The following is a 105,134-nucleotide window of genomic DNA, read 5'->3' as shown; positions in this document are numbered from 1 at the left end:
GGTGCTGCGGGTCGGCGACCCCGTCACGGTGCTGCCCTCCGGCCTGACCACCACCGTCGCCGCGATCGACGCGCTCGGCCGCCCGGCGGACCTCGCCTGGGCCCCGCAGTCGGTCACCGTCCGGCTCGCCGACGACCTCGACATCTCCCGCGGCGACCTCATCGCCGCCGGGGCGGCCGCCGCCCCCACCAAGGACATCGAGGCCACCGTCAGCCACCTCAACGAGCGGCCGCTGCGCGCCGGGGACAAGGTGCTGCTCAAGCACACCACCCGTACGGTGCGCGCCCTCGTCAAGGAGATCTCCTACCGGATCGACATCGACACGCTCGAACGGCGCAGCGGCGCCGAGGGGTTGAACGTCAACGACATCGGCCACGTGAAGCTGCGCACCGCCGAGCCGCTGGCCCTCGACGACTACACCGACAACCGCCGCACCGGGTCGTTCCTGCTGATCGACCCGGCCGACGGCACCACCCTCACCGCCGGCATGGCGGGCGAGGCCTTCGCGGCCGCGCCCGGTGGCGACGCTCCCGGCGTACCCGCAGAGGAGGACTGGGTCTGATGCCCAGCGAGGCGTTCTCGGGCATGGACAAGGAAGGCGGCCGCATCGGCAGCGGCGTCCTCGGCAGCGGCCAGGGCGGCTTGACCCGATGTGCGGGCCGACGGGGCTGAGGACGCCCCGTCACCGGGCTGCCTTTCCGCACAGCCGCCCGGCTTGCCCCCGGCACTCCGCTGCCGCGCGCACCACCTTCCGAACTCCAGCCCCGAGACCGCCTCCTGACGGTCCGTCCGCGAACAGGACCCACCATCATGGCACCGAACCCGTCCTCCTCCCATACCTCCGCACGCCCCGACGCCGGGCGGATCAGACGCTCCGCCGCGGCCGCCGTCGCCGGCCTGACCGCCGTCGCCCTGCTGTCGGCCTGCGGCTACGGCTCCAAGGCGGACAAGTCCGACGACAAGGCCGACACCGCGGCCACCGTGGGGAGTTCCGCGTCCGGCCCGAAGCTGTCCGCGGACACCGTGAGGATCGGCTACTTCGCCAACCTGACCCACGGCACCCCGCTGGTCGGCCTCCAGGAGGGCATCTTCCAGCAGCAGTTGGGCGCCACCCAGGTCAAGACCCAGGTCTTCAACGCGGGCCCGGCCGAGATCGAGGCGCTCAACGCGGGCTCCATCGACATCGGCTGGATCGGCCCCTCCCCCGCGATCAACGGCTACACCAAGTCCGACGGCAAGTCCCTGAAGATCATCGGGGGTTCGGCCTCCGGCGGGGTCAAGCTGGTGGTCAACCCGAACAAGGTCTCCTCCCTGGACGACCTCAAGGGCAAGAAGATCGCCACCCCGCAGCTGGGCAACACCCAGGACGTGGCGCTGCTCAACTACCTGGCGGGCAAGGGCTTCAAGGTGGACGCGGCGTCCGGCGCGGGCGACGTCTCGGTGGTGCGCACCGACAACAAGGTCACCCCCGACGCCTACCGGCAGGGCTCCATCGACGGCGCCTGGGTGCCCGAGCCCACCGCCTCCAAGCTGGTCACCCTCGGCGCGAAGGTCCTGCTCAACGAGAAGGACGTCTGGCCGGACAAGAAGTTCGTGATCACCAACATCATCGTCTCGCAGAAGTTCCTCAAGGAGCACCCGGACGTGGTGGAGGCCGTGCTGCGCGGCTCGGTGGACACCAACGCCTTCATCAAGGCCAACCCCGACAAGGCCAAGGCCGACGCCAACGAGGCCATCAAGAAGGAGGCCGGCAACGCGCTGGAGCCGGCCGTCCTCGACCCGGCCTGGGCCGACATCGACTTCCTGGACGACCCGCTGGCGAACACCCTGCAGGCCGAGGCCGACCACGCGGTGACCGCCGGGCTCCTCAAGAAGCCCGACCTGAACGGCATCTACGACCTCACCCCGCTGAACAAGGTCCTCGCGGCCAAGGGCCAGGCGCCCGTGGCGGACGCCGGACTCGGCACCAAGTAACTCCGTGGTCCGGTCCCGCCCGCCCGGTCGATCCCCGATCGATGCCCACCAGGTGGGCGGGGCCCGGACCCCGGCTCCGACTCGCCAGCCAGCCAGCCCGACCACTCACGCAGGAGGTGCGCGGATGACTCCGGCACTGACCACCTCGGCGGACGCCCCCGGCGCCGACGCCCACGGCGGCGCGCCCGCCGTCCGGATCTCGCACGTCCACAAGTCCTTCGGCCGCCCCGGCGCCCGGACCCACGTGCTCGACGACATCACGCTCGACGTCGCGCCCGGCGAGTTCGTCACCCTCCTCGGCGCCTCCGGCTGCGGCAAGTCCACCCTGCTCAACCTGGTCGCCGGCCTGGACGAGCCCAGCCGCGGCAGCATCGAGGTGCCCGGCGGCCGCCCCGCCCTGATGTTCCAGGAACACGCGCTGTTCCCCTGGCTCACCGCCGGCCGGAACATCGAACTCGCCCTCAAGCTGGCCGGCGTCCCCCGCCCCGAGCGCCGCGCCGAGGCCGAGCGTCTGCTCGAACTCGTCCGCCTGAACGGCGCGTACGGCAAGCGGGTGCACGAGCTGTCCGGCGGCATGCGCCAGCGCGTCGCGATGGCCCGCGCCCTCGCCCAGGGCAGCAAGGTGCTGCTGATGGACGAGCCGTTCGCCGCCCTCGACGCCATCACCCGCGACGTCCTGCACGACGAGATCACCCGGATCTGGGCCGAACGGCAGCTGTCCGTCCTGTTCGTCACCCACAACGTGCGCGAGGCCGTCCGGCTGGCCCAGCGGGTCGTCCTGCTCTCCTCCCGGCCCGGCCGGGTCGCCCGTGAGTGGCGGATCGACCTGCCGCAGCCGCGCCGCATCGAGTCCGCGGGCGTGGCCGACCTGTCCATCGAGATCACCGAAGAACTGCGTGGGGAGATCCGTCGCCATGGCCAGCACTGACACCGCCCCCGTCCTCGACAAGAGCCCCGGGTCGGACAGCGCCGACGTCGGCGCCGGCCTGGACGCCCTCGACTCCGTCGCCGCGCAGCGCAGTTCGCTCGGCGAGGTGCTGCGCACCAAGGCGCTGCCGCCGCTGATCGGTGTGCTGGTGGTGCTGGCGCTGTGGCAGGGCGCGTACAGCTTCCACCTCACCTCCTCGTACAAGCTGCCCAGCCCCTCGGACGTGTGGCACTCCCTCCAGGACCTCTGGTACCAGGGCACGCTGTTCTCGATCATCTGGACCAGCGTGTGGCGGGGCCTGTCCGGCTTCCTGCTCGCCGTCGTCATCGGCACCCCGATCGGCCTGGTGGTCGCCCGGGTCAGGCCGGTGCGCACCGCGATCGGCCCGGTGCTCCAGGGCCTCCAGTCGCTGCCCTCGGTCGCCTGGGTGCCGGCCGCCGTCATCTGGCTCGGCATCAACGACTCGATGATGTACGCGGTGATCCTGCTCGGCGCCGTCCCCTCCATCGCCAACGGGCTGGTGGCCGGCATCGACCAGGTGCCGCCGCTGTTCCTGCGGGCCGGGCGCACCATCGGCGCCACCGGCCTCACCGGCGCCCGGCACGTGCTCATCCCGGCCGCGCTGCCCGGCTACCTGGCCGGGCTCAAGCAGGGCTGGGCGTTCTCCTGGCGCTCGCTGATGGCCGCCGAACTGGTCGCCTCCTCCCCCGACCTCGGCCGCGGCCTGGGCCGGTTCCTGGAGGACCAGCGCGAGTTCTCCGACATGTCCGGGGTGCTGCTCGGCATCATCCTCATCCTGTTCGTCGGCATCGCCATCGAGCTGCTGGTGTTCACCCCGGTCGAGCGCCGGGTGCTGCGCAACCGCGGCCTGCTGGCCTCCGGCAAGTGAGGCGGCCGCCGGTGCCCGCCCTCCTGCTGATCGCCCACGGCAGCCGCGACCCGCGGCACGCCGCGACCGTGGCCGCGCTGGTCCGGGAGGTGCGGGCGCAGCGGCCCGCCCTGGAGGTCGCCACCGCCTACCTGGACCACTGCGCGCCGCGGATCCCCCAGGTGGTCGGCCGGCTCCCGGACGCGGTGGCCGTCCCGCTGCTGCTCAACCGGGCCTTCCACGCCAAGCACGACATCCCCGCCGCGCTGCGGGCCACCGGCGCCGGGCTGCCGGTCGCCGACGTGCTGGGTCCCTCCCCGCTGCTGCTCGCCGCCCTGGACCGCCGGCTGGCCGAGGCCGGGCTGGACGTCCGCTCGGCCGACGTCCGCGCCCGGACCGGCGTGGTGCTGGCCGCCGCGGGCTCCTCCGACCCTGCCGCCGACGCCGCCACCCGCGCCGTCGCCGCCGACTGGCGCCGCACCCGCGGCTGGGCCGCCGTCGAGGTCGCCTACGCCTCGGCGGCCGGCCCGCGCGTCCCCGACGCCCTCGCCGCCCTGCGAGCGGCCGGCGCCGAGCACACGGCCGTCGCCCCGTACCTGCTGGCCCCGGGCCTGCTGCCGGACCGCATCACCGCGGCCTCGGACGGGGCGGACCTGGTCGCCGACGTCCTCGGCCCCGCCCCCGAACTGGCCACCCTGCTGCTTCAGCGCTACGACCGGGCCCGCCTGGCGGTGCGGGCGCTCCCGGCGCTCACCGCCTGAGCCCGAGGCGGCTCACCGAACCGTCGTCTTCTCCGCCCGGTGGACGCGCTCGGCGGCTTCGGGCGACTCCCAGTGCCGCGCCCGTTCGAAGTGCGGCTCGACGCGGGCCGCGCGCTCCCGCTCCTGGTGCCGCGTGATGGCCGCAGCGATCACGCTCAGCGGCACGGACCCGTCCGGGTCCACGACGGCTGCCTCGATCCACTCCCGCATGATCGCGGTCGGCTTCAGCCCACGCTCCCGCGCCCGACGCCGCACCTCGTCCATCACCGGCTTGGGCAGCCGCAGCGAGGTGGTGATCATCACCGACTCCGCCGCCGGTTGCTCGCCGGGCTCGGCACTCATGATCTCGTCCTCGGTCAGCTCGTGCGTCTCGTAGTACTCGGCAATCGCTTCGAGGTCCGCGGCCTCGCCCGCCATCAGCCCCTCCACTCCCGCCACCGCCCGCCGGCCGGCCGGCCGGCCGTCAGGGGCAGCCTGTCAGCGACGCCAGGCATCGGACCAGCCACGCCCATCCCGACGGGTGACGGCGCGCGGACGCACCGGCGGCGCGCGCGGCCGGGGCCGTGCGCGCCGTCGGGCTGGAAGGTGTCAGACCCGCCGCAGGACGAAGGTGTCCCCCGGGTGGCCGGCGTTGGCGGCCGCCAGGCCGCCGGAGAGCTGGTAGAGGGTGCCGCCGGGGCCGGTGGTGACGGCGGTGGGGGTGGGGTCGGCGGAGGGGTGGACGGCGGTGAGGCGGGCGGTGTGCCAGTGGTCGTCGGAGCGCAGTTCGACCTCGGCGTCGCGGCCGCTGCCGAAGAAGGCGTTGGTGGCGCCCGCGAGGGTGCCGTCGGGGCGGGCGGTGATGCCGTCGAGGTGGAGCAGGGCGCCGCCGTCGGCGATCTCGACGCGGCGCACGGCGGACGGGTCCCGGAGCGGGAGCTGCCACAGGGAGCCGTCGTCCCACTTGCCGAGGACGAGCCGGCCGTCGCGGTAGGCGATGCCGTTGAGGCCGTAGGCGCCGGGGGCGGGGGTGAGGCGGTCGTCGCGCAGCAGGACGGAGCCGGTGCCGTCGGGGTCGACCCGGTAGACGACGGGGGCGAAGGAGTCGGTGACGTAGGCGGTGCCGTCGGGGGCGACGGCGATGTCGTTGGCCAGGTGGCTGCCGCCGTCGCCGGCGACGGCGGCGAGGTCGGTGTAGTAGAGGCGGCGGCCGGTGTCGAGGTCGTAGGCGGCGATGCCGGCGACCCGGCCGAGGGTGGCGGGGCCGCTGCGTTCGCCGATGCCGTTGTCGAGGTTGGTGACCAGGATGCGGCGGTGGGCCTGGTCGATCCGCAGGCCGGCGATCTCGATCAGGGTGCCGGGGTCGTCGATCAGGGTGCGGACGCCGCCGTCGAGGCCGACGGCGGAGACGGTGCCGTGCCGCAGTGAGCCGACCAGGAAGCGGTGGTGGGCCTGGTCCCAGACGGCGCTCTCGGGGACGAGGGTGGGGGCGTGGCCGTTGATCACGGCCGGGGCCGGGCGGTGGGCGGCCGCGGCGGCGGCGGCGGGTAGCGTACCGGCGGTGCCGAGCAGGGCGGCGGCCGCCGCGAGGGCGACCACGGTACGGCGGACGGTGCGGTTCTGACGATTCATCGGGTGTTCCTCGGAGCCGGCGCGTTCGGTGACGTGATCGAGCCTCTCGCGGGCGCCGGGGCGGCGGCAGTGCGTGGCGATACTGGTAGTTCGACCACCAGGAAGGACGGGGGGGATGGACGAGTCGGAGGAGCGCCGCACGGAGCTGTCGGGCTTTCTGCGCAGCCGGCGGGCCCGGTTGACGCCGCAGCAGGTGGGGCTGGCGCCGGGGGTGCGGCGGCGGACGCCGGGGCTGCGGCGGGAGGAGCTGGCGCTGCTGGCCGGGGTGGGGGTGACCTGGTACACGTGGCTGGAGCAGGGGCGGGACATCCACCCGTCGCCGGAGGTGCTGGCGAGTCTGGCCCGGACGCTGCGGCTGGACCGGGCGGAGACGGCGTACCTGTTCCGGCTGGCGGGCGGCCACCCGATGGACGGGGAGGTGAGCGCGCCCGCGGAGGTCCCGGCCGCGCTGCTGCGGCTGATGCACGCGCAGTGGCCGGCGCCGGCCTGGGTGATGGACGCCAACTGGGACCTGCGGGCGTGGAATCCGGGCGCGGACGCGCTGTTCGGGCTGACCGGGCGGCCGCCGCAGGAGTGCAACCTGGCCTGGGTGGTGTTCGGCAACGCCGTGCACCGCGACCGGGTGGAGCACTGGGAGGAGCACGCCCGGCGGTTCCTGGCCCAGTTGCGTTCGGCCTACGCGGAGCGCGGCGGCGAGGCCACGGCGGTGGGCCGGCACCTGGGCCGGATGATCCAGCACGTGCGGGACGAGCATCCGGAGGCGGACCGCTGGCTGGACGAGCACCAGGTGGCGGAGCGTTCGGGGGCCGAGAAGGTGCTGCGGCACGAGGAGTTGGGCGAGTTGCGGATCGACCAGCACGTGCTGTTGGCGGCCGAGGGGCTGCAGTTGATCGTGATGGCGCCGCGGGACGCGGAGACGGCGGAGCGGCTGCGCCTGCTGGCCCCGACGGCAGCCCCGACGGCGGCCCCGACGGCAGCGGCGACGGCGGCCCCGACGGCGGCGGCGACGGTGTAGCGCGGGTGCGAGCAGCCCGGGTCCGCCGCCCGACGGGGGCGCGGGCGGCGGACCGGGGCACTCACCCGACGAATCGTCAGGCGGGCAGCTGCCACTTCTGGTTGGCTGCGCCGTTGCAGTCCCAGATGCCGAGCTGGTTGCCGTTGGCGGTGGAGAAGCCGAGGTCGTCCAGGCAGCGGCCGGACTGCGGGTTGTACAGCGAGCCGTCGGAGCGGGCCTGCCACTGCTGGGCGCCGGTGCCGTTGCAGTCGTAGAGCTGGACCATGGTGTGGTTGGCGGTGCCGCCGCCGGCGACGTCCATGCACTTGCCGAGGGCGCGGACGGTGCCGTCGACGCCGATCCGCCACTTCTGCGCCAGGCTGCCGTTGCAGTCGTAGATCTGGACGGGGGTGCCGTTGCCGAGGTTGGCGCCCTTCACGTCGACGCACTTGCCGACGTAGCCGGTGATCTGGCCGGTCGGGCCGGCCGGCGGGGTGGCGCCCAGGATGACGCGCGGGAACATGACGCTGTCGCCGACGCCGCAGGCCGCGGAGAGGCTGCCGTCCCCGATCGCGATGCCGCCGATGGCGGGGCGGGTGAACTGCACGGTGTGGGTGGAGTTCCAGTAGTAGCAGGTGGCGGTGACGGTCCAGGTCTGCATCGGGTCGAGGCCGCTGCAGCTGCCGATCGCGTTCCAGCCCGCGACGTAGGCGCCGCAGGAGGGCGCGGCCTGGGCGACAGTGGCGGGTGCGGCCAGGGCGGCGGCCCCTGCGAGCAGGGCGGTGGTCAGCAGGGCGGAGGTTCGGCGCATCGGGACGGTGGTCCTTCCGGTTCGGCGAATCACGTCAACTCAACAGCTGTGCACGGATGGTGACTGTGCGGCAGTTGTGTGGGCCGTGTAGAAGAATCGAGGTTCGCCGGGCCACCGTCAAGCTCTCGTTCAAGGCGAGCTTCGATGGATTCACGCCAGCTGTTTGACCACCGGCCGGTCGGACGGGCCCGCGAACGCGGAACGGGCCCCGCGCTCCCCTTGTACGGGGAGGTCGCGGGGCCCGTTCGTCGGGACCGGGAGCCGGGGCGGCCGTCAGTCGAACTTGCGGCGCTGGCGGCCCGTCCCGTAGTTACCGCCGGACTGCGAGCCACTGCCCGGCCGGGCCCGGCCGGAGGAGCGCCCGATGAACCCGGCGGCCTGCGGACGCTCACCCTGGGCGGCGGCGCCGAGGCGCTGCTTGGGGCGCGGGCGGCGCGGGTTGCCGTTCATGTCGACGTCGGTGGGCAGCCCGGAGCGCTTGCCGGAGCGGCGGCGCGCGTTGCCGGACTTGCCGCCGGCGGAGCCGGCCGGGGCGGCGGGCTGGGCGACGACGGGGACGGCCAGCGCGACCGGGACGCCGCTGGGGGTGCGGGCGCCGGTGATCCGGGTCAGGTCGGCGTCGCCGGGGCGGATCTTGGTGACGGTCGGGCGGATCCCGGCGACCGTCATCAGCCGGTTGACCTCGCGGCGCTGCTCGGGCAGCACCAGGGTGACGACCGTGCCGGACTCGCCGGCCCGGGCGGTGCGCCCGCCCCGGTGCAGGTAGTCCTTGTGGTCGATCGGCGGGTCTACGTTGACGACCAGGTCGAGGCCGTCGATGTGGATGCCGCGGGCGGCCACGTTGGTGGCGATCAGCGCGGTGACCTCGCCCTCGCGGAACTGGTCCAGGACCCGGTTGCGCTGCGGCTGGGACTTGCCGCCGTGCAGGGCGGCGGCCATCACGCCGGTGGCGCGCAGCTGCTTGGCGAGCCGGTCGGCGCCGTGCTTGGTGTGCACGAACATGATCACCCGGCCGTCGCGGGAGGCGATGTGGGCGGTGGCGGAGGCCTTGTCGGCGGGCTCCAGCTGCAGGACGTGGTGGTCCATGGTGGTGACCGCGCCGGCCGAGGGGTCGACCGAGTGGGTGACCGGGTCGGTCAGGAAGCGCTTGACCAGCCGGTCCACGTTGCGGTCCAGGGTCGCGGAGAACAGCATCCGCTGCCCGCCCTCGGCGACCTGCTCCAGCAGCTTGCTGACCTGCGGGAGGAAGCCCATGTCGGCCATCTGGTCGGCCTCGTCCAGGACGGTGATGGCCACGTCGGACAGGTTGACGTCACCGCGCCCGATCAGGTCGTCCAGTCGGCCGGGGGTGGCGACCAGGACCTCGGTGCCGCGGCGCACCGCGTTGGCCTGCCGGCTGATGCCCATGCCGCCGACGACGGTGGTGATCCGCAGGTTGACGGCGGTGGCGTACGGGGTGAGCGCGTCGGTGACCTGCTGGGCCAGCTCGCGGGTGGGCACCAGGACGAGCGCCAGCGGGTGCCGGGAGTCGGCGCGGCGCCCGGCGGTGCGGGCGAGCAGCGGCAGGCCGAAGGCCAGGGTCTTGCCGGAGCCGGTACGGCCGCGGCCGAGGACGTCGCGCCCGGCGATCGAGTCGGGCAGGGTGGCGCCCTGGATCGGGAACGGCTCGGTGACGCCCTCGCGGGTGAGCGCGGACAGGATCGCCTTGGGCAGGTCGAGCTCGGCGAAGGTGGCCGCCGGGGGCCGGGCCGGGGTGCCCTCGACGACGGTGAAGTCGGCGGGCTCCGGGGTGGCGGTGCGGGTGGCCTTCGGGGCGCCGGCGCGGTTGCGGGGCTTGCGCGCGCGGTCCGCGCCCTCGCCGTTGCGGCGGGCGCGCTCGGGGTTGTCCCCGCTGCGGCGGGGGCGGCCGGTGCGGCCTTCGGCGGTGCGCTCGGCCGAGCGGGCGGTCGAGCGGTCGCCGGTGGTGCGGTCGCCACGGTCGCGGGGCGTGCGGGCAGGGGTGGTCAAGGGGTCTCCGTACGTCGGTCGGCAGCCCGCGGTCGCGGACTGGTCGGCCGTCGTCTCGAAGTGCGCCGCCCCGGCCGTACGGCGGCATGAACGAGGGCCCGCACCGTGCTCCGGTGCGGGCCCCCGCTTCACGAGATCACAAGATCACGCGTCAGCTCGGAGGCTGACGTCAGGCGATGACCTGGATGTTCTCGCCCTGCGGGCCCTTCTGGCCCTGGGTGACGTCGAACTCCACGCGCTGGCCCTCGACGAGCTCACGGAAGCCGTTCGCCTGAATGTTCGAGTAGTGGGCGAACACGTCCGGGCCGCCGCCGTCCTGCTCGATGAAGCCGAAGCCCTTTTCGCTGTTGAACCACTTCACGGTGCCGGTAGCCATAACCGTCTCCTCCTATTGGGGCATCAGGGATTCACACCTCGTGAATCCCCAAGTAGCCGCGATCCCCATCCGGAGACTGAAACACCGGACAAAACAAATGCGCCTGTTGGTTGGAACCAGCAGGCGCACACAAGCGTTCATGGGAACCAAAACTGCAACTGACTCGACTGTAGCACGGCGACACCCCGATTGACCGGGGACTTTTCTGCCCGACAGATCACGTTTGACGCCCCGGGAAAACGGGGACGGCGCCCCGCCGGAGCGGGGCGCCGCCTGGTGTTCGGCCGGTGTTCAGCCCACGATCAACGCCGGCCGACCGGCTCCGGCGGCATCGTGGCGCCGACCCGCGGGGCGTGGCCCGCACCCGGACGGGCGTCGCCGCCGTGGCCGGGCCACCACGCGCGCCGGCCGAGCAGCGCCGTGACGGACGGGGTGAAGAACATCGCCATCACGAAGGCCGCCAGCACGATGCCGAAGGCCAGCGAGAAGCCCAGCTCCATGAAGAGGACGTTGCCCGCGAGCATGAAGGTCGCGAACGAGGCCGCCAGGATGAAGCCGGCCGCCGCCACCGTCGGGCCGCCGTGCTTGACGGCCTCGCGGGCCGCTTCGCGCGGGCTACGGCCCTCACGGGCCTCCTCGCGGAGGCGGGCGATGATCAGGATGTTGTAGTCGGTGCCGATCGCCACCACGAAGAGGTAGATGAAGATCGGCAGCATGAACATCAGCCCCTCCTCACCCTTGATGTTCTGGAACAGCAGGGTGGTGGCGCCGAGGGTGGCTCCGAAGCCGAGGCCGACCGAGGCCATCAGGTACCACGGTGCGACGAGGCTGCGCAGCTGGAGACCCAGGATGAGCATGATGAGCAGCGCGGCGATCGGGAAGACCAGCTTGTAGTCGTGGGCCATCGCGGCGTTGATGTCCTTGAAGACGGACGTCATGCCGCCGACCAGGGCCTTGGTGTCGGCCGGGGCCGCCGCGTGCGCGGCGTCGCGCAGCTTCACCACGGTGTCGATGGCCTCGTTGGTGGCCGGCGCGTCCTTCAGCTCCACGGAGAAGTCGGCGGTGGCGCCGTCCTTGCTGAGGCCGCGCTCCTTGGTGGGCATGACCACGTTGGCCACCCCGGCGACGCCGCCGATCCGGCCGGCGAAGTCCTTCAGCTCGGCGTCGTTCAGCTTGGCGCCGTTGGTGCTGGTCAGGAAGACGTGGCTGGGGTCGGTGGCACCGGCCGAGAAGGCCGTCATCAGCTTGTCCTGGACGACCATCGACTCCTTGTCCTTGGGCATGGAGCTGCCGGCCAGGTCGTAGGTCCCGGTGTAGTTGATGCCGGCCAGGGCGAGGACGACCAGCAGACCGCCGGAGACCAGGGCGACCAGGCCGGGCTTCTTGCCGGTCATCCGGCCGAGCGCGGCGAAGCGGGCGTTCTGGGGCTCCCGCATCCACTTCCGGCCGGGCCAGAACACGGCCCTGGAGGGGATCACGGCGAGCACGGCCGGGGCCAGGGTGAGCATCACGAGCGCGGTGGCGAGGACGGCGATGGCCAGCGCCGGGCCGAGCGCGGTGAACATGCCGAGGCTGGAGAGGATCAGCACCGCGAAGGCGACCGCGACGGCTCCGGCGGCGGAGGCGATCGCCTCGCCGACCCGGCCGACCGCGCTGGCCACGGCCTGCTTGCGGTCGTCACCGGCCCGCAGTCGCTCCCGGTAGCGGAACGCCAGGAAGAGGAAGTAGTCGGTGCCGACTCCGAGCACCACGATGATGAGGATCGCCGAGGTCATCGGCGTGGTCTGCAGGTCGAACGCGCTGATCGCGTCGTTGATCAGCCCCTTGGAGACCGGCATCGCGACCACCAGCGAGAGCAGCACCGGCAGCAGGCCGGCCAGGATGCTGCGGAAGATGATGCCGACGATCACGATGACCAGCACCAGGCCGCCGAACAGCACGATGGCGTCGGTCGAGCCCGAGGAGTCCTTCTGGTCCAGCTGGCTCGCCGCGTCACCGCCGACCCGGAACTTCAGCCCGGTGCCCTCGGCGAGCTTGGTGCCGTCGTCACGCAGCTTCTTGGCCGCGTCGGTGAACTGCGGGTCCTGCTGCTTGGTCTGGTCGATGGCGACCTGGGACAGCGCGTACTTGCCGTCCTTGGACTTCGACTGGTCGAGCACCGGCAGGATCTGCTGGACCAGCGGGATCTGCGCGTCCGTCAGGCCCTTGACGACCTTGTCCATCGAGGCCTGGTCGTCCTTGGTCAGCTGGCCGCCGTCGTTGCGCTCGAAGAGCAGCAGGGCGGACGGCGTGAAGCTGGACGGGAAGGCCCGGGACTGGAGTTCGGAGGCCTGGATGGACTCGTAGTGGGTGGGCAGGAACTTCGACTGGTCGGTCTGGTCGACGACCTTCGCAGCGCTGATCGATATGACGACCGCCCCGACGATCCACGCGGCGATCACCCACCAGGCGCGGCGAACGACGAATTGTCCTAGTCGGTGGAACATGCTCGATGCCTCCTGGGCATGGTTCACCGCAGCCCTTGGGGGACGGGACGCTGGGCGACGGCAGGACCGGCGGGTCACGCGCGTCGGCGCGCCCTTGCCGGTCGGCAGGTAAGTAGGTCTGGGCGTCGTCCTACGAGTACGTGCTCGCCCTCGGCAAGGCGCCCCCGTGGTCCAACCCCCGTTGCGGGCCGCCCCGAAGCAGCCCCGACCCAGTCTCTCCCGGGCCGTACCCCGTTGACCTCGTACTCCGGGTGGAGTCTCCTCCCCCTCAGGGTGGAGCCGACCCCCTACCTCCGAGGAGGAGGGCTCAGGGTCCCGAGTGGGGGATGACCCCACCCCGACCCCGCTCCGGCTCCGCCCCGACCCCGGACCGCCGCGGGCCCCGGGGTCCGTCCGTCATCGCGTGCGTCATGATGATCACCGTCCGGAGTCCCCCGGACGAGCGGATGAACGACGGCGGAACGGAGCCCAGCCATGATCCCCTTCGACGAGGGCCGCGCCCGGCTGCTGCTCACCCGGGCCTGCGAGGACGCCGGACTGCCCGCCCCGGACGGGGCCCGGCTGCTCGCGCTCGGCGAGAACGCCGTCTTCGACCTCGGCGACCCGGCCGTGGTCGCCAAGGTCGGCCGCGGCCCCGAACTGTACGAGCGGGCGCGGCGCGAACTGGCCTTCGCCCACTGGCTGGCCGACCAGGGCCTCCCGGTGGTCCGCCCGTACCGGGCGGTGGCGCCCGGGCCGCAGTCGGCGCACGGGCACCCGGTCACCTTCTGGCACCGGCTCGCCCCCGCCGTCCGCCCGGCCCGCCCGGCCGACCTCGCCCCGCTGCTGCGCACCCTGCACGCGCTGCCGCTGCCGCCGTTCCCGCTCGGCCGGCGTGACCTGCTGGCGCCGGTCGAGCGCTGGCTGGCCTCCGCCGAGGGTCAGGTGGACCCGGCGGACGTCGCCTTCCTGCGCGAGCGCCGGGACGCCTTCGCGGCCGCCCTGCCCGGCCTGGAGCCGCGGCTGCGGCCCGGGGTGATCCACGGCGACGCGCTGCCGCGCAATGTGCACGTCGGCCCGGACGGGCCGGTGCTGCTCGACCTGGAGACCTTCTCGCAGGACCTGCGCGAGCACGACCTGGTGGTCCTCGCGCTCGCCCACGACCGCTACGGCGTGCCCGGCGAGGAGTACCGGGCGTTCACCGGGGCGTACGGCTGGGACGTCCGCGACTGGCCCGGCTTCGCGGTGCTGCGCGGGGCCCGGGAGACCGCCAGCGCCTCCTGGGTCGCCCAGCAGGCGGCCGGGAACCCGGCCGCGCTCGCGGAGTTCCGGCGCCGGGTCGACTCGCTCCGCGACGGGGCGACCGGGGTGCGCTGGTACCCGTTCTGACGGGCGGCCCTACCCGGCCTGAGCGACGGCCGCCAAGCCGGTCGAGTGTGAGAAGACTCTTAAGCGGGATCGGTCCGGCGCGCAACCGGGACACGTACGATCGGCGTCCTATCGCACAGTCATCCTGACCGATGGATCGGCACCCCTCTCGCCCTCAGGAGCCGCCGCCATGCACCGGACCGCCCCTCGCCACCCCTCCCACCCGACCCGTACGGCCACCGGTCGCCGCCGGCTGATCGCGGGCTGCGTCGCGGTGGCCGCCGTCCTGGGGCTGGCCGCGTGCGGCACCGCCAGCGGGGCGCTCCAGCCGAGCGGTTCCACCAGCGCCACCGGGGCCGCCGGAGCCACCGGCAGCACCACGTCGGGCACCGGTACGGGTAGCGCCGCCCCGCAGCAGCCGACCGCGGGTGCCGCCACCGGCGCGCCCACCCCCGGCTCGGACGCCGTCGGCTCGGGCACCGGCACCGGCACCGGCACCGGCTCCGACCACGCCGCCCCGCCGGCCGGCGCCAAGGCGCGCACCCCGGCGGCCCCGGTGGCGTCCGGCTGGCCCCAGCCCACCGGCACGCCCGCGCCGCCCGCACCGCCCGCCCACCCCGGATCGGCCACCAAGGTGATCGGCTCCACCGCCTCCGGCGGCCGCACCGTCGCGCTCACCTTCGACGACGGCCCCGGCCCGGCCACCGGGCAGGTCCTCGACCTGCTCGCCCAGTACCACGTCAAGGCCACCTTCTGCGAGATCGGCCAGAACGCCGCCGCCAACCCGGCCCTGGTCAAGCGGATCCTGGCCGAGGGCCACCGGCTCTGCGACCACAGCGTCCACCACCCGCAGCCGTTCGAGAAGCTCCCGCACGACAAGGCGGTGTACGAGATCGGCGCCGCCCGCGACATGATCGTCAAGGCCGGCGGGCCGGGCACCCGGATCGACTGGTTCCGCGCCCCGGGCGGCGGCTTCAACACCGACAACGAACACATCGCGGCCGGCCTCGGGATGGACTCGCTCGGCTGGTCCGTCGACCCGCGCGACTGGTCCCGCCCGGGCGTGCCGGCGATCGTCTCCACCGTGCAGAAGCAGCTCAAGCCCGGCGGGGTGATCCTGATGCACGACGGCGGCGGCGACCGCAGCCAGACCGTGGCCGCGCTCAAGCAGCTGCTGCCCTGGCTGGTCTCCCAGGGGTACACCTTCGACTTCCCTGCCTCCTGAGGCGGTCGGGCCGCCCGACGGAGTCCGGGGCAGCGACCGTAGGGTGGGCGCCGTGACCGCCACCGCGCCCAGCGCCGCCGACCTCGTGGCCGCCGTCCCCGGCCTCGCCGGCTACCTGCGGCCGGCCACCCTGCTCCACCCCCACCCCGGCCCGCCGCTGCCCGGGGCGAGCCGGATCGGCGGCCCGGCCGAGTGGCCGGCCGGCGCCCCCTGGCCGCACTGCACCGCGCACCACCCGGACGACGACTTCGGATACCCCCGGCCCGCCCCCGTGGAGTCCCCGGCCACCGCCCTCGTCCCGATCGCCCTGATCCACGCCGAGGACGCCCCGCACCTGCCCTGGCCGGAGGGCACCGACCTCCTCCAGGTGCTCTGGTGCCCCAACGACCACGACGACCTCCAGGGCGAGCGCTACTACTACGGCCCCGCCGTCGAACTCCACTGGCAGCGCGCCGCCGCACTCGCCCCGGCCACTCCCCCGCCGCCGCTGCGCAGCGCCGAGGAGTACCTGCCCGAGCCCTGCGCGGTGCGTCCCGAACAGCTCCTCGACCTGCCCGACCGGGACGAACTGCCCGGGGAACTCGCCCGCGCCGTCGCGGAGTTCGCCGAGCGGCAGGGCGTCGAGTACGAGCGCGACCACGGCCGCGCGGACGGCTGGAAGCTGGGCGGCTGGCCGTCCTGGCACCTCACCGACCTGGTCCCGGTCGACTGCGGCCGCTGCGGCGAGCGGATGACGCACCTGCTGACCGTGGAGAGCGGTGACGACCCGGACCTGTCGGTCGGGCGGCACGGCGAACTGCACGTGTTCGTCTGCCCGGTGGACGTGGCGCACCCGGTGGGGCTGGACCTCCAGTAGGACCGGCCGCCCGGATGCCGCCGGTCCGGACAGCGCCCCCGGGCCGTCAGGACGGGTCAGGTCAGGTCAGGTCAGGTCAGCTGAGGCCGGGCCAGGTGAGCCCAGGCGCAGCCGGTAGACCTGGCGGGAGCCGCCCTCCGGGCCGGGGTCGGTGGGCTCGGCCGGGCTGAAGCCCAGCCGTTCGTAGAACACCCGGGCGCCGCTGGTCACCGCCCCGGGGTGGTCCGGGCCGAAGGTGACCACCTCGACGGTGGCCGGGGCACGGACGTGGCGGCGCAGCGCGTCCTCGACCAGTGCCCGGCCGACGCCGGTGCCCCGGGCGCGTTCGGCGACCACCAGCCAGTGCAGGTGGTGCGGCCCGCCCGGCTCGGTGCCGAACAGCAGGCCGCCGAGCGGGCCCCGCTCGTCCTCCGCCACGGTGGCGAGGCCCCGGGCGGCGGTCCTGCGCACCGCGCGGTGGAAGCCGGGCTCGGCCACCATCGGGCCGAACCAGTGCTCGACGGCGGCGGCGAGCGCGAGAAAGCCGGGCAGGTCCTCGGGGCGGGCGAGGCGTACGGTCGTCACCCGTCCGCCGGGTCCGGCCTGGACGGCCAGCGCGGGTCGACCACCGCGAGCGGGTCCTTGCCGCGGCGCAGCCAGTCCTGGAGGCCCTGGGCCCACTCCCGGTACCAGCCGATCTGCCGCCGGTGCAGTTCGGCCGGGGCCACCTCCCCGACCTCGGCCGGGTAGCGGGCGGCCAGCGCGACGGCGACCCGGACGGCGGCCAGTGCGTCGCTGCCCGCCTCGTGGGCGTCCGTCAGCTCCACCCCGTACACCTCGCACACCCGCTGGAGGGTGCGGGAGCCCTTGCGGTACTTGTCCACGGTCCGGTCGATCACCAGGGCGTCCAGCACCGGCCCGACCGGGGCGCCGAGGCGCTCGGCGAGCGTGGGCAGCCCGTAGCGGCGCAGCTCGGCGTCGAGCAGTGAGAGGTCGAACGGCGCGTTGAACGCCACCACCGGCCGACCGTCCGCGATCCGCGCGCACAGCGCGGCGGCTATCTCCTCCACCGCCTCCTTGGGCTGCCGGCCCCTGCTGCGCGCGACCGCGTCGCCGATGCCGTGGATCGCCTCCGCCTCGGCGGGGATCGGCACTCCGGGATCGATCAGCCAGTGGGCGGCCTCCACCCGGACGGCGCCGACGGTGTCCACGAGGGCGGCCGTGACGATGCGGTCCACGGCCGGGTCGGTGCCCGTGGTCTCCAGGTCGAAGCCGACCAGTGGCTGCTGCCACCAGGTCATCAGGTCTGTCCTTCCGTCCGCCAGCGAAACAGCCCCTATCATCACCCGCCCCACCGACAACCCGGCCGTCAGGGCGGCCGTCAGTGCCCCGGCCGCCCTGCCAGGGTCAGCGGCGTGTCCGACAACTCCCGCTGGTCCGAGGCGAATTGTCAGACCCGCCCCGGCCGTCCGGCCAGCGCGAGCCGGCTGGGCAGCACGCTGGCCGCCACGGCGAGCAGCAGGCACAGGGCCGCGCCCGCGCCCAGCGGCAGCCAGGGCAGCCGCAGCGCGACGCTCGCCTGCCCGGCCAGGATGCGGTGGTTGAGCAGCGCGGTGGTGCCGTACTGGGTGAGGGCGGTGACGGCGAGGGCCAGCGCGGCGGCGGTGGCCACCACCAGGACGGCCTCCAGGGCGACCATCTGGAGCACCTGGCGGCGCACCGTCCCGGTCAGCCGCAGCACGGTGAAGTCGCGGCGGCGGTCGGCGGCGCTCATCACCATGGTGTTGACGATCGCGATCAGCGCGTAGAGCAGGGCGGGGCCGAGGATCGTCGTGGTGGCGATCCAGGCGTAGTGGGCGTTGGGGTCGGGCCCGGGGTCGTGGGCGTCGGTGAGGGCGCCGCCGAGCCGGTCGGCGGGCTCGGCGCTGAGGTGGACGGCGCCGGGGCGGGCGTCGCCCAGGTGGCCGGCGACGGCCTCGCCGCTGAGCAGGACCTCGTCCAGGCCGAGCTGGGTGCGGTAGACCAGGGCGAGCCGCAGGCCGGTGACGGTGCCGTCGGCGAGGCGCAGGTTCACCTGGTCGCCGAGCTTCCAGCCGTGGCCGCGGGCCTGGTCGGTGGAGGCGGCGAGGGTGGCGCCGTGCAGGTCGGCGGCGCTGCCCTGGACGGCGGGCAGGGTCCAGGCGGTGGCGAGGTCGCCGTCGACGACGGTGGCGGCGGACGGCACGGTGGCGGGCGAGTCCTCGCCGTGGTCGTCGAAGGCGGGCCGGTCGGCGCCGAGGCCGGTGACCACGGTGGCGGTGGTGGCGGTGGCGCGCAGACCGGGCTGGGCGGCGGTGAGCCGGTGGGCGGCGTCGGCGGGCAGCGGCCGGCCGCCGGGGCGCAGCACGTACCGGGCGGCGGCGGTGGCCCTGGCCTGGGCGGTCATGGCGTCGGCGAAGGCGGCGGTGGAGCCGACCACGGTGCCGGCGAGCGCGATGGTGAGGAAGGCCGGGATGGCGGTGGAGACGGTGCGGCGCACCGCGGTGAGCGCGTTCTGCCGGGCGAGCAGCGGGGCGGCGGCGGTGAGCCGGGCCAGCGGGGCGCTGAGCAGCCGGACCAGGGCGGGGACGACCACGGGCGCGAACAGGGCGAGCGTGGTGATGGTGATCAGGTCGGCGCCGAGCACCCACTGGGAGGCGAGTTGGGGGTCGTCCGGCTGGTCGCCGGGGGCGGGCGGCATGGTGGCCGCGGACAGGTAGTAGGCGGCGGCGCCGGCCAGGGCGAGCAGCGAGAGCAGGGCGAAGGCCCAGCGCGGCTTGGTCATCACCGTACGGTCGACGGCGGCGTCACCGAGCGCCTCGACGGCCCGCACCCGCCCGGCCCGGACGGCCGCGGTGACCGCGCCGAGCAGGGCGACCAGCAGGCCGACGGCGGCGGCCAGCAGCATCGGCCCGACGGCGGGCCGGGCGCTGAACCCCTCGGGGGCGGCGCCGCGGGCGACCAGCCAGGCGGCCAGCGCGGGCGCGCCGGGCAGCGAGAGCAGGCAGCCGCTGACGGCGGAGGCCAGGGCGACGACGGCGGCCTCGCCGGTGATCAGCCAGACGATCTGGCGGGGCGTGGCGCCGACGGCGCGCAGCATCGCGATCTCCTGGCGGCGCTGGGCGACGGCGAAGGCGAAGGTGCCGGCGACGACGAAGACGGCGACGAACGCGGCCATCGCCGAGGTGAACTGGAGCACCTTGTGCAGCGAGGGGGCGCCGAGCGGGGAGTCGTCCCCGGCGGTGTCGCCCAGCAGGGTGCCGGTGGTGGCGACCAGGGTGACGCCGAGGGTGAGGGCGACGTAGGAGCCGGCGAAGGCGGCCTTGCGGCGGCGCAGGCTCGCGGCGGCGACGGGCAGCAGGGTGCCGAAGGGCGTCATGCCGGCGTCCCCGCCGTCTCCAGGGCGGTCATCCGCTCGGCGATCCGCTGGGCGCTCGGGCTGGTCAGGTCGTCGACGATCCGGCCGTCGGCGAGGAAGAGCACCCGGTCGGCGCAGGAGGCGGCGACCGGGTCGTGGGTGACCATGACGGTACTCTGGCCCTCGCGGTCGACCAGTTCGCGCAGCAGGGCGAGCACGTCGCGGCTGCTGGAGCTGTCCAGGGCGCCGGTCGGCTCGTCGGCGAACAGCACCCGGGGCCGGGTGATCAGGGCGCGGGCGATGGCGACGCGCTGCTGCTGGCCGCCGGAGAGCTGGGACGGCAGGTGGCCGGTGCGCTCGCCGAGACCGACCTGGGCGAGCGCGCGGTGGACCTCGGCACGGTCCGGCCGGCGCCCGGCCAGGCGCAGCGGCAGGCCGACGTTCTGCTCGGCGGTGAGCGAGCCGACCAGGTTGAACGCCTGGAAGACGAAGCCGAGTCGCTGCCGGCGCAGGACGGTCAGCTGGGTCTCGGTCAGCCCGGCGAGGTCGGTGCCGTCCAGGACGACCCGGCCGCTGTCGGGGCGGTCGAGGCCGGCGCCGCACTGCAGCAGGGTGCTCTTGCCGGAGCCGGAGGGGCCCATCACGGCGGTGAAGGTGCCCCGCTCGAAGGTGACGTCCACCCCCCTGAGCGCCCGCACGGCCTCCGGGCCGGTGCCGTAGGTGCGGTGTACGTCTTCGAGGCGCAGTACGGCCCCGTCATCCCCCGTGATCTTCACGGGGCCTACACCTACCACGGCCATGACCGCGTCGACCAGGTGTTTTGGGAGAATCGTTACTCCACGTGATGAGCCTGCGTCAGCCGCCGGGCCTCGGCGCGGACGTCCTCGTCCAGCTGCTCCCGGCTCCGGCGGGCTTCGGCGGGGGTCACCGGGCCGGCTCCCGGACCATGAAGACGTCGATCGGGTCCTCGTGGACGATCGTGAAGCCGTGCCGCTCGTACAGCCGCTGGGCGGCGCTGCCCCGGAGGACGACCAGGCGGACCGGTTCGCCCGCCGCGTCCGCCTCGGCGAGGAGGTGGCGCAGGACGGCGGAGCCGAGGCCGCGGCCCTGGAGGTGCGGGGCGAGGTAGAACAGCTCCAGGTGGCGGCCGCCGCGCTCGTCGGGTCGGATCGTCACCGAGCCCGCGAAGGCTCCTTCGACCCGCAGCACGGACGTGTGCCGGGTGGAGAAGGACTTCCGCACGCGGTCCCGGGAGCGGTCCGGGTCCCAGCGTCCGAGGCGTTCCAGGTCGGTGCGCATGACCTGGGCCTTGAGCTCGACGATGGGTTCGAGGTCCTTGGGGCCGGCGGGTTCCAGGGTCCAGGCGGGGAGGCTGTTCACGGTGCGCAGTGTTCCAGCACCCGCACGGCCTCCACCAGCGGTTATCTCATGGTGCGGACTGTCAGGAGACGTTCCGGGCGTCCGCCCAGACCCCCTCGAACTCCTCCCGGTACACCTCCAGCAGCCCCGGCTCGGTGCCGCCCGGCTGCTGGCCGGCGCCGCCGCGCAGGATGAGTGCCGGGGACTCCATGCCCCGGGAGCGGCGCAGGTAGGGCTGGATGACGCCGAGGTCGCGGCTCTGCCGGCGGCCGGCCACCGGGCCGGTGGGCCGGGGGCCCTCGACCAGGTAGGCGGTGAAGCGCGGGGTCTCGTCGAAGACCCGGATCTCGAAGCCGCCCTGGTCCCGCAGCCGGGCCCGGACCCGCCGCACGTGCATGATGTTCATCTCGATCGACCGGGACAACTCGCCGCGCGAGAGGCCGAGTTCGCGTTCGCGGCGGCGCACCGCGCTGCTCGCCGGGTTGAGGAACAGCAGCCGTACCCGGCAGCCCTCGCCGGCGAGGCGGACCAGCCGTTTGCCGGTGTAGTTCTGGCAGAGCATGCCGAGGCCGATGCCGAGCGCGTCCAGGCGCCGGGCGCCGTCCAGCAGGTCCTCCACCGGCAGGTCGCGCTGCAGCCGGACCCGGTCGGCGTGCACCGCGACCACGTCCGCGTAGCGTCCGGCGACCAGCGACTCCACCACATCGGCGGGCACCCCGCCCGCGCCGCCGTCCAGGACGGCGAGCAGCCGGGCGGCGGCGCGTTCGGTCTGGGCCAGCACGGTCTGGGTGAGCACCCGGTTGCGGGAGACCACGTGCCGGGCCACCTCCAGCTCGTCCAGGGCGAGTTCGATCTCGCGCCGGTCGGCGAGGAAGGGTTCGAAGCAGGGCCAGTGCTGGACCATCAGTTCGCGCAGCTGGGGCAGGGTGAGGAAGACCAGCGGGTCGTCGTCGGCCGGGTCGAGGAGGTAGCCCTTGCGGCGGCTGACCTCGCGCACGGCGCCGGCCCGGTGGGCCCACTCCTCGCCGGCCGGACCGGCGGCGGCGGTGACCCAGTCCTCGCCGTGGGCGGGGGCGTAGATGGGGTGCAGCACCTCGTCGACCAGGGAGCGCAGCCGCTGCTCGACCAGGTTGAGCCAGACGTACGCGCGGCCGGACAGCCGGACCCGCTGGTAGGCGTCCTCCCACTCGCCGGCCGACCAGGCGAGCGCGGGGACCTCCACCGGGCCGCCCTGGGCCGGGACGAGCGCGCGGCCGGTCATGGTGGGGCGCATGACCACCGTGGGCGCCTCGCTGCGGGCACCGCCCCGGTCGGGGCCGTCGGGCCCGGAGCCACGGCCGCCGCCAGCGGGGAACACCATGCGCCACCTCATCTGCGGCTGACCCCCGCGGGCGCGGGGACCATTGACGGGCCGTTGACTAGCACCGGTCGGCCGGGGCGGCCGGACGATCAAGGGTACTGCCCGCCGCGAGCCGCCCGCAGCCGGATGGCCGACGGGCTCCCGCGCACCACCGGCCCGGCTCGCGCGCACCGCTGCCCCGCCGGACGGGCCCCGACCCCACTCTTCACACGAATGCCCGCCGGACACCCGTTCGGACCAACCCCGGCGGTACCTCCCGGCCGTCGGGGAAGGGCTCGGGGAGTATCTCCGGGAGTGTGCGGGCTGTGCCGTGCGTCACGGCGCGCGGGCGCCGCACATGCCCGGCCGCCCGGCCGGGAAGAGAGCGTCCGGGTCCGGGCAGGTTGTCGGACTACTTGTCGGACTAGACGTCAGTTTCCGTATGTCACAAGGAAGTTGAGGACTCATGCAGGTCTGGCCCGGAAAGCCCTACCCCCTCGGCGCCACCTACGACGGGGCCGGTACCAACTTCGCGGTGTTCTCGGAGAGTGCCGACCGGATCGAGCTGTGCCTGATCGACGAGGACGGCTCGGAGACCGCCGTCGAACTGCGCGAGACGGACGCCTTCGTCCGGCACGCCTACCTCCCCGGCGTCCAGCCCGGCCGGCGCTACGGCTTCCGGGTGCACGGCCCGCACAACCCGGGCCTGGGCCAGCGGCACAACAGCGCCAAACTGCTGCTGGACCCGTACGCCAAGGCGATGAGCGGCCACATCGACTGGGACGAGTCCGTCTACGGCTACCACTTCGGCGCCCCCGAGCGCCGCAACGACCTCGACTCCGCCCCGCACACCATGCACTCGGTGGTGATCAACCCGTACTTCGACTGGGGCACCGACCGCCCGCCGCGCACCGACTACCACCGCACCGTCATCTACGAGGCACACGTCAAGGGCCTCACCCGGCTGCACCCCGGCATCCCCGAGGAGATCCGCGGCAGCTACGCGGCGCTGGCCCACCCGGCGGTGATCGAGCACCTGGCCAAGCTCGGCGTCACCGCGATCGAGCTGATGCCGGTGCACCAGTTCGTCCGCGACCACCGGCTGCGCGACCTCGGCCTGGCCAACTACTGGGGCTACAACACCATCGGCTTCTTCGCCCCGCACTCCTCCTACTCCTCCACCGGCGACCGCGGCCAGCAGGTGCAGGAGTTCAAGTCCATGGTGAAGGCGCTGCACGCGGCCGGGATCGAGGTGATCCTGGACGTCGTCTACAACCACACCGCCGAGGGCAACCACCTCGGGCCGACGCTGTCGCTGCGCGGCCTGGACAACGTCTCCTACTACCGCCTCGCCAAGGACCAGCGCTTCTACGAGGACACCACCGGCACCGGCAACAGCCTGCTGATGCGCAGCCCCCACGTGCTCCAGCTGATCATGGACTCGCTGCGCTACTGGGTCACCGAGATGCACGTGGACGGCTTCCGCTTCGACCTCGCCGCCACCCTGGCCCGGCAGTTCCACGAGGTCGACCGGCTGTCCTCGTTCTTCGACCTGGTCCAGCAGGACCCGGTGGTCTCCCAGGCCAAGCTGATCGCCGAGCCCTGGGACCTCGGCGAGGGCGGCTACCAGGTCGGCAACTTCCCGCCGCTGTGGACGGAGTGGAACGGCATGTACCGGGACACCGTGCGCGACCTGTGGCGCGGCGAGAACGCCACCCTCGCCGAGTTCGGCTCCCGGCTCACCGGCTCCTCCGACCTCTACCAGGACGACGGCCGCCGCCCCATCGCCTCCATCAACTTCGTGACCTGCCACGACGGCTTCACCCTGCGCGACCTGGTCTCCTACAACGACAAGCACAACGAGGCCAACGGCGAGGACAACCGGGACGGCGAGTCCTTCAACCGCTCCTGGAACTGCGGCGTCGAGGGCCCCACCACCGACCCGGCCGTCGAGGAGCTGCGCGCCCGCCAGCAGCGCAACTTCATCGCCACCCTGATGCTCTCCCAGGGCGTGCCGATGCTCTCCCACGGCGACGAGCTCGGCCGCACCCAGCTCGGCAACAACAACACCTACTGCCAGGACAACGAGCTGTCCTGGGTGCACTGGCCCGACGGCGACGGGCCGGCCGCCCGGCTGCTGGAGTTCACCCAGGGGATGATCTGGCTGCGCCGCGACCACCCGGTGTTCCGGCGCCGGCGGTTCTTCCACGGGCGGGCGGTGAGCGGCTACGACGACCTCACCGACATCGCCTGGTTCACCCCCGCCGGGGAGGAGATGACCAAGCGCAACTGGGGCGCCAGCTACGCCAAGTCGCTGACCGTCTTCCTCAACGGCTACGCCATCTCCGAACCGGACCGGCGCGGCGGGCGGATCGTCGACGACTCCTTCCTGCTGATGTTCAACGCCCACTTCGAACCGCTGGAGTTCACCGTGCCCGCCGACCACGGGCAGGAGTGGCAGGTCGTGGTCGACACCGCCCAGCCCCGGCTGCCCGCCCCCGGCACCGGCGCCCGGGTCAAGGCCGGGGACGCGCTGTGGCTCACCGACCGCTCGCTGCTGGTGCTGCAGCGACCCGCCTGATCCCCCGGGCGCTCACCTGTTCGGATCAGCAGCGGGTCTTGGCGGCGGGCCGGGCCGGGTACCTATGGACCTATGACCTCCGCCGCCGAGCCCGCGCAGCCCCGCCCGGCCGCTACCCACCCCACCGCTACCCACCCCACCGCCACCCACCCCACCGCCACCCACGCCACCGCCACCGCCACCCACCCCACCGCCAGCTACCGCCTCCAGCTCCAGCCCGGCTTCACCCTCCACCACGCCACCGCCGCCGTCCCCTACCTGGCCGCCCTCGGCGTCTCCCACCTGCACCTCTCCCCGCTGCTGGAGGCCGCCCCCGGCTCCACCCACGGCTACGACACCGTCGACCACACCCGGATCAGCGAGCAGCTCGGCGGCGAGAGCGCCCTGCGCGCCCTGGCCGCCGAGGCCCACCGGCACGGCCTGCGACTCATCGCCGACGTGGTGCCCAACCACATGGCCGTGCCCGTCCCCGAGCGGCTCAACCGGCCGCTCTGGCAGGTGCTGCGGGACGGGCCCGACTCCCCGTACGCGCGCTGGTTCGACATCGACTGGACGGCGCAGCCCGGCCCCGCCGACGCCCCCGGGCGCGGGCGGGTGCTGCTGCCGCTGCTCGGCGACCGGCTCGGCGCCGTCCTCGACCAGCTGGTGGTGGACGGCGAGGTGCTGCGCTACCACCGGCACGAGCTGCCGCTGCGCCCCGGGACGGCCGGGCTCCCGCTCGCCGACCTGCTCGCCCGGCAGTGGTACCGGCTGGCCTGGTGGCGGCTGGCCCGCACCGAGCTCAACTACCGGCGGTTCTTCACCGTCAACGAGCTGATCGCCGTCCGGGTCGAGGACCCGGAGGTCTTCGCCGCCACCCACGCCGTACTGCTGCGACTGCACGCCGACGGCGTCCTGGACGGATTCCGGATCGACCACCCGGACGGGCTCGCCGACCCGCGCGGCTACCTGCGCCGCCTGGCCGACGCCACCGGCGGCGCCTACACGGTGGTCGAGAAGATCCTCACCGGCGCTGAGCGGCTGCCCGAGGACTGGCCGGTGGCCGGCACCACCGGCTACGACGCGCTGCGCCGGATCGACGGCGTGCTCACCGACCACGCGGGCGCCTGCCGACTCGCCGGGGCGTACGAGGCCTTCCGGCACGGCGGGCCCGCCGCCGGGCTCTGCGCCGACCCGCACCCGGCGGTGGCCGCCGCCCGGCGCGGCCGGGCCGACATGACCGGGCCCGGGGGCGAGCTGGCCGCCGAGATCGAACGGCTGGTCCGGATCGCGCTGCGGATCGGCGCCGCCGACCCCGCGCACGCCGACCACGCGCCCTGGCAGCTGCGCGCGGCGCTGCGCCGGCTGCTCACCGACTACCCGGTGTACCGGCCGTACGCGCGGCCCGGGGAGGCGGCGCTCGACTTCGGCGGGGTGCTGGGGGCGGATTTCGAGGATCCGACCGAACGCCTGGTCGCCGCCCTCGCCCTCGGCGAGCTGGGGCCCGGCACCGACCGGGACGAGTTCTGCGCCCGGTTCGCCCAGACCGCCGCCGCGGTGGCCGCCAAGGGCGTCGAGGACACCGCCTTCTACCGCTGGAACGCGCTGCCCGGCCTCAACGAGGTCGGCGGCGAGCCGGGCCGGCCCGGACTGCCCCCGGCCGAGTTCCACGACTGGTGCCGCCACCTGGAGCGCAGCTGGCCGCACAGCATGACGGTGCTCTCGACCCACGACACCAAGCGCAGCGCCGACGCCCGGGCCCGGCTCGCCGTCCTCGCCGAGCAGCCGGAGGCCTGGGCCGCCGAGGCCGCCGCCTGGTCCGCGGCCGCCGGGCCGCCCGCCCCCGGCCTCGACCGGGACGCCGACTGGCTGCTCTGGCACACCCTGGTCGCCGGCTGGCCGATCGGCCCCGACCGGCTGGTCGCCGCCCTGCTCAAGGCCGTCCGCGAGGCCAAGCTGCACACCTCCTGGACCGCCCCCGACGCCCGGTACGAGCAGGCCCTGGAGCAGCGGGCCCGCGCCGTCTTCGGCAACGCCGGGCTGCTCCCCCGGATCGAGGGCCTGGTGCACGCGCTCGCCCCGTACGCCCGCTCCAACACCCTGGCCGCCGCGCTGCTGCACCTGACCGTCCCGGGCGTGCCCGACCTCTACCAGGGCAGCGAGGAGCCGCTGTACACCCTGGTGGACCCGGACAACCGGGGCGTGGTCGACTTCGGCGCGCTCGCCGTCCGGCTCACCGACGCGGCCACCGCGCGCCCCGGCGACCTCGCCCGGGAGAAGCTCCACCTGACCGCCACCGCCCTGCACCTGCGCCGCTCCGGCCCGCTCGGCGCCTACCGGCCGCTGGCCGCCGTGGACCTCGCCGGTGACCACCTGCTGGCCTTCGCCCGGGGGGAGGACGTGGTCACCGCCGTCACCCGGCTGCCGTACGGGCTGGCCAAGGCCGGCGGCTGGCGGGACACCGTGCTGGACCTGCCGGCCGGCGGCCCCTGGACGGACCGGCTGTCGCTGCGCACCTTCCCGGCGGGCCCGGTGCCGGTGGCGGAGCTGCTGGCGACGTACCCGGTGGCACTGCTGACGAGGAGGGGTTGAGGGTGTCGCGCTACGAGGTGTGGGCGCCGAGCGCCGCCAGCCAGGTCGCCGTCGAAGTCGACGGCGTGGCGCATGAGTTGGCCCGCTGTCCGGACCGGGACGGCTGGTGGGCGGGCGAGGCCCCGGAGGGGGACTACGCCTTCCGCCTCGACGGCGGCCCGCCGCTGCCCGACCCGCGCTCGCCCCGGCAGCCGCACGGCCCCGACGGCCCCAGCCGGGCGGTGGACCACGGCGCCTTCCGCTGGTCGCGGACCGGCTGGCACGGCCGCGCACTGCCCGGCTCGGTGCTCTACGAGCTGCACATCGGCACCTTCACCGCGCGCGGCACCTTCGACGCGGCCGCCGAACAGCTGGACCACCTGGTCGAGTTGGGCGTGGACTTCGTCGAGCTGATGCCGGTCTGCCCGTTCCCCGGCCGGCACGGCTGGGGCTACGACGGGGTCTCCCTGTGGGCCGTGCACGAGCCCTACGGCGGACCGGAGGGCCTCAAGCGCTTCGTGGACACCGCGCACCGCAAGGGCCTCGGGGTGGTGCTCGACGTGGTGCACAACCACCTCGGCCCGTCCGGCAACTACCTCCCCGCGTACGGCCCGTACTTCACCGACCGGCACCACACCCCGTGGGGCTCGGCGGTCAACCTGGACGCGCCCGGCTCGGACGAGGTGCGCGACTACCTGATCGGCAGCGCGCTGGCCTGGCTGCGCGACTACCGGATCGACGGCCTGCGGCTGGACGCCGTGCACGCCCTCGCGGACGACCGGGCCGTCCACTTCCTGGAGGAACTGTCGTACGAGGTCGAGAAGTTGGCGGTCTCGGTGAACCGTCCGCTGTTCCTGATCGCCGAGTCCGACCTCAACAGCCCGCGCACCACCGCCGCCCGGGAGGCCGGCGGCCTGGGCCTCACCGCCCAGTGGAGCGACGACTTCCACCACGCCCTGCACTGCGCGCTCACCGGCGAATCCCAGGGCTACTACGGGGACTTCGCGCGCCAACCGCTCGCCGCACTCGCCAAGGCGCTGCGGCACGGGTTCTTCCACGACGGCGGCTGGTCCTCATTCCGGGGCCGCAGCCACGGGCGGCCGTTCGGCTCGGGCGAGGGGCACCGGCTGCTCGGCTACCTCCAGACCCACGACCAGGTCGGCAACCGGGCGCTCGGCGACCGGATCTCCACCTCGCTGCCCCCCGGCCGGCTCGCCTGCGGCGCGGCCCTGGTGCTCACCTCGCCGTTCACCCCGATGCTGTTCATGGGCGAGGAGTGGGGCGCCGCCACCCCCTGGCAGTACTTCACCGACCACACCGACCCGGCCCTGGCGGAGGCCGTCCGGCAGGGCCGGCGGCGGGAGTTCGCCGACCACGGCTGGGCCGCCGAGGCCGTCCCGGACCCGCAGGAGCCGGCCACCCTGCTGCGGTCGGTGCTCGACTGGACCGAGCTCCGGCGCGGGCCGCACCGCGAACTCCTCGACTGGTACCGGACGTTGATCCGGCTGCGGCGCGAGCGGCCGGAGCTCGCCGACCCGGACCTCGGCGCGGTGCGGGTCGAGTACGACGAGGCGGCGGGCCGGCTGGTGGTGCACCGGGGGCCGTACCGGGTCGCCGTCAACCTCGGCCCGGCCGAAGCGGCGCTGCCGCTGGGGGGCGCCGGGCGGGAGGTGGTGGCGGCCTTCGGGGCGGCCGCGCTGGAGGGCACGGCGGTGTGGCTGGCGGCGGACTCGGTGGCGGTGGTGCTGGTCGCCTGAGGGATCACGGGCTGAAGATGAGGACTCACCGGAGGCGTCTGGGCGCTCACCGGACGAACCGGAGGACTCACCAGAGGAAGGTGCCGATCCGCTCCTTGAGCGAGCCGGCGTCCAGGCCGTAGGCGGCCAGGTGCTCGACCATCGAGCCGTACTGCCGGTGCTCGCCGCGCGGCACGCCCAGGCCCAGCAGCCGGTGCGGGCGGTCGGCCAGCGCCGCGTGCGCCTCGTTCGCCGAGGTGCCCGCCAGGTACGGCTCCACCAGCACCACGTCCGCCCGGTCGCCCAGCGCGGCGCGCAGCCCGGCGGCGTCGAAGGGCCGCACCGTCGCCGCGTACAGCACGGTGACGTCCAGGCCCTCGGTGGCCGCCAGCACCGCGTCCAGCATCGGGCCGACGGCCAGCACCGCGCCGCGCGTGCCGGTGCGCACGGTGGTGAAGCGGCCGGGCTCGACGGCGAGCGGCGCGGTGTTCTGGTGGTTGGAGAGCCGGACGTACACGTTGCGGTCGCCGTCGGCGACGGCGTGGCGCAGCAGTTGCTCGGCCTCGTCCGGGTGGCCGGGGACGTGCACCGTCCAGTCCGGGAGGGTGTCCAGCAGGGCGACGTCGCCCGGGGACATGTGGGTGCGGCCGGCCGCCGGGTTGTCGTAGGAGCCGCCCGCGCTCACCAGGACGGCGCCGACGCCCTGGTGGACCAGGCTCAACTTGATCTGCTCGAAGGGCCGTTCGACCAGGAAGCTGGCGAAGGTGTGGGCGATCGGGCGCATCCCGCTGAGCGCCAGGCCGCCGGCCGCGCCGACCAGCAGCTGCTCCCGGATGCCGACGTTGACCACCCGGTCGGGGTGGCGCTCGTGGGCGGCCTCGAAGGCGGCGGCGCTGATGTCGGCGAGCACCACGGCCAGCCGGGGGTCCTCGTCCAGCAGGCGGGAGGTGACGTCGACGAAGCGCTCGCGCATGGTGTCCATCGGTGAAGTGCCTTTCGTGTGCGCTGACTCGGGGGGTGTGATTCAGGAGTTCTTCGGCTCGACCCGGGCGACCACCACGTGCGGGCGGCCCGGGTGCGCGGTGGTGTAGGCGCGGTGCAGCGCCTCGTGGTCGCGGCCGTCCACCGTCGCGGTCGACCAGCCCGCGGTGGCGAAGCGCTGGGCGATCCCGCCCTGCCAGCCGTGGGTGGCCGAGGAGTTGTCGATCACCACCGCGTGCAGCCGGTCCAGCCCGTAGGCGCCGGCGAAGGCCACCGCCTCGTGGTTGGAGCCCTCGTCGAACTCGGCGTCGCCGACCAGCACCCACACCGCCGGGTCGGTCAGCCCCTGGGCCCGCAGGCCGAGCGCGGAGCCGACGGCCAGCGGCAGGCCGTGCCCGAGCGAGCCGGAGGAGATCTCCACGCCGGACAGCAGGGTGCGGTCCGGGTGGTAGCCGAGCGGCGAGTCGTAGCCGCCGAAGCTCGGCAGCACGGCCGGGTCGAGGAAGCCCTTCGCGGCCAGCACGGCGTAGTAGGCCATCGGGCCGTGGCCCTTGGAGAGCAGGAAGCGGTCGCGGTCCTGGGCCTCGGCGGTGTCCGGGGCGACCCGCAGCACCCGGTCGTACAGCACCCAGAGCGCGTCCAGGGTGGAGGTGGCCGCGACGTCGTGCTTCTCGTCGCCGGTCATCAGGGCCATCAGCGGCTGGAGGTCCTCGAAGCGGGCCGGAGCTGCGGTTTCCGCCGGGGCTTCGATGTCGGTGTGCGTCGTCATGCGTCGATCGTGCAACTTGAAGCCGACTTGAGGTCAAGCGGCTACAGTGAGTTCCCATGACCGCGATACCCGACGCCGGCCGCACCGGCGGCCCGCGCCCCGGCGACCTCCTCACCATCGGCCAGCTCGCCGCCCGCAGCGGACTCGCCGCCTCCGCCCTGCGCTACTACGAGAGCCTCGGGCTGATCCACGCCACCCGCACCGCCGGCGGCCAGCGCCGCTACCCGCGCGGCACCCTGCGCCGGATCGCCTTCGTCCGGGCCGCCCAGCGGGTCGGCCTCTCCCTGGACGAGGCCCGGGTCGCCCTCGACCGGCTGCCCGAGCGCCCCGCCCCCAGCGGCACCGAGTGGGACGGCGTCGCCGCGTCCTGGCAGCACCGGATCGACGAGCAGATCGCCGAACTCGAGCGGCTCAAGGCCAAGCTCAGCGGCTGCATCGGCTGCGGCTGCCTCTCGCTCACCCGCTGTGCCCTCTACAACGCCGACGACCGCGCCGCCCAGGCCGGCCCCGGCGCCCGCTACCTGCTCACCCGCGACCCGGACACCGGCCCGGAGCCCGTCCCGGCGGACCTCCCGAGCGGCCGCGGGCCCGGGCGCGCCACGGGGCACTGAAAATGCCGTTGCCACCGGACCGTTGGCGTGCCTACCGTGCGGGCATGCTGCCCCTGGTGGAGACGGACGAGCAGTGGGACGCGGTCGTCCCCGACGAGTCGGTGATGCGCCCGGGCGCCGAGGCGCTGTGCGCGCGACTGGGCGTCGGCGGGCAGCCGCTGGAGCGCTTCGCGGAGGGGTCCGTCCCGGTCTACGCGGTGGGCACGGAGCACGTGCTCAAGCTGTTCCCGGCGGCCGGCGCGCAGGACGGCCGCACCGAGGAACGCGTCCTGTGCTTCTTGGACGGCGCGCTGCCGATCCCCACCCCGGCACTCCGGGCGGCGGGCGAGTACGTCAACGGCTGGCGCTACGTCCTGATGTCCCGTCTGCACGGCGAGGGCCTCGCCCCCGCCTGGCCGGGCATCCCACCGGCCGACCGCGAGCGGATCGCCCGGGACTGCGGCGAGGCGCTCGCCGCCCTGCACGCCCTGGACGCCGAACCGCTGGCCGACGTGCTCCGCCCCGGCGACTGGCCCGCCTTCCTCGACGGGCAGCGGGCCGGCGCCGTCGACCGCCAGCGCGAACGCGGCCTGCCCGAGGCCTGGTCGGAGCAGATCCCGGACTTCCTCGCCGCCGCCCCGCTCCCCCGCACCGAACAACGCTCCCTGCTGCACACCGAGTTCATGCGCGAGCACCTGATCACCGACCCGGCCGGCGACTGGCGGCTCACCGGCCTGATCGACTTCGAGCCCGCGATGATCGGGGACCCTGCCTACGACCTGGTCGCCGTCGGCCTGTTCACCACCCGCGCCGACCCCCGCCTGCTCGGACAGCTGCTCACCGCCTACGGCCGCCCCTTCGAGCCGCGGCTGCTGATGGCGTACACCCTGCTCCATGTGTACAGCGATCTGCCGTGGTACCTGCGGGAGTTGAAGCCATCGGCCCGGACTCTGGACGACCTCGCCGAGGAGTGGTTCGGAGTCGGAGTCGGGGTCGGGGTCGGGGTCGGCTAGCGACTAGGGGCGGGGGTCGGTGCGCAGCAGGCTGTAGTAGACCATGTCGCGCCACTCCCCGCCCCGGAAGGCCATCGCCCGGTGGACGCCCTCGCGGGTGAAGCCCAGCTTCTCCAGGACGCGCTGCTCGGCGAGGTTGCCCGCCTCGGTGTCCGCCTCCAGCCGCATCACCGGGGTGTGTGCGCGAACAGGTAGTCCACCAGCAGCCGTTGGGCCCGGGTGCCGACGCCCCGCCCCCGGGCCCGCGGCAGCAGCTGGGCGCCGAGGCTCCAGTACGGGGCGGTCGGCCGGGCGCCCTTGCGGGTGGCGGCGACGAAGCCGAGGAACTCGCCCTCGGCGGCCACCGCGAAGATCCACTGCTCCTCGCCGAGCAGCCCGTTCTCGGCCCACCGGCGCCGGAACCGCTCAGGGCCCCCCAGCCGTACCACTGGAACTCGCCCAGCTTCGCTGGGTCCACGAAGCCGCCAACGTGCCCGACCGCCTGACCGTTCCTCAGCCTGGCGTCGACCGGGCGAGCCGGAAGCCGACGTCGTCGATCCGCAGCGTCGGGTGGCTGCGGCGGCGGACGGAGGCGCGGCAGCTCCAGTGCTCGTCGAACCAGCCGCCGCCGCGCAGCACGCGGTAACTGCCGTACACCTCGGGGTCGTAGAGCTCCCAGCACCACTCCCACACGTTGCCGAGCAGGTCGTACAGCCCGTACCCGTTGGGCCGCAGCCCGCCGACGGCGTGCGGGCGCTCGTCCGAGTTGCCGCGGTGCCAGGCGATCTCGTCCAGCGGGCCGTAGCGCGGACCATCCGTCCCGGCGCGGCAGGCGTGCTCCCACTCGGCCTCGGTGGGCAGCCGGTAGCCGTCGGCGGCGCGGTCCCAGCGGACGTCCTCGCCGTCCACCTCGTAGGCGGGCGTACGGCCTTCGCGCCGGGACCGTTCGTTGCAGTACCGGACGGCGTCCAGCCAGGAGACGCTGTGCGCGGGCCGGCGGTCGCCGGCGGCACCCTCGTACTCCTCGCGGGTGACCGGACAGGACGCCAGCTCGAACGGCTCCACCTCGACGCTCCAACTCCGCCGGGTGCGGCGGTCGGAGAGCGTGACGAGGCCGGGCGGAACGGCGACCAGTCCGGTGCGGGTGTCCATGATCGGCGATCCTACGCGGCGCCCGTCCGGTCGGCCCGGCTGTCAGCGGTACCGTACCCGGCATGGTGCAGATACCCGACCCGATCGCCGCCGTCCGACGCCTGTTCCCGCCGGAGCCGGGCGAGGTCCACCGCTACGCCGGGGACCTGCTCGTGCCGGAGGGGTCCGGCGACACGCTGTGGACGGACGTCCCGTACGGCGAGGGCGAGGGGCAGATCATCGACGAGCCGATCGCCGGGCGGTTCCCGGTGGTCATCACCTTCTCGCCGTCCGAGCAGGGGCCGGTGGCGAGTGCGGCCACCGTGCTGTTCCGCGACCTCCCGGAGCACGTCCGCCCGGCGGGCGGCTCGGCGGGCCTGCTGCCCGGGGCCGGGATGATGTACCTGACCTGGGGCGGTCCCACCGAGGCCGTGGCGGAGCGGATGCTCGCCGCCGCCCTGCCGGAACTGCGGCGACGGGGCCTGTCCCGGGAGGACAACCTGGGCTGGCAGCAGGCGCAGTTCGCCGAGTTCGCCGCCCGGCTACCGGCCGGGGGCGACGAACCCGCCTACCGCGACGGCTGGTTCGCCTACCCGGCGGACGGGGCGACGGGCGCCCGGGCCATCGGATTCCTCACCGGGGAGCGCGCCGCCGGGTCCGTGCGCTTCGAGGACGAGGAGGGGCGGCTCCTCGCCGCCGGGATCGTCCTGGCGGACTGAGCCCGCCGCCCCGGCACGCCCTCTGGTGTGTGGGTCGGCCGCGGCAGCAGGATGGTGCCGACCTGACGGATCAGCGGACGAGAGGCGGCGACGACGATGGCGGTCATCACGGTCAGCACGGTGGTGGAGGCCCCGGCCGAGCGGGTCTGGGAACTGGTCGGGGACTTCCACGCCCTCGGCGACTGGCACCCCCACCTGCCGTCGAGCACGCTCGGCAACGGGCTCGTCGGCAACGCGATCGGCTCGGTGCGGGTCTTCGAACTGCCCGACGGCGTCGTGCTGGACGAGACGCTGCTCGCCTACGACGGCGAGACCCGCAGCTACACCTACAGCTTCCCCGACGGCACCTTCCACTTCGACAACTACCGGGCCACCCTCCGGGTCACCCCGGTGACCGAGCTGGGCGCCAGCTTCGTGGAGTGGAGCGTCAGGTACGACATCGAGGCCGAGCACCGCAAGGACTCCACCGAGCGCGTGCACGGGGTCTTCACCTCCGGCCTGGCCGCCCTACGGGATCGCTTCGCGGGCTGAGCCTCTGAAGCCTCCCGAACCACTCGGCGAGGCAGGCGTGAGAAGTCGGCGGGCCCGACTTCTCACGCAGCCACGCTCGGCTCCCTGCCTCGTGCAGGGCAGTTGCCAACCCACCCTTCCGGATCAGCTCCCAACGATGATCTGCGCAGGGGGATCGAGGATTGTGATGTCCGTGGAGACGTTGAGCGGGGATCCCCAGTCGACGTTGACGACGAAGTCGACGCCACCGTCGCGCGGGCTCACGTTCTCGACCGTGATCGATGCGGCCCCGATGAAGGTGCTCCAATTCTGCGCGGTGAACGTCGGGGCTCCCAGGTCGCTTGCCTCGCTGGCGGCCACCTGCACCACCGACTGGAAAGTGATCTCGGAGTCGTTGAAGTGCAGTACCGAGCGTCCCTGCCGCTGCGGCACCCACATGCGATAGCTGACCATGGCTGCCTCCAGGTTCGCCTTGTCACCGCCCGTATCCGACGGGTGCTACCACCCGAGCGTCTGCTTGGCCCTCTGCTCCAATTGTCGTTCCGATGCACGCCAGTTGCAGCTCGATCCACGGGCGCCTGGCCACTGGTCGAGCGTGTTGACGGTAGACCGGCCCCGCCCCGGGCTCGGCGTCAGCTCCACTGAACGGCGAGCAGAACCCAACAGGCCACCGAGACGGCCGCCGCCGACCATCCGACGGCGGCCGCCACCCGGCCGTACTCGGGCCCGTGGGCCCGCTGGAAGGCGGCGATCAGGGCGGCGATCGCCGCGATCGGTACGGAGAGGCAGGTCAGGAACCAGACCCAGCCGCCGAACACCACCACGGCCGCCAGGGCCAGGGTGATCAGCGGCACCCACACGGCCGCAACCGTGAACCCGGCCGCCGCGCAGGCGACCCGGAAGCGGACCCGCCGCCGGAGACAGATCGGCACGGCGCATGCGCCGGCGGGGACCAGCCCGACCAGGTAATGGACGTACGGCCAGTCGAACCCGAGCACCGTCCCGATGAGGACGAGTGACGGCACGAACACGGCGGCCGCCAGCCCAGCCAGCCACCGGGCACTCATGGGCACTGCGATCACGGACCCCCGAACGTCAGTTTGAACACGTTCAAACCTAGCATGCGGCAGACGCCGCTACCGAGCCGACCCGTCCGCCACGATGGACGCGAGCACGCGTCGACGGGCAGCGGCCGACGCCTCGGGGAGCCACCGCGCCAACTCCGCTTCGACGCGGCGCCGTTCGGCGCGGAGGAGGCGGGCAACGCGAGTGCGGGAGCAGTGCAGGAACCACCAGTCCCGGATGCGGTCGATCACGCGGACTCCCCGGCGGCCGCGGCCCAGGCGATGCGCAGCTCGTGCTCACCGATGGGCAGGACGAGGACGGGCCGCCCGGCGAGGTGACGGACGACGTCACGCTCGGCACAGGGGCCGGCGAGGACGCGATCGAGGCGCTCGCGCTGCGACCAGGGCGTCGGCCGGAAGCAGCACAACGCCCAGATGGTGGCGAGGGATTCCCGGCTGAGGGCACGGACGGCCGACGGCATGACGCCAGGGATCTCCACGCGGATTTCAGGAGCGGTCTTCACGCGGCCACCTCGCCCCAGACGATCTTGCCGATGGGGCGGCGCGGACAGCAGCCCCAGCGCTTGGTGAGGGAGTCGACGAGCTGGAGGCCGCGCCCAGTTACGCCGTCGGGGGCGGGCGAGGAGAGGGCGGGGAGGCGGTCTCACCACCATGTCCGACGCCGAGGCGCTCGCGCTGTTCGACGCCGGACTCGCCGGGGGCCGCGCCGCGGGGCCGCCCGCTTCCCGTTTGGCCGCTGACGTCAACTGCGAGCAAGTTCGGGCAAGTTCCTGGCCCCGAAGCCACCGGAGCGGAAAGATCGTCCAAGGCAACCACCTGCAGCCGCTAGGAGGCCCACCATGGCACTGCACAAGCTCGGCCAGGACCCCGAGAGCCCTGAAGGCAAGTCCCCGACCGTCTACTTCGACGACGTGTCGGGCAACTACGTCCTCCAGGGCTGGAAGGTGCTCGACCCGGAACATCTCGCACAGATGGACATCCCCGAACACGAGACCGTAATCGAATTCCCCCAGCGCATGATGCGGTTCTTCCCGGAGGTGAACGGTGGCGGCGGCCCCCACGCTTGAGGAGCTGCTGCGGACCTGCACCCGCTCGGCGCTCCACCTTGAGATGCGCGACGGATACATGCGCGACGACCCGTTGTTCCTCCGTTGGCTCAGCGGGCGGCGCGACGATCCGGCGGACCAATCATCATGGTGGAGCCCCTGGTTGCAGCTGATCAAGGAGACCACCAGCCGCGGAGTCGACGTACGACGCGCCCGCATCATCTCCGAACCGGCCAGCGAGTACATCCGGTTCGAGCACGAGATCACGTTCCGGAACATCGCTTCCGGCGAGCAGATCAGATGGCTCCCCCGCCGGCAGGCGACTGATCTTTCACTGCCCGGCAACGACTTCTGGCTCATCGACGGCCAGCACCTCCTGGTCCACCATTTCAGCGGCGAGGGTGACTTCGTGGATGACGAAGTCACCACAGACCCCAGGACCATCAGCCTCTGCGCCTCTGCGTTCGAGGCCGTCTGGGCACGCGCCGTGCCGCACGAGGACTTCCGGCTGATCTGACCCGTGTCCGCGTCATCCAGCGTCCAACAAGCCAGGCAGGCCCTCGGCCAGCGTCTGCGCGACATCCGGCGAGATGCCGGACTCAGCGCACGGGCGCTGGCCGAAGCTGCGGGGTGGCACGAGTCCAAATGCTCCAAGCTCCAGAGTAGTCGGGTGATGCCGTCAGAGGCCGACATAAGAGCCTGGACCGCCATCTGCGGCGTCCCCGACCAGGCAGCGGACCTCATCGCAACTGCCCGGAACATCGACGGCATGTACATCCAATGGCGTCGCCTTGAGCGGACCGGTCTCAAACGGGCACAGGAATCCGTGCGTCCCCTCTTCGAACGAACGCGCCGATTCCGTGTGTACCAGTCGTGGGTCGTCCCCGGTCTGCTCCAGACGGAGGCATATACGCGCGCCGTGCTCGACACGATCGTGTCGCTGCGCAGCACTCCCGACGACGTCGACGAGGCCGTTGCGGTTCGGATGGAGCGGCAGAAGGTGCTGCACACCGGGGGTCACCGCTTCGCCGTCCTGGTCGAGGAATGGGTACTTCGGACGGTCATCGGCACCCCGGACATCCTCATCGGTCAACTCGCCCATCTGATCGCGGTGGGCACCCTTCCCACAGTAAGCCTCGGAGTGATCCCGCTCGGCTCAACCAGGGGATCGGGCTGGCCGGTTGAGTCCTTCACGATGTACGACGACGTACAGGTGAACGTCGAACTCATCTCCGCCCACCTCACCATCACCCAGCCGGCCGAGATCGCTTCGGACTCGTCTTCGGCGCCTTCGACTTCATCGTGACGCCGGACCGCGAATGGCGGTTCCTGGAAGTGAACCCCAACGGCCAGTGGTCGTGGATCGAGCACAGGACCGGCGTGCCCATCTCGCGCGCCATCGCGGATCTTCTGGAGAAGGGCACCACAGGTGAGTGACATCCTGGACGCGGCCGACGAAACGGCGCGTCGGCTGCGCGCCGCACTCGCGCAGGAACTGCAGCGCGACGGCTCGCTGCGCACCCCACAGTGGCGGGACGCGGTGCTGGCAGTGCCCCGTCACGTCTTCCTGCCGACGTTCTACACCGCCACCGACGGCCCGGACGGCATCACCCGCTACATCGCCGTCAGCCGCGACACCGACGAACAGGCCTGGCTTCGGCTGGCCTACGAGAACACGACGTGGGTCACCCAGCTCGACCACGGCACCACCGAGCCGAACGGCGAACCCCGCACCGGGACGCCCACCAGTTCCTCGACGCTACCCGGCGTCGTGGTCCGGATGCTCGAAGACCTCGACGTCCCGGACCGCGCGAACGTGCTCGAAGTGGGAACCGGCACCGGCTACTCCACAGCGCTGTTGTGCGCCCGCCTCGGCGACCACTACGTCACCAGCGTGGAGCACGACACCACCCTCTCGGCCGCAGCCGGCGAACGACTCGCCTCCATCGGCTACCGGCCCCGCCTGGTCGCCGGCGACGGCGCCGAGGGCCACCCGGGCAGCGGACCGTACCGCCGGATCATCGCCACCTACTCACCCGACCGCGTCCCGCCCCAATGGCTGGCCCAGGCACTCCCCGGCGCGGTCATCCTGGTGTCGCTGGTCGGCGGCCTCGACGCCTATGGCTACGCGAAACTGCACGTCGGCGACGGCGAAGCCCAGGGCCGGTTCATCGACTCCGACGTCTCCTTCATGCTCTCCCGCGAAACCCGACGACCCACGATCGGCCCCCTCATGCGCGCCGCCGTCAAGGCCCGCCACGACGCCTCCGGGTTCGACACGGCCATCCGTCCCGCCGTCCTCGATGACCCGGCATTCCTGTGGAGCGCCCAACTCGTCATGCCCGGCACGACCCGGCTGCGCCCGATGGCCGACGGCATCGCGGGGCTGTGGTTCCTCCACCCCGACGGATCATGGGCGGTACTGGAAACCCGGTCGGGCGGCAGCACGCACGCCTTCCAGGGCGGCCCACGCGCCCTCTGGACCGAACTGGAGGCCACCGCCTCGACATGGCTGTCCAACGGACGCCCCAGGCTGGACCGTTACGGGCTCACAGTGACCCCGGAGACGAACACGGTCTGGCTGGACAACCCCGGCAACCCGGTCGGCACTCTTGGGGAGTGATCACTGCGGTCCGTCCCCGACACGTTCGAAACACCCCGGCGATGGGGGCAGCAGGGGCGGCCCCGCGCATTGCACGCTGGGCCGCCCGATTCCGTGGTCCATCACGCTCAACTGGGCTGGCCCGTCGGCATGATGGTGACCTGCTGGAGGTTGACCCGGGGCGGGAGGGCCGCGATGAAGCCGACCGTCTCCGCGACGTCCTCCGGCGTGAGCCACTCCATCGCGTCCTTCGAGCCCTCCAGCCACTCCAGCGCGCCCTGATCCGTCACATGGCTCTGCAGTTCCGTCGCGACGATGCCCGGCTCGACCGCCGACACCCGGACCTTCTTCGCGCCCAGCTCCGCCCGCAGGTGGCGCGACAGGTGGCTGACGTACGCCTTCGTGCCGGAGTACACCGCGAAGTTGGGGAAGATGTTCTGCGCCGCGATGGACGAGGTGTTGATCAGGTCGGCCACGCCCCGCTCGGCGGCCGCCTTCACCAACTGCGGGGTGAACACGCCGATCGCGTTCATCAGGCCGGTGATGTTCAGGTCGATCTGCTGCTTCCACTGGTCCGTCGCCAGCTCCTCGATCGGGGCCGGCAGCATGACGCCCGCGTTGTTCAGCAGCAGGTCGGCCCCGCCGAACTCGTCCTCCACCCGCTCGGCGACGGCCTTCAGCGCTTCGGCGTCCGTCACGTCGGCGGCGATCGCCACCGCCCGGCCGCCGTTCCTCTCGATCCGCTCGACCAGCTCCGCCAGCCGGTCCGCGCGCCGCGCCAGGACGACGACCTGGGCTCCCAGCGACGCCAGCTTCTCGGCCGACGCCTCACCGATGCCGCTCGACGCCCCGGTGACGACGGCGACGCGACCGGCGAGGGGCCGGACCGAAGTGCTCGTGGACATGTTGTTCACCCTCCAAGGGCGTTGGGTTCCTGTCGGCCGATCTCCGTCGGCCGCAGCTCCAGTACAAGCCGTGCGCCACCCCTTCGGGACGCCATAACCGGCCCTGCCGAGGCAGGTACTGCCAGGGCCACCCGGAACCGCCCACCCACGCCGTCACCGCACCGACAATGGACGTATGGACCGCGCCAAGGAAATCGCCGACTTCCTCCGTTCACGCCGCGCCCGCGTCACCCCCGAGGAGGCCGGACTGCCCGCCGACGGCCGCGTGCGCCGGGTGCCCGGTCTGCGTCGGGACGAGGTGGCCCGCCTGGGCGGCGTCAGCACGGAGTACTACACGCGGCTGGAGCAGGGGCGGGCCCGCAACCCCTCCCCCGAGGTGGTGGACGCGATCACCCGCGCCCTCCACCTGGACGACACCGAGCGCGAACACCTCACCGACCTCCTCCGCTCCGACTCCCGGCCTCCTCGCCGCTCCCCGGCCAGGGTCCAACGGGTGCGCCCCGGCCTGCACTTGATGCTGGCGACCCTCGACCACGTACCCGCCTTCATCCTGGGCCGGCGCACCGACGTCCTGGCCGCCAACCGGCTGGCGAGGGAGGTCCTCACCGACTTCGACGCCCTGCCCGCCAACCGTCGCAACCTGGCCCGCTACTACCTCCTGGACCCCAAGGCCCGGGAGAGCGTGGGCGATTGGGCGAGGATCGCCGCGGAGACGGTGGCGATGCTCCGACTCGAAGCCGGCCGCTACCCGCAGGACCGCCAGCTCGCCGACCTGGTCGGCGAACTCACCCTCCAGTCACCGGAGTTCACCGGCTGGTGGAACGACCACCGGGTGCTGCGCCGCACCCACGGCGCCAAGCACTACCACCACCAGCTGGTAGGAGAGCTGCACTTCTCGTACGAGTCCTTCCAGGTGCCCGGCGACGCCGAACAGACCCTGTGCGTCTACAACGTCGAACCGGGCTCCGAGACCGCCCGGTCCCTCCAGGTCCTGGCCAGCTGGACCGCCCCCGCGGTCCCGGCGCAGTAGATCCCGGCACGCTGGATCCCGGCGCAGCAGGTCCCCGCGCAGCAGGTCCCCGCGCAGCAGATCACGCACCCTTGGAGCACCACACCCAACTACCCTTTCCCCCATGCCCCACAGCGAGATCGAGATCACCGCGGACCTGATCCGGCAGTTGCTGAACGACCAGCACCCCGACCTGGCCGATCTCCCCCTCCGCCTCGGCGCCCGCGGCTGGGACAACCAGATGTGGCGTCTCGGCGACGACCTCGCCGTCCGGCTGCCCTGGGCCACCGAGCCGGCAAGTGCCATGCTGCGCAAGGAACATGCCTGGCTGCCCGCCCTGCCGCCGGATCTCCCCCTGCCGATCCCGGCTCCCCGCCGCCTCGGTGAGCCCTCCGAGCGCTTCCCGCGCCCCTGGCTGGTCACCACCTGGGTGCCGGGCACCCCCGCCGACCGCGCCCCCGTCACCCGCGCCGCCGCGGCGGCCGAAACCCTGGCCGCCTTCCTGACCGCCCTCCACCAGCCCGCCCCGGCCTCCGCCCCGCCCGGCGAGCGCGGCCAGCCCCTCGCCGCCCTGGCCGACCGGGTCGCCGAGGGGATCACCTCGGCCGTCGAGCTGGGCCTGCTCCCCGACCCGGACGCCGTCCGCGCCGTCTGGGAGGACGCCGTCACCGCCCCCGTCTGGACGGGCCCGGCCCTCTGGATCCACGGCGACCTCCACCCGGCCAACGTCCTCACCGCCGACGGCACCCTCTGCGGCGTGATCGACTTCGGCGAGCTCTGCGCCGGCGATCCGGCCTGCGACCTCGCCGCGGCCTGGTCCCTCCTCCCGGACGGCGCCGCGGACCTCTTCCGCCAGGCCTACCGCCCTGCCCTCGACTCCGCGACCCTGCGCCGCGCCCGCGGCTGGGCCGTCATGCGGGCCCTCGGCGGCATCCACGTCGGCGAGGCCGGCCGCCGCAACCGCCCGGGCGGCAAGGCCACCTGGGGCCCGCCCGCCCACGCCGCCCTCCACCGCCTGACCGCCGGCGCCCACCCGCTCCCCGACGATCCGCTCGTCGACGATCCGATCCCCGACCACCCGATCCCCGACCACCCTGTCCCCGACCCCACCGAAGGCGTCCCCACCGAAGGCGACCCCACCGAAGGCGTCCGATGACCGAGCAGGTGCCCGACTTCTCCGAGCGCGGCGTCCCGCACGCCGACTTCACCGTCTGACGACGGCCCGGCTCCCAGCCGCCTCCCAGGCCACCCTCAGCGAACAACCAGTCTTTAAGCCCCTTCTCATCCACCGGACCTAGCCTCCGCGCATGAACGTCTCCCTGCTCGACGGCTGGTTCCCCTGGACGGTCCAGGCCGCCGCCCTCGCCCTGTTCCTGACCGCGGTGGGCTGGCGGGACCGGAGCTGGCAGCGCAAGTGGGGACCGATCGCGCTGGGCACCGCGCTGGCGATCACCGCGGTCGTCGCCGTCGCCGTGCTCACCCTGGCCGGGATCACCGATCCGATCCCGTTCGGGGTGTGGCTGTGGAGCGGGGTGGCGATCGCCTCGTTCGCCGTGCTCGGCTTCGGCTGGCGGGGCGCGCGGTGGTGGCGGCGGGCGCTGGTCGCGCCGACCGTACTGCTGGCGCTGTTCTGCGCCGCGAACAGCGTGAACATCGCGACCGGCTACTACCCGACGGTGGACGACGCGATCGGCGAGCTGAGCGGCCAGCCGCTGCCGGACCAGATCACCGTGGCCGAGGTGTCGTCGATCCACGGCAAGACCAGGACCGGCCGCATCGTCCAGGTCGACATCCCGGACACCGCGAGCGGCTTCGCCCACCGCCAGGAGCTGGTCTACCTGCCGCCCGCCTGGTTCCGCAGCCAGAGCCGGCCGAAGCTGCCGGTGCTGGAGATGATCGGCGGCGAGTTCGCGGCGCCGGACAACTGGATCCGCTCCGGCAACGCGGTGAAGACCGCCGACGAGTTCGCCGCGAAGCACAACGGCTTCGCCCCGATCCTGGTCTTCGTGGACGCCACCGGCGGCTTCCGGGTGGACACCGAGTGCGTGGACGGCCCGCACGGCAACTCCGAGAGCCACCTGCTCAAGGACGTCCCGCCGTACATCGAGAAGACCTTCAACGCCGCCACCGACCCGCACAAGTGGGGCCTGGCCGGCTGGTCGATGGGCGGCACCTGCGCCTTCGACATGGTCGTCGAACACCCCGGCCGTTTCGCCCACTTCGGCGACTTCTCCGGTGACAAGGGCCCGTACATCGGCGACAAGGACCACACCATCCAGGAGCTGTACGGCGGCGACGCGGCCGCCTGGGCCGCCCACGACCCGCTGACCGTGCTCGCCCACCACGCCAAGTACCAGGGCGTCTCCGGCTACTTCGGCCAGGGCGACGAGGAGCACGGCCAGATCGAGTCCGCCAAGGCCCTGGAGGCCGCCGCCAAGAAGGACGGCATCCGCACCACCAGCGTGGTCGGCTCCGGCAAGCACACCTGGCAGACCGGCTCGGCCACCTTCGCCCAGGCCCTCCCCTGGCTCGCCGCCCAGCTCGGCGTCCCGGGCACCCACGTGTAACCGTCACGGGCCCGTCCCGGTCCGGTCCGGATTCGGTACGGATCCGCCCCCGATTCCGACCCCGGTCCCGCCCCCGGCCCCGCCCCCGATTCCGACCCCGGTCCCGCCCCCGGCCCCGCCCCCGGGTCCCGCCCCCGGCCGCCCCCGGTCCCGCCCCCGGATCCGCGCCGGCCCCCGGCCGTACCCGAACCGCACCCCCCGCGCGGACCGTCCGGAGCCGGACCGTGGGTGGGATCACATCCGCCCGCCGCCGGGGGAAAGCCTTGGTGTCGGCCGCCCGTTCACAGCCGGCCGGCACCGCCCCGAACGGGCACGATCCACCGCCGAACCGCCCGCGCGGCAAGGAGATCCACTGCGCACGGCGGGTTCCGGGCGCCGGCCGGTCCGCCGGCTCCGGCTCTCCCGTCGCGCATGGCTTCCTCGGCGCCCGCACACATGTTCACCACCAGCTCGCTGCAACTGCCGCACGCCCCCCGGCGCCCGGGAGAAATCCCGCTTTGCTCCGGGCGCCGCCGTGTCATAGGTTTCGTCCGCCGTCGACGCAGCAACCGCTCTGACCGTGCCTCAGACCTGCGGTGAGCTGCGGAGCCAGGGGGCCTGACGGCAGCACCAACGGGGGAGGAACAGCCATGCCGAGTGCCCGCAGCCACGGGTCGACCGGCCGGCGAGGACGGGCGGCCGACGCGCCACCGGCCCCCGCCCCGGCCCAGACCCATGACACCGGACACCCGAGGGATCGTCAGTTGCGCAACAGCACCCGCCTGGTCACCGCCACCGCCGCCGCCCTGCTCTGCGCGGGCGCCCTGAGCGCCTGCGGCCCGGACAACAGCGGCCAGGACGGCGGCAAGAGCGCCGCCCCGTCGGCGCCCGCCACCGCGGCACCCACCGCGGGCGGCACCAACGCCGACACCGGCACCGGCACCGGCACCGGCACCGGCAAGCCCACCGCCGGCGCCGACAAGGACAAGGGCGTCCCGGCCAAGGCCTGGATGGACACCAAGAGCATCCCGATGGACGAGGCCTACCACTTCGCCCCGCTGGCGGCCAACGCCAAGCCGGTCACCGGGTCGGTCGACTTCAAGGGCATGGAGCTGTGCCACGCCGCGCCCCCCAAGGGCGACGAGTACATGTACACCGACGGCGCGGCGCGCGCCAAGGCCGCGGTCGGCTTCGGCGGGGACCGCTGGACGGCCCAGCAGACCGTGGACGTCTGGGGCGACCCGACCCACAGCAGCGGCAATGCCCAGACCGCCGCCGCACTCAAGCGGGGCCTGGCCGACGCCGTGACGAACTGCGCCAAGACCGCGCCGGGCGCCACGGTGAAGGTGACCAGCGCGAGCGACGCACCGTACTTCGCCGCCACCGTGACGGCCCCGCAGCCCGACGGTTCCACCGCCACCCTGCACGAGTACGTCGTGCTGAGCGGCGGGGCGGTCAGCGAACTGTCCGTCTGGGCGACCACGAAGGGTGGCGCCCAGCCCAAGGACGCCTGGAAGGCGCCCGAGGACAAGTACGTCGCCACCGGCATGACGGCCCCGCTCTGCGAGGCCTTCCCGGGCTGCGGCTGACGCACCCGCGTCGGCCGGCCCACCCGCGTCGGCCGGCCCACCCGCGTCGGCCCGCGCACCCGCGTCGGCCGGCGCACGAACCGCAGCCGGCGCACCAGCCACAGCTGACGTACCAGCCACCGCCGACGCGCGAGCCACGGCTGACACACCCACAGACGGCCGCCAGGCCCGTCCGGCACAGGGGACCGGACGGACCTGGCGGCACCATTTCAGCCGCTCACAGCCCCAGGCGGCTGAGCGCCGTGGTCCAGTCGCTCGCGATCGCACTGCGGGCGGCGTCCAGGGTCACCTTGTGGCCGCACACCGCGTTCTTCAGTCTGGTCTCGACGGAGTCCTTGCTCTGCGCCGGCTCGTTGCCGTAGCGCGGCTCGGGCCACAGGTTGCGCGGGTCGCGCGGCGCGCCGCCGAGCTCCAGCGGGACGAAGTGGTCCTCCTCGTAGTCCGAGAGGTTGGTGTCCGAGTAGCCGTACTGGACGATCTGCTGGGCCTTCAGCGCGTTGGTGTAGCTGGTCGGCGGGCGCACGGTGGCGGTCCAGCCGGAGACGCAGATGGTCTGCCCGATGGTGGCCTGGGTGACCGCCGGGTTGTACGCGCCGGGGGTGCAGGACGGGTCGGGCAGCGGCAGGTTTGCCTGCGAACAACTCGCCGCGAGAGTGCGGGACTTGAGCGGTTCGTGGTTCCCCGCGACGGCGGCCTGCGCGGTGCCTGCGGCGAGGCCGGTGACGGCGAGGGTGGCCGCCGCGGCGACGACGGTGAGACGCTGACGGAGCATCATGGTGGCGCTCTCCTGGGCCGGCCCGGCCGATCGCCGGGCGACTGTGCCCATGACAGCACCGTTAGCTCGACCTTCGTCAGGCCCGGGACGTGAACGAGTGGTGTCCACGCCTCCACACCGGCACGACACGACGGCCGGCGACCGGCGACCGGCGACCAGCGACCAGCGACCAGCGACCGGCGAGGGCCCCCTACTCCACCAGCAGCCGCGCCAGCAGTGCCGCAGGCCCCTCCGGCAGGCTGCCGTGCACCAGCTCCGTGCGGTGCACCAACCGCGGTGCGGCGATCGGCGCGTGGGCGATGCCGGGGGCCCGGGCCACCGCCGGTTCGGGCAGCAGGGTGAGCCCGTGCCCGGTGGCGACCAGGGCGAGCAGCCCGTGCAGGTCGGTGCCCCGGTAGCGGGTGGCGGCCCGGAAGCCGTCGGTGCCGGCGGCGGCGCGCAGCCGGGCGGCGGTCGGGGTGAGGTCGGGGGCGTCGAGCCAGCGCGCGGCCGAGAGGTCGGCGAGGGCGATGCCGGTGCGGCCGGCCAGCGGGTGTCCGACGGGCAGGGCGACGGCGACGGGCCGTTCGTCGACGGCGACGGTGGTCAGCGGGCCGACCTCGGGCAGCGGCAGCGGGTCGCTGGGCGCGGCGAGGCCGTCGATCAGGGCGAGGTCGACCTCGCCGGTGGCGACCTGGGCGGGCAGCACGTCCTGGGCGAGCACCCGGACGACCGGTTCGACCTGCGGGTACACCCGGCGCACTTCGCCGAGTGCGCGCCCCAATGTCGCCCCGACCGCCAGCGGGGTGGCGCCGAGCACCAGTCGGGCGCTCGGTGCGTCAGCGAGGCGCGCGACGTCGGCGCGCGCCGCCTCCAGCCGGACCAGCAGCGGTGCGGCGTGCTCCAGCAGCCGCCGCCCGGCCACCGTCGGCCCGACCGGGCGGCGGACCAGCAGCGCGGTGCCGAGGTCCGCCTCCAGTGCGGCGATCTGCTGGGAGACCGCGGACTGGGTGTAGCCGAGGTCCCGGGCCGCCTCGGAGAAGGAGGCGAGCCGGGCGACGGTGACGAAGGTGCGCAACTGCTGCGGATCCACGGCGGTCATCAACCGATCTGATCGATGGGTAAGAAATCATCGTTGGCGCTGATCTCGGGTGCGGGGTCAGGATAGCCGCATGACCTACCTGACCCCGCGGATCGCCCTGGTCGGCGACCGCTCCCCCGCCGTCCGCTCGCACGCCCGCATCCCCGGCCTGCTCGACTCCCTCGCCGACCGCGACCGGCTCGTCCTGGACGCCTACTGGATCCCCACCGAGGACGCCGGAGCGCCCGGCGCGCTGGACGGCTTCGACGCCGTCTGGCTGCTGCCCGGCAGCCCGTACCGCAGCGAGGCGGGCGCCCTGGCCGCGATCCGGACCGCCCGCGAGCGGGGCATCCCCTTCCTCGGCACCTGCGCCGGGTTCCAGCACGCGGTGCTGGAGTACGCCCGTGACGTCTGCGGCATCACCGACGCCGTCCACGGCGAGGAGGACCCGGACCGCGACCAGCAGGTGATCGTGCCGCTGTCCTGCTCCCTGGTCGGCCACGAGGGCACCGTCGTGATCACCCCCGGCTCCCTGGCCGAGCGGGCCCTCGGCGCCACCCGCACCCTGGAGCGCTACCACTGCAACTACGGCCTCAACGCCGACTACCTGGACCGGCTGCGCGCCCACGGGCTGCACTTCACCGGGGCGGACGAGTCCGGCCAGGTCCGCGTCCTGGAACTGCCGGACCACCCGTTCTTCCTGGCCTCGCTGTTCCAGCCCGAGCTGTCCGGCGACGGCACCCGGGCCCACCCGATGATCCGGTCCCTGGCCGCGGCCGCCGTCGCCCACGCCGCCGAGGGCGAGCCGACGCCCGCCTGAGCGACGACCCCGCCGGGGAGCCGACGCCCGCCTGAGCGACGACCCCACCGGGGAGCCGACGCCCGCCTGAGCGACGACCCCACCGGAGAGCCGACGCCCGCCTGAGCGACGACCCCACCGGGGAGCCGACGCTCACCCGTCACATCGGCAGCGACCGCAGCCGCACCGGCCCCTCCGGCCACCCGGCGCCCTCCACCAGAGGCCGCCACATGGTGCGCAGCGGCATGACCGCGAGCCGCCCCTCCGGCTGTTCGACCGTCACCTCCTCGGCGACCTCCCGGAAGCCGAGCCCCCGGTAGAACGCGGCAAGCGGCGGGCGGCAGAACAGCAGCGCGTACCGGAGGCCGAGCGCGCGCCCGTGGTCCAGGGCGGCTTCGACCACGGCGTGCGCCAGGCCCTCGCCGCGCCGGTCGGCGGCGACGCAGACCCCGCCGACGCCCACCGCCGCCAGGTCGGTGCCGCCGACGGTGAGCGGGATCGGGAGCAGCCCGGTGTGGGCGACGAGCCGGCCGTCGGCGGCCCGGATGCCGAAGTGCACGTCCTTGGAGCGGAAGGTCAGCCCGGTGTAGGCGACGCCGTACGGGTCCTCGCCGGGGCCGAGGATCTGCTCCTGTTCGGCGCGGGTGTAGCGCTCCAAGCGTTCGACGGCCAGCGGTTCAGCGGAGAAACGATCATTCATCACTCCATGCTCCCTTCCCCGCGGACCGGCCTCCGAGTCCCCTCCCGACCACCGGATCGGTCACATGATCCGACCCTACGAAGCCGCCCGCTCCACCAGCTCCGCCCACACCTCGTCGACCCGCGCCACCAGCTCCTCCAGCGACCCGCCGTTGTCGATCACCAGATCGGCGATTGCCAGCCGGTCCGCCCGCGCGGCCTGGGCGGCCATCCGGGCCCGGGCCTCCTCCACGGCCATCCCGCGCAGCCGGACCAGCCGGTCCAGCCGCACCTCGTCGTCCACGTCGACGACCACGACCAGGTCGAACAGCGGCGCCAGCCCGTTCTCGGCGAGCAGCGGCACGTCGTGCACCACCACCGCGTCCGGCGCGGCCGCCGCCTCCAGTTCGGCGGAGCGGGACCGCACCAGCGGGTGGACGATCGCGTTCAGCGCCCGGAGCTTCTCCGGGTCGGCGAACACGATCGCCCCGAGGGCCGGGCGGTCCAGCGCGCCGTCCGCCCGCAGCACCTGCGGGCCGAACTCGGCGACCACGGCGGCCAGGCCGTCCGTCCCGGGGGCGACCACCTCACGGGCGATCAGGTCGGAGTCCACGATCACCGCGCCGCGCGCGGCGAACAGCCGGGACACCTCGCTCTTGCCGGCGCCGATACCGCCCGTCAGTCCGATCTTCAGCATGGCGTCAGGCTACCGGCGCACCACCGCGGGCGTCAGGCCAGGTCCAGGCTCTCGCCCTCGCCCAGTACGGTCAGCTCGGCGGGACTGCCCGGTCCGTCCGGCCCGAGCAGTCGGGTGGCGATCATCTGCCCGATCGGGCTGAGCGTGGCCTCGTGCACCGGCACCGCCACCCGCGGACCCGCCTCCCGGACGTAGTCGACCACTTCACCGGCCTTGCTCCAGGGCGCGGCGAGCGGCAGCAGCAGGGTGTCGACGGCGTGCGGCGGCACGGTGAAGGCGTCACCGGGGTGGAACAGCCGGCCGTCCAGCAGGAAGCCGATGTTCTTCACGCGCGGGATGTCCCGGTGGATCTCCGCGTGCCACTCGCCGTGCACGCTCACCCCGACCCCGCCGATCTCGAAGGCGTCGCCCTCGCCGACCGCGGTGATCCGCTGTCCGAGGCCCTCCAGCTGGCCGGCGACGTCGCCGTTGGTCCACACCCGCAGCGCCGGGTCGGCGTCCAGGGCGGCGCGCAGCCGGGACGGCTCGAAGTGGTCCATGTGCTCGTGGGTGATCAGGACGGCGTCCGCCCCGGCCAGGGCGGCGGGGTCGGTGAAGGCACCGGGGTCGATGACGAGGGTGGTGCCGTCGTGCTCGATGCGTACGCAGGCGTGTCCGAACTTGGTGATTCGCATGGGGAAAACCATACAGCATAGCTGTACAGTTTTGCTGTACATCTTCCGGATAGACTTCTCCCATGACCAGCGACGCCCCGCACCGGGACACCTTGGACCTCGCCGCCGACCTGCGCGCCGCCCTCGGCAGCCTGGTCCGCACCCTGCGCGACAGCGACGACCTGCCGCCCAACCAGGCCGCCGTGCTCGGCCTGCTGGTCCGCGACGAACGCTCCTACACCGTCGCCGAACTCGCCGACCGCCGGCGCGTGCGCCACCAGTCGATGGCCCGCACCGTCGCCCTGATGTCCGAGGCCGGCCTGGTCGCCCAGCAGCCGCACCCCACCGACGGCCGCAAACAGCTGATCGCCGCCACCGAGGCCGGCCGGCTCGCCCTGCTGGATCAGCGCGCCCGCCGCGAGCACCACATCGCGACCGCCATCGAGTCCCGCCTCAGCACCGCCGAACGGGAGCAGCTGCGCGCGAGCGTCGAACTGCTGCAGCGCCTGAGCTGACCCGCCGCTCCAGCGCCCGAACCGACCCACCGCTCCAACGCCCGAACCGACCCACCGCTCCAACGCCCGAACCGGCCCGCCGCTCCAACGCCCGAACCGGCCCGCCGCTACCGCACCTGAGCCGACCCGACCGGCTCCGGCCGCGGCGCCGGGACGGCCGGCCGCCCGAGCTCCGGCAGGTCGACGTGCTCGCTCAGCCCGAACCGCCGGTGCAGCCGCCGCAGCGGGGCCGGCGCCCACCAGTTGAACTCGCCGAACAGGCTCATCGCGGCGGGCACCAGCAGGCAGCGCACCAGGGTGGCGTCCACCGCGACGGCCACGGCCAGCGCGATGCCCATCTGCTTGACCATGAGCATGTCCCCGAGCGCGAAGCCCGCGAAGACGATCACCATCAGCAGCGCCGCCGAGGTGATGATCCGACCGCTGCGCTGGACACCCAGTTCCACCGCCCGGACGCAGCCGTGCCCGCGCTCGTGCAGTTCCTTGATCCGGGAGAGCAGGAACACCTCGTAGTCCATCGACAGCCCGAAGGCGAAGGCGAAGACCAGCACCGGGATGAAGGTCTCCAGCCCGCCGGTCGAGCTGAAGCCGAGCAGCCCGCTCAGCCAGCCGTCCTGGAACACCAGGGTCAGCGCGCCGAGCGAGGCGCCCAGCGAGAGCAGGTTCATCAGCAGCGCCTTGACCGGCATCACCACCGAGCCGGTCATCAGGAACAGCAGCACCAGCGTCCCGGCCGCGACCAGGCCCAGCGCCCACGGCCCGCGGGACATCAGTTCGTCCTGGAAGTCCACCACCGAGGCGGCGCCGCCGGTGACGTAGGTCTTCAGTCCGCCCCGGTCGGCCCGCAGTTCGTCCACCACCTGCTTGGCCGTGGCGCCCTGCGGGTCCCCGTGCACCAGCACGTCCACCGTCGACACCGCGTCGCCGACCGGCGTGACCGCCCGCACCCCGCTCACCCCGGGCAGCTTGGCGACCACCTCGTCCGCGTACGCCTGCGCCACCGGCGCCCCGCCCTCGACCACCACCGTGATCGGCGCGGCCGCGACCTGGGGGAACCGCTGGTCGATCGTCTCGGCGACCTGCCGACCGGCCGAGGAGGCGGGCAGCACGGCGGCGCCGGAGCTGCGCATCTCGGCGTGCAGGAAGGGGGCGCCGGCCGCCAGCAGCAGCCCCACGCAGGCGAGCGTGACCAGCACCGCCCGCTTGCGGACCCGGCGGACGGTCCGGCTGAAGAAGCCCTCGTCCGGGACGGGCGCGGTCGGTGTCCTGATCCGGCCGCCGGCGAAGCCGAGCAGCGCGGGGATCAGGGTGAGGGCGGCGGCGACCGCGATCACCACCACGCTCACCCCGGCCGCGGCGACGGCGCCCAGCACCGGGCTGGTGAAGACGAACAGGCCGGCGAGCGCGACGGCCACGGTCAGTCCGGAGAAGGCGACGGTGCGCCCGGCGGTCGCGGCGGTGCGCTCGACGGCGGCGGCGATGTCCGCGCCGTGGCCCCGTTCCTCGCGGAAACGATTCACCATCAGCAGCGCGTAGTCGATCGAGAGCCCCAGCCCCAGCACGGTGGCGATCGGCAGCACGCTGGTGTCGATGTCCATGATCCGGCTGAAACCGAACATCGCCAGCAGGGCCCCGCCCACCGAGGCCACGGCGCCGATCACCGGCAGGGAGGCCGCGGCGAGGCCGCCGAAGACCAGCACCATGACGACCAGGGTGAGCGGCAGGGTCACCATCTCGCCGAAGCGGGTGTCCTGCTCGGTCTGCTTCTTGACCTCCTGCTGGAGGACGAGGTCCCCGCCGACGGTCACGTGCGCCCCGCCCGCACCGTTCAACGCGGTGAGGCGGTGGACGACCCCGTCGGTCTGGGCGGAGGTCGCGGTGTCGGCCATCCGTACGCTGATCAGGCTCGCCGTCCCGTCGGCGGCCCGCAGCGCGGCCGGGCCGGGCCCGGCGCCGTAGCCGTCCTGCGCGCCGGCCACCCCGGGCAGGGCGGTGATCTCGGCGGTGGCCTTCTGCACGGCGGCGCGCACCGCCGGGTCGTCCACCGGACTGCCGTCCACCACCGCGGTCACGGTGCCCTTGACCGGATCGGCCGCGGTGACCACGGCACTGCCCCGGTCCGCCTCGGCGGTGGCGGAGGAGGCCCCGGCCACCGAGCCCTCGAAGACCCGCCCGCCGATCAGCACCCCGACCACCAGGACGACGGCCCAGAAGCCGAGCACCCAGCGCCGGTGGCGGAAGCAGAACCGGCCGATGGCGGCGAGCCGGCCGCCGACCACAGCGGTGGGGACGGCGGAGGTGGGGTTGACCATGAGGAGCCTTTCGGGCAGTTCCACTCAATGTAGGTGCAACCCGAACTCCGGCCTATAGCAGGGCGATGAGCCCCATCTCACACTTCCCATCACATAAACCACACATAAGTCAAACCGGAAAACGAAGGCCCGTCAGCAGGGGATGGAAACCGCGAACCGGAAACACGAAACGGGCCCCACCCGGACGAATCCGGGTGGGGCCCGTTCCCTAGCTGTCAGCTAGCGGGGGGCGAGAGCCTCAGCTCTGGCCACCGGCCAGCTTCTCGCGCAGGGCGGCCAGGGCCTCGTCGGAGGCCAGGGCGCCCGAGCCCTCGTCGCTGCTGGACGAGTAGGAGCCACCGGCAGCGGCGGCGACGGCGTCGCCACCCTCGGCAGCGGCCTCGGCGTCGGCCTCGCGGCTCTTGATGACCTGGGCCTGGTGCTGCTCGAAGCGGGACTGCGCCTCGGCGTACTGGCGCTCCCACTCCTCACGCTGCTTCTCGAAGCCGGGCAGCCAGTCGTTCGCCTCGGGGTCGAAGCCCTCCGGGTAGATGTAGTTGCCCTGGTCGTCGTACGAGGCGGCCATGCCGTACAGGGTCGGGTCGAACTCGACCTCGGCCGGGTTGGCACCCAGGGCCTCGTTGGCCTGCTTCAGCGACAGGCTGATGCGGCGACGCTCGAGGTCGATGTCGATGACCTTGACGAAGATCTCGTCGCCGACCTGGACGACCTGCTCCGGGATCTCGACGTGGCGCTCGGCCAGCTCGGAGATGTGGACCAGACCCTCGATGCCCTCGTCCACGCGGACGAACGCACCGAACGGAACCAGCTTGGTGACCTTACCCGGAACGACCTGGCCGATCTGGTGGGTACGGGCGAACTGCTGCCACGGGTCCTCCTGGGTCGCCTTCAGCGACAGGGAGACGCGCTCGCGGTCCATGTCAACGTCGAGAACCTCGACGGTGACCTCCTGGCCGACCTCGACAACCTCGGACGGGTGGTCGATGTGCTTCCAGGACAGCTCGGAGACGTGCACCAGGCCGTCGACGCCACCCAGGTCCACGAAGGCACCGAAGTTGACGATCGAGGAGACGACGCCGGAGCGCACCTGACCCTTCTGGAGGGTGGTGAGGAAGGTCTGGCGGACCTCGCTCTGGGTCTGCTCCAGCCAGGCACGGCGGGACAGGACCACGTTGTTGCGGTTCTTGTCCAGCTCGATGATCTTGGCCTCGAGCTCCTTGCCCACGTAGGGCTGGAGGTCGCGGACGCGGCGCATCTCGACCAGCGAGGCCGGCAGGAAGCCACGGAGGCCGATGTCGAGGATGAGACCACCCTTGACGACCTCGATGACGGTACCGGTGACGATGCCGTCCTCTTCCTTGATCTTCTCGATCGTGCCCCAGGCACGCTCGTACTGAGCGCGCTTCTTGGACAGGATGAGACGACCCTCCTTGTCCTCCTTCTGGAGAACCAGGGCCTCGATGTTGTCACCGACGGCGACGACCTCGTGCGGGTCAACGTCGTGCTTGATCGAGAGCTCGCGGGACGGGATGACGCCCTCGGTCTTGTAACCGATGTCGAGGAGGACCTCGTCACGGTCGACCTTCACGATGACGCCCTCGACGATGTCGCCATCGTTGAAGTACTTGATGGTCTCGTCGATGGCGGCGAGGAAGGCCTCCGCGTCGCCGATGTCGTTGACCGCGACCTGCGGGGTGGTGCTGAGGGAGGAGTCGGTGGGGCTCGTCATTAGGAAAAGGGCTCCGGTACGGACATGAAGTCGTAGGTAATGCCACGCGGAGGGCCCGTATCGCTCCCACCGAAAGCCGGACAGCCAAGAACACGGCGCACCGGGATCCCGTCGAAAACGAGGAATCCGGCGTCCGTCTTGCGACCGTGGGGTCTTCGACAGATGCGAGCGCGACCTGCTCCGTCCGAGGCGCGCAGGCCCGCAGCGCAACTTGTAGCATACGGGGACGGCCAGGCACGGTCAACGCCAGAAGAGGCAAGACGGTGGAGCCCGGTACGGATCAGGCCATATCCTCCGATTGCGCACCTCGCGGTGGCGCTCGCAGGGGCCCTTCTCCCCGGATGCCACCGCCAGGACCCGACCCTGAACGAGTCGGTTCGCGGCAGCGGCGCTTCCGCAGTTCCATACCCTACGCGATGGGCATTGTCACCGTGGCCACCACCCCCCAGTCCTCCCTTCACGATCTTGACACCTCCCCGGCAGGGACCGGTGAGTTCGAGGAGGTCGAGGAGTCCGAGGAGGAGGACGGCGACGACGCGGTACGGCGCGAGGCCGGCGTCGGGGAGAGCAGCCGGGCCAGCCGGCACTGGTGGGACCGCAACGCCGACGAGTACCAGGACGAGCACGGCGAGTTCCTCGGCGACGACCGCTTCACCTGGTGCCCCGAGGGCCTGGACGAGGCCGACGCCCACCTCCTCGGCGAGGTCGCGGGCAAGGACGTGCTGGAGATCGGCGCCGGCGCCGCCCAGTGCTCCCGCTGGCTCGCCGCCCAGGGCGCCCGCCCGGTCGCCCTGGACATCTCCTACCGCCAGCTCCAGCACTCCCGCCGGATCGACCTCGGCCGGGGCGTCGAGCCCGTCGCGGTGGTCCAGGCCGACGCCGCCGTCCTGCCCTTCGCCGACGGCTCCTTCGACCTCGCCTGCTCCGCCTACGGCGCCGTCCCGTTCAGCGCCGACACCGAGCGGCTGATGCGCGAGGTGCACCGGGTGCTGCGGCCGGGCGGGCGCTGGGTGTTCTCGGTCACCCACCCGATCCGCTGGGCCTTCCCCGACGAGCCCGGCGTCGAGGGCCTCACCGCGATGTCCTCGTACTTCGACCGCACCCCGTACGTCGAGCAGGACGAGAACGGCCACGCCACCTACGTCGAGCACCACCGCACCGTGGGCGACCGGGTCCGCGAACTCGTCGCCGCCGGCTTCCGGTTGGTCGACCTGGTCGAGCCCGAGTGGCCGGCCGGGCTGGAGCAGGAGTGGGGCGGCTGGTCCCCGCTGCGCGGGCGGCTGATCCCCGGCACCGCGATCTTCGTCGCCGAGCGGGGCTGACGCCTTGCATCCGTCGTGGCGCGAACTGCCCGTCCGCACCGCCCTGCCCGCGCTGCACGAGGCCCTGGACGGGGTCGGCACGGCCGTCCTGGCCGCCCCGCCCGGGACCGGCAAGACGACGCTGGTGCCGCTCGCGCTCGCCGGGCTGCTCGCTGACGGCCGGCCGGTACGGCGGGTGCTGGTCGCCGAGCCCCGGCGGCTCGCCGTCCGGGCCGCCGCCCGGCGGATGGCCTGGCTGCTCGGCTCGTCGGTGGGCCGCGAGGTCGGGTACACCGTGCGCGGAGAGCGTCACGTCGGGCCGCAGACCGTCGTCGAGGTGGTCACCACCGGGGTGCTGCTGCAACGGCTCCAGCGCGACCAGGAGTTGCCCGGCGTCGACGTGGTCGTCCTGGACGAGTGCCACGAACGGCACCTGGACGCCGACACCGCCCTCGCCTTCCTGCTGGACGTCCGGGCGGCGCTGCGGCCCGAACTGCGGCTGGTCTGCGCCTCGGCCACCTCCGACACCGCGGCCTGGGCCGAACTCCTCGGCGGCGCACCGGTGGTGGCGGCGCACGGGACGTCCCACCCGGTGGACGTGGTCTGGGCGCCGCCGCCGCGCGCCGTCCGGCCCGCGCACGGGACGCGGGTCGACCCGGCGCTGCTCGACCACGTCGCTTCCGTCATCCGGCGGGCGCTGGGCGAGCGGGACGGGGACGTGCTCTGCTTCCTGCCCGGCGTCGGCGAGATCTCCCGGGTGGCCGGACAGTTGGCGGGGGTCGGCGCCGAGGTGCTGCAACTGCACGGGCGCGCCCCGCAGACGGTGCAGGACGCCGCCCTCACGCCGTCCACGGCGCGGCGGGTGGTCCTCTCCACCGCCGTCGCCGAGTCCTCCCTCACCGTGCCCGGGGTACGGATCGTGGTCGACGCCGGGCTCGCCCGCGAACCGCGCACCGACCACGCCCGGGGACTGGCCGGGCTGGTCACCGTACGGGCCTCGCTCGCCGCCGCCCGGCAGCGCGCGGGGCGTGCCGGGCGCGAGGCCCCCGGCGCGGTGTACCGCTGCTGGCACGAGGCCGAGGACGCGCGCGCGGCCCGGTTCCCGACGCCCGAGATCGCCCTCGCCGACCTCACCTCGTTCGCCCTCCAGGCCGCCTGCTGGGGCGACCCGGACGCCACCGGGCTCGCCCTGCCCGACGCCCCGCCCTCCGGGGCGATGGCCGCCGCCCGGCAGACGCTCCAGGCGCTGGGTGCGGTGGATGCGGACGGTCGGGCGACGCAGCGCGGGGTCCGGCTCGCCCGCACCGGGCTGCACCCCCGGCTGGGCCGGGCCCTGGTCGACGGCGCGGCGGCGGTCGGCGCGCGGCGAGCGGCCGAGGTCGTCGCGCTGCTCTCCGAGGAGCCGCCGCGCGCCCTCGGGGACGACCTCGGTGCGGTCTGGCGGACGGTGAAGGACTCCCGGGACCCGTACGCGGGGCGCTGGCGCGACGAAGTCCGCCGGTTGCGGCGCGGCACCTCCGACGAACCCGCCACCCAGCTGTCCGACGCCACGGCCGCCGGGCTGGTCGTCGCCCTCGCCTTCCCGGAGCGCATCGCCCGGGCGAGGGTGGAGCGGCCCGCCCCCGGGGAGCGCAGCCCGTACCTGATGTCCTCCGGCACGGCCGCCGAACTCGCCCCGGACACCCGGCTCGGCGCCCTGCCGTGGCTCGCCGTCGCGGTCGCCGACCGCCCGGCGGGGTCGCACTCGGCCCGGATCCTGCACGCCGCGGCCCTGGATGAGTCCACGGCCCGGCTGGCGGGAGCACCCCTTCTCGCAAGCCGCGAGGAAGTCCACTGGGACACCCGCCGCGACGAGGTCACCGCCCGCCGGGTGGAGTCCCTCGGCGCCATCGAACTCGCCGAGAAGCCGCTCAACCGCCCCGACCCGGCGCTGGTCCGGGGCGCGCTGCTGGAAGGCCTCGCCCGCGAAGGCGTCAGTACGTTGCTGACGTTCCCCTCGGGCCTGCGCGAACGCCTCGCGTTCCTCCATGGCGCGATCGGCGAGCCGTGGCCCGACGTCTCCGACGAAGCGTTGCTGGAGCGTGCCGAGGAGTGGCTGGAGCCCGAGTTGTCCCGCGCCCGCCGCCGCGCCGACCTGGCGAGGATCGACACCACGTCGGCGCTGCAACGCCTGCTGCCGTGGGCCACCGGCGAGGCGGGCAGACTGGACGAGTTGGCCCCCGAGCGCATCACCGTTCCGTCCGGCTCGAAGATACGAGTCGACTACGCGAGTGAACGCCCGGTGCTGGCGGTGAAGTTGCAAGAACTCTTCGGCTGGACGGCGGCGCCCGCGCTGGCCGGCGGCCGTGTCCCGCTGACCATCCACCTACTGTCGCCCGCAGGCCGCCCCGCCGCCGTCACCGGCGACCTGGAGAGCTTCTGGCGCGACGGCTACCGAGCCGTCCGCGCCGAGTTGAGAGGTCGCTACCCCCGCCACCCGTGGCCCGAGGACCCGACGACGGCAGAGCCCACCCGTCGCCTCAACTCCCGGAAATAGCTACTCCGGAAAGTCACCGGCCTGGACGGACGAGAGGAAGGACGTCCAGGCCGAGGCCGGGAAGACGAGGACCGGGCCACGGGGGTCCTTGGAGTCACGTACGGGGACGAGGCCGGGGAATCCGGGGGCCACCTCGATGCAGTTGTCGGCGTTGCTGCCGCTGTAGCTGCTCTTTCGCCACACGGCCTTGGCGAGCTCGTTGCTCATCATCCCTGAACCCCTCCAGCGCCTCGGCGATCAGCCGAAGCGAGTCGCTCTCTGACAGGCACTCACCACGGAGCTGGTCGAAACGATGGTGATGCCTGGCCACCCTGACAGGATCCTCGATGAGATCCCCACGATCGAGGGCCTCCGAGTAGACCAAGTTCTGCCCATCCGGCAGCTCCAGCAACACCATAGTCGTGTTGATGGTGAACCGCCGATTCGAGAACGGCGCCACCTGAATGACGATGTTCGGGAGCTGCGCCACCCTCAACAGGTGCTCCATCTGGACGCTCATCACGTCAGGCCCGCCGATGACCGTACGGATGGCGCTCTCATCGAGTACAACGATCAGCAGTGGCCCATCGGGTGCCAGAAAGCGGCTCTGTCGACCGAGTCGGGTTTTGAGCAACCCTTCGATCTCCTCCGGATTGCCGGCCGCATCGCCACTGGAGAATAGTGCTCGCGCGTATTGCCGACACTGCAACAGACCTGCCACCACGCCTTGCTGGTAGGTACGCACCGCACTGGCGGCAGCCTCCAGGTCCACGTGCCTCCAGAACCAGTCCGGATACTCGACCGACGCATTCCAGTCGACCCGCCCGTACAACCGCTTCAGCAAGTCGCCCGTACCGTACAGGCGGTCGAGCTCCTCGACCTCCTCGATCGGCGGCCTTCTCTTCCCACTCTCGGTCCGCGAAACCACAGTCCGATCGCAGTGGAGGAGCTTGCCCACGTCTTCCTGGCTGTAGCCCGCCGAATCCCGGGCGAAGCGGATCTCCTCGCCGAACATGATCGCGGAGCTGACGGTCGCCCCCCGCCTGGTCTTTCCCTGTGCCATGACTGCCCCCAGTTGTGCACCGCGCGTACCGCACGCCCATTTGGCGTCACCGTACCTCCGCAACCCCGATGATTGACACCGGAACGCAATCATTCGCGTGCACAGCGTGATTGCGCACTACCTCCGCGCTCCCCATTCCGCCCCCTCCGAGGTACCGCCATGCTCTCCCCCCGCGCGTTCGCCGCCCGGCTCGACTCCTGTATCGAATCCACCCCCCTCGCACGGCACTTGCTCCGCGCCTACCTCGCCGCACTCCCCGCCGGCGACCGCTACCGCGACATCGCCGAACTCCTCCTCGGCGAACTCTTCGCCAACGCCGTCCAGCACAGCGACGCCCCCACCGACCGCCTCATCGAAATCCGCTTCGCCTGCACCAACAACCTCCTCCGGCTCGAAGTCCACGACGCCGGTGGCGGACGCCCCAACCTCCGCACGCCCACCACCACCGACGAACACGGCCGAGGCCTCTTCCTCGTCAACGAACTCGCCGAACGCTGGGGCTGCTGCCCCCGGGCCGGCGGCATCGGCAAGTTCGTCTGGGCCCTCGTCACCCCCGCCCCCGCCCTCGCCTGAAAGCCCGCACCCCGATGCAGCCTCCCCTCCGCACCCTCGCCCGCCGCACCCTCGACCGAGGCCACACCCCGGCCGAGACCTACGCGGTGCTCGCCCGCCACGGCCACCAGCCCCTGCCCGCCGCCCGCGCCGTCTGCCTCGCCCTCGACATCCCCCTCGCCGAGGCCGCCCGCCGACTCAACGACTGCTACGACGCCCTCCTCGCCGGCCCCCGTCCGGGCGCCGAAGCCGACACCGGCGAACTCCTCGAAGCCCTCGGGGTGTTCGACATCCCCAAGACCCTGACCGCCACCGACCTGGCCGTCATCGACCTCTTCCTCACCGCCATCGACGCCATGGGCGGCATCCGCGCCGGTCACCAGCACGGCCTGGGGCGCTGGTTCACCACCGGCAACCTCACCGCCGCCTACCTCTCCCTCGCCGCCGCCCAACCGCTCCCCACCACCGGCGACCCGGCCCGGTACTGGCCCACCCTCGTCACCGCCGGCGAGCTCCTCCTCACCCTCCCCACCCCCGACCCCCGCCTCAAGCCCGCCCTCACCCACTGCCGCACCCGAGCCACCCCCGCAACCCGCCCCTGAACACAGGAAGTCGGCCCGTCCGACTTCCTGTGCCCACCCGCCGCTACGCAGCCAGGGCTCATCGGCCGTAGGACGGGCCGCCCACGCCGAGGTCGAGCCGCGCCTGCGCGTGGTAGGCGTTGAGCAACTCCACCAGAACCGGGCCGTTCGACTCCCCGGCGTACTCGCGGGCTGCGATCTCGGACTCCCACAGCGCGGCGTTGACCGCCTTCGCCGCCTCCACCGCACCGGGGCTCGCCAGCAGGACGAGCGTTTCGAAGAGCGCCGACCGCTGGATCTCGGCCCGCTCCATCGTGGCCAGCAGCTCAGCCCTCGCCGTCGACCCCTCCTCGGCGTCCAAGGCCCGCTTGGCGACCGTGGCGATCTCCTTGACGGAGGTCGCGTACTGCACATAGGTGTCGAGCTTCCGCTCGTCCCACCGCGTGACCATGAGGCGTCGGTGCTTGGTCCGCTCGGCCCACCCGGTGGCCATGAAGGAGGTGAGCGCGCCCAACAGGACGCCTGCCAGCGTGACGATCTGAGTAATCACCCCCCAGAACCTATCGACCCCCCCGCCCCGCAGAAGAGCACCGGAAGTCGGCCCGTCCGACTTCCTACGCAGCACCTCAACTCCGTTGCGCCGGATACCCTTTCGGGGGATTGCTCGGCCGGTTTCCGGGCAGCTCCGCGCGCAGTCGGGCAGAGTGGCGCCGGGCCCCTCCGCGGGCCCGTGTGCCCTACCGGAGGAAGGACACCCATGCGCACCTCCCCGTCCCGGCTCGTCCGCACCGGCAGCACCCTTGCATCACTCGCCCTGGCGGCCGTCCTCGCGACCGCCACCACGGCCTCCGCCGCCGTGCCGTCGCTGCAGATCGACGACGGCACCACCGTCAGCTCCCGGCAGGTCACCGTCGGGCAGTGCGTCAACCCCTCGCTGACCACCCACATCCACAGCATCGCGGTGGGAAGCCGGGCGGGCAGCGGCAGCATGACCGTCTTCCAGTCCCGCAACTGCACCGGCAACGTCATCCGGCAGGGCCAGAGCCCCATGTTCTTCAACCCCCCGGCCTCGATCGGCTCCGTCCGAATCGACTCCGCCCCCTGACCACCAGGCACGGGAAGTCGGCCCCGCCGACTTCCGGTGCGGCACCAACCCGGTTACCGCTTCTGGCGAGGTTGCTTGATCTTGATCTGGCCGGCGCGCGGATGCCCGACTGTGACTGCCATCCCCTCCTATGACCGCGGTGTGCTGTGCCAGTGCCACGTGGTGAGACGAGGGTGCCCCGGCAGTTCGGCGCGGCCGGTGGCCCACAACAGGGTGAGCCAGGGATCCGCGCCGCCCGGAGCCTCAGGAAACAGACGGGCGAGCACCCGCGAGCAGAGAGCGGAGGGCGGGGTCCAGGCAAGCCCGAAGCCTTCCGCCACATCGTGCATGTGTACCAGCGTCTCTACCACCCCCATCGCCGCAAAGCCTTCAGGATCCGACACCCCGGCGGCGTGGTGGGCTCGGACCCGGGGCGGCGTCGTACGCACCATGGCGACCAGCAGCGCGCCGCACGCCTCCAGCACCTGCACCAGGCCGACCGGACCCGCGTCACGCTCCGCGAAGAGGAAGTACGCGGGTCCGTCCGGCCTCTTCCGGTGCAACGCGAAGGGCACATGGGTGTCCAGCGGCGGGCTCTGCGGTCCCAGCTGCACGGCGTAGTACAACAGGTCGTTGGCGAGGTGCTCGACGGTCTCCCAGCAGTCCCAGTCCAGCGAACCGGCCTTACCGCCCCACCCCTCTGCGGGTGCGTCCGCAAGGATGCCCACCGCGAGCCGCACGGCAAGGTCGACGTCGTCCGCGGTGACGGGAGACAACGCTGATCCCGTTTCGACTGATGGAGACATGGCAGCACCGTACCGCGAGGAAAGAGGGCTACCCCGTCCAGCTTCCAAGGATCCAGGACCGGCTCGACGGGTCGATCCGCAGCCGCCCGGCGGCCGCCGCCCCGCGCGAGGCACACCCCGCCGAAAACCGGATGTCGGCGTGGCGATGAGTTTTCCGGCCCGGACCGGTCTACATCTCGACCGGAACACCCGGAACACCCGGAACGACCGGGACACGACCGGACGACCGACTCATCGGGAGCACAGACATGGGCCTCATCCAGATCGAACTGTTCGCGACCCTCGACCTCGTCGGGCAGGCGCCCGGCGGCCCCGACGAGGACCCTGAGGGGTTCCCGTTCGGCGGCTGGCAGGCGCCCCTCATGAGCGAGGCCACCGGGGCGCAGATCCTCGCCGCGTACGAGGGCACGGACGCGCTGCTGCTCGGCCGGCGCACCTACGACCTCTTCGCCTCCTACTGGCCGGAGCAGAAGGAGGGCGAGATCGCCGAGCTCTTCAACCGCGTCCCGAAGTACGTGGCCTCCCACGGCACGCCCGAGCTCCCGTGGGCCGGGTCCACCCAGCTCGGCCCGGACCTCGCCGGTGCGGTGCGCGAGCTGCGCGAGCGGCACGAGCAGGTGAGGGTCGTCGGGAGCCTGAACCTGGTGCAGTCCCTGCTGCGGGAGAAGCTCTTCGACCGGCTCGACCTCTGGGTGCACCCGATCGTGCTCGGCGTCGGGAAGAAGGTCTTCGACGGCGGCGCGGTGCCCTCGAACCTCACGCTCCTCGCGCCGCCGGTGGCCGGTCCGCAGGGCACCGTGTACCTGCGGTACGGGCTCGCCGAGGGCACGCCGAGGACGGGCGACATGAGCCTGCCCGACCGCGGCCTCGGGTCCGACGGCGCCCGGTGATCCGATGACCACCGTCCACGCCAACGGGGTCGCCCTCGGCATCGAGTCGTTCGGTGCCGACGACGCGCCGCTCGTCCTGCTCGCGGGCGGGCCGACGATGCTCTCCTGGCCCGACGCGCTGTGCGAGCGCCTCGCCGCCGGCGGGCGCCGGGTGGTGCGCTACGACCTGCGCGACAGCGGGGAGTCGACGACGAAGGATCCGGAGGCGCCCGACTACACCCTGCGCGACCTCGCCGCCGACGCGGCGGCCCTGGTCGACGTGCTCGGCGGGGCGCCCGCGCACCTGGCGGGGATCGGCGTCGGTGGGATGGTCGCCCAGGTGGCCGTGCTCGACCGTCCGGGGGCGTTCGCGGCGCTCACCCTGGTCGGCACCCGCCCGGTCGCCCCGGGCCCGCCCGACGACGACCTCCCCGACCACGACCGGGCGACGATGGGCCGGCTGTTCGCGCGCCCGATGCCCGACTGGGGCGACCGCGGAGCGGTCATGGAGTTCGCCGCGGTCGGCGCGGAGATCCGCGGCGACGACCCGGCCGCCGCGCGCGCACTGGCCGCGCGCATCTGGGACCGTACGCCCGGTGTCGCGCCGCCGGTCCAACTGGCCAACCAGCTGGGCCTGGTGTTCTCCCGGCTGGACTGCCGGCCCCGCTGGCGCGAGCGCCTGCCCGGGATCGACGTCCCCACGCTCGTCGTCCACGGCCGCCACGACCGGTTCTTCCCGGTCGGCAACGCCGAGGCCATCGCGCGCGAGGTCCCCGGGGCACGGCTGCTGGTCCTCGACGGGGCCGCCACCGCGATCGCCGCCGCGGCGGTCGGCGAGGTCGCCGGGGCGATGCTCTCCCTCGGGCCGGGGGCCGGGGCCAGGTAGGCGCGCACGTGAGGCGCGCACGTGAGGCGCGCACGTGAGGCGCGCACGTGAGGCGCGCACGTGAGGCGCGCACGTGAGGCGCACACGGCGAGGCGCACCCGTTCAGGCGCCATGGTGCTGCACAGGAAGTCGGCCTTCCCGACTTTCTGTGCAGCACCATTCGCAACCAGCGGCGGTGCGTCAGACCACGGCGAGCCGGTCCACCAGCAGCCCCACCCGCTGCTCGGCGTACTCCGACGGGAGCCGTCCCGCCCGGGTCAGGGTGGCCAGTCCGTGCAGGGAGGCCCAGAACATCTCGGTGAACACCCCCGGGTGGACGCCCTCCCCGGCGACCTCGCCGAGGCTTTCCAGCAGGGCGGCGAAGGCGTCCTTCAGCGGCTCGGGGGTGGACTCCTGCGCGAAGTCCAGGCCGCCGTCGAGCTGGAACAGGGCGTCGTAGACCGCCGGGTTGCGGGCGGCGAAGTCGAGGTAGGCGCGGGCGAGGGCGGTGACCCGGGCGCGCGGGCCGTCCGCGGCGGAGGTCGCGGCCCGCAGTGCCGCGGCCATCTCGGTGGCGCCTTCGAGGGCGACGGCGCCGATGATCTCGCGCTTGCCGCGGAAGTGGCTGTAGAGGACGGGCTGGCTGTACTCGATGCGCTCGGCGAGCCGGCGGGTGGTGACCGCGTCCCAGCCCTGCTGCTCGGCGAGTTCGCGGGCCGTCGCCACGATGAGGCGTTCCCGCTCGGCCCGTTCGCGCTGCTTTCGTTCCTGTACCGACATGACTCGATTCTAGCACTGCTAGACATTCGAGCGGCAGCAGGACTAGCATTGCCTCACCAGCTAGCAGCGCTAGATTCTTGGAGGGGTCATCATGCTCGACGCACTCAAGGTCGTCACCGTCGTGGTCGTCGGAGTGATGGTGGGGGTGGAGTTCTCCGTCGCCTTCATCATCAACCGGATCTTCAACGCACTCCCCGAGGACAGCGGCCAACTCGGCCGCGCCCACGGGGGCCGGATGCTCGGCGCCCTGATGCCGTTCTGGTACATCGGCTCGCTCGTCCTCGCCGCGGTCTGGGCCGTCGCCGGCTGGCACCAGCACGGCACCGGCCTCGTCCTCACCGCCGCCGGGCTGCTGATCGTCAGCGTGCTCATGTCGGTCCTGCTGCTCGTCCCGATCAACAACCGGAGCAAGACCTGGACCCCGGAGAACCGGCCCGCGGACTGGAAGGAGCAGTCGGAGCGCTGGGACCGCTACCACTACGCCCGCGTCGCCGTCATCATCGCCGCCTTCGCCCTGCTCGCCGCCGCCCTCGTCTGAGCCCGCGGGCCGACAGCGCACTCGTGGCCACCCCCTTCGACCCGGCCCGCGCCGTCCCAAGACGCTCCAGGACACCCGAAGACGCCCCACTCGCACGGGAAGTCGGCCCCGCCGACTTCCCGTGCGGCATTTCCGGCGCTCAGCCGCAGCCGGAAGCCTCAGGCCGACTGCTGGGACATCCAGCTGAAGGCGTCCTCCGTCCGCCGCGCCAGTGCACCGGTCCGCCAGGAGTCCGTGATGTCGGTCCACCTTTCCAGGCGCGCATCGAGGGCACTGCCCTCCACCGTCTGGTCGTACCAGAGGGTGAAGGTGTAGACCCTGCCCTCGGCGGAGACGACCCGGCCGTCCTCGTGGTCGAGGCCGCCCTGCAGGAGGTCCACCACGACGGTCTCGTCAGGGTCGAGCCCCTGCTCCCGCAGCAGCTCGCGCAGCCGGACCCAGAGGTCGAAGGAGCTGGTCCGCAGGAGTTCGGTGTACTGCACCACGATGCTCGCCGTCATGGGCCGAGTCTTCCAGCCCACCACCGGCCGGATCTTCGCCACCTCCCCCGGTGAAGGGGTGGCCGGCGCCCTCCGGGAGGATGTGACACCGCATCGCCCCACCAAGTCCGGACGCACGACCAGGAGTTCCGACATGAGATCCGACCTGAGATCCGGCCCGGGTCTCGACCCGAGTTTCGCCAACCACCGGGTCGTCATCACCGCGGCCGGCCGCGACTTCGGGCGCACCCTGGCCATCCGGCTCGCGGACCTCGGCGCCGAGGTCTATCTCTCCGCCCGCACCTCCGCCGCCGCCGAGCGGGTCCGGGACGAGATCCGTGGCCGGGGGAACCAGCGCGTCCACGCCTTCGCCTGCGACCTGACGGACCCCGCCTCGATCCGCGACTTCGCAGCCGAAGTCGGCCGGCACACCGACCACATCGACGTACTGATCAACAACGGCTCCCGCTACCTCGCCGGCCCGGACCTCCTGTCCGCCGGCGACGACGACGTCATCGACACCATCGCCTCCGGCGCCACCGGCACCGTCCTGACCGTGAAGAACTTCCTCCCGCTCCTGCTCAACTCGGACAAGCCGGACGTGGTGACCATGGTCTCCGCCTGCGGAACCGCCGGGCACCACCGGTCCGAGGCGCACGACGCCTTCTACGCGGCCAAGAGCGCCCAGGCGGGGTTCGTCGACATCCTCTCCAAGCGCCTGCGGCCGCAGGGAGTTCGGGTGATCTCCCTCTACCCGCCCGACTTCGACAACCCCGACCCGCTCAGCGAGGAGTGGGAGACCACACCGCGCGGGGCCGAGGACGCCCTCACAGCGCAGTCGCTCGTGGACTGCGTCCTCTTCGCCGTCGGTCAGCCCCGCGACTGCTTCATCAAGTCGTTCCACTTCGAACAGGTCTGAGAGCCCATGCCCTACGTCATCCGCCGGATCAACAGCAGCGAGCACCGGCGGCTCCGGGCGATCAGGCTGGCGGCGCTGCGCGACGCCCCCACCGCCTTCAGCTCCTCCTACGCCGACACCGCCGCCCTCCCCGACGACGCCTGGCGCCGGCAGGCCGCCGTCGAGGCCTCCGCCGAGGAGTCCGCCACCTTCGTCGCCACCGTCGCGATCGACTCCACCGACTCCACCGACTCCACCGACGCGACCGACGCGACCGACGCCACCGACGCCACCGGGGACTGGATCGGCATCGCCGGCGTCGGGCCCCTCCCGGACGTCCCGGACCACGTCCACGTCCACTCGGTCTACGTGGCCCCGCAGCACCGCGGGCCCGCCGGCCCGGCCGCCGACCTGATGCGGGCGGTCATCCGCCACGCCCAGGAGCACACCGCCGTACGCTGGTTGACCCTCGGCGTGCGCGAGGACAACCAGCGCGCGTTCGCCTTCTACCGGCGGCTCGGCTTCGAACCCACCGGCAAGGTGGTGCCCTTCGGCCCCAACCCCGCCGAGCAGCTCATCATCCTGGGCTACCCGGACTTCCGGACCGCTCCGGCTTCCGCCTGAGCGAGCCCGCCGACTCCGCCCCGGAGACTCGGGCCCCGAGCTGCCGCCGCCACTCCGACGGGCTGGCCCCGCGGGCCCGTTTGAACGCCACGCTGAACGCGAACGCGTCCGCGTACCCCACCTCGTGGGCCACGGCGGCGACGGTCGCCTCGGTGTCCCGCAGCAGGTCCGCCGCCAGGACCATCCGCCAGCCGGTCAGGTAGGTGAGCGGGGGCTCGCCGACCGCGGCGGTGAAGCGTGCGGCGAAGCCGGCCCGGGACTGACCGACCCGGGCGGCCAGTTCGGCGACCGTCCAGCGGTGCGCCGGGTCCTCGTGCAGCAGGCGCAGCGCGTCGCCGACCGCCGGGGTGCCCAACGCACTGCACCAGGAGGGGAGTTCGGCCTGCGGTCGGGCGCACCAGGCGCGCAGGGCCAGCACCAGGACGAGGTCCAGCAGCCGGTTGAGCACGGCGTCCTGCCCGGGCTCCTCCTGGGCCACCTCGGCGGCGAGCAGGTCCAGCGCCGCCCGGGTGCGGGGACCGGCGGGCGCCACGGCCAGCGGCGGGAGCATGCCGAGCAGCCGCTCGCCCACGTCGCCGCGGAGCTCGTACGCGCCGCGGAGCAGGGTGGTGGCGCCCGGCAGCCCGTCACCGAAGGTCCGGGGGGCCAGGCTCTGCTGGACCGGTCCCGGCCCGTGGACGAAGTGCTTGGTGCCGCCGCGGATCACCACCTGCGGTGGGGTGTCCGGGGCGTCGGCGATGGTGTACCGGCCGGTGCCGCTGACCAGCGCGATGTCCCCGGCCGCCAATCGCACCGGCGCGACCCCCGGCACGTCGTCGAGCCGGACCGACGCCTGCCCGCCGAGGGCGGCCACGACCGTGAGCGGAGGGGCGTCGGCGAAGGTCATCGACCACGGCGGCCGCTGGATCAACTGCCGGATCCGCGCGTTCCTGGCACGGGCCCGGTGCAGCAGATCGCTCAGGACGTCCATACCGGCCCACGCTAGACGATCACAAAGGGATCGGCGACGTTCGCCCATGGATCGTCTGCCCGCACCGGAGTTGTCTGGAGGGCATGACGAACATCCTCATCCTCGGCGGCACCGGCACCACCGGCCGCCGCATCGCCCGCCGCCTGACGGCCCAGGGCCGGCCGGTCCGTACGGCCTCCCGCACCGGCGGCGACGTCCGCTTCGACCTGGCCGACCCCGCGACCTGGGCGCCCGCGCTCGACGGCGCCACCGCCGCCTACCTCCTGGAGCCCGAGCCGAGGCCCGGCCGGGACCCGCGGGCCCGCATCCCGCAGCTGGTCACCGAGGCGGTCGCGGCCGGCGTACGGCGGCTGGTGCTGCTCTCCGCCCACGGCGTCGACGAGGCCGACGACGGCCACCCGCTCAAGGCCACCGAACGGGCCGTGCGCGACAGCGGCGTCGACTGGACCGTCCTGCAACCCGGCTGGTTCGCCCAGAACTTCACCGAGTCCTTCTGGCTCTCCGGCGTCCTCTCCGGCACCCTCGCCATGCCCACCGGCGACGGGCGCACGCCCTTCATCGACGCCGAGGACATCGCCGAGGTCGCCGCCGCGGCACTCACCGACGAGCGCCACAGCGGCCGGACGTACCGACTGACCGGCCCACGGGCGCTCAGCCTCGGCGAGGCGGCCGACCTGATCACCGCCGCCACCGGCCGGACGGTCCGCCACCTCGACGTCGACCCGGACGCCTTCACGGCCGGGCTGGTCGCCGACGGCACGCCCCCCGACGTCGCCGCCTTCCTCACCGGCCTGCTGCTGCACATCCGCGACGGCCGGGTCGCGGACGTCTCCGACGGCGTGGAACGGGCCCTCGGCCGGCCGGCCCGCTCCTTCGAGTCCTTCGTCACCGAGGCCGCCGCCGCAGGCCACTGGGACTGAGCGGTACCGCCAACCCGGCCGCACAGGAAGTCGACTCCGCCGACTTCCCGTGCGGCGCCCCGGTCGGTCGCGCCGTCAGTGGGTGCGCGAGGGCGGCGTGGGGGTGCCCATCGACTGCCCCGGGCGCAGGATCGGGGTGGGAGTCTGGACGGGGCTGCAGGTCAGAACCCTGCCGGCCGCGTCGTGGATGCAGGTCGCATCCGGGTCCGGCCCCTGCCGCTTGGTCGCACAGTCGGTACACGCCACCGGCGGCTCGTTCTGCGGCTCGATCCCGGACTCCGCCTTGGGCCTCGCGGCTGCCGCGCTGCCCTGCGGCTTGGTGGGAGGAGCTGCGGTGCCCTTCGCGGCCGGCTTCGGGGGCGCGGCCGGAGCGCTGGTCTCCGGCTCGTCCGCCTCCGGGGAGGCCGGCACCGGCTCCGGCGTCACGGTCGGCGTCTCGGTCGGCGCCGGCGTCACAGCCGGTGTCTCAGAGGGAGCCGCAGTCGGCGCCGCAGTGGCCGTAGCCGTCGGGCTCACCGCCGCACCGGGCGTCACCACCGCAGCCGGCCCCGCCGCTCCGCCCCCGCCACCGCCGCCCGACAGCGCCCACACCGACCCGCCGACCACCAGCACCGCCGCCAGTGCCGCCGGACCCACCACCCGGGCCCGCAGGAATCCCCGCCGCTCCGCCGTACCCGCTTCCGGCGCCACCGCTCCACCCATCGCCACTCCCCCGGCTCCGCTCCGCACCGCGCCCCTGCGCGACGGACCGCCAGATCGTAGCGGCGGGCCCGGACACTCCTCGCGCCCGGGCCCGTCCGAAGATCACCACGTCAGTGATCACCACGTCAGTGATCACCGCATCAGTGATCACCGCGTCAGTGATCACCACGTCAGTGATCACCGCGTCAGTGCGCGGCGGCCTCCCAGTTCGCCCCGACGCCCACCGAGACGTCCAGCGGGGCGCGCAGCGGGTAGGCGCCGGCCATCTGCTCGCGGACGATCGCCTCGACCGGCTCGCGCTCGCCCGGGGCCAGCTCCAGCACGATTTCGTCGTGCACCTGGAGCAGCATCCGGGAGCCGAGCCCGGCCGCGCGCAGCGCGTCGTCCACCCGCAGCATGGCGATCTTGACGATGTCGGCGGCCGAGCCCTGGATCGGGGCGTTGAGGGCCATCCGCTCGGCCATCTCGCGGCGCTGGCGGTTGTCGCTGTTGAGGTCCGGCAGGTAGCGGCGGCGGCCGAGCAGGGTCTCGGTGTAGCCGGTGGCGCGGGCCTCCTCGACGACCCGGTGCAGGTAGTCCCGCACGCCGCCGAAGCGCTCGAAGTAGGTGTCCATCAGGCCCTGGGCCTCGGCGGGCTTGATGTTGAGCTGCTGCGAGAGCCCGTACGCCGAGAGCCCGTACGCGAGGCCGTAGGACATCGCCTTGATCTTGCGCCGCATCTCCGCGTCCACCGAGCCGCCGGGGACCTCGAAGACCTGGGAGGCGACGGTGGTGTGGAGGTCCTCGCCGGAGGCGAAGGCCTCGATCAGGGCCTCGTCCTCGGACAGGTGCGCCATGATCCGCAGTTCGATCTGCGAGTAGTCGGCGGTGAGCAGCGACTCGTAGCCGGTGCCGACGACGAAGGCGCGGCGGATGGCCCGGCCCTCCTCCGTCCGGACCGGGATGTTCTGCAGGTTCGGGTCCTGGGAGGAGAGCCGGCCGGTGGCGGCGACCATCTGGTTGAAGGTGGTGTGGATCCGGCCCTGCGGCGAGACCGTCTTGAGCAGGCCCTCGACGGTGGTGCGCAGCTTGGCCTGGTCGCGGTGGCGCAGCAGGATGACCGGCAGCTCGTTGTCGGTCTGGGTGGCGAGCCAGGTGAGGGCGTCGGCGTCGGTGGTGTAGCCGGTCTTGATCTTCTTGGTCTTGGGGAGGGCGAGTTCGCCGAAGAGGATCTCCTGCAGCTGCTTGGGCGAGCCGAGGTTGAACTCGCGCCCGGCGGCGGCGTGGGCCTCCTCGACGCAGCGCTGGATCTCGGCGGCGAACTGGGCTTCGAGCCGGGTGAGCCAGTCGCGGTCGGCGGCGATGCCGTAGCGCTCCATCCGGGCGAGCAGCGCGGCGATGGGCAGTTCCATGTCGTGCAGCAGCCCGGCGGCGCCGACCTCGGCGAGGCGGGTGTCGAAGAGCGCGGCGAGGTCGAGGACGGCGCGGGCCTGGAGCATCAGCGCCTGGGCGTGCGCGGTCGGGTCCTCCTCGGGGGCGTCGAAGGCGAGTTGGCCGCTCTCGGACGCCGGGGCGGGGGTGAGGGAGCGGGCCAGGTACTCCTCGGCGAGCACCTCCAGGGTGAAGGTGCGGCGGCCGGGCTTCTCCAGGTAGGCGGCGAGCGCGGTGTCGGCGGCGACGCCGGCGATGGTCCAGCCGCGCTCGGCGAAGGCGCGCATGACCTGCTTGGCGATGTGCAGGGCCTTGGGGGCGGCCGGGTCGGCGAGCCAGCCGGCGAAGGCCCGCTCGTCCTCCTCGGCGAGCTGCGCCGGGTCGAACCAGGCGGCCGACTCCCCTACGGCGAGGGCGACTTCGGTGACCTCGCCGGCACCGAGGGCCCACTGGTAGACGGCGGCCAGCGCGACCGGCGCCTTGCCGTCGGAGGCGTGCTCGCGCAGCCAGGCGGCCAGCGTGCCCGGATCGGTGAGCAGTTCGCCGTCGACCTCGACGCCGGGGGCGAGTTCGGCGGCCTCCTCCTCGCCGGCGGACGGGTCGACCCCGAACACCCGGTCGCGGAAGTTGGCGTTGCGGAACTCCAGCGACTCCATCAGGGTGCCGACGGCGGCCCGGTCGAAGGGCTGCCGGGCCAGGTCGGGGACGCCCAGCGGGAGTTCGACGTCGCGGACCAGCTCGGTGAGCACCCGGTTGCGCTTGACCGAGTCGAGGTTGTCGCGCAGCTTCTCGCCGATCTTGCCCTTCACCTCGTCGGCGCGGGCGACGAGTTCGTCGAAGGAGCCGAACTGGTTGACCCACTTGGCGGCGGTCTTCTCGCCGACGCCGGGGATGCCGGGCAGGTTGTCGGACGGGTCCCCGCGCAGGGCCGCGAGGTCGGGGTACTGGCGGGGGGTGACGCCGTACTTCTCGGTGACCTTCTCCGGGGTGAAGCGGGTGAGTTCGGAGACGCCCTTGGTCGGGTAGAGCACGGTGACGTGGTCGGTGACGAGCTGGAGCGAGTCGCGGTCGCCGGTGACGATGTCGACGTCGTAGCCGGCCGCCTCGGCGGCGGTGGCCAGGGTGGCGATGATGTCGTCGGCCTCGAAGCCCTCGACCGTCATCCGCGGGATGTTCATGGCGTCGAGCAGTTCGCCGATCAGGCCGATCTGGCTCTTGAACTCGTCCGGCGTCTTGGCCCGATTGGCCTTGTAGTCGGGGAACTCGGCGGAGCGGAAGGTCTGCCGGGAGAGGTCGAAGGCGACGGCGAGGTGGGTGGGCTGTTCGTCCCGGACGGTGTTGGCGAGCATCGACGCGAAGCCGTAGACCGCGTTGGTGGGCTGGCCGGTGGAGGTGTTGAAGTTCTCCACGGGCAGGGCGTAGAAGGCCCGGTAGGCCATCGAGTGCCCGTCGAGCAGCATCAGCCGGGGCCGCGGGCCGGCCCCGCCGCCACCCGTCGCGCCCTTGTCCGTACTCTGCGTAGCCACGTCAACGTCCGTTCCTGCCGATTCCACTACCGGCCCCCGATCCTATGGCCCGGCACCGACAAAAGGGGCGCCGCGCCGGTCCGGCCGGGCCCGCTACCAGCGAGTAGGACGGTCGTACGATCTCAGGCAGCACGACGGCAGCACGACCACGCGAACCCCGAACGGCAGGAGCTCCCCCCATGACCGACGCGGCCCCCGGCAACGCCCCCGGCAACGCCACCGAGAGCGCTCCCGGCAACGCCTCCGTCCTCAAGGTCCCGCAGGACGTGCTGGACCACTTCGCCAAGCTCGGGGTCGACCCGGAGACCTTCTCCGGCGGCCACCTCGGCGAGAAGCTCGGCATCCGGATCGTCGAGGCCTCCGGTGACCGCGTGGTCGGCACCATGCCGGTCGACGGCAACCAGCAGCCGTACGGGCTGCTGCACGGCGGCGCGTCGGCCGCGCTGGCCGAGACGCTCGGCTCGATCGGCGCGATGCTGCACGCCGGTCCGGGCCGGTACGCGGTGGGCGTGGACCTCAACGCCACCCACCACCGCTCGGCCACCTCCGGCCTGGTCACCGGGGTGGCGACGGCGGTGTTCAAGGGCCGCACGGCCGCCACGTACGAGATCGCGATCACCGACGACACCGGCAAGCGGGTCACCAGCTGCCGGCTCACCTGCATGCTGCGCGACCTGTAGGGCGTGCCCTCGAACTCCCTGGTCGGATCCCAACAGTCCTGCGCCCGCGAACAGTTGCGGTGCGGACAACATCAAATCCCTTTCCCGCCCCCTTGTTTGACCGTCCGCCGCCCTGGGCAGGCGTTGGTCTGGACAAGGGGGCGTCGGCATGCCCGGCCGCTGCTCGGCGGTGCGCCCGGCACTCTCCCCGCGCCTGTGACACTGCGTAACAGGTAGGAAATCCAAGCAAGCAGCGGCTCCGCGGCCCAGAGCGCCCCGGGGCCCCTTCGCCGCGCCCTCCTCGTCCGAAATGCGGACGTTCACGGTCGAAAGCAGCACGCCGGACGGCAGTGTCCGATTATCGACCGTGCCAGCTGCAACCCGCATTTCTGGCCCTTACATCTCTCTACCAGCAAGTAAACGCCCGGGAGTTCAGGATCGGTCGAGCCGAAACTTCCACATGCTGAGACAATTGCTCCGTGTGCTCATAACAAGAGAATCACAGCCTGCTCGCAGCACTGCCCGAGCCGCCCAACGACGCCTAGAGTCACGGCCAGTCACCGCGCCACCGGATTGGGCCAGGCCCTCCGCGCACCCCGGCTCCCGCCACTCAGGCGCGGGCGCCTCCTGAACCGAAGGGGACCCTCGTGCGTCATCGTTCAGCCGTTGTCGTGAGCATTGCCGTGATCGGCGCCCTCAGCCTCACCGCCTGCGGCTCCCGCGGCGGGAAGTCCGGCGACAACGCCGGCGGCAAGGACAGCAACTCCTCCACCACCGTCGTCATCGGCGTCGACGCCCCGCTCACCGGCGACCTCTCCGCCCTCGGCCTCGGCATCCGCAACTCCGTCGACCTCGCCGTCAAGAACGCCAACGCCAACAACGAGGTCCCCGGCGTCAAGTTCGAGGTCAAGGCCCTGGACGACACCGCCAAGCCCGCCCCCGGCCAGCAGAACGCCACCCAGCTGGTCAGCGACGCCAAGGTGCTCGGCGTCGTCGGCCCGCTCAACTCCAGCGTGGCGCAGTCGATGCAGCAGATCTTCGACGACGCCAACCTGACCGAGATCTCCCCCGCCAACACCGGCGTCGCCCTCAGCCAGGGCGAGAAGTGGGCCAGCGGCGACAAGAAGCGCCCCTTCAAGTCCTACTTCCGCACCGCCACCACCGACGCCGTCCAGGGCCCCTTCGCCGCCCAGTTCCTCTACAACGACGCCAAGAAGACCAAGGTCTTCCTGATCGACGACCAGAAGACCTACGGCGCCGGCCTCGCCTCCACCTTCAAGGGCGAGTTCACCAAGCTCGGCGGCACCCTGGCCGGCGAGGAGCACGTCAACCCGGACGACCGCGACTTCTCCGCCATCGTCACCAAGGTCAAGGCCTCCGGCGCCGACGCCGTCTACTACGGCGGCGAGTACCCGGCCGCCGGCCCGCTCTCCCTCCAGCTCAAGGACGCCGGCGTCAACATCCCGCTGATGGGCGGCGACGGCATCCAGAGCGCCGACTTCATCAAGCTCAACCCCAAGAGCCAGGGCGACTTCGCCACCGCCGTCGGCCTGCCCGTCGAGTCCCTGGACACCGCCAAGAAGTTCATCGCCGACTACAAGACCGCCGGCTACAAGGACGCCTACGAGACCTACGGCGGCTACTCCTACGACAGCGCCTGGGCCATCATCCAGGCCGTCAAGAACGTCGTGAAGGACAACAACGGCAAGCTCCCGAGCGGCGGCAACCTCCGCGCCACCGTCCGCGACGCCGTCCAGAAGGTCTCCTTCGACGGGGTCACCGGCAAGGTCTCCTTCGACGAGTTCGGCGACACCACCAACAAGCAGCTCACGGTCTACACCGTCAAGGACGCCAAGTGGGCCGTGGAGAAGTCCGGCACCTTCAACGGCTGAACCGGCCGCGACAGCTCACGGACTGACGGCCCGAAGCCCGCAACGGCCGACCCCACAGCCGCCGTTCCGACCCACCGCAGCACCCGCGCGGGGGCGCCACGAGTGCCCCCGCGCGCGCCCACATCCACCACCCACGCGGACACCCCCGAACGCACTACGGAGGCCCAGCGGTGCACGACCTACCGCAGCAGCTGGCCAACGGCCTGATCCTCGGCGCCCTCTACGGACTCGTCGCGATCGGCTACACGATGGTCTACGGCATCGTCCAGCTCATCAACTTCGCCCACGGCGAGATCGTCATGGTCGGCGGCTTCGGCGCCCTGACCGCCTACCTCGCCCTCCCCGGCGGCACCACCCTGTGGCTGGCCCTACCCCTCATGCTGATCGCCGGCATCCTGGTCTCCACCCTCACCGCCGTCGCCGCCGAGCGCTTCGCCTACCGGCCGCTGCGCAACGCCCCCCGGCTCGCCCCGCTGATCACCGCGATCGGGCTGTCCATCTTCCTGCAGCAGCTCGTCTTCTCCTTCTACCCCGACGCCAAGAAGGCCCGGGTCTTCCCCAAGATCCCCGGCGACCCCTTCAGCCTCGGCTCCGTCAGCATCCAGCGCAGCGACCTCTTCCTGATCATCGCCGCCCCGCTGTGCATGCTCGCCCTCGGCTGGTTCGTCACCCGGACCCGCTCCGGCCGCGCCATGCAGGCCACCAGCCAGGACCCGGACACCGCCAAGCTGATGGGCATCGACACCGACCGCATCATCGTCCTGGCCTTCGCCATCGGCGCCGCGTTCGCCGCCGTCGCCGCCATCGCCTACGGACTGCGCACCGGCCAGATCGACTTCCGGATGGGCTTCATCCTCGGCCTCAAGGCCTTCACCGCCGCCGTCCTCGGCGGCATCGGCAACATCTACGGCGCCATGCTCGGCGGCCTCGCCCTCGGCCTCGCCGAAACCATCGCCACCGGCTACATCCAGCACCTGCCCGGCATGCACCTCTTCGGGGGCGGCGCCTGGAAGGACGTCTGGGCCTTCGTACTCCTCATCCTCGTGCTCCTCCTCCGGCCGCAGGGCCTGCTCGGCGAGCGCGTCGCGGACAGGGCGTGACCACCATGACCACCACCAGCACCGAGACCACCCCGGTCATCCCCCTGCCCGCCACCGCCGCCACCGCCCTCACCGGCCTCGGCGCGCTCCTCACCGCCGGCTCCGCCGCCATGTCCTGGACCTGGACCAGCGACTTCCCCGGCGACCTCACCTACTTCGGCTCCCCGGCCGGCCTCCAGTGGCTGGCGATCGTCGCCGGCGTCGTCACCCTCGTCCTGCTGCTCGCCGGCCGCGGCGTCCCCGGCCTGCGCTGGGCCGCCCCCAGCCGCAGCGACAACGCCGTCCTGTACGCCGCCACCGGCGCCCTGGCCGTCGCCGCCTACTCCGTCGCCGCCATCTCGGTCGAACTCGGCGGACTGGCCAACCTCGAACCCGGCGGCTGGGTCCTCGCCGCCGGCGGGCTGCTCGGCGTCCTCGGCGCCCTCGGCCTCCCGCTCGACCGGCGCACCGCCGTCCCGCTGCGGATCCTCGACAAGCGACTGTTCCTGCTCGTCCCGGCCGCCCCCCTCGGCTGGCTCGGCGCCCACGCCATCCCCGAGGACAAGCCCGTCGCCCCGGTGATGACCGCCCTGGCCGGCGCCCTCGCCATCGCCGCCGGCGCCGTCCTGCTGCTCCAGCTCGGCCACCTCGCCAACACCTGGCTGCGCCTCGGGAAGATCGACCGCCCGCTGCCCGCGGCGCGCGAACTCCCGTCCTGGGTCGAGGTCCTGCTCATCGTGCTGGCCTTCGGGATCGGCCTGTTCGCGATCACCTTCGGCATCGACACCGAGTACGGCGAGCTCTTCGTCGGCTACCTGCTGCTGGCCGGCCCGACCATCGGCGCCCTCGCCAAGTCCGGGCTGCTGGGCCGGCTGCGCGCCCTGACCGTCAAGTACCGCCCGGTCACCACCGGCGCCGCCTTCGCCGCCGCCGCGAGCTTCCCGTTCACCCAGAACAGCGACCAGTACACCTCCGTCGCCACCAACATCCTGATCTTCGCCACCGTCGCCCTCGGCCTGAACATCGTCGTCGGCCTGGCCGGCCTGCTCGACCTCGGGTACGTCGCCTTCCTCGGCGTCGGCGCCTACGCGGCCGCCCTGGTCTCCGGCTCCCCCGCCTCGCCGATCCACGTCCAGTTCCCGTTCTGGGCCGCGATGCTCACCGGCGCCGCCGTCTCCATGGTCTTCGGCGTCCTGATCGGCGCCCCCACCCTGCGGCTGCGCGGCGACTACCTCGCCATCGTCACCCTCGGCTTCGGCGAGATCTTCCGCATCACCATGCTCAACCTCAACGGCACCACCGGCCCCAAGATCACCAACGGCTCCAACGGCATCCCGCGCATCCCCGACCTGGAGATCCTCGGCTTCGACCTCGGCAAGCCGCACACCATCGGCGGCATCGAACTCGGCCGCTTCTCCAACTACTACCTGCTGATGCTGCTGGTCACCGCCGTGGTCGTGCTGATCTTCGCCCGGGTCGGCAACTCCCGCATCGGCCGCGCCTGGGTCGCCATCCGCGAGGACGAGACCGCCGCCGAGGCCATGGGCATCAACGGCTTCCGGCTCAAGCTGCTCGCCTTCGCCCTCGGCGCGTGCCTGGCCGGCCTGGCCGGCACCGTCCAGGCGCACGTCAGCTACACCGTCACCCCCGACCAGTACACCTTCGCCGAGGCCCTGCCGCCCAACTCCGCCTTCCTGCTCGCCGCCGTCATCCTCGGCGGCATGGGCACCATCAGCGGCCCGCTGGCCGGCGCCACCCTGCTCTTCCTCATCCCGAAGAAGCTCGAATTCCTCTCCGACTACCAGCTCCTCGCCTTCGGCGCCGCCCTCATCATCCTGATGCGCGTCCGCCCCGAAGGCCTCATCCCGAACCGTCGCCGGCAGCTGGAGTTCCACGAAGCCGCCATCCCGGCCCAGTCCACCGGCGAACCGGGCGCACTCACCAAGGCAGGGGCGTGACCGACCAGATGACCACCGCAACGCCACTGCTCGACGTCACCGGCGTCACCATGCGCTTCGGCGGCCTCACCGCCGTCAACGACGTCTCCCTCACCGTCGGCGAGGGCGAGATCATCGGCCTCATCGGCCCCAACGGCGCCGGCAAGACCACCTTCTTCAACTGCCTCACCGGCCTGTACGTCCCCACCGAGGGCACCGTCCGCTACCGCGGCACCCAACTGCCGCCCAAGCCCCACCTGGTCACCCAGGCCGGCATCGCCCGCACCTTCCAGAACATCCGGCTCTTCGCCAACATGACCGTCCTGGAGAACGTCCTCGTCGGCCGGCACAGCCGCACCAAGGAAGGCATCTTCACCGCCATCCTCCGCGGCCCCCGCTACCACCGCGCCGAAGCCGAGAGCCGCGAGAAGGCCATGGAACTCCTCGCCTTCACCGGCCTCGCCGACAAGGCCGACCACCTCGCCCGCAACCTCCCCTACGGCGAACAGCGCAAGCTGGAGATCGCCCGCGCCCTCGCCTCCGACCCCGGCCTGCTGCTGCTCGACGAGCCCACCGCCGGCATGAACCCCCAGGAGACCCACGCCGCCGAGGAACTCGTCTTCGCCATCCGGGACCAGGGCATCGCCATCCTCGTCATCGAGCACGACATGCGGTTCATCTTCAACCTCTGCGACCGCACCGCCGTCCTCGTCCAGGGCCAGAAGATCGTCGAGGGCGACCGCGAGACCGTCCAGAACGACGAACGCGTCATCACCGCCTACCTCGGCGCCCCGCTCGAAACCCCCGCAGCACCGGAGGACCCCAAGTGACCGCGCTCCTCGAAGTCCAGGACCTCCGCGTCGCCTACGGCAAGATCGAGGCCGTCAAGGGCATCAGCTTCACCGTCGACCAGGGCGAGGTCACCACCCTCATCGGCACCAACGGCGCCGGCAAGACCACCACCCTGCGCACCCTCTCCGGCCTGCTCAAGCCCACCGCCGGCCGGATCACCTTCGAGGGCCAGGACCTCTCCACCGTCCCCGCCCACAAGATCGTCGCCCTCGGCCTCGCCCACTCCCCCGAAGGCCGGCACATCTTCCCCCGCATGACCATCGAGGAGAACCTCCTCCTCGGCGCCTTCCTGCGCAGCGACACCGCCGGCATCGCCGCCGACGTCGAGCGCGCCTACAGTCTCTTCCCCATCCTCGGCGAACGCCGCAAGCAGGCGGCGGGCACCCTCTCCGGCGGCGAGCAGCAGATGCTCGCGATGGGGCGGGCGCTGATGTCCCAGCCCAAACTGCTGATGCTGGACGAACCCTCGATGGGCCTCTCCCCGCTGATGATGCAGAAGATCATGTCCACCATCCTCGAACTCAAGGCCGCCGGCACGACCATCCTGCTGGTCGAACAGAACGCCCAGGCCGCCCTGTCGCTGTCCGACCAGGGCTACGTCATGGAGACCGGACGCATCGTCCTCTCCGGCACCGGCGCCGACCTCCTCCACGACGAGTCCGTCCGCAAGGCCTACCTCGGCGAGGACTGACCCCCATGCGAGAGGGGCCCGGCAGATCCGATCTGCCGGGCCCCTCTCGTCTTCGCTACTCCGCCTTGTCGGGCTCCTCGGCCTTCTTACGGTCCTGGGCCTCGCCCTCCTCGATGACCGCCTCGGCCACCGCCGCCATCGTCATCCGGCGGTCCATCGAGGTCTTCTGGATCCACCGGAAGGCCGCCGGCTCGTTCAGCCCGAACTTGGTCTGCAGCACGCTCTTGGCGCGGTCCACCAGCTTCCGGGTCTCCAGCCGCTGGGTGAGATCCCCGATCTCCTTCTCCAGCTCCCGCATCTCGGTGTACCGCGACACCGCCATCTCGATCGCCGGCACCAGGTCCGACTTCGAGAACGGCTTCACGATGTACGCCATCGCCCCCGCGTCCCGCGCCCGGTCCACCAGCTCCCGCTGCGAGAACGCCGTCAGCATCAGCACCGGCGCCAGGTGCCGCTCGTGGATCTGCTCAGCGGCGGACAGCCCGTCCAGCACCGGCATCTTCACGTCGAAGATCGCCAGATCCGGCTTCAGCTCCTCCACCAGCCGCACCGCCGTCGCCCCGTCCCCGGCTTCGCCGACGACCGTGTACCCCTCCTCTTCGAGCATCTCCTTCAGGTCGAGGCGGATCAGCGCCTCGTCCTCGGCGATCACAATCCGGGTGATCTGGGGCGATTCGGTCTCAAGCGGCTGTGCCTGCTCGTCGGCGGTGCTCACGGGGCTCCTAGTTCCGGCGGGGTCCTGCAGTAATCGAGGGTACCTAGCAGCGGCCGACCACACACAGCCGGTATGCTCTGTCGGGACTGGCCCCGCCGGGTTGGTGGAACGGCATACACGGATGTCTCAAACACATCTGCCCGAAAGGGCTTGCGGGTTCGAATCCCGCACCCGGCACCCTTCTCCCCTCCGACGCCCTCGTCAACCCGCTTTGTCCAGCGGTTCCAACTCGACCGTGAGCCGCATGCCGAGCGCCCCGGCGAACCGCTCCAGGACCACGATCGTGGGCATCGTGCCGCCCGCCTCGAACCGTGCCACGGCAGGCTGCTGCATGCCGGTCGCCGCCGCCAGCTGGGTCTGGGTCATGCCGAGCGCCTCCCGTCGCAGCCGGACCTTCTCCCCGAGTTCGAACCGGATCCGCGCGGCCTCGTACGCCGCACCAGCACCCGGACGCTTCAGGATCTCCTCGCGCATGGCGCGCCAGGACGGGCGCTCGCTCATCTCGCCCACTCCTCGTCCTCGTCAACGGTGTGCCGCTCGACCACGCAGCGGCGCAGCGCCCGCCTCGCGCGGTCGCTCATCCCGCTGATCCTCTCCCGCACATGCAACCGGGCGGCATCCCTCACACGAGGGATGCCGCCCGACGCCGTTCCGCTCAGACGTCCAGGGTCCCCACGTGGTGGACCCGCACCAGGTTGGTGGAGCCGGCCAGGCCGGGGGGCGAGCCGGCCGTGATGATCACGGTGTCGCCCTTCTGGCAGCGGCCCAGCGAGAGGAGTGCCGCGTCGACCTGTTCGACCATCTGGTCCGTGGTCGGGGCGAACGGGCCGAGGAAGGTCTCCACGCCCCAGGTGAGGGCGAGTTGGCTGCGCACGGCCGGTTCGTAGGTGAAGGCGAGCACCGGGATGGGTGAGCGGTAGCGGGTGAGCCGCCGGGCGGTGTCGCCGGACTGGGTGAAGGCGATCAGGTACTTGGCGTGCAGGAAGTCGCCGATCTCGGCGGCCGCGCGGGCGACGGCGCCGCCCTGGGTCCGCGGCTTGCTGCCGGTGGTCAGCGGGGGCAGTCCGGCGGCCAGGATGTCGTTCTCGGCGGCTTCGATGATCCGGCCCATGGTCTTGACCGTCTCGATCGGGAACTTGCCCACCGAGGTCTCCCCGGAGAGCATCACCGCGTCCGTCCCGTCGAGCACCGCGTTGGCGACGTCGGAGGCCTCGGCGCGGGTGGGCCGGGAGGCGTTGATCATCGAGTCGAGCATCTGGGTCGCGACGATGACCGGCTTGGCGTTGCGCCGGGCCAGTTTGATGGCGCGCTTCTGGACGAGCGGGACCTGTTCGAGGGGCATCTCCACGCCCAGGTCCCCGCGGGCCACCATGATGCCGTCGAAGGCGTCCACGATGGAGTCCAGGTTCTCGACGGCCTGCGGCTTCTCGATCTTGGCGATGACCGGGACGTACCGCCCCTCCTCGGCCATCACCCGGTGCACGTCCTCGATGTCGCGCCCGCTGCGGACGAAGGAGAGTGCGATCAGGTCGGCCCCGGTGCGCAGCGCCCACCGCAGGTCGGCGACGTCCTTGTCGCTGAGCGCGGGGACGGAGACGGCGACGCCGGGGAGGTTGAGGCCCTTGTGGTCGGAGACGAGTCCGCCTTCGATGACGAGACATCGCACCCGCGGTCCGTCGACGGCGACGACCTCCAGGGTGACGCGGCCGTCGTCGACGAGGATGCGTTCGCCGCGGCTGACGTCGCCGGCGAGGCCGGCGTAGGTGGTGCCGCAGATGTCCTTGTCCCCCACGACGCCGTTGTCGGTGGAGATGGTGAACTCGTCGCCGCGTTCGAGAAGTACGGGTCCGTGGGCGAAGGTGTCGAGCCGGATCTTCGGGCCTTGAAGGTCGGCGAGGACGCCGACGCTCCGGCCGGTTTCGTCGGCGGCCTTGCGGACGCGACGGTAGCGTTCCTCGTGTTCGGCGTGGGTGCCGTGGCTGAGGTTGAATCGGGCGACGTCCATCCCGGCGTCGACCAGCGTCTTGATCTGGTCGTACGAGTCGGTGGCAGGCCCGAGGGTGCAGACGATTTTTGCTCGGCGCATACTGCTGAGGGTAGGCATTACCGGCGCGTAACCTCGACGTGGGTCCGGTCCGCGGGATGACCGTTGTGCCACGGTGAGTTGAACAATCTGACACAGGCTCGGACCGGTGTGCGAGGACCGCTCCGGAGCCGGTGCGGGAGCCCGTGCGAGAGCCCGTGCCGGAGCCCGTACCGAGGCCCGTGCCGGGGCCCCGCGAGGGCCGTCCGGAGCACCGGGGACGCCCGGCCGATGCGATTCCGTGAAGCGGTGTTCACCCCCGGTTCACCGCACCTTCCGACCGCGCTCCCTCCCCGGCGGGACGCTCGTCACCCCCGGGTGTCGCACCCGGGGGTGACGCAGCGACGAGGGGGGAGGCGCTCGCGATGAGACGACGCGCCCTGGGAGTGCTCGCGGCCCTGGCCCTGTTGGGCGGGGTGACGTACGCGCTGGTCCCGGACGACGAGCCGGGCCGGAAGACGGTCACGGTCACCGGGCTGATCGGCTCGGAGAAGCGGGCGTTCTTCGAAAGCCCCGAGGTGAAGGAGGAGTTGGCGAAGCAGGGCCTGGAGGTGCACGCCGACTCCACCGGCTCCTGGACGATGAGCGAGCAGGCCAAGAGCAGCTCGGGCCTGGACTTCGCGTTCCCGGCGAGCACCGCGCCGGCCCGTGAGATCCAGCGCAACTGGGGGCAGCAGGACTCCCCGCTGGTGCCGTTCTACTCGCCACTGGTGATCGTCACCCACGGGGACGTGGCGAACATCCTCAAGAAGAACGGCCTGGCCACGCCGGACGATTCGGGCGTCTGGACGTTCAAGATGGACGAGTACGTCAACGACCTGAGGCTGAACCGCAAGTGGCAGGAGCTGAAGGGCACCGAGGACCACAGCGAGCTGGCCGGTCCGCTGTTCGTCACCACCACCGACCCGGAGAGCTCCTCCTCGGGCGCCCTGTACGTCGCCCTGTTGTCGTACATCCTGAACAACCACTCGGTGGTCTCCGACGACCCGGGCGTCGACGCCGCCCGGCAGGTGCTGCACACGGCGACCGCCCTGCAGGGCGGCCAGAAGAGCAGCAGCGACGAGCCGTTCCGGGACTTCCAGGCGGGCGTCGGCAATCCGCTGATCTTCGGCTACGAGTCGCAGGTCGCCGCGATGGCGGTGCAGGGCCAGTCGACCGGGGACATGGTGGTGATGTACCCGGACACCACGGCGTACTCCGACCACACCATCGTCGCCCGCACCGACAACGGCCGGAAGCTCGCCGGGCTGCTCCAGAACGACGAGGCGCTGCGCAGCCTGGAGGTCCGGTTCGGCTTCCGCCCGCAGGCCCGCAGCGAGGCCTTCGCCGGGCAGGTCAGGGGCATCAAGCAGCCGGTCTTCGCCCAGGACCTGAACGCGGCGAAGGTGAAGCAGGCGACCGTGCCGTCCCTGGACAACCTGCTCAAACTGACCGCCGCGGCCAAGGGGGCCCAGAAGTGAACATCCGCACGAAGCGCCGCGGTTGGGCCGCGGCCGGGTTGGCGGCCGTCCTCGCGGCGGCCTCCGCCTGCACCTCCTCGCCGGCCCCCGCGCCGCGTCCGAACCCGACCGGGGCGATCGCCACCACCCCCATCCCGGGGGTGCTGCGGGTCCTGGCCGGCAGTGAACTCCAGGACCTCCAGCCGGTATTGGACGACGCCCGGAAGGCCACCGGGGTGACGGTGCAGCTCGCCTTCAGCGGCACCCTGGACGGCGCGGACACCGTCTCCACCGGCCGGGCGGACGGCAAGTACGACGCGATCTGGTTCCCGTCCAACCAGTACCTGCGGCTCGACCAGGCCGGCAAGTCCAAGGTGCTGTCGGAGACCCCGGTGATGGTCTCCCCGGTGGCGGTCGGGGTGCGCTCGTCCGTCCTCAACGACCTCGGCTGGGGCGACGGTTCGAAGGTCACCTGGGCGCAGATCGGCGACGCGGCCGCGGCCGGGAAGCTGTCCTACGGGATGTCCGACCCGTCGCGCTCCAACTCGGGCTTCTCCACCCTGGTCGCGGTGGCCTCGGCGTTCTCCGGCGCGGGGGCGGCGCTGACCGAGGCGGACGTGCAGAAGGCGACGCCGCAGCTGAAGCAGTTCTTCACCGGCCAGAAGCTGACCTCCGGCTCCTCCGGCTGGCTGGCGCAGGCCTACACCCGGGCCGAGCCGGGCAAGGTCGGCGCCCTGGTGAACTACGAGTCGGTGCTGCTGTCCCTGAACAAGACCCTTCCGCCGGACCAGCGGCTGACGGTGGTGCGCCCGCTGGACGGCGTGGTGTCGGCGGACTACCCGCTGTCGCTACTGTCCTCGGCGCAGCCGAGCGAACGCGACTCCTTCCAGCGGCTGGCCGCCTACCTGCTGAAGGAGGACGTGCAGAAGCGCATCTCCGAGCTGACGCTGCGCCGCCCGGTGACGGCCGGCGTGGCCCCGGCCGCGGGCCTGCCCACCGACCGCCGCCGCGAGCTGCCGTTCCCCGGCACCAGGGCGGTGGCGGACGGCCTGCTGTCCTCGTACCAGAACGAACTGCGCCGCCCGTCCAGGACGGTGTACGTGCTGGACACCTCGGGCTCGATGGACGGCAGCCGGCTGGACTCGCTGAAGGCGGCACTGGGCCGGCTGACCGGCACCGACGACACCCGCGGACTGCGCCGGTTCCGGGACCGCGAGGAGGTCACGCTGATCTCGTTCGCCTCGAAGGTGAAGTGGACGAAGACCCATGTCGTCCCGGCCTCGGGCAGCCGGCCGGGGCCGGAGACCGAGCTGGCGTCGATCAACACCGACGTCCAGTCCCTGCGGGCCGAGGGCGGCACGGCGCTGTACGACTCGCTGGAGCAGGCGTACCGGGTGATCGAGGACCAGCAGAAGGCGGCCGGTGACGACCGCTTCACCTCGATCGTGCTGATGACCGACGGGGAGAGCAACGAGGGCGCCGGCGACGCCGACTTCAAGCGCTTCCACGACGGGCTGCCGGCGGCGGAGAAGTCCGTCCCGGTGTTCCCGATCAAGTTCGGCGAGGCGGCGGTGAGCCAGCTGCAGGGCATCGCGGACGCCAGCGGCGGCAAGCTGTTCGACGGCGGCGGCTCGCTGGACGGCGTGTTCGAGGAGATCCGTGGCTACCAGTGACGGGTACGGCGGGCGGCTGCTGCGCTACCTGGAGTCGACCCGCAACCTGGTCGGTTGCGGCGGCGGCGCCGTCGGGCTGGCGCTGCACTTCGCCGGGCTGGGCGGGTCCTGGTGGCCGGCGGTGGTGGCGGGGCTGTACGGCGCCGGCGCCCTGCTGACGCCCGGCACGACGGATCCGACGAACCCGACCCCGCCGCCGACGCCAACGACCCCGCCGACGCCGACGCCGACACCACCGCCCCCGCCGACGCCCCGGCCCAACCCCGAGCTGGACCGGCTCGCCGCCTACCTGGACTCCGTCCCGCTGCCGGCCTCCGCCGGGGTGGACGCCCTGCTGGCGGCGCTACGCGAAGCCGGGCCCGGTCCGACGGCGGACCCGATCGTCCGGCACGGCCTGCCGGTCACGGTCGACGGCTACCTGCGGGCGCGCACCTGGCTGCCCTGGGCGGACCAGGGCACGCCGGACCCGGCGGCCGAGTTGGGCCGGCGGGTGAAGCAGCTGTCCGCCGGACTCGACTGCGCGTCGGACTCGACGTGAACCCGGCGGGGCGGCCGGAAATCGACCGTCCCGCCCCCATACCGCCCTCTTCCTCCCCCGCCCCGGTCACGAACGAGTCGCCAAGATCTCACCTGCTGGAAACGTCGGAGGGCTATCCAGCGGCCCGGCCCGCACGGCACACTTCTACGCGCGTCCTTCTACGCGCGTCACCGCATCCGCGGACGCGCCACGCACCTCATAAGCACACAAATTGACGGCCCATCCGCCGTCATTCCCCACTCGGGAGAGTCGTCCATGTCGCTGAACCGCCGTGACTTCGTCACCCGGTCCGCCGCCACCGCCGCCGGTGCCGCCCTGGCCGGCGGAGCCGTCGTCGCCGCCGCCCCCGCCGCCGCGGCCGCCGAGCCGGACACGGCGGCCGCCAAGGGCAACAAGCGCAAGCCCCGCCGCCAGGCCTTCACCGTCATGGGCACCACCGACCTGCACGGCCGGGTGCTCAACTGGGACTACTTCACCGACGCCGAGTACGTCGACAAGGCCCACAACGCGGTCGGCCTCGCCAAGATCTCCACCCTGGCCAACCAGGTCCGCGAGGACAAGGGCTGGGACCGCTGCCTGCTGATCGACTCCGGCGACATCATCCAGGGCACCCAGCTGACCTACTTCTACGCCCGGATCGAGCCGATCGCCACCGACGGCGACAACGTGCCGGACCACCCGATGGCCGTCGCCATGAACCTCATGGGCTACGACGCCGCCGCGCTCGGCAACCACGAGTTCAACTACGGCATCCCCACCGTGAAGGCCTTCGAGGACCAGCTGGAGTTCCCGCTGCTGGGCGCCAACGCGCTGCACGCGAAGAACGAGAAGCCGGCCTTCAAGCCGTACGTGATCAAGGAGGTGTGGCTGGACGAGGACACCCCGCTCAAGGTCGGCATCCTCGGCCTCACCAACCCGGGCATCGCGATCTGGGACAAGGCCAACGTCGCCGGCCAGATGGTCTTCCCGGGCATCGTCGAGACCGCCGCCAAGTACGTGCCCCGGATGAAGGCCGCGGGCGCGGACGTCATCGTGGTCTCCGCCCACTCCGGCATCGACGAGGCCACCACCTACGGCGACCAGCTGCCCTGGCCCGAGGACGCCTCCGGCGAGATGGCCGAGACCGTCCCGGACATCGACGCGGTGCTGGTGGGCCACACCCACAAGGAGGTCGCGCAGCGCCTCATCGTCAACAAGAAGACCGGCAGGACCGTCGTGCTCTCCGAGCCGCTGTGCTGGGGCCAGCGCCTGAGCTGCTTCGACTTCGAGGTCGAGTTCGCCGACGGCCACTGGAAGGTCGCCTCGGTCTCCTCCCGGGTGCTGAACTCCAACACCGTGCCGGAGAACCCGGAGATCAGCGACGCCATCGTCGACCAGCACAAGAAGGTCGTGGCGTACGTCAACCAGAACATCGGCACCAGCAAGATCGAGCTGTCGATCGCCGACGCCCGGTTCAAGGCCACCCCGATCGTCGACCTGATCGGCAAGGTCCAGGCCGACGCCGTGAAGGCCGCCCTGGCGGGCGGGCAGTACGCCAACCTCCCGGTCCTGGCCCAGGCCGCCCCGTTCAACCGCACCGCGCTGATCCCCTCCGGCCAGGTCAAGCTGCGCGACGCGGCCGGCCTGTACATCTACGAGAACACCCTGGAGGCCCGCATCCTGACGGGCGCCCAGCTCAAGGACTACCTGGAGTTCTCGGCCAAGTACTACAACCAGCTCGCCGTGGGCGCCCCGGTCAACAAGGACACCCTGACCAACGCCGAGGACACCCCGGACTACAACTACGACTCGGTGTACGGCCTGAGCTACGACATCGACGTCTCCCAGCCCAAGGGCAGCCGGATCGTCAACCTCGGCTACCAGGGCAAGCCGATCGACCCGAACGCCCAGTTCGTCCTCGCGGTCAATAACTACCGCGCCAACGGCGGCGGCAACTTCCCGCATGTCGCCACTGCCAAGGTCGTCTGGACGAACTCCGACGAGATCCGCAACACCATGATCGCCTGGGTCAAGGCCAAGGGCGTCATCGACCCCGCCGACTTCTTCACCGACTCCTGGCGCCTCGTCCGCGCCGGCCAGCCGGTGTTCTAGTCGCACTTTTCCACGAAGGCCGTCTGCCCCCGGGCAGACGGCCTTCGTGCCGTTCTCGGGGGAAGAATGGAGCCATGCGCGAGTTCCAGGTTCCCGACCGCCACGCCCGACTGCTCGAGTACGCGCAGAGCCTGACGCCCCCGGCCGGATGGAAGATCGAGATCTCCGGCGACGAGATCATCATCACGGCCGGACCGTCCGCGATCCATCAGCGCAACCTCCTGCTGATCCGCAGGCAGTTCGAGGCGCACGAGCCTGCCAACATGATGCCGAGCGAGAACACGGACCTCACCTCCCCCAACGTGGGAAAGCTGCGCAACCCCGACCTCACCTACATCCCTCTGGAGTCGGCTGGCAACCAGACTCCCGCCGAACAGGCCGCCATCGCCGTGGAGATCGTCTCGCCGTCGAACCCGGAGAACGACCTGGTCGGCAAGGTCCGCGACTACCCGCTGATGGGCATCCCGCTGTACCTGCTCATCGACCCGCGCGAGGGCGACATCACGCTCTACTCCGAGCCGTCCGACAGCGGCTACCACCAGCAGTGGAACGGCAAGTTCGGCGACCGCGTGCCGATCCCCGCCCCCTTCGACTTCGAGCTCGTCACCAACGGTCTCGTCCGCTATCCCGCCTGAGCCGCTCCCTCTGCGAGACGATCGGACATCCAGCCGAGACTTGAGGATATTCAGCCGCTCGCCCACCCCCCCTACCGTTGAACACATCGAGAACGGCCCCACGGGGGGCCGGTGTTGACCGGATGAGGGAGAGTTCGATGCGAGCGATCGTGCAGAAGGAGTTCGGCGGCCCCGAGGTCATGCAGCTGGCCGAGGTGGAGCGCCCGAAGCCGCTCAGCGGCGAGGTGCTGGTGCGGGTGAAGGCCGCCGGGGTGAACCCGGTGGACGTGGCGGTGCGGGCCGGGGCGTTCCCGCTGCTGGGCGAGCCGCCGTTCACGGTGGGCTGGGACGTGTCCGGGGTGGTCGAGGAGGTCGGCCCGGGGGCCCGGTACCGGGTGGGCGAGGAGGTGTACGGGATGCCGTTCTTCCCCCGGGCGGCCGGCGGCTACGCCGAGTACGTGGCCGCGCCGTCCCGCCAACTGGCCCGCAAGCCCGCCACCTTGGACCACACCCAGGCCGCCGCGCTGCCGCTGGCCGCGCTGACCGCCTGGCAGGGCCTGGTGGACCTGGCGAAGGTCGGCGAGGGCGACCGGGTGCTGGTCCACCGCGCGGCGGGCGGCGTCGGCCACCTCGCGGTGCAGATCGCCAAGGCCCGTGGCGCGTACGTGATCGCGCTGGCGAGCGAGCCCAAGCACGCCTTCCTCAAGGAGATCGGCGCCGACGAGCTGATCGACTACCGGACCACGGACTACACCGAGGCCGTCCGGGACGTCGACGTCGTCTTCGACTCCTCCTCCGAGGGCACCCGCGCCCTGGAGGTGCTGAAGCCGGGCGGCACCCTGGTCACCATCATGGAGCACTGGAACCAGGAGCTGGCCGCCGAGATCGAGGCCGCCGGGCGCCGCTTCGCGGGCGTCTCGGTCGAGCCCGACTACGCCGGGCTGGAGGCGATCGCCGCCCTGGTGGACGAGGGCCGGATCCGCCCGTACGTCGCCGAGGTGTTCCCGCTCGCCGAGGCCGGCCGGGCGCACGAGCTGGTCGGCTCCGGTACCGTCCAGGGCAAGGTCGTACTGACCGTTGACTGACCGGAGCCGACTGCACGGGGGCGGGGGCGGACCATGGACATCCTGACCGAGGCGCTGGGTTCGATGCGGACGGCACATCCGTCCTCCGTACGCACCGAGGGCCGGGCACCGTGGGCCCTCCGCCTGCCCCCGGTGCTCGGCGCCGGGTTCCACGTGGTGCTGTACGGCACCTGCTGGCTGCTCCCGCTGGGGCCGGGGGAGCACGAGCCGGTGCCGCTCAGCCCCGGCGACATCGTCTTCCTGCGCGACGGCGGCGGCCACGTACTGGCCGACCACCCGGACACCCCGCCGGTGGACTCCCACGCCTGCCGGGTCGACAACGGCTCGCCGATCGGCACCCTGTCGGTCGGCGGCGACGGCGCCCGCACCAGCCTGCTGTGCGGCAACTACCACCTGGACCAGGGCCGCCCGCACCCGATGGTCCGCCAGCTGCCGACCCTGATCCACCTGCCGACCCGGCACGGCCGCCACCCCGAACTGGCCGCCGCCGTCCAGCTGTTGGGAGCGGAGCTGGAGAACCCTCGGATCGGCTCGGTCGGGATCGTCCCGGCACTGATCGACTCGCTGCTGCTGTACATCCTGCGGGCCTGGTTCGAGGACCAGCCCGCCGCGGCCGCCGCGGGCTGGGCGGCGGCGCTGCGGGACACCGCCGTCGCCCCCGCCCTGACCGCCATCCACGAGGCCCCGGCCACCCCGTGGACGGTGGAGTCCCTGGCGGACCGGGCCGGCCTGTCCCGGGCCGCCTTCGCCCGCCGCTTCACCTCGATGGTGGGCGAGCCGCCGATGGCGTACCTGACCCGCTGGCGGATGACCACCGCCGCCCAGCTGCTGCGCGAGTCGGAGGCACCGCTGACGACGGTGGCCGCGCGGACCGGGTACGGCTCGGAGTACGCCTTCGCCAAGGCGTTCAAGCGGGAGTTCGGCCTGGCCCCCGGCGGCTACCGCCGGGAGGCCCGCACCGCCTGACCCCGCAGACCGGCCCCGAGCACGAACCCGAGCACGGCCCCGAGCACGGACCCGAGAACAGCCCCGAGCACGAACTCGGGAACAGCCCCTAGAACGGGAACGGCGCCCGCCCGTGCTGCACCGAGATCCACTTCAGCGTGGTGAAGGCGTCCACCGTGGACTCCCCGTTGAGCCGCCCGACCCCGGAGTTCTTCTCCCCGCCGAACGGCACCCCGGGCTCGTCCGCGATGGTCCCGCCGTTGACGTGGATCATGCCGGTCTCGATCCGCTGGGCGACCCGCACCCCGCGCTCGATGTCCGCGGTGTGCACCGCACCGCTGAGCCCGAACGGCGTGTGGTTGGCCAGCCGGACGGCCTCCTCCTCGCCGTCGAAGGGCACCAACAGGGCGACCGGGCCGAAGAGTTCGCGCTGCAGGATGGGCGCGTCCTCGGCCAGGCCGGTGAGCACGGTGGGCGCCATCAGGCTGCCGGTCGTGGCGCCGCGCAGCAGCACGGTGGCGCCGCCGGCGATCGCCTGGTCGACCTGGGCGTTGATCGCGTCGGCCTGGACGGCGTTGATCAGCGGGCCAAGGTGGGTGGCCGGGTCCCTGGGGTCGCCGACGGTCAGCGAGGCGACCTTGGCGACGAACTTCTCGGTGAACTCGGCGAGCACGCTGCGGTCGACCAGCACCCGGTTGGCGGCCATGCAGACCTGGCCCTGGTGGACGAAGCGGCTGAACACGGCCGCGTCCACCGCGTAGTCGACGTCGGCGTCGTCCAGCACGATCAGCGCGCTGTTGCCGCCGAGTTCCAGCACGGACCGCTTGAAGTGCGCGGCGGCGACGGTGGCGACGTGCCGGCCGATCTGGTCGGAGCCGGTGAAGGAGATCACCTTGGGCACCGGGTGCTCCAGGAAGCTGTCGCCGATCTCCGCGATGTCGGTGATGACGACGTTCAGCAGGCCGGGCGGCAGGCCCGCGTCCTCGAAGAGCTTCGCGATCAGGCTGCCGCCGACGATCGGGGTCTCCTGGTGCGGCTTGAGCACCACGCCGTTGCCGAGCGCGAGCGCCGGGGCGATCGCCTTCAGGGCCAGGAACAGCGGGAAGTTGAACGGGCTGATCACGCCGACCACGCCGACCGGCAGCCGGTGCAGGCGGTTCTCCTTGCCGGGCGCGGTCGAGGGCAGCAGCCGCCCCTCGGAGGCCACCGACAGGTGCACGCACTCCCGCAACATGTCCTTGACCAGGCCCAGTTCGAAGCCGGCCTTGAGCGCGGTGCCGCCGAGTTCGGCCATGATGGCCCGGACGATCTCGCCCTCGCGCTCCTCGACCAGCCGCAGCGCGCGCTCGAACACCAGCCGGCGCTGGTACGGGTTGGTGGCGGCCCAGGAGCGCTGGGCGCGCTCGGCGGCGCGGTAGGCCCGGTCGACCTCGGCGACCGTGGCCACGGTGATGGTGGCCAGCTTGTCGCCGGTGTAGGGGTCGACGTCGACGATGTCCCAGGAGCCGCTGCCGCTGCACCATTCACCGTCGATGTACTGCAGCGCCAACTCGGAGAAGTACGACATCTGATCCCTCTCGTGCCCGACCTGATGGAACCTCATCGTACTGATGTGTCACAGCTCTTGGCGTACGGAGTGCAGAAGATCGCGGGTCTGTTCGAGCCCGAGGCTCTCGGCGATCAGCCCGTCCATCGCCTGCCGGTACGAGGCGACCTCGGCGGGCTTGTCCACGTAGAGCGCGGTGGTGAACAGCTCCAGGTAGACGACGTCGGCGAGTTCGGCCTCGGCGAAGCCCAGCACGCTGAACGCGCCGCTCTCGGCGCCGAGCGCGGCGCCGCCGAGCGGCCGTACCTGCAGCCGTACGTTGGGCAGTTCGGAGAGTTCGAGCAGCCGGTCGAGCTGGCCGCGCATCAGCTCGGGCCCGCCCCAGGGGCGGCGCAGCGCGGCCTCGTCGAGGACGGCGAGCAGCTGCGGCGGGTGGTCGGCGGTGAGCAGGTCCTGGCGGGTGCGCCGCACCTCCACCCGGCGTTCGATCTCGCTGTCCTCGACGACGTGGCCGCCGGCGGTGATCACGGCGCGGGCGTAGTCGGCGGTCTGCAGCAGCCCGTGGACGAACTGGACCTCGTAGCTGCGGATCTCGGCGGCGGCCTCCTCCAGCCCGAGGTAGTTCTGGAACCAGCCGGGCAGCACGTCGCCGTAGTCGTGCCACCAGGAGGTGGCGTTGGCCTCCCGGACCAGGCCGAGGACGTTGGCCCGCTCCTGCTCGGCGTCGACGCCGTACAGGGTGAGCAGGTCGGCGACGTCGCGCTCCTTGAAGCCGACCCGGCCGAGTTCCATCCGGCTGATCTTGGACTCGGAGGCGCGGATCGAGTACCCGGCCTCCTCGCGGCTGACGCCTCTGGCCTCACGGAGCTTGCGCAGCTGGCTGCCGAGCAGCAGGCGCCGTACGGTGGCACCCCCGCCTGCCTGAGTCGTGCCCATCGAAGTCACCCTCCGCACTCGCGCAGCCCCCCGGCCGTCGGCCGCAGTCTGCCACCTGGCACCGACGAACAACAGCCCGTCCCGGGACGCATTCCGGCCGGGGTGCGAAGCCTGGGAGAACGCTGTGAGCGGACTTTCGGTGCACGGACGGAACCGCAGGTGGGACCGTCGGTAAGAGGCAGGTGAGGGCCTTGGCGGCAGGGACGTGAGGGGCGGGTGGGGCGCCAGGTGAGAACCACCTGGGAACGCCGCCGGGACACCCCTCGGGACGCCCGTCCGGGAACGCGACGGCGCCCGCCCTCCAACTGGTCGGGGAAGAGGGCAGGCGCCAGGAGACCGCGTTGGCCCGGCGACGCTGGCGGGGGCAGCGGGTTGAGCTCCCGGCGATGCGGCGCCGGGGGTTCGGGGGGCCGGTCGGACCGTCAGACCACCAGGGGGCGGTCCGTGGGCCGGATCGGGGCGGGAAGCGGGGTCTTGCCGCCCAGGTACGTGTCCACCGCGGCGGCGGCCGAACGGCCTTCCGCGATGGCCCAGACGATCAGCGACTGGCCTCGGCCGGCGTCTCCGCAGACGTACACGCCATCGACATTGGTGGCGAACCGGCCGTCGCGGGCAATGTTACCGCGCGCGTCGAGGTCCACTCCCAGCTGCTCGACCAGCCCGTTCCGCACGTCCGTCCCGGTGAAGCCCATGGCCAGGGTGACCAGCTGGGCCGGGAGGGCGCGCTCGCTGCCCGGGACGGGCTCGAACCGGCCGTCCTTGAACTCGACCTCGACCAGGTGCAGTTCCTGGACGTTGCCGTCCTCGTCGCCGGTGAAGTGCGTGGTGTTCACGGAGTAGATCCGCTCGCCGCCCTCCTCGTGCGCGGAGGTGACCTTGTAGGTCATCGGCATGGTGGGCCAGGGCTGGTGCCCGGGCCGCTCCTCGCCGGGGCGCGGCATGATCTCCAGCTGGGTGACGGAGAGGGCGCCCTGGCGGTGGGCGGTGCCGACGCAGTCCGCGCCGGTGTCGCCGCCGCCGATGACGACCACGTGCTTGCCCTTGGCGCTGATCGGGGAGTCGACGAGGTCGCCCTCCTGCACCTTGTTGGCCAGCGGCAGGTACTCCATGGCCTGGTGGACGCCCTTGAGCTCGCGCCCGGGCACCGGCAGGTCGCGGGCCGTGGTGGCGCCGGCGGCGACCACGACGGCGTCGAAGCGCTCGCGCAGCTGCTGGCCGGTGATGTCCTCGCCGACGTGCACGCCGGTGCGGAACCGGGTGCCCTCGGCCCGCATCTGCTCGATGCGGCGGTTGATGTGGCGCTTCTCCATCTTGAACTCGGGGATGCCGTAGCGCAGCAGCCCGCCGACGCGGTCGGCGCGCTCGTACACCACCACGGTGTGCCCGGCCCGGGTGAGCTGCTGGGCGACGGCCAGGCCGGCCGGGCCGGAGCCGACCACGGCGACGGTCTTGCCGGAGAGCCGCTCCGGGACCTGCGGGGTGACCCCGCCGCGGTCCCAGGCCTTGTCGATGATGGTGACCTCGACGTTCTTGATGGTCACCGCGTCCTGGTTGATCCCCAGGACGCACGCGGACTCGCACGGGGCCGGGCACAGCCGGCCGGTGAACTCCGGAAAGTTGTTGGTCGCGTGCAGCCGCTCGATCGCGCCGGTGAAGTCGTCCCGGTAGGCGAGGTCGTTCCACTCGGGGATGAGGTTCCCGAGCGGGCAGCCGTTGTGGCAGAACGGGATGCCGCAGTCCATGCAGCGGCCGGCCTGCTTGGTGATGATCGGCAGGAGGCTGCGCTCGACGTAGACCTCGTTCCAGTCCCTGATCCGGACGTCGACCGGGCGGCGCTCCGCCAGCTGCTTGGGCGTGGTCAGGAAGCCCTTGGGGTCAGCCATTAGCCGCCTCCATCATCTTGCGAGTGGTCTCGGCCTCGGAGAGGCCATCGCGCTCAGCGGCGTCCTTGGCGGCGAGCACTGCCTTGTAGTCGGTCGGCATGATCTTGGAGAAGCGGGAGACCCCGCCGCCCCAGTCGGCCAGGAGCTCGGCGGCCACCGTGGAGCCGGTCTCCTCGTAGTGCTGCTGCACGGTCTCGCGCAGCCAGTCGCGGTCCGCGGCGGTGGGGGCCTCGATGCCCACCAGGCCGTCGTTGACGTTCGCGGGGCGCAGGTCCAGGACGTACGCGATGCCGCCGGACATGCCGGCCGCGAGGTTGCGTCCGGTCTCGCCGAGGATGACGACCCGGCCGCCGGTCATGTACTCCAGGCCGTGGTCGCCGACGCCCTCGACGACGAGGGTGGCGCCGGAGTTGCGGACGGCGAAGCGCTCACCGGCCTTGCCGCGCAGGTGGATCCGGCCGGAGGTGGCGCCGTAGCCGATGGTGTTGCCGGCGATCACGTGGTTCTGGGCGTCGTTGCCGATGGCCGCCGCCTCGCGGGCCGGGCGGACGACGATCACGCCGCCGGAAAGCCCCTTGCCCACGTAGTCGTTGGCGTCGCCCTCCAGCCGCAGGGTGATCCCCTTGGGCACGAAGGCCCCGAAGGACTGCCCGGCCGAGCCGGTGAAGGTGACGTCGATGGTCCCCTCCGGCAGGCCCTCGCCGCGGTACCGCTTGGTCACCTCGTGGCCGAGCATGGTGCCGACCGTACGGTTGACGTTGCGGATCGGCAGCTGGATCCGGACGGTCTCGCCGCGCTCCAGGGCGTCCTCGGCCAGCGTGATCAGCTGGTTGTCGAGGGCCTTGTCCAGCGCGTGGTCCTGGTCGGTGGTGCGGTGCCGGGCGGCGCCCTCGGGCAGCGCCGGCACGTGGAACAGCGGGGCCAGGTCGAGCCCGGCGGCCTTCCAGTGGTCGATCGCGCTCTGGGCGTTGATGTGCTCGGCGCGGCCGACGGCCTCCTCGATCGAGCGGAAGCCCAGCGAGGCCAGGATCTCCCGGACCTCCTCGGCGATGAACTCGAAGAAGTTGACCACGAATTCGGGCTTGCCGGAGAAGCGCTCGCGCAGCACCGGGTTCTGGGTGGCGACGCCGACCGGGCAGGTGTCCAGGTGGCAGACCCGCATCATGATGCAGCCGGAGACCACCAGCGGGGCCGTCGCGAAGCCGAACTCCTCGGCGCCGAGCAGCGCGGCGATGACCACGTCGCGGCCGGTCTTCAGCTGGCCGTCGGTCTGGACCACGATCCGGTCCCGCAGCCCGTTGAGCAGCAGGGTCTGCTGGGTCTCGGCGAGCCCCAACTCCCAGGGCCCACCGGCGTGCTTGAGCGAGGTAAGCGGCGAGGCACCGGTACCGCCGTCGTGCCCGGAGACCAGCACCACGTCGGCGTGCGCCTTGGAGACACCCGCCGCGACCGTGCCCACGCCCACCTCGGACACCAGCTTCACGTGGATGCGGGCGGCCGGGTTGGCGTTCTTGAGGTCGTGGATCAGCTGGGCGAGGTCCTCGATCGAGTAGATGTCGTGGTGCGGCGGCGGCGAGATCAGGCCGACGCCCGGGGTGGAGTGCCGGGTCCGGGCGACCCACGGATAGACCTTGTGGCCGGGCAGCTGGCCGCCCTCGCCGGGCTTGGCGCCCTGGGCCATCTTGATCTGGATGTCGTCGGCGTTGACCAGGTACTCGGAGGTGACGCCGAACCGGCCGGAGGCGACCTGCTTGATCGCCGAGCGGCGCTCGGGGTCGTACAGGCGCTCCGGGTCCTCGCCGCCCTCACCGGTGTTGGACTTGCCGCCGAGGCGGTTCATCGCGATGGCGAGGGTCTCGTGCGCCTCCATCGAGATGGAGCCGTACGACATGGCACCCGTCGAGAAGCGCTTGACGATCTCGGAGACCGGCTCGACCTCCTCCACCGGGATCGGCTCCCGGCCGAGGCCGTCCAGCTGGAACAGGCCGCGCAGCGTCATCAGCCGCTCGGACTGCTCGTTCACCCGGTCCGTGTACTGCTTGAAGATGTCGTACCGGCGGTTGCGGGTGGAGTGCTGGAGCCGGAAGACGGTGTCCGGGTCGAACAGGTGGGGCTCGCCCTCGCGGCGCCACTGGTACTCGCCGCCGATGTCCAGCGCGCGGTGCGCGGCCGGGATGCCGGAGGCCGGGTACGCCTTGGCGTGCCGGGCGGCGGTTTCGCGGGCGATCTCCTCCAGCCCGATCCCGCCGAGCTTGGTGGTGGTGCCGGCGAAGTAGCCGTCGACCAGGTCCTGCGAGAGGCCGATGGCCTCGAAGACCTGGGCGCCGCGGTAGGAGGCGACGGTGGAGATGCCCATCTTGGACATCACCTTGAGCACGCCCTTGCCGAGCGCCTTGATCAGGTTCTTGATCGCCTTCTCGGCCTCGACGCCCTGGATGAAGACGTTCTGGGCGACCAGGTCCTCCACCGACTCCATCGCCAGGTACGGGTTGACCGCCCCGGCGCCGTAGCCGATCAGCAGCGCGACGTGGTGCACCTCGCGCACGTCGCCGGCCTCGACCAGTAGCGACACCTGGGTGCGCTGCTTGGTGCGGATCAGGTGGTGGTGGATGGCCGAGGTGAGCAGCAGCGAGGGGATCGGCGCGTGCTCGGCGTCGGAGTGCCGGTCGGACAGCACGATGATCCGCGCGCCGTCGGCGATCGCGGCGTCCGCCTCGGCGGCGATCTCGGCGAGCCGCGCGGCCAGCCCCTCGCCACCGCTCGCGACCTTGTACAGGCCGGACAGCGTGACGGCCTTCAGCCCGGGCTGGTCGCCGTCGGCGTTGACGTGGACCAGCTTGGCCAGTTCGTCGTTGTCGATCACCGGGAAGGTGATCCCGACCGAGCGGCAGGAGGCGGACTCGGCGACCAGCAGGTTGCCCTCGGGGCCGAGGTTGGACAGCAGCGAGGTGACGAGCTCCTCGCGGATGGCGTCCAGCGGCGGGTTGGTGACCTGCGCGAAGAGCTGCACGAAGTAGTCGAAGAGCAGCCGCGGCTTCTCGCTCAGCGCCGCGATCGGCGAGTCGGTGCCCATCGAGCCGAGCGCCTCGCCGCCGGTCTTGGCCATCGGCGCCAGGATGACGCGCAGCTCCTCCTCGGTGTAGCCGAAGGTCTGCTGGCGGCGGGTGACGGAGGCGTGGGTGTGGGCGATGTGCTCGCGCTCGGGCAGCTTGGCGAGCTGGATCTGCCCGGCGGCGACCCACTCCCCGTAGGGGTGCTCGGCGGCGAGGGCGGACTTGATCTCCTCGTCCTCGACGATCCGGCCCTGGACGGTGTCCACCAGGAACATCCGGCCGGGCTGGAGGCGGCCCTTCCGGACGACCTTCTCCTGGTCGATGTCGAGCACGCCGACCTCGGAGGAGAGGACGACCAGGCCGTCCTCGGTGATCCAGTAGCGGGCCGGGCGCAGGCCGTTGCGGTCGAGCACGGCGCCGATCTGGGTGCCGTCGGTGAAGGTGACGCAGGCCGGGCCGTCCCAGGGCTCCATCAGGTTGGAGTGGTACTGGTAGAACGCCCGCCGGGCCGGGTCCATGGTGGCGTGGTTCTCCCAGGCCTCCGGGATCATCATCAGCACCGAGTGCGGCAGCGAGCGGCCGCCGAGGTGGAGCAGCTCCAGGACCTCGTCGAAGGAGGCCGAGTCGGAGTGGTCCGGCGTGCAGATCGGGAAGATCCGGCTCAGGTCGCCGGGGATCAGGTCGGTCGCCAGCTGCGACTCCCGGGCCTGCATCCAGTTCCGGTTGCCCTTGACGGTGTTGATCTCACCGTTGTGCGCGACGAAGCGGTACGGGTGGGCGAGCGGCCAGCTCGGGAAGGTGTTGGTGGAGAACCGCGAGTGCACCAGGCCGACGGCGGACGTGTAGCTGCGGTCCGACAGGTCGGGGAAGAACGGCTCCAGCTGCCCGGTGGTCAGCATGCCCTTGTAGACGATGGTGCGGGCGGACAGCGACGGGAAGTAGACGCCGGCCTCGCGCTCGGCCCGCTTGCGGACCACGAAGGCGACCCGGTCCAGCTCGATCCCGGCCAGGCCCTCCTTGCCCAGGCTCTGTCCAACAGGCGCTGACGCGAGAAAGACCTGCCGGAACCGCGGCATCACGCTGCGGGCGGTGGAGCCCAGCAGGTCCGGGGTGACGGGCACGTCGCGCCAGCCCAGGACCGTCAGGTCCTCCTCCGCCGCGATCGCCTCGATCCGGGCGACGGCGGCGGCAGCGGCGTCGTCCTCGTCCGGCAGGAAGGCGATGCCCACCGCGTAGGCCCCGGCGGCCGGGAGCTCGAAGTCGACCTTGCCGCGCAGGAAGGCGTCCGGGACCTGGGTGAGGATGCCCGCGCCGTCACCGGAGTCCGGCTCGGCGCCGGTGGCGCCCCGGTGCTCCAGGTTGCGCAGGACGGTCAGCGCCTGCTCGACGATCGTGTGGTCGGCGATGCCGGTCAGCGTGGCGACGAAACCGACGCCACAGGCGTCGTGCTCGTTTCGCGGGTCGTACAGGCCCTGAGCAGCAGGTCGCGCATCCGGCACGAGCGCGTACGGCTGGCGGGCGGCGCCGGCCTGAGGCTCGTTGGCGGAGTGCATGGATGCAGACAGCATCGGCTCTCCCGTCGTCGTCTTTCGGCAAGTTGGTGCAAGTAGGGACGACGTTGGCCCTGATGCGATGGTGCGGTGTCGTGCAAGTTACATGATGCCCAGGATCCCGAGAAGCGGAATATCCCGTCCACATGGCGGACGGACACGCAGGTCAGGGGGCTGGGAGAGAGGGCGTGCCACAGTGCACGCTCCGACGATTGTGCCCAACGACCCTCGGCCTGAAACAGGGGCGAAACCGGATCGCCACATAAGCCGATCATGGACGCCTGGGATTCCATCCCGAGACCCCCGCCAACGGATGCGAATCCGCGGCTCCGAGGCCCGGATGATGAGACGATGCCGGGCAACCCGCGACGTCCATGTGTGAAACGTCACGCATTGCCCGGCATAGTCATGCAGCGCTGCGCCCCGGAACTAGCCCACGTGCCCGCCGATCAGCCACCCCAGCAGGTACGTCACCCCGGCCGCGGCCCCGCCCAGCACCAGTTGCCGCAGCCCGCTGAACCACCAGCTGCGCTCCGTCACCCGGGCCACCACCGCCCCGCAGCCGAACAGCCCGATCGCCGCCAGCAGCAGCGCGGGCAGCAGCGAGGTCGCCCCCAGCAGGTACGGCAGCAGCGGCAACAGCGCGCCGAGCGCGAAGCACAGGAAGGACGAGCCGGCCGCGACCAGCGGCGAGGGCAGGTCCGTGGGGTCGATCCCCAGCTCCTCCCGGGCGTGGATCTCCAGGGCCAGCTCCGGATCGCGGGACAGCTGCCGCGCCACCTCGTGGGCCAGCTCCGGCTCCACCCCGCGCGAGACGTACAGCTGCGCCAGCTCGGCCAGCTCGCCCTGCGGGTTGCGGCTCAGCTCCAGCCGCTCGGCCTCGATCTCGGCCTGCACCAGCTCCCGCTGCGAGGCCACCGAGGTGTACTCCCCCGCCGCCATCGAACAGGCCCCGGCCGCCAGGCCCGCCAGCCCGGTCAGGATCACGGTGCCGTTGGACGCCGCGCCGCCGACCACCCCGGTCATCAGCGCGAAGTTGGACACCAGGCCGTCCACCGCGCCGAACACCGCGGGCCGCAGCCAGCCGCCGTTGACGTCCCGGTGGTGGTCGGCCGCGGGTATCCGCGGGTGCTGGGCGGGCTCGGTTTCCAGGGTGCTCGCAGTCACGGTCGTTCCCCTCCGTCTTTCGTTCGTCGCCCCGACCGTAGCCCCCTTGACCTGGGCATTTCCAGCAAAGTAAGGCTTCCCGAACGATGCTGAGGCTGCCCTTCGCAGCTCTCGCGAAGGGCAGCCTCAGTCAGCGAACGTGCCTGCTCAGATCGGGTTCTTGGCGTCCTTGCCGGTCTTCTCCGCCACCGCGGCGGCCTGCTCCGGCGCCGCGTCGCCGTCCACGATCCGGGACGCCTTCTCGCCGTCCACCGTCTCGCTCGGCTTCTCGGCCTCGGCCTTCTCCCCGTCCGAGCCCCCGACCACCCCGATGTACGTCTCGGGGTCGATGCTCGCCGGGTCCTCGCGGCCCGGCCGCTTCTTCCCCACGACCACCAGGTACACCACGGCACCGATGAACACCACGATCGACGTCCAGTCGTTCAGCCGCAGGCCGAAGTAGACGTGCGCCTCGTCGATCCGCAGCCACTCGGTCCAGAACCGGCCCACCGTGTACGCGGCCACGTACAGCGCGAAGGCCCGGCCGTGCCCCAGCTTCCAGCGCCGGTCCGCCCAGATCACCAGCAGCGCGACACCGACGTCCCAGATCGACTCGTACAGGAAGGTCGGGTGGAAGACCCCGTTCACGACCTCGCCGTCGGGCATCGTCTTGTGGATCTCCAGGCCCCACGGCAGCGTGGTCGCCCGCCCGTACAGCTCCTGGTTGAAGTAGTTGCCCCAGCGGCCCATCGCCTGCGCGAGCACGATGCCCGGCGCGATGGCGTCCGCGTACGCGGGCAGCGGCACGCCCCGGCGGCGGCAGCCGATCCAGGCGCCGACCGCGCCCAGCGCGACCGCGCCCCAGATCCCGAGGCCGCCCTCCCAGATCTTGAAGGCGTTCCAGGGGTTCTTCCCCTCGCCGAAGTACAGCTGGTGGTCGGTGATCACGTGGTACAGCCGGCCGCCGACCAGGCCGAAGGGCACGGCCCAGACGGCGATGTCACCGACGGTGTGCTTGGCACCGCCCCGGGCGACCCAGCGCTTGCTGCCGAGCCAGACGGCCGCGACGACCCCGAGGATGATGCAGAAGGCGTAGGCGCGCAGCGGGATCGGTCCGAGGTACAGGACGCCCCGCGACGGGCTGGGAATGTAGGCGATATCCATGGCAGTTCCGACGCTACAGGGTCCGACGTCCCCATCGGACACCCCCGGGGTCACAGAAACCGAACAACGAACGCCGCCGTCCCCTCCCGATCGGAAGGGGACGGCGGCGTTCGGCCTGCCTCAGCCGGCGGTCGGCGAAGGGTTGTTGGCCTCCGAAGCGGCGGCGGTGGGCGCCGGGCTCTGCCCGTTCGAACCCGCCGTACCCAACTGCTTGCCCTGGTTGGCGGCGTCCACCCACTTCACCAGGTTCGCCGGGGTGATCTCCTCGTCGCCGTTCTTCGGGTAGATCGGCTTGCCGTTGAGCAGCACCGTCGGCGTCGACTTGTAGCTGGACTTGTCGAAGTCCTGCTGCACCGCGGACACCCACCCGCCGTACTTGTTGTCGTTGACGCACGCCTGGAACTCCGGTGTGTCCAGCCCGTTCACCTGCTTCGCCAGGTTCAGCAGCACGGCCTTGTTGCCGAAGGCGTCGTTCGTCTCGTCCGGCTGGTTCCGGTACAGCACGTCGTGGAAGTCCCGGAAGTGCCCGGCGTCCTGGGCGCAGGCCAGGGCGTTGGCCCCGTTCTTCGACCCCTTGCCCGGCACCGCCCGGTCGATGAACGACACCACATGGGCGTTCGTGTAGATCTTCCCGGCGTCCTCCAGCTGATCGACGGTCGACGAGAACTCCCGCTCGAAGATCCCGCAGGCCGGGCATCGCGGGTCCTCGTACACCGTGAGCACCGACGGCGCGTTGCTCGCGCCGACCGGCACCACCAGGTTCTTGTCACCGATCGTTCCGGCCGGGGCGGCGGTCGGGGTCTCCGGCTTGGAGCGCTGGTTCTGCACCACCACGCCGGTGACCACGGCGGCGGCGATCACCGCGAGCACGGCCCCGCCGACGATCAGCTTCTTCCTGCGCCGGGAGGTCACCTCCTCGGACGCCCGCTGCTCCAGCATCCGCTCACGGGCGGTGCGCTTGCCTTCTCGGTTCTTCTCGCTCATTGCCTTGACATCCACGGTCGGGGGGCCTTCGTCAGGTGCGGGAATGGGGATGTGGCGGTCAGCTCGCCAGCCAGCCGTCCGCCGAGAGCCGGGTGCGCGGCCGCCACAGCAGCCACCCGGCCAGCAACAGGAACCCGGTGTCGCGCAGGATCTCCTGCAGGTACTCGGTCTGCGAGGCGTCGACGTGCCCGCCACCGCCGAAGCAGCCGCAGTCGATCGAGATGCCGCGCGCCCAGGCCGAGCCGATCCCGGCGATGAAGGTGAGCAACAGCAGCGCCGACACCCCGGCGACCAGCCGGACACCGAGGCCGATCACCAACAGCAGGGCGAGCGCCAGCTCCAGGAACGGCAGCCCGTAGCCGATCGGCTTGACCAGGCCCTCGGGCAGGATCTCGTACGCCCGGACCGCCTGCGCGGCCTCCGCCGGATCGGCGATCTTCGCCAGCCCGGCCCACCCCCAGACCACCGCCAGACCGAGCCGCGCGACAGTACCGACCCACTCGCTCCAGACCGGCACCCGCCGCGGCGCGGGCGCGGAGCCACCGGACTGCACTGCCGGCCCGGCCATCAGGGAACCCCCCTCGGGAAACTCATTCACTTCCTGACGAACCGTAGGGGATGAACCCCGGTTCCTCCGGATTCACGAATTAAGCCGGACGAGTGACGTTCCGTCCGATTCCCTCGAACACCCCTCCGTCACCGGCACCCCGGCATCCGGCCCGGATCGAACACCTCCGGCCGCCCCTCCCGCGGCCCCCGGGCCGCCCGCTCCGCCGCATCCCACCGCGCCGCCTCCGCACAGGCCACCGCATCCCGCTCCGCCCGCTCGGCCCCCCGCTTGGCCAACGCCTGCCCCACCTCCGTATGCGCCCCGACCGCCGCCCCCAGGGCCAGCGCAGCCGCCGCCGCCCGCAGCAGCACGGCCCGATGCAGACCAGCCACCGGCTCACCCCTTCGCTAGCTCGGCAACCCCCGTACACGTGGTTCGTGCACTCGTCCCTCCACTCAACGCCGGTCAACCCCGCCTGATGCGTGTCGCCGCCCCTGTTCACCCGTTCGGGGCCGCCCCCACGCTGACGCCACCCCCGCACCCCAACCCGCACCCACCCACCCGCCCACCCACCTCCCCCTCCCCCACACCCCTCCCCCTCCCACCCGACCCAGGCGAGAGGGACGCGCTGCGGGAGGGGGCGGTGGAGGGGGTGGGTGCGGAGAGGGGCGTGACGGGTGATTTTCAGAC

At 72.5% G+C, this 105,134-nt stretch carries 99 protein-coding genes and 1 tRNA gene; 52 read left to right on the top strand and 48 right to left on the bottom strand.

The window, feature by feature from the left end:
- The 5 genes from ACZ47G_RS34815 to ACZ47G_RS34795 form a co-directional block, all read left to right on the top strand.
- Positions 1–562, top strand: a 562-nt coding sequence (locus ACZ47G_RS34815; RefSeq protein WP_465749705.1) for an elongation factor 1-alpha C-terminal domain-related protein, incomplete at its 5' end; no start/stop codon positions are given.
- Between the two features lie 248 nt (positions 563–810).
- A complete protein-coding gene (locus ACZ47G_RS34810) occupies positions 811–1,974 on the top strand; it encodes an aliphatic sulfonate ABC transporter substrate-binding protein (RefSeq protein WP_465749703.1) in 1,164 nt (387 codons plus the stop codon).
- A 124-nt stretch (positions 1,975–2,098) separates the two neighbouring features.
- Positions 2,099–2,902, top strand: coding sequence for an ABC transporter ATP-binding protein (locus tag ACZ47G_RS34805; protein WP_380451736.1), 804 nt, complete (start codon positions 2,099–2,101; stop codon positions 2,900–2,902).
- Entirely contained in the window at positions 2,889–3,791 is a 903-nt protein-coding gene (locus tag ACZ47G_RS34800; protein WP_465749701.1) for an ABC transporter permease, read from the top strand. Before ACZ47G_RS34805 ends, ACZ47G_RS34800 begins: the two co-directional genes overlap by 14 nt.
- 11 nt (positions 3,792–3,802) lie before the next feature.
- Complete coding sequence (locus ACZ47G_RS34795; RefSeq protein WP_465749699.1) at positions 3,803–4,531, top strand: sirohydrochlorin chelatase; 729 nt, start codon at positions 3,803–3,805, stop codon at positions 4,529–4,531.
- Positions 4,532–4,543: 12 nt separating this feature from the next.
- On the opposite strand, the gene ACZ47G_RS34790 is transcribed toward ACZ47G_RS34795, so the two are convergent.
- On the bottom strand, positions 4,544–4,948 hold the full coding sequence (locus ACZ47G_RS34790; RefSeq protein ID WP_465749697.1) for a hypothetical protein: 405 nt from the start codon (positions 4,946–4,948) through the stop codon (positions 4,544–4,546).
- 171 nt (positions 4,949–5,119) lie between these two features.
- Positions 5,120–6,142: a hypothetical protein gene (locus ACZ47G_RS34785; protein ID WP_465749695.1), complete on the bottom strand. Its 1,023-nt coding sequence runs from the start codon at positions 6,140–6,142 to the stop codon at positions 5,120–5,122.
- 115 nt (positions 6,143–6,257) lie between these two features.
- Between ACZ47G_RS34785 and ACZ47G_RS34780 the strand changes: the two genes are divergently transcribed.
- Positions 6,258–7,157, top strand: coding sequence for a helix-turn-helix transcriptional regulator (locus ACZ47G_RS34780; RefSeq protein WP_465749693.1), 900 nt, complete (start codon positions 6,258–6,260; stop codon positions 7,155–7,157).
- 76 nt (positions 7,158–7,233) lie between these two features.
- On the opposite strand, the gene ACZ47G_RS34775 is transcribed toward ACZ47G_RS34780, so the two are convergent.
- The 4 genes from ACZ47G_RS34775 to ACZ47G_RS34760 form a co-directional block, all read right to left on the bottom strand.
- Entirely contained in the window at positions 7,234–7,947 is a 714-nt protein-coding gene (locus ACZ47G_RS34775) for a ricin-type beta-trefoil lectin domain protein (protein ID WP_465749691.1), read from the bottom strand.
- A 273-nt stretch (positions 7,948–8,220) separates the two neighbouring features.
- Entirely contained in the window at positions 8,221–9,954 is a 1,734-nt protein-coding gene (locus tag ACZ47G_RS34770) for a DEAD/DEAH box helicase (protein ID WP_465749689.1), read from the bottom strand.
- Between the two features lie 169 nt (positions 9,955–10,123).
- Positions 10,124–10,330, bottom strand: coding sequence for a cold-shock protein (locus ACZ47G_RS34765; RefSeq protein ID WP_196949043.1), 207 nt, complete (start codon positions 10,328–10,330; stop codon positions 10,124–10,126).
- A 302-nt stretch (positions 10,331–10,632) separates the two neighbouring features.
- A complete protein-coding gene (locus tag ACZ47G_RS34760) occupies positions 10,633–12,816 on the bottom strand; it encodes an MMPL family transporter (RefSeq protein ID WP_465749687.1) in 2,184 nt (727 codons plus the stop codon).
- Between the two features lie 474 nt (positions 12,817–13,290).
- On the opposite strand from ACZ47G_RS34760, the gene ACZ47G_RS34755 reads away from it, so the two are divergent.
- From ACZ47G_RS34755 to ACZ47G_RS34745, 3 genes are all read left to right on the top strand, one after another.
- Positions 13,291–14,184, top strand: coding sequence for a phosphotransferase enzyme family protein (locus ACZ47G_RS34755; protein ID WP_465749685.1), 894 nt, complete (start codon positions 13,291–13,293; stop codon positions 14,182–14,184).
- Between the two features lie 169 nt (positions 14,185–14,353).
- Complete coding sequence (locus tag ACZ47G_RS34750; protein ID WP_465749683.1) at positions 14,354–15,388, top strand: polysaccharide deacetylase family protein; 1,035 nt, start codon at positions 14,354–14,356, stop codon at positions 15,386–15,388.
- 52 nt (positions 15,389–15,440) lie between these two features.
- Entirely contained in the window at positions 15,441–16,244 is an 804-nt protein-coding gene (locus tag ACZ47G_RS34745) for a hypothetical protein (RefSeq protein WP_465749681.1), read from the top strand.
- A 66-nt stretch (positions 16,245–16,310) separates the two neighbouring features.
- On the opposite strand, the gene ACZ47G_RS34740 is transcribed toward ACZ47G_RS34745, so the two are convergent.
- From ACZ47G_RS34740 to ACZ47G_RS34715, 6 genes are all read right to left on the bottom strand, one after another.
- Positions 16,311–16,808, bottom strand: coding sequence for a GNAT family N-acetyltransferase (locus tag ACZ47G_RS34740; protein WP_465749679.1), 498 nt, complete (start codon positions 16,806–16,808; stop codon positions 16,311–16,313).
- Positions 16,805–17,524, bottom strand: a complete 720-nt coding sequence (locus ACZ47G_RS34735) for an exonuclease domain-containing protein (protein ID WP_465749677.1) — start codon at positions 17,522–17,524, stop codon at positions 16,805–16,807. Before ACZ47G_RS34735 ends, ACZ47G_RS34740 begins: the two co-directional genes overlap by 4 nt.
- A 149-nt stretch (positions 17,525–17,673) precedes the next feature.
- Positions 17,674–19,620, bottom strand: coding sequence for an ABC transporter permease (locus tag ACZ47G_RS34730; protein ID WP_465749675.1), 1,947 nt, complete (start codon positions 19,618–19,620; stop codon positions 17,674–17,676).
- Positions 19,617–20,369 (bottom strand): ABC transporter ATP-binding protein, encoded by a 753-nt coding sequence (locus ACZ47G_RS34725; protein WP_465749719.1) that lies wholly within the window; start codon positions 20,367–20,369, stop codon positions 19,617–19,619. Before ACZ47G_RS34725 ends, ACZ47G_RS34730 begins: the two co-directional genes overlap by 4 nt.
- 154 nt (positions 20,370–20,523) lie before the next feature.
- Entirely contained in the window at positions 20,524–20,988 is a 465-nt protein-coding gene (locus ACZ47G_RS34720) for a GNAT family N-acetyltransferase (RefSeq protein ID WP_465749717.1), read from the bottom strand.
- A 52-nt stretch (positions 20,989–21,040) separates the two neighbouring features.
- Positions 21,041–22,318: an SAV2148 family HEPN domain-containing protein gene (locus tag ACZ47G_RS34715; RefSeq protein ID WP_465749673.1), complete on the bottom strand. Its 1,278-nt coding sequence runs from the start codon at positions 22,316–22,318 to the stop codon at positions 21,041–21,043.
- A 445-nt stretch (positions 22,319–22,763) separates the two neighbouring features.
- On the opposite strand from ACZ47G_RS34715, the gene glgX reads away from it, so the two are divergent.
- The 3 genes from glgX (at position 22,764) to treZ (ending at position 29,185) form a co-directional block, all read left to right on the top strand.
- The gene (gene glgX / locus ACZ47G_RS34710; protein WP_465749671.1) at positions 22,764–24,878 is read left to right on the top strand and encodes a glycogen debranching protein GlgX; all 2,115 of its coding nucleotides are present in this window, start codon (positions 22,764–22,766) and stop codon (positions 24,876–24,878) included.
- A 72-nt stretch (positions 24,879–24,950) separates the two neighbouring features.
- Entirely contained in the window at positions 24,951–27,449 is a 2,499-nt protein-coding gene (treY, locus tag ACZ47G_RS34705; protein WP_465749669.1) for a malto-oligosyltrehalose synthase, read from the top strand.
- A gap of 2 nt (positions 27,450–27,451) precedes the next feature.
- Positions 27,452–29,185, top strand: coding sequence for a malto-oligosyltrehalose trehalohydrolase (gene treZ, locus ACZ47G_RS34700; protein ID WP_465749667.1), 1,734 nt, complete (start codon positions 27,452–27,454; stop codon positions 29,183–29,185).
- 67 nt (positions 29,186–29,252) lie between these two features.
- Here the strand turns inward: treZ and ACZ47G_RS34695 are convergent, their stop codons facing one another.
- Positions 29,253–30,146, bottom strand: a complete 894-nt coding sequence (locus ACZ47G_RS34695) for a transketolase family protein (RefSeq protein ID WP_465749665.1) — start codon at positions 30,144–30,146, stop codon at positions 29,253–29,255.
- Positions 30,147–30,188: 42 nt separating this feature from the next.
- On the bottom strand, positions 30,189–30,914 hold the full coding sequence (locus tag ACZ47G_RS34690) for a thiamine pyrophosphate-dependent enzyme (RefSeq protein ID WP_465749663.1): 726 nt from the start codon (positions 30,912–30,914) through the stop codon (positions 30,189–30,191).
- 56 nt (positions 30,915–30,970) lie between these two features.
- Here ACZ47G_RS34690 and soxR point away from each other — a divergent pair, with 56 nt between their 5' ends.
- Both soxR and ACZ47G_RS34680 read left to right on the top strand, forming a co-directional pair.
- On the top strand, positions 30,971–31,525 hold the full coding sequence (gene soxR, locus ACZ47G_RS34685; protein ID WP_465749661.1) for a redox-sensitive transcriptional activator SoxR: 555 nt from the start codon (positions 30,971–30,973) through the stop codon (positions 31,523–31,525).
- A gap of 44 nt (positions 31,526–31,569) precedes the next feature.
- Positions 31,570–32,517 (top strand): phosphotransferase family protein, encoded by a 948-nt coding sequence (locus tag ACZ47G_RS34680; protein ID WP_465749659.1) that lies wholly within the window; start codon positions 31,570–31,572, stop codon positions 32,515–32,517.
- Positions 32,518–32,520: 3 nt separating this feature from the next.
- Here ACZ47G_RS34680 and ACZ47G_RS34675 read toward each other — a convergent pair whose 3' ends face one another.
- The 3 genes from ACZ47G_RS34675 to ACZ47G_RS34665 form a co-directional block, all read right to left on the bottom strand.
- Positions 32,521–32,685, bottom strand: a complete 165-nt coding sequence (locus ACZ47G_RS34675; RefSeq protein ID WP_465749657.1) for a GNAT family N-acetyltransferase — start codon at positions 32,683–32,685, stop codon at positions 32,521–32,523.
- Complete coding sequence (locus ACZ47G_RS34670; protein ID WP_465749655.1) at positions 32,685–32,945, bottom strand: GNAT family N-acetyltransferase; 261 nt, start codon at positions 32,943–32,945, stop codon at positions 32,685–32,687. The genes ACZ47G_RS34675 and ACZ47G_RS34670 overlap by 1 nt, the downstream gene beginning before the upstream one ends.
- Positions 32,946–33,009: 64 nt before the next feature.
- On the bottom strand, positions 33,010–33,648 hold the full coding sequence (locus tag ACZ47G_RS34665) for a formylglycine-generating enzyme family protein (protein ID WP_465749653.1): 639 nt from the start codon (positions 33,646–33,648) through the stop codon (positions 33,010–33,012).
- Between the two features lie 62 nt (positions 33,649–33,710).
- On the opposite strand from ACZ47G_RS34665, the gene ACZ47G_RS34660 reads away from it, so the two are divergent.
- Both ACZ47G_RS34660 and ACZ47G_RS34655 read left to right on the top strand, forming a co-directional pair.
- Positions 33,711–34,346 carry a hypothetical protein gene (locus ACZ47G_RS34660; protein WP_465749651.1) on the top strand — a complete coding sequence of 212 codons (636 nt, stop codon included), beginning with the start codon at positions 33,711–33,713 and terminating at the stop codon, positions 34,344–34,346.
- Positions 34,347–34,442: 96 nt separating this feature from the next.
- A complete protein-coding gene (locus tag ACZ47G_RS34655; RefSeq protein ID WP_465749649.1) occupies positions 34,443–34,877 on the top strand; it encodes an SRPBCC family protein in 435 nt (144 codons plus the stop codon).
- 123 nt (positions 34,878–35,000) lie between these two features.
- Here the strand turns inward: ACZ47G_RS34655 and ACZ47G_RS34650 are convergent, their stop codons facing one another.
- From ACZ47G_RS34650 to ACZ47G_RS34640, 3 genes are all read right to left on the bottom strand, one after another.
- Positions 35,001–35,309: a hypothetical protein gene (locus ACZ47G_RS34650; RefSeq protein WP_465749647.1), complete on the bottom strand. Its 309-nt coding sequence runs from the start codon at positions 35,307–35,309 to the stop codon at positions 35,001–35,003.
- A 179-nt stretch (positions 35,310–35,488) separates the two neighbouring features.
- Positions 35,489–35,923 (bottom strand): hypothetical protein, encoded by a 435-nt coding sequence (locus ACZ47G_RS34645; protein ID WP_465749645.1) that lies wholly within the window; start codon positions 35,921–35,923, stop codon positions 35,489–35,491.
- 245 nt (positions 35,924–36,168) lie between these two features.
- Positions 36,169–36,402 carry a hypothetical protein gene (locus ACZ47G_RS34640; RefSeq protein WP_465749643.1) on the bottom strand — a complete coding sequence of 78 codons (234 nt, stop codon included), beginning with the start codon at positions 36,400–36,402 and terminating at the stop codon, positions 36,169–36,171.
- A 378-nt stretch (positions 36,403–36,780) separates the two neighbouring features.
- Here ACZ47G_RS34640 and ACZ47G_RS34635 point away from each other — a divergent pair, with 378 nt between their 5' ends.
- The 5 genes from ACZ47G_RS34635 to ACZ47G_RS34615 are packed head-to-tail and all read left to right on the top strand — an operon-like array spanning position 36,781 to position 39,610.
- A complete protein-coding gene (locus ACZ47G_RS34635; protein ID WP_465749641.1) occupies positions 36,781–37,008 on the top strand; it encodes a hypothetical protein in 228 nt (75 codons plus the stop codon).
- Complete coding sequence (locus tag ACZ47G_RS34630; RefSeq protein WP_465749639.1) at positions 36,986–37,504, top strand: DUF6879 family protein; 519 nt, start codon at positions 36,986–36,988, stop codon at positions 37,502–37,504. The genes ACZ47G_RS34635 and ACZ47G_RS34630 overlap by 23 nt, the downstream gene beginning before the upstream one ends.
- 3 nt (positions 37,505–37,507) lie before the next feature.
- Positions 37,508–38,293, top strand: a complete 786-nt coding sequence (locus ACZ47G_RS34625; RefSeq protein WP_465749637.1) for a helix-turn-helix domain-containing protein — start codon at positions 37,508–37,510, stop codon at positions 38,291–38,293.
- Positions 38,290–38,424, top strand: a complete 135-nt coding sequence (locus ACZ47G_RS34620; protein WP_465749635.1) for a hypothetical protein — start codon at positions 38,290–38,292, stop codon at positions 38,422–38,424. The genes ACZ47G_RS34625 and ACZ47G_RS34620 overlap by 4 nt, the downstream gene beginning before the upstream one ends.
- On the top strand, positions 38,417–39,610 hold the full coding sequence (locus tag ACZ47G_RS34615) for a methyltransferase domain-containing protein (RefSeq protein ID WP_465749633.1): 1,194 nt from the start codon (positions 38,417–38,419) through the stop codon (positions 39,608–39,610). Before ACZ47G_RS34620 ends, ACZ47G_RS34615 begins: the two co-directional genes overlap by 8 nt.
- Before the next feature lie 107 nt (positions 39,611–39,717).
- Here ACZ47G_RS34615 and ACZ47G_RS34610 read toward each other — a convergent pair whose 3' ends face one another.
- Entirely contained in the window at positions 39,718–40,494 is a 777-nt protein-coding gene (locus ACZ47G_RS34610; RefSeq protein ID WP_465749631.1) for an SDR family oxidoreductase, read from the bottom strand.
- A gap of 175 nt (positions 40,495–40,669) precedes the next feature.
- On the opposite strand from ACZ47G_RS34610, the gene ACZ47G_RS34605 reads away from it, so the two are divergent.
- From ACZ47G_RS34605 to ACZ47G_RS34590, 4 genes are all read left to right on the top strand, one after another.
- Positions 40,670–41,524, top strand: coding sequence for a helix-turn-helix transcriptional regulator (locus ACZ47G_RS34605; RefSeq protein WP_465749629.1), 855 nt, complete (start codon positions 40,670–40,672; stop codon positions 41,522–41,524).
- 103 nt (positions 41,525–41,627) lie between these two features.
- The gene (locus tag ACZ47G_RS34600; RefSeq protein ID WP_465749627.1) at positions 41,628–42,659 is read left to right on the top strand and encodes an aminoglycoside phosphotransferase family protein; all 1,032 of its coding nucleotides are present in this window, start codon (positions 41,628–41,630) and stop codon (positions 42,657–42,659) included.
- A gap of 151 nt (positions 42,660–42,810) precedes the next feature.
- Complete coding sequence (locus ACZ47G_RS34595) at positions 42,811–44,070, top strand: alpha/beta hydrolase (RefSeq protein ID WP_465749625.1); 1,260 nt, start codon at positions 42,811–42,813, stop codon at positions 44,068–44,070.
- 743 nt (positions 44,071–44,813) lie between these two features.
- Entirely contained in the window at positions 44,814–45,638 is an 825-nt protein-coding gene (locus ACZ47G_RS34590) for a hypothetical protein (RefSeq protein WP_465749623.1), read from the top strand.
- A 217-nt stretch (positions 45,639–45,855) separates the two neighbouring features.
- Here the strand turns inward: ACZ47G_RS34590 and ACZ47G_RS34585 are convergent, their stop codons facing one another.
- Together ACZ47G_RS34585 and ACZ47G_RS34580 are read right to left on the bottom strand one after the other, a co-directional pair.
- A complete protein-coding gene (locus ACZ47G_RS34585; protein WP_465749621.1) occupies positions 45,856–46,413 on the bottom strand; it encodes a hypothetical protein in 558 nt (185 codons plus the stop codon).
- A gap of 190 nt (positions 46,414–46,603) precedes the next feature.
- The gene (locus ACZ47G_RS34580; RefSeq protein WP_465749619.1) at positions 46,604–47,494 is read right to left on the bottom strand and encodes a LysR family transcriptional regulator; all 891 of its coding nucleotides are present in this window, start codon (positions 47,492–47,494) and stop codon (positions 46,604–46,606) included.
- A gap of 70 nt (positions 47,495–47,564) precedes the next feature.
- On the opposite strand from ACZ47G_RS34580, the gene ACZ47G_RS34575 reads away from it, so the two are divergent.
- Complete coding sequence (locus tag ACZ47G_RS34575) at positions 47,565–48,293, top strand: CTP synthase C-terminal region-related (seleno)protein (RefSeq protein ID WP_465749617.1); 729 nt, start codon at positions 47,565–47,567, stop codon at positions 48,291–48,293.
- 139 nt (positions 48,294–48,432) lie between these two features.
- On the opposite strand, the gene ACZ47G_RS34570 is transcribed toward ACZ47G_RS34575, so the two are convergent.
- The 3 genes from ACZ47G_RS34570 to ACZ47G_RS34560 form a co-directional block, all read right to left on the bottom strand.
- The gene (locus tag ACZ47G_RS34570; RefSeq protein ID WP_465749615.1) at positions 48,433–48,972 is read right to left on the bottom strand and encodes a GNAT family N-acetyltransferase; all 540 of its coding nucleotides are present in this window, start codon (positions 48,970–48,972) and stop codon (positions 48,433–48,435) included.
- Positions 48,973–49,047: 75 nt separating this feature from the next.
- On the bottom strand, positions 49,048–49,647 hold the full coding sequence (coaE, locus tag ACZ47G_RS34565) for a dephospho-CoA kinase (RefSeq protein ID WP_465749613.1): 600 nt from the start codon (positions 49,645–49,647) through the stop codon (positions 49,048–49,050).
- Positions 49,648–49,679: 32 nt separating this feature from the next.
- Positions 49,680–50,321, bottom strand: a complete 642-nt coding sequence (locus ACZ47G_RS34560) for an MBL fold metallo-hydrolase (protein ID WP_465749611.1) — start codon at positions 50,319–50,321, stop codon at positions 49,680–49,682.
- Between the two features lie 62 nt (positions 50,322–50,383).
- Here ACZ47G_RS34560 and ACZ47G_RS34555 point away from each other — a divergent pair, with 62 nt between their 5' ends.
- Positions 50,384–50,815, top strand: coding sequence for a MarR family winged helix-turn-helix transcriptional regulator (locus tag ACZ47G_RS34555; RefSeq protein ID WP_380451807.1), 432 nt, complete (start codon positions 50,384–50,386; stop codon positions 50,813–50,815).
- 107 nt (positions 50,816–50,922) lie between these two features.
- Here the strand turns inward: ACZ47G_RS34555 and ACZ47G_RS34550 are convergent, their stop codons facing one another.
- Together ACZ47G_RS34550 and rpsA are read right to left on the bottom strand one after the other, a co-directional pair.
- Entirely contained in the window at positions 50,923–53,127 is a 2,205-nt protein-coding gene (locus tag ACZ47G_RS34550; RefSeq protein ID WP_465749608.1) for an MMPL family transporter, read from the bottom strand.
- 238 nt (positions 53,128–53,365) lie between these two features.
- On the bottom strand, positions 53,366–54,856 hold the full coding sequence (rpsA, locus tag ACZ47G_RS34545; RefSeq protein WP_153460312.1) for a 30S ribosomal protein S1: 1,491 nt from the start codon (positions 54,854–54,856) through the stop codon (positions 53,366–53,368).
- Between the two features lie 416 nt (positions 54,857–55,272).
- On the opposite strand from rpsA, the gene ACZ47G_RS34540 reads away from it, so the two are divergent.
- Both ACZ47G_RS34540 and hrpB read left to right on the top strand, forming a co-directional pair.
- Positions 55,273–56,178: a class I SAM-dependent methyltransferase gene (locus ACZ47G_RS34540; protein WP_465749606.1), complete on the top strand. Its 906-nt coding sequence runs from the start codon at positions 55,273–55,275 to the stop codon at positions 56,176–56,178.
- Between the two features lie 4 nt (positions 56,179–56,182).
- The gene (hrpB, locus tag ACZ47G_RS34535; RefSeq protein ID WP_465749604.1) at positions 56,183–58,693 is read left to right on the top strand and encodes an ATP-dependent helicase HrpB; all 2,511 of its coding nucleotides are present in this window, start codon (positions 56,183–56,185) and stop codon (positions 58,691–58,693) included.
- On the opposite strand, the gene ACZ47G_RS34530 is transcribed toward hrpB, so the two are convergent.
- Together ACZ47G_RS34530 and ACZ47G_RS34525 are read right to left on the bottom strand one after the other, a co-directional pair.
- The gene (locus tag ACZ47G_RS34530) at positions 58,694–58,825 is read right to left on the bottom strand and encodes a DUF397 domain-containing protein (protein WP_465749602.1); all 132 of its coding nucleotides are present in this window, start codon (positions 58,823–58,825) and stop codon (positions 58,694–58,696) included.
- The gene (locus tag ACZ47G_RS34525) at positions 58,788–59,735 is read right to left on the bottom strand and encodes a helix-turn-helix domain-containing protein (protein ID WP_465749600.1); all 948 of its coding nucleotides are present in this window, start codon (positions 59,733–59,735) and stop codon (positions 58,788–58,790) included. The genes ACZ47G_RS34530 and ACZ47G_RS34525 overlap by 38 nt, the downstream gene beginning before the upstream one ends.
- A gap of 159 nt (positions 59,736–59,894) precedes the next feature.
- Between ACZ47G_RS34525 and ACZ47G_RS34520 the strand changes: the two genes are divergently transcribed.
- Both ACZ47G_RS34520 and ACZ47G_RS34515 read left to right on the top strand, forming a co-directional pair.
- Positions 59,895–60,308, top strand: coding sequence for an ATP-binding protein (locus ACZ47G_RS34520; RefSeq protein WP_465749598.1), 414 nt, complete (start codon positions 59,895–59,897; stop codon positions 60,306–60,308).
- A gap of 14 nt (positions 60,309–60,322) precedes the next feature.
- Positions 60,323–60,889: a hypothetical protein gene (locus tag ACZ47G_RS34515; RefSeq protein WP_465749596.1), complete on the top strand. Its 567-nt coding sequence runs from the start codon at positions 60,323–60,325 to the stop codon at positions 60,887–60,889.
- Positions 60,890–60,947: 58 nt separating this feature from the next.
- Here ACZ47G_RS34515 and ACZ47G_RS34510 read toward each other — a convergent pair whose 3' ends face one another.
- On the bottom strand, positions 60,948–61,418 hold the full coding sequence (locus ACZ47G_RS34510; RefSeq protein ID WP_465749594.1) for a hypothetical protein: 471 nt from the start codon (positions 61,416–61,418) through the stop codon (positions 60,948–60,950).
- 207 nt (positions 61,419–61,625) lie between these two features.
- On the opposite strand from ACZ47G_RS34510, the gene ACZ47G_RS34505 reads away from it, so the two are divergent.
- Positions 61,626–61,973 carry a hypothetical protein gene (locus ACZ47G_RS34505; RefSeq protein WP_465749592.1) on the top strand — a complete coding sequence of 116 codons (348 nt, stop codon included), beginning with the start codon at positions 61,626–61,628 and terminating at the stop codon, positions 61,971–61,973.
- 128 nt (positions 61,974–62,101) lie between these two features.
- Here the strand turns inward: ACZ47G_RS34505 and ACZ47G_RS34500 are convergent, their stop codons facing one another.
- Positions 62,102–62,758, bottom strand: coding sequence for a hypothetical protein (locus ACZ47G_RS34500; protein WP_465749590.1), 657 nt, complete (start codon positions 62,756–62,758; stop codon positions 62,102–62,104).
- Between the two features lie 248 nt (positions 62,759–63,006).
- On the opposite strand from ACZ47G_RS34500, the gene ACZ47G_RS34495 reads away from it, so the two are divergent.
- Positions 63,007–63,648 carry a dihydrofolate reductase family protein gene (locus ACZ47G_RS34495; protein WP_465749588.1) on the top strand — a complete coding sequence of 214 codons (642 nt, stop codon included), beginning with the start codon at positions 63,007–63,009 and terminating at the stop codon, positions 63,646–63,648.
- 4 nt (positions 63,649–63,652) lie between these two features.
- Positions 63,653–64,513, top strand: a complete 861-nt coding sequence (locus ACZ47G_RS34490) for an alpha/beta fold hydrolase (protein WP_465749586.1) — start codon at positions 63,653–63,655, stop codon at positions 64,511–64,513.
- 180 nt (positions 64,514–64,693) lie between these two features.
- Here the strand turns inward: ACZ47G_RS34490 and ACZ47G_RS34485 are convergent, their stop codons facing one another.
- Positions 64,694–65,272 carry a TetR/AcrR family transcriptional regulator gene (locus tag ACZ47G_RS34485; RefSeq protein WP_465749584.1) on the bottom strand — a complete coding sequence of 193 codons (579 nt, stop codon included), beginning with the start codon at positions 65,270–65,272 and terminating at the stop codon, positions 64,694–64,696.
- A 91-nt stretch (positions 65,273–65,363) separates the two neighbouring features.
- Between ACZ47G_RS34485 and ACZ47G_RS34480 the strand changes: the two genes are divergently transcribed.
- A complete protein-coding gene (locus tag ACZ47G_RS34480; protein ID WP_465749582.1) occupies positions 65,364–65,810 on the top strand; it encodes an anthrone oxygenase family protein in 447 nt (148 codons plus the stop codon).
- A 158-nt stretch (positions 65,811–65,968) separates the two neighbouring features.
- Here ACZ47G_RS34480 and ACZ47G_RS34475 read toward each other — a convergent pair whose 3' ends face one another.
- Complete coding sequence (locus tag ACZ47G_RS34475; protein WP_465749580.1) at positions 65,969–66,310, bottom strand: hypothetical protein; 342 nt, start codon at positions 66,308–66,310, stop codon at positions 65,969–65,971.
- Between the two features lie 133 nt (positions 66,311–66,443).
- Between ACZ47G_RS34475 and ACZ47G_RS34470 the strand changes: the two genes are divergently transcribed.
- Both ACZ47G_RS34470 and ACZ47G_RS34465 read left to right on the top strand, forming a co-directional pair.
- Complete coding sequence (locus tag ACZ47G_RS34470; RefSeq protein ID WP_465749578.1) at positions 66,444–67,208, top strand: SDR family oxidoreductase; 765 nt, start codon at positions 66,444–66,446, stop codon at positions 67,206–67,208.
- A 6-nt stretch (positions 67,209–67,214) separates the two neighbouring features.
- On the top strand, positions 67,215–67,811 hold the full coding sequence (locus ACZ47G_RS34465) for a GNAT family N-acetyltransferase (protein ID WP_465749576.1): 597 nt from the start codon (positions 67,215–67,217) through the stop codon (positions 67,809–67,811).
- Here ACZ47G_RS34465 and ACZ47G_RS34460 read toward each other — a convergent pair.
- A complete protein-coding gene (locus tag ACZ47G_RS34460; protein ID WP_465749574.1) occupies positions 67,765–68,781 on the bottom strand; it encodes a helix-turn-helix domain-containing protein in 1,017 nt (338 codons plus the stop codon). The genes ACZ47G_RS34465 and ACZ47G_RS34460 overlap by 47 nt on opposite strands.
- A gap of 83 nt (positions 68,782–68,864) precedes the next feature.
- Between ACZ47G_RS34460 and ACZ47G_RS34455 the strand changes: the two genes are divergently transcribed.
- Positions 68,865–69,701 carry an NAD(P)H-binding protein gene (locus ACZ47G_RS34455; RefSeq protein WP_465749572.1) on the top strand — a complete coding sequence of 279 codons (837 nt, stop codon included), beginning with the start codon at positions 68,865–68,867 and terminating at the stop codon, positions 69,699–69,701.
- 75 nt (positions 69,702–69,776) lie between these two features.
- Here the strand turns inward: ACZ47G_RS34455 and ACZ47G_RS34450 are convergent, their stop codons facing one another.
- Both ACZ47G_RS34450 and polA read right to left on the bottom strand, forming a co-directional pair.
- Entirely contained in the window at positions 69,777–70,157 is a 381-nt protein-coding gene (locus ACZ47G_RS34450) for a hypothetical protein (RefSeq protein ID WP_465749570.1), read from the bottom strand.
- Positions 70,158–70,588: 431 nt separating this feature from the next.
- Positions 70,589–73,273 (bottom strand): DNA polymerase I, encoded by a 2,685-nt coding sequence (polA, locus tag ACZ47G_RS34445; RefSeq protein ID WP_465749715.1) that lies wholly within the window; start codon positions 73,271–73,273, stop codon positions 70,589–70,591.
- A 245-nt stretch (positions 73,274–73,518) separates the two neighbouring features.
- Here polA and ACZ47G_RS34440 point away from each other — a divergent pair, with 245 nt between their 5' ends.
- The 6 genes from ACZ47G_RS34440 to ACZ47G_RS34415 all read left to right on the top strand — a co-directional run bounded on the left by ACZ47G_RS34440 (position 73,519) and on the right by ACZ47G_RS34415 (position 80,449).
- Positions 73,519–74,019: a PaaI family thioesterase gene (locus tag ACZ47G_RS34440; protein WP_465749568.1), complete on the top strand. Its 501-nt coding sequence runs from the start codon at positions 73,519–73,521 to the stop codon at positions 74,017–74,019.
- A 626-nt stretch (positions 74,020–74,645) separates the two neighbouring features.
- On the top strand, positions 74,646–75,890 hold the full coding sequence (locus ACZ47G_RS34435) for a branched-chain amino acid ABC transporter substrate-binding protein (RefSeq protein WP_465749566.1): 1,245 nt from the start codon (positions 74,646–74,648) through the stop codon (positions 75,888–75,890).
- 170 nt (positions 75,891–76,060) lie between these two features.
- Entirely contained in the window at positions 76,061–76,990 is a 930-nt protein-coding gene (locus ACZ47G_RS34430) for a branched-chain amino acid ABC transporter permease (RefSeq protein ID WP_465749565.1), read from the top strand.
- Positions 76,991–76,995: 5 nt separating this feature from the next.
- Positions 76,996–78,927 carry a branched-chain amino acid ABC transporter permease gene (locus ACZ47G_RS34425; RefSeq protein WP_465749713.1) on the top strand — a complete coding sequence of 644 codons (1,932 nt, stop codon included), beginning with the start codon at positions 76,996–76,998 and terminating at the stop codon, positions 78,925–78,927.
- Positions 78,928–78,935: 8 nt separating this feature from the next.
- Positions 78,936–79,736, top strand: coding sequence for an ABC transporter ATP-binding protein (locus ACZ47G_RS34420; RefSeq protein WP_465749711.1), 801 nt, complete (start codon positions 78,936–78,938; stop codon positions 79,734–79,736).
- Positions 79,733–80,449: an ABC transporter ATP-binding protein gene (locus ACZ47G_RS34415; protein ID WP_465749563.1), complete on the top strand. Its 717-nt coding sequence runs from the start codon at positions 79,733–79,735 to the stop codon at positions 80,447–80,449. Before ACZ47G_RS34420 ends, ACZ47G_RS34415 begins: the two co-directional genes overlap by 4 nt.
- Before the next feature lie 55 nt (positions 80,450–80,504).
- Here the strand turns inward: ACZ47G_RS34415 and ACZ47G_RS34410 are convergent, their stop codons facing one another.
- Positions 80,505–81,164, bottom strand: coding sequence for an ANTAR domain-containing response regulator (locus ACZ47G_RS34410; RefSeq protein WP_465749561.1), 660 nt, complete (start codon positions 81,162–81,164; stop codon positions 80,505–80,507).
- Between the two features lie 94 nt (positions 81,165–81,258).
- On the opposite strand from ACZ47G_RS34410, the gene ACZ47G_RS34405 reads away from it, so the two are divergent.
- A tRNA-Leu gene (locus ACZ47G_RS34405) sits at positions 81,259–81,341 on the top strand.
- A 24-nt stretch (positions 81,342–81,365) separates the two neighbouring features.
- On the opposite strand, the gene ACZ47G_RS34400 is transcribed toward ACZ47G_RS34405, so the two are convergent.
- Both ACZ47G_RS34400 and pyk read right to left on the bottom strand, forming a co-directional pair.
- Positions 81,366–81,665 carry a helix-turn-helix domain-containing protein gene (locus ACZ47G_RS34400; protein WP_465749559.1) on the bottom strand — a complete coding sequence of 100 codons (300 nt, stop codon included), beginning with the start codon at positions 81,663–81,665 and terminating at the stop codon, positions 81,366–81,368.
- Positions 81,666–81,819: 154 nt separating this feature from the next.
- The gene (gene pyk, locus ACZ47G_RS34395) at positions 81,820–83,250 is read right to left on the bottom strand and encodes a pyruvate kinase (protein ID WP_465749557.1); all 1,431 of its coding nucleotides are present in this window, start codon (positions 83,248–83,250) and stop codon (positions 81,820–81,822) included.
- 362 nt (positions 83,251–83,612) lie between these two features.
- Between pyk and ACZ47G_RS34390 the strand changes: the two genes are divergently transcribed.
- The 7 genes from ACZ47G_RS34390 to ACZ47G_RS34360 all read left to right on the top strand — a co-directional run bounded on the left by ACZ47G_RS34390 (position 83,613) and on the right by ACZ47G_RS34360 (position 91,653).
- A complete protein-coding gene (locus ACZ47G_RS34390; protein ID WP_465749555.1) occupies positions 83,613–84,707 on the top strand; it encodes a hypothetical protein in 1,095 nt (364 codons plus the stop codon).
- Entirely contained in the window at positions 84,704–86,359 is a 1,656-nt protein-coding gene (locus tag ACZ47G_RS34385) for a VWA domain-containing protein (RefSeq protein WP_465749553.1), read from the top strand. Before ACZ47G_RS34390 ends, ACZ47G_RS34385 begins: the two co-directional genes overlap by 4 nt.
- Positions 86,346–86,897 (top strand): hypothetical protein, encoded by a 552-nt coding sequence (locus ACZ47G_RS34380; protein WP_465749551.1) that lies wholly within the window; start codon positions 86,346–86,348, stop codon positions 86,895–86,897. The genes ACZ47G_RS34385 and ACZ47G_RS34380 overlap by 14 nt, the downstream gene beginning before the upstream one ends.
- 255 nt (positions 86,898–87,152) lie before the next feature.
- Positions 87,153–88,988 carry a bifunctional metallophosphatase/5'-nucleotidase gene (locus tag ACZ47G_RS34375; RefSeq protein WP_465749549.1) on the top strand — a complete coding sequence of 612 codons (1,836 nt, stop codon included), beginning with the start codon at positions 87,153–87,155 and terminating at the stop codon, positions 88,986–88,988.
- A 74-nt stretch (positions 88,989–89,062) separates the two neighbouring features.
- Positions 89,063–89,623, top strand: a complete 561-nt coding sequence (locus ACZ47G_RS34370) for a Uma2 family endonuclease (protein ID WP_465749547.1) — start codon at positions 89,063–89,065, stop codon at positions 89,621–89,623.
- A 137-nt stretch (positions 89,624–89,760) separates the two neighbouring features.
- Positions 89,761–90,687, top strand: a complete 927-nt coding sequence (locus ACZ47G_RS34365; RefSeq protein ID WP_465749545.1) for an NADP-dependent oxidoreductase — start codon at positions 89,761–89,763, stop codon at positions 90,685–90,687.
- Positions 90,688–90,720: 33 nt separating this feature from the next.
- On the top strand, positions 90,721–91,653 hold the full coding sequence (locus ACZ47G_RS34360; RefSeq protein ID WP_465749543.1) for an AraC family transcriptional regulator: 933 nt from the start codon (positions 90,721–90,723) through the stop codon (positions 91,651–91,653).
- Positions 91,654–91,741: 88 nt separating this feature from the next.
- Here ACZ47G_RS34360 and ACZ47G_RS34355 read toward each other — a convergent pair whose 3' ends face one another.
- The 8 genes from ACZ47G_RS34355 to ACZ47G_RS34320 all read right to left on the bottom strand — a co-directional run bounded on the left by ACZ47G_RS34355 (position 91,742) and on the right by ACZ47G_RS34320 (position 104,462).
- Entirely contained in the window at positions 91,742–93,199 is a 1,458-nt protein-coding gene (locus ACZ47G_RS34355) for an aldehyde dehydrogenase family protein (RefSeq protein WP_465749541.1), read from the bottom strand.
- 48 nt (positions 93,200–93,247) lie between these two features.
- Entirely contained in the window at positions 93,248–94,114 is an 867-nt protein-coding gene (locus ACZ47G_RS34350) for a helix-turn-helix domain-containing protein (protein WP_465749539.1), read from the bottom strand.
- Positions 94,115–94,536: 422 nt separating this feature from the next.
- Entirely contained in the window at positions 94,537–95,997 is a 1,461-nt protein-coding gene (locus ACZ47G_RS34345) for a glutamate synthase subunit beta (protein WP_465749537.1), read from the bottom strand.
- On the bottom strand, positions 95,990–100,603 hold the full coding sequence (gene gltB, locus ACZ47G_RS34340) for a glutamate synthase large subunit (RefSeq protein WP_465749709.1): 4,614 nt from the start codon (positions 100,601–100,603) through the stop codon (positions 95,990–95,992). The genes ACZ47G_RS34345 and gltB overlap by 8 nt, the downstream gene beginning before the upstream one ends.
- Before the next feature lie 426 nt (positions 100,604–101,029).
- Positions 101,030–101,752: a VIT1/CCC1 transporter family protein gene (locus ACZ47G_RS34335; protein WP_465749707.1), complete on the bottom strand. Its 723-nt coding sequence runs from the start codon at positions 101,750–101,752 to the stop codon at positions 101,030–101,032.
- A gap of 162 nt (positions 101,753–101,914) precedes the next feature.
- Positions 101,915–102,910 (bottom strand): prolipoprotein diacylglyceryl transferase, encoded by a 996-nt coding sequence (gene lgt, locus ACZ47G_RS34330; protein ID WP_465749535.1) that lies wholly within the window; start codon positions 102,908–102,910, stop codon positions 101,915–101,917.
- Positions 102,911–103,030: 120 nt separating this feature from the next.
- The gene (locus tag ACZ47G_RS34325; protein WP_465749533.1) at positions 103,031–103,894 is read right to left on the bottom strand and encodes a DsbA family protein; all 864 of its coding nucleotides are present in this window, start codon (positions 103,892–103,894) and stop codon (positions 103,031–103,033) included.
- 58 nt (positions 103,895–103,952) lie between these two features.
- A complete protein-coding gene (locus ACZ47G_RS34320; protein ID WP_465749531.1) occupies positions 103,953–104,462 on the bottom strand; it encodes a MauE/DoxX family redox-associated membrane protein in 510 nt (169 codons plus the stop codon).
- Between the last annotated feature and the right edge of the window lie 672 nt (positions 104,463–105,134).

Source organism: Kitasatospora sp. NPDC030952 (genome assembly GCF_055571335.1).
Note: the sequence above shows the minus strand (reverse complement) of the source record. Positions and strands in the feature narration are given on the sequence as shown.

Coding starts and splice junctions, on each gene's coding strand:
- ACZ47G_RS34645 (WP_465749645.1), bottom strand. CDS start 35,923: ATGAGTGCCCGGTGGCTGGCTGGGCTGGCGGCCGCCGTGTTCGTGCCG.
- ACZ47G_RS34580 (WP_465749619.1), bottom strand. CDS start 47,494: ATGACCGCCGTGGATCCGCAGCAGTTGCGCACCTTCGTCACCGTCGCC.
- ACZ47G_RS34730 (WP_465749675.1), bottom strand. CDS start 19,620: ATGACGCCCTTCGGCACCCTGCTGCCCGTCGCCGCCGCGAGCCTGCGC.
- coaE (WP_465749613.1), bottom strand. CDS start 49,647: ATGCTGAAGATCGGACTGACGGGCGGTATCGGCGCCGGCAAGAGCGAG.
- ACZ47G_RS34495 (WP_465749588.1), top strand. CDS start 63,007: ATGGGCCTCATCCAGATCGAACTGTTCGCGACCCTCGACCTCGTCGGG.
- ACZ47G_RS34400 (WP_465749559.1), bottom strand. CDS start 81,665: ATGAGCGAGCGCCCGTCCTGGCGCGCCATGCGCGAGGAGATCCTGAAG.
- pyk (WP_465749557.1), bottom strand. CDS start 83,250: ATGCGCCGAGCAAAAATCGTCTGCACCCTCGGGCCTGCCACCGACTCG.
- ACZ47G_RS34375 (WP_465749549.1), top strand. CDS start 87,153: ATGTCGCTGAACCGCCGTGACTTCGTCACCCGGTCCGCCGCCACCGCC.
- glgX (WP_465749671.1), top strand. CDS start 22,764: ATGCAGGTCTGGCCCGGAAAGCCCTACCCCCTCGGCGCCACCTACGAC.
- ACZ47G_RS34750 (WP_465749683.1), top strand. CDS start 14,354: ATGCACCGGACCGCCCCTCGCCACCCCTCCCACCCGACCCGTACGGCC.
- ACZ47G_RS34420 (WP_465749711.1), top strand. CDS start 78,936: ATGACCACCGCAACGCCACTGCTCGACGTCACCGGCGTCACCATGCGC.
- ACZ47G_RS34675 (WP_465749657.1), bottom strand. CDS start 32,685: ATGCGGCTGGAGGCGGACACCGAGGCGGGCAACCTCGCCGAGCAGCGC.
- lgt (WP_465749535.1), bottom strand. CDS start 102,910: ATGGATATCGCCTACATTCCCAGCCCGTCGCGGGGCGTCCTGTACCTC.
- ACZ47G_RS34665 (WP_465749653.1), bottom strand. CDS start 33,648: ATGGACACCCGCACCGGACTGGTCGCCGTTCCGCCCGGCCTCGTCACG.
- rpsA (WP_153460312.1), bottom strand. CDS start 54,856: ATGACGAGCCCCACCGACTCCTCCCTCAGCACCACCCCGCAGGTCGCG.
- ACZ47G_RS34605 (WP_465749629.1), top strand. CDS start 40,670: ATGGACCGCGCCAAGGAAATCGCCGACTTCCTCCGTTCACGCCGCGCC.
- ACZ47G_RS34560 (WP_465749611.1), bottom strand. CDS start 50,321: ATGCGAATCACCAAGTTCGGACACGCCTGCGTACGCATCGAGCACGAC.
- ACZ47G_RS34390 (WP_465749555.1), top strand. CDS start 83,613: ATGAGACGACGCGCCCTGGGAGTGCTCGCGGCCCTGGCCCTGTTGGGC.
- ACZ47G_RS34570 (WP_465749615.1), bottom strand. CDS start 48,972: ATGAATGATCGTTTCTCCGCTGAACCGCTGGCCGTCGAACGCTTGGAG.
- ACZ47G_RS34365 (WP_465749545.1), top strand. CDS start 89,761: ATGCGAGCGATCGTGCAGAAGGAGTTCGGCGGCCCCGAGGTCATGCAG.
- ACZ47G_RS34660 (WP_465749651.1), top strand. CDS start 33,711: ATGGTGCAGATACCCGACCCGATCGCCGCCGTCCGACGCCTGTTCCCG.
- ACZ47G_RS34555 (WP_380451807.1), top strand. CDS start 50,384: ATGACCAGCGACGCCCCGCACCGGGACACCTTGGACCTCGCCGCCGAC.
- ACZ47G_RS34520 (WP_465749598.1), top strand. CDS start 59,895: ATGCTCTCCCCCCGCGCGTTCGCCGCCCGGCTCGACTCCTGTATCGAA.
- ACZ47G_RS34600 (WP_465749627.1), top strand. CDS start 41,628: ATGCCCCACAGCGAGATCGAGATCACCGCGGACCTGATCCGGCAGTTG.
- ACZ47G_RS34465 (WP_465749576.1), top strand. CDS start 67,215: ATGCCCTACGTCATCCGCCGGATCAACAGCAGCGAGCACCGGCGGCTC.
- ACZ47G_RS34805 (WP_380451736.1), top strand. CDS start 2,099: ATGACTCCGGCACTGACCACCTCGGCGGACGCCCCCGGCGCCGACGCC.
- ACZ47G_RS34640 (WP_465749643.1), bottom strand. CDS start 36,402: ATGCCGTCGGCCGTCCGTGCCCTCAGCCGGGAATCCCTCGCCACCATC.
- ACZ47G_RS34505 (WP_465749592.1), top strand. CDS start 61,626: ATGCGCACCTCCCCGTCCCGGCTCGTCCGCACCGGCAGCACCCTTGCA.
- soxR (WP_465749661.1), top strand. CDS start 30,971: ATGACCGCGATACCCGACGCCGGCCGCACCGGCGGCCCGCGCCCCGGC.
- ACZ47G_RS34425 (WP_465749713.1), top strand. CDS start 76,996: ATGACCACCACCAGCACCGAGACCACCCCGGTCATCCCCCTGCCCGCC.
- ACZ47G_RS34755 (WP_465749685.1), top strand. CDS start 13,291: ATGATCCCCTTCGACGAGGGCCGCGCCCGGCTGCTGCTCACCCGGGCC.
- gltB (WP_465749709.1), bottom strand. CDS start 100,603: ATGCACTCCGCCAACGAGCCTCAGGCCGGCGCCGCCCGCCAGCCGTAC.
- ACZ47G_RS34695 (WP_465749665.1), bottom strand. CDS start 30,146: ATGGACACCATGCGCGAGCGCTTCGTCGACGTCACCTCCCGCCTGCTG.
- ACZ47G_RS34585 (WP_465749621.1), bottom strand. CDS start 46,413: ATGATGCTCCGTCAGCGTCTCACCGTCGTCGCCGCGGCGGCCACCCTC.
- ACZ47G_RS34485 (WP_465749584.1), bottom strand. CDS start 65,272: ATGTCGGTACAGGAACGAAAGCAGCGCGAACGGGCCGAGCGGGAACGC.
- ACZ47G_RS34325 (WP_465749533.1), bottom strand. CDS start 103,894: ATGAGCGAGAAGAACCGAGAAGGCAAGCGCACCGCCCGTGAGCGGATG.
- ACZ47G_RS34455 (WP_465749572.1), top strand. CDS start 68,865: ATGACGAACATCCTCATCCTCGGCGGCACCGGCACCACCGGCCGCCGC.
- ACZ47G_RS34345 (WP_465749537.1), bottom strand. CDS start 95,997: ATGGCTGACCCCAAGGGCTTCCTGACCACGCCCAAGCAGCTGGCGGAG.
- ACZ47G_RS34360 (WP_465749543.1), top strand. CDS start 90,721: ATGGACATCCTGACCGAGGCGCTGGGTTCGATGCGGACGGCACATCCG.
- ACZ47G_RS34610 (WP_465749631.1), bottom strand. CDS start 40,494: ATGTCCACGAGCACTTCGGTCCGGCCCCTCGCCGGTCGCGTCGCCGTC.
- ACZ47G_RS34480 (WP_465749582.1), top strand. CDS start 65,364: ATGCTCGACGCACTCAAGGTCGTCACCGTCGTGGTCGTCGGAGTGATG.
- ACZ47G_RS34800 (WP_465749701.1), top strand. CDS start 2,889: ATGGCCAGCACTGACACCGCCCCCGTCCTCGACAAGAGCCCCGGGTCG.
- ACZ47G_RS34780 (WP_465749693.1), top strand. CDS start 6,258: ATGGACGAGTCGGAGGAGCGCCGCACGGAGCTGTCGGGCTTTCTGCGC.
- ACZ47G_RS34320 (WP_465749531.1), bottom strand. CDS start 104,462: ATGGCCGGGCCGGCAGTGCAGTCCGGTGGCTCCGCGCCCGCGCCGCGG.
- ACZ47G_RS34350 (WP_465749539.1), bottom strand. CDS start 94,114: ATGGGCACGACTCAGGCAGGCGGGGGTGCCACCGTACGGCGCCTGCTG.
- ACZ47G_RS34460 (WP_465749574.1), bottom strand. CDS start 68,781: ATGGACGTCCTGAGCGATCTGCTGCACCGGGCCCGTGCCAGGAACGCG.
- ACZ47G_RS34690 (WP_465749663.1), bottom strand. CDS start 30,914: ATGACGACGCACACCGACATCGAAGCCCCGGCGGAAACCGCAGCTCCG.
- ACZ47G_RS34810 (WP_465749703.1), top strand. CDS start 811: ATGGCACCGAACCCGTCCTCCTCCCATACCTCCGCACGCCCCGACGCC.
- ACZ47G_RS34515 (WP_465749596.1), top strand. CDS start 60,323: ATGCAGCCTCCCCTCCGCACCCTCGCCCGCCGCACCCTCGACCGAGGC.
- ACZ47G_RS34470 (WP_465749578.1), top strand. CDS start 66,444: ATGAGATCCGACCTGAGATCCGGCCCGGGTCTCGACCCGAGTTTCGCC.
- ACZ47G_RS34655 (WP_465749649.1), top strand. CDS start 34,443: ATGGCGGTCATCACGGTCAGCACGGTGGTGGAGGCCCCGGCCGAGCGG.
- polA (WP_465749715.1), bottom strand. CDS start 73,273: ATGCTGCTCGACGGGCACTCGATGGCCTACCGGGCCTTCTACGCCCTG.
- ACZ47G_RS34775 (WP_465749691.1), bottom strand. CDS start 7,947: ATGCGCCGAACCTCCGCCCTGCTGACCACCGCCCTGCTCGCAGGGGCC.
- ACZ47G_RS34500 (WP_465749590.1), bottom strand. CDS start 62,758: ATGTCTCCATCAGTCGAAACGGGATCAGCGTTGTCTCCCGTCACCGCG.
- ACZ47G_RS34765 (WP_196949043.1), bottom strand. CDS start 10,330: ATGGCTACCGGCACCGTGAAGTGGTTCAACAGCGAAAAGGGCTTCGGC.
- ACZ47G_RS34540 (WP_465749606.1), top strand. CDS start 55,273: ATGGGCATTGTCACCGTGGCCACCACCCCCCAGTCCTCCCTTCACGAT.
- ACZ47G_RS34490 (WP_465749586.1), top strand. CDS start 63,653: ATGACCACCGTCCACGCCAACGGGGTCGCCCTCGGCATCGAGTCGTTC.
- ACZ47G_RS34370 (WP_465749547.1), top strand. CDS start 89,063: ATGCGCGAGTTCCAGGTTCCCGACCGCCACGCCCGACTGCTCGAGTAC.
- ACZ47G_RS34715 (WP_465749673.1), bottom strand. CDS start 22,318: ATGGTGTTCCCCGCTGGCGGCGGCCGTGGCTCCGGGCCCGACGGCCCC.
- ACZ47G_RS34680 (WP_465749659.1), top strand. CDS start 31,570: ATGCTGCCCCTGGTGGAGACGGACGAGCAGTGGGACGCGGTCGTCCCC.
- treY (WP_465749669.1), top strand. CDS start 24,951: ATGACCTCCGCCGCCGAGCCCGCGCAGCCCCGCCCGGCCGCTACCCAC.
- ACZ47G_RS34760 (WP_465749687.1), bottom strand. CDS start 12,816: ATGTTCCACCGACTAGGACAATTCGTCGTTCGCCGCGCCTGGTGGGTG.
- ACZ47G_RS34650 (WP_465749647.1), bottom strand. CDS start 35,309: ATGGTCAGCTATCGCATGTGGGTGCCGCAGCGGCAGGGACGCTCGGTA.
- ACZ47G_RS34355 (WP_465749541.1), bottom strand. CDS start 93,199: ATGTCGTACTTCTCCGAGTTGGCGCTGCAGTACATCGACGGTGAATGG.
- ACZ47G_RS34785 (WP_465749695.1), bottom strand. CDS start 6,142: ATGAATCGTCAGAACCGCACCGTCCGCCGTACCGTGGTCGCCCTCGCG.
- ACZ47G_RS34790 (WP_465749697.1), bottom strand. CDS start 4,948: ATGGCGGGCGAGGCCGCGGACCTCGAAGCGATTGCCGAGTACTACGAG.
- ACZ47G_RS34440 (WP_465749568.1), top strand. CDS start 73,519: ATGACCGACGCGGCCCCCGGCAACGCCCCCGGCAACGCCACCGAGAGC.
- ACZ47G_RS34475 (WP_465749580.1), bottom strand. CDS start 66,310: ATGACGGCGAGCATCGTGGTGCAGTACACCGAACTCCTGCGGACCAGC.
- ACZ47G_RS34735 (WP_465749677.1), bottom strand. CDS start 17,524: ATGACCTGGTGGCAGCAGCCACTGGTCGGCTTCGACCTGGAGACCACG.
- ACZ47G_RS34595 (WP_465749625.1), top strand. CDS start 42,811: ATGAACGTCTCCCTGCTCGACGGCTGGTTCCCCTGGACGGTCCAGGCC.
- ACZ47G_RS34525 (WP_465749600.1), bottom strand. CDS start 59,735: ATGGCACAGGGAAAGACCAGGCGGGGGGCGACCGTCAGCTCCGCGATC.
- ACZ47G_RS34635 (WP_465749641.1), top strand. CDS start 36,781: ATGGCACTGCACAAGCTCGGCCAGGACCCCGAGAGCCCTGAAGGCAAG.
- ACZ47G_RS34550 (WP_465749608.1), bottom strand. CDS start 53,127: ATGGTCAACCCCACCTCCGCCGTCCCCACCGCTGTGGTCGGCGGCCGG.
- ACZ47G_RS34575 (WP_465749617.1), top strand. CDS start 47,565: ATGACCTACCTGACCCCGCGGATCGCCCTGGTCGGCGACCGCTCCCCC.